This is a genomic window from Paraburkholderia sp. (assembly GCF_028283785.1).
GTDB lineage: Bacteria > Pseudomonadota > Gammaproteobacteria > Burkholderiales > Burkholderiaceae > Paraburkholderia.
The window spans coordinates 1-115,343 of record NZ_JAPWKB010000014.1; the positions used below are offsets into that span (position 1 = coordinate 1).

Genomic DNA, 115,343 nt, shown 5'->3' on the forward strand with positions numbered 1-115,343 from the left:
TGACTGTTTCTGGGAGGGTCAGTCGCTGGGGAATTCAACGCACGTCAGAGAGGTTTGCGGACCGACGGTGCAACCAGCGGCGATGGCGGGGCCAATCTTCCAGGCCCACATTTGGATACTGTACCTCATCGTCAGTGGATGCTACCGATCCGTTTGGTAGCGGGAAGGCTCACGGGTAGTTCCAAGGAATGCTGCAAGGCAAGGTCAGCAGTTGCAGGAAGAATGAACGTCAAGCAAGGACCCACATCTGACCACTAGACGACGAGCAGTTGAGTCAGATATATTTGTCTTAATCTGAAAGAGGCAGAGGGCTCACCAGACTCCGATGGGCTCCTGGATCGTGTAGACCATCTTCTCCTGGTTGTTGACTTCGATGGTCGAGCCGTGAATTTTATCGGCCCATCCAGCATAGTAGCGCAAGCAACCGACCGAGTCTCCGATGTCAAAGTCCCTGCAGGTCTGTATTGGCGCTCACTCCGGAACTGATAGGGCCGACGACGACGACGCACCTGGCCACGCGGACGCCCTTGCCGCTGTTGACCGACTCGAGCTCGCCAAGGTGCTGAGCATCCCTCTCGATAAGATCTGCGAGCTTGTAGAGGAGCTTGGCCCTTGTTCCGCCGTCGACGTGCTTGCCCCACGTCGTCTCGAACGCCTCGCGCGCGGCAGCGACGGCGAGGTCGACATCCTCCTTGCCAGCCTCGGAAACCAGGGCGATCTCCTCACCCGTAGCCGGGTTCAGGACCGAGAACGTCTTGCCCGACGCGGAAGGCTGCCACTTGTTGTCTGGTCCGGGGCGTCAACGGCGGCAACACGACGATAGTACCACAAGTGGGGCTTTCGGAGCACGTACTGATGAAGATTCCCGTGGGAGTGGTAACTTCCCTGCCTCCCAAGAGTTTGATCTGAGTAGAAACCATCTTGTGAGCTTATCGAGTGTTGGGGAGGGAAGCAAGAGGAGGGGAGACCCTGCGGGGGCGTGGCGCTTCGCGGCGGCGGCGGCTCGTCCTCGCGGGCCGCGCGTTGGAGTCGTTCTTTTACGTGAAAAATATCTCAAGTCTATTGCTCGGCACAAGCCAGCTCGGTATAAATTGCAGCCAGCCCCAGTAACAGCGCAGTCCCTCGCGGGATCTTTGCCACGAACGTCCAACGGAAGAGGAGGGGGTTTCAAAACTTTAAACGGCCTCTGTGGGCTCGACAGTGGATCGAGGAATCTCCTTGGACGACACCTTCTCGTCAAGGTGGAGGTGAGTGTTGGGTGCCCCAGGCTCCTGCTCGAGCTCGGCGAGGGCGGCCTGCCTGGGACCCTTGAACCAGGTGCGCGCCCAGATCCAACTCGCCTGTTGTCGACAAGTCAGCATATTTTCTACATAGCTAAGTACACGAGAACAACGTACGAAGATGTAGATGAGGACGATGCCCACGGCGACGGGGGTATCTGTGGCACGAGGAATGAGCACCGGGCTTCACCAAGAGCGTCAGGTGAACCACTTACAGTTGAGCGTCTGACTGTTCTGTGAAACCAAAAAGATTAAATCAGTCGGTGCTTCTCTTATAAGTGAAGCGAAGCCTACAATGGGGTTGAGCTGGACCGTCGCCGTCAGCTGGTCTGTTGACACGCGCGGGAAGCAAGGGGAGAGCGCACCTCGGGCATGCAGAAGGCAATCGAAATAAATACAATCCAGCAGACTGCGACGGTGCCAATTGGTCTGGAGATCCTCGGGCGTCAGCTGCCTGAGCTATGGAAGGAGAGCGACGAGACTGACCGCGAGAGCTTGCCGAGGTGGAACGGGCCTCTGACAAAGTTGTCGCCCTGGAACAGCAGCTCGGCAATGGGAATGCCGTAGGAAACATAGAGCCCGATGGTCGCGATGGAAGTAGCCGCCGAAAAGGCTACGGCCGAGCCGAGGGAGGGGAGCGAGAGGATGAATGCGAGAATCACGGCGAGCCAGATGGTGCGAAGCGGCGATCCGTGCTTGTCGACCTTGTCGAAGAATGCAGGGAGAGCACGGTCACGCGAGAACGCGTACATCATGCGACTGTTGGAGGTCTGTGATTTGAGTCAGCTTGGGAGCCCTGGCTTCCTCCAGCACTCAACGACGCACGATTGAGAAGAGACCGCAGTGCCCCACGCAGATGATAATGAAGGCAAAGGCCCCGGGTGGCGCCTTTGACACCGAAAACATCCACAAAGACTGCACGAGACCTCTTGTTAAGCGAGCACTCAGACCAGGTGACATAGAAAGACGGACTTTGAAGGACAGGCTGCCCGGCCGCCGACGCCACGGTGCCGTCGTAGTCTTGAATCGAGAAGAGGAACGACAGCAAGACAAAGAATCCGCTGCAAAAGAGGTCAATTTTTTGGAGGGTGAGGAATGCAGGGAAGCTGCGTACAACAGGGCCGACGCGCCGACCGACATGATCACTCCCATCGGGGCAGACCAAGCCGCGTTGGTGGTCTCCTCAGACATGTGGGCAGAGGCATCGAAGCCCATGATGGTGTATTGGGTCACCAGGATGGAAATGACGGCGACGTAGGCGTTGCTGGCACGATCTCCCCATCCAATTCCATCGAGGCCGGTACCTGCACAGTCGAGCGTCAGGGGCTCGGTTTTTGTTTCGGGAATTTTGCAATGACTCACCGTCGTAGAAGAAGCCAAAGACCTCCTTGGCGGAGCGGTGCGTGGGCGCCTTGGCCAACACAGCAATGCAGAGGGCGCCGACGCCGAGCGAGTGGAGCGTGATACTGGTGTAGTTGAGGATACCCAGAAGCTTGACACCGAACGACACGACGAGTCCATGGGAGACGAGCAGGCCCGCGTAGATGCCGACAGTCCGAGCGGCGGTGACTTCAAAGCCATGCAGCGCACCCAGCGACGAGATCAGGCCCGCGCAACCGAAGGAGATACCCGTGGTAACGGCAACCTGGCCGAGAAGGTTGGTGTAGCCGGTGGCCCACGCGCAAAACGGACTCCATTTGGCTGGAGCGATGAGAGCGGCCCCTGTCAGGAAGGAAGGCATGAGCGGACAGTCGCGCTCCGGTGAAGCGCAGAAAGCGACACTAGAGACAATATAATGAGGAAGGACTTGCAGTGGTAAGGGCCTCCAGCCGTGGGACAAGCCGAAACAATCTGGGCGCGCGCGCTCGCGTTCAGCGCACAGCACAGGGAGGTAGCCGACCAAGAGAGAAAAGAGAGCTTACCTCGGCCATCGCAAGAGCCACAAACATAGTGAAGAAGGAGACCACGAGGGGCCATCCTGCGGCCATGCATCCAGGTCCGCCGGTGGAGAGGCCATACCTACGCACAGGTCAGCTCTTTGCAGCGTCGACGACGGGACGGAAGACGCACTCGAAGGAGGGTGGTGACACCAGTGATGACTCTGCAGCCTGCGGCGGCGCGCACGTCCGTTCGTTCGTTCGTTCGCGATTGAGTCGGTCAAGCGCAACAGTCACGCGGATCAGTAACCGACCCGATACACGCGGCCGGTCTGCGCGCCTTCGACGCTGCGCACGAACGCCATCGCGCTTTTCGCCGCGCTGACCGGTTCGAAGCCGCGAAAATACGGCCCGTACGATTCCATCGATTCTTCGAGCACGGTCGGGCTCACCAGATTGATGCGGATTCCGCGCGGCAGTTCGATCGCCGCGCCGCGCACGAAACCTTCCAGCGCGAGATTGACGGTGGTCGCGTTCGCGCCGTCGCGAATCGGCTCGTCACCGACTATGCCGCTCGTCAGCGTGAACGAGCCGCCGTCGTTCACAAAGCGCTGTGCCGCGAGCACGACATTGATCTGTCCCATCAGCTTGTCGCGCAGTCCGACCCAGAACTGGTCGGCAGTCATTTCGGTCAGCGGACCGAAATGCAGCTTGCCGGTCGTCGTCACGACGCCGTCCACGTTGCCGATTTCGCCGAACAGTTTCTCGACGCTCGCGACGTCCGTGATGTCCGCGCGGTACTGACCGCGCGTCGCTCCGACTTCGATCACCTGATGACGCGCTTTCAATGCCGTAACGACCGCCTGACCCAATGTCCCTGTCGCACCGATAACGACGATTTTTTTCATGATTTTTTTCCTGTAGAGAGTGATTGCCTAGGAGTCATTGTCGGCGTGTCGTTAGCGGTAAAAAAGACGCGTCGCCTTTCAGGTGACTAAACCCGTGGTTTCGAATCGACGCGCGACAGCAAGCAAACGACAAAAAGCGCGCAACGTTTTCAAACGATGCGCGCTTTGCGAATGCTTTAGCGGACGTCGCTAAAGCGTGGGATGACGATGGTTTTCGCGCGCGACTGCGAGCGCGCGGCACGCGGCCTCTATGGCTTTACGCGCTGCAATTCGATCAGCCGCGTGGGACGCAGATGATTAAGCGCGTAGTGAATGCGGCCGCGATTCTGGCGGTCTTCGACCGGACGCGGATCATCGTGCTGGTAGTCGATGTCGTACGGCTTTTGCGGCGCTACCATGCCGCGATCCACGACCGTATAACCGGGCTCCAGCGCAAGCAGCACCTGGCTGCCACCCACCCGGCTATCGAAGCCTGCAAAGCCGTCGCGCGCTTCGGGCACGCTGTCGTCGAGCGATGCATTGCTGCCGGTCATTTCGTCCGGGCCGATTACGCTGCCGTGCCCCGCGATGCGCGCGGCTTCGCGGTTTTTGCCATCGGTGTCGACGGTGCTGTCATGGGTTCGGTCGTTGTGAATTTCCGCACTGCGAGCGATCTCGCTAGCCGATTGAAATACCTCGCTGTCTTTCATCATGCTCTCCGGTGAAGACGACATGCATCTTCAGCAAGACCCGTTCCGGCATCGCAAACGGACGTGCTGCACGCCCCGGTACGCACCTGATCTGTGCGGTAAATCGCGCGTTAAATTGGTTTCATTTTTTTTCGTGGACGCGTATTTTCTACAGAGTATGATCTTAGTCCGGCGAGTTGGCTTGGATAAATCGACGGTCTTTGTCGGGCCGTTTCCAACGTGACCGACGAGACGCGGCCACGGCCTCTCGGACCATCAAACGAGGCAGTCAGAGCGGGTGAGACACATGCACTTCGACGCTGCATTCACACATCGCGGGTATCTGCTGAATTGCGCACCCGCACGCACGGGCGACGGTGCCTGGCAACCCTACGTGGTTATCTCCCGTTCCAGCGACGGTGAACTGGTTGCCAACCGCTTCTTCCCCGTCGACCTCCGCTTCGCCGACGAAGCCGCTGCTATCGCGCACGCGCGCGACTGGGCGGTCCGATGGATCGATGCGAGCAGCGTCACCATCTAGTTCCGCTTGCTGCCTCCGGCGGCCTTGCGCGAAACGCGGTAATCTCTTGAGATCGTTCACTTCCGCCACGCCTCTCGCGTGGCTGTTTTCGTCTCATGCCAAACGTGCCCGCCCCAGGTTGGGGCCTCGAAAAAATCGTCGCGGATCTGCGTGCTTCGCGTGAAGAACTGCATCGCACGCGGCATCCGCGCGGCATTCGCGAACTGCCATCGCGCGAGGCGGTGACCAGCATCGTCACCGGCCTGCGCGCCGCGTTGTTTCCGACGCATTACGGCGCACCGGATCTCACCGACGAAACCGTCGATTACTACGTCGGCCACACGCTTGAAAGCACCTTGCGTCTGCTCGCCGAGCAGATTCGCCGGGCGCTGCGTTTTCTGCCGGAATTCGCCGATACACCGGATAGCGAACTCGCCACGCGCGCATTCGAGACCGCGCGCGAATTCGGCACGCAACTGCCCACGATCCGCGCGCTGCTCGTCAGCGATATTCAGGCGGCGTTCGCGGGCGACCCGGCCGCGCAGCACATCACCGAAATCCTGTTGTGCTATCCCGGCATCTGGGCAATGACGCATCATCGGCTGGCGCATGCGTTGCACCGTCTCGGCGTGCCGCTGCTCGCGCGCTTTATCAACGAGATCGCGCATTCGGCGACCGGCATCGACATTCATCCGGGCGCGCAGATCGGCCCGAGCTTCTTCATCGACCACGGCACGGGCGTCGTGATCGGCGAGACCGCGATCATCGGCGAACGCGTGCGCGTCTATCAGGCGGTCACGTTGGGCGCGAAGAGTTTTGCCGCGGATGTGGACGGCGTGCTGGTCAAAGGCAACGCGCGCCATCCGATCGTCGAAGACGACGTGGTGATCTACGCAGGTGCGACGATTCTCGGCCGCGTGACGATCGGCAAAGGGTCGGTGATCGGCGGGAATGTGTGGCTCACGCATAGCGTGTCGCCGGGCAGCAGCGTATCGCAAGGCAAGGTTCGCGAAGGCGACCGCATCGAAGAGAGCCGGCGCGGCTAACTGAAACCGTGCGCCTGAAACGACGATGCGCGCCAGGTGGCGCGCATCGTTGGATATCGTGGACCGTACGCGGTTTGCGCGAGCCGGGCTCGCGCAGGAAGCTCAGGTATTGCCGACGCTGAACATGCCCGAGTGTCCGACGATAGACAGAAACTCGCGGCGGGTGGACGGGTCGGAGCGGAACGTGCCGAGCATCCGCGACGTCACCATCGACACGCCCGCCTTGTGCACGCCACGCGTGGACATGCATTGATGCGCGGCTTCGAGAATCACGCCGACGCCTTTAGGCTGCAATACTTCGCTCAGCGTATCGGCAATCTGCACCGTCATTTTTTCCTGAATCTGCAGACGCTTTGCGAATGCGTCGACGAGGCGCGCGAGCTTCGAAATACCCACGACGCGCCGCTCCGGCAGATAGGCGACGTGTGCGCGCCCGATGATCGGCACCATATGGTGTTCGCAATAGCTTTCGAAGCGGATATCTTTCAGCACGATCATTTCATCGTAGCCGTCGACTTCCGAGAAAGTGCGCGCCAGGATGTCGCGCGGGTCGACTGCATAGCCCGCGAAAAACTCCTCATAGGAACGCACGACGCGCGCAGGCGTATCGAGCAACCCTTCGCGCTTCGGGTCGTCGCCGGCCCAGCGCAACAGCACGCGCACGGCGGCTTCCGCCTCTTCGCGGGTAGGGCGGCCGGGTGTGTCGTTCGAACTGGTTGGGTCGGCGTTACTGGTCATCCTTTGCTCCTGTGGGTCTTGAAACCGAATCGGGACATTGTTCCATGTTTTGGGTCGTCACGTCGCACGATGCGATGCTTGGCCCTGCTCGCATGCGGGTTTTACATTGCCATGCGTTACGCGCATGCATCGATCGGCGCGACTATTTTGGCCATTCGTCGAGCGCGTCGTTGAACAGTTCCGCAACCATGCTGCGCAACCAGCCCGCGCGCGGATCATTATGAAACTTGCGGTGCCAGTGCTGCCGCAGGTCGAAGTTCGGCAACGGTAGCGGCGGCTCGACCAGCGTGATGGACGCATGCTCGGCGACATACGCGAAGCCGATCGCGTGCGGCACCGTCGCGAGCAGATCGGTCTTCGCGAGAATGAACGGCAGGCTCATGAAATGCGGTGTTTCCAGCACCGCGCGCCGATAGATGCGCTTTTTTTCGAGGTACTGTTCGAGTACTTCCTGGCTGCGACCGGACGCGCGCACGACGGCATGTCCCGACGCCACGTACTGTTCGAGCGTCAACGGTCCGCGCGCGAGCGGATGACCGCTGCGCATCAGACAGATAAAGCGGTGCGTGAACAGCCGCTGCTGGAAGAAGTTGTTGCCGGAGAGATCCGGAAAGAAACCGACGGCGAGATCCACTTCGCCCGATTCGAGGCCGCGCTCGATCTGCGCGGGCGGCAAGGTCACCGAGCGCAAGTTCGCATGCGGTGCGCGCATGGCAAACAGTTGCAGCAGACGCGGCAGAAAAACGATCTCGCCGACGTCCGACAATGCGATGGAAAATGTGTGCGTGCTGGTCAGCGGGTCGAAGTCCTGCGCGTCGAGCATGCCTTTTTCGATTCGCAATAACGCTTCGCGTGCGGCGGGCAAGATGGCGAGCGCGCGCGGCGTCGGCTCCATGCCACGCGACGTGCGCACGAACAGCGGGTCGTCGAAGAATTCACGCAGACGGCCAAGTGCCGTGCTGACGCGCGGTTGGCTCACGCCGAGCCGTTCGGCCGCGCGGCTCACGTTGCGGGTGTCCTCCATCGCGACGAGGTAAGGAATCAGGTTGAGGTCGAGGTCGGACATCGCGGCGTGCAGCAGCGCACTATCATTTTAGTGGATACAGCTTATCCCCAAAATTGCGCTGGCGGATATTAGGGGAAGCGCGGCAATGGTTCGATAACTCGACAATGTGGTCAGGCGACGAACATGCGCACTCAGGTTGCGATCGTCGCGCGTCACGTCTTTATCTGCAATGCGATGCCTACGAAGATCTGGCGCAATGGCCCGATGGCCCGATGGCACGATGGCACGACGCGCGCGCGTGGGTGGAGTTGCATGCGCGCTTGTCCGTGACGCGCTCGGAAGCGGCGGCGCGCTCGCTTGCGGAGAATTATGTGGGGTTGCCGTTTGCAGGAACCGCGACGAGCTTGACGCCCAATCCGTGAAGCAGTTTGATCACGGTGTCATAGCGGGGCTGCGCCCCAGGCTTCAGGCTTTTGTAGAGACTTTCGCGGCCCAGACCTGCATCGTCGGCCATCTTCGACATGCCGCGTGCCTTCGCGACGTCGGCGATTGCAGCGATCAGCACGTTCGGGTCGTCTTCTTCGAGCGCGGCGCTGATGTATTCGGCGATCACGACTTCGTTGTCGAGAAATTCCGAGGCGTCGAACCGGGTAATGGTGGACTCGCTCATTGCAGCCGCTCCGTTTTGATCTGTTTCCACAGGGCTTTCGCCAATTTGATGTCAGCGAACTGGCTCCGCTTGGAACCGCCCGCGAGAATCAGGTAGACCGTCGGGCCGTCGCGTACATAGTAGGCGCGATAACCGGCGCCGACATCGATCCGCATTTCCTGTCAAGCGTCGACGAATCTAGCCGACCTCCAGCGCACCCCATTCCAAAAAGGCGGATCATGGAAACCCCCGCCTTGACAGGTGCGCGAGGCGGCTTTCATAATCTGTGGCTGAGTTCGCTAAACGAAACAGTGTTCGTATTTCGAACAAATTGAGCGAACACACACAGATTGAGCGGAGACAGGCTCGACGCGCGCGGGCGCTTGCCGTCGTCAGGCGGTGATACCGCGCACGAGCCGTAACCCACCGTCCCGCGCGTCGCCGCATTGCGGCGGGAGCGCTTCAAACGGCGCGCTACGCTGCGTCAAAAAGGGAATTCGACATGATCAACAAGATTTTCGAGTCACTCCAATCGGCGGTCGCCGACGTGCAGGACGGCGCGACCGTCATGATCGGCGGCTTCGGCACGGCCGGCATGCCGTCGGAGCTGATCGACGCACTGATCGAGCAAGGCGCGCGCGACCTGACGATCGTCAACAACAACGCCGGTAACGGCGACATCGGCCTCGCGGCGCTGCTCAACGCGAAACGCGTGCGCAAAATCATTTGCTCGTTCCCGCGTCAAACGGATTCGTATGTGTTCGACGCGCTCTATCGCGCCGGTGAAATCGAACTGGAGCTCGTGCCCCCAAGGCAATCTGGCCGAACGGATTCGCGCTGCGGGCGCGGGTATCGGCGGTTTCTTCACGCCTACGGCCTATGGCACGAAGCTGGCCGAAGGCAAGGAAACGCGTCTGATCGACGGCAAGCATTACGTGCTCGAAGCGCCGCTGCATGCGGATTTCGCGCTGATCAAGGCGTACAAGGGCGATCGCTGGGGCAACCTGGTCTATCGCAAGACCGCGCGTAACTTCGGCCCGATCATGGCAAGCGCCGCGAAAACGGCGATCGTGCAAGTGTCGCAAGTCGTGCCGCTCGGCGCGCTGGACCCGGAAAACATCGTGACGCCGGGCATTTTCGTGCAACGCGTGATCGAAGTGCCGCAAGCCGCGCATATGCCGATGCCCAATCCCCACGACGCTGCCGCCTGATCTGGAGACACACGATGAAACGACTGACCCGCGATGAAATGGCCAAGCGCGTCGCCCAGGATATCCCTGAAGGCGCGTATGTGAACCTCGGTATCGGCGTGCCGACGCTGGTGGCGAACCACCTCGCCGCCGACAAGGAAATCTTCCTGCACAGCGAAAACGGCCTGCTCGGCATGGGCCCGGCGCCCGCGAAAGGCGAGGAAGACGACGAACTGATCAACGCCGGCAAACAGCACGTCACGCTGCTGACGGGCGGCGCGTACTTCCATCACTCGGACTCGTTCGCGATGATGCGCGGCGGCCATCTCGACTTCTGCGTGCTCGGCGCATTCCAGGTTTCCGCGAAGGGCGACCTCGCGAACTGGCACACGGGCGCACCGGACGCGATTCCGGCCGTGGGCGGCGCGATGGATCTGGCGATCGGCGCGAAGCAGGTCTACGTGATGATGGAGCACCTGACCAAGCAGGGCGAAAGCAAGATCGCCGCCGAATGCACGTACCCGGTCACGGGCATTGCATGCGTGGACCGTATCTATACGGACCTCGCGGTGATCGACGTGACGTCCGACGGTCTCGTCGTCCGTGAGATCTTCTCGGATATCGACTTCGCCGAACTGCATCGCCTGACCGGCGTGCCGTTGATCGACGGCACGAACGCCGCCTGATCGTCATACGGTTATGGTGACCCGCGCGCTCCGGTTCTTCCCTGGCTCGCGCGCGGGAAACATGACAGCCTGCGCCGCGCGCGCTACGCTATCGGTCTCACCGGACAGCGCACGCACGCGCGCCGCTGCCGTTTCCTGCCCTCCGTTTCTATCCAGCCGCTTATCCCGTCATGCTTGATTCCAGCGCCCGTCTGACCGCCCTGATTTGCGGCACGCAACCGATGAACGATATCTGGTCGCCGCGCGCCACGGTGCAGCGGATGCTCGATGTCGAAGCGGCGCTGGCGCGTGCGTCGGCCGCGCATCAGGTGATTCCGCACACGGCGGTGGCGGCGATCGAGGCAGCCTGTCACGCCGATCAGCTCGACGCCGACGCACTGACGCGCGACGCCGCGCTCGGCGGCAATCTCGCGATTCCGCTGGTCAAGCAACTGACCGCGCGCGTCAAGGCGGCGGACGCGGAAGCGTCGAAATACGTGCATTGGGGCGCGACGAGTCAGGACATCATCGACACGGCGACCGTGCTGCAACTGCGCGATACGATCGATCTGCTCGACGTCCATCTGCAACGCACCTGCGTCGCGCTCGCCGAACTCGCATCGGCCCATCGCGCAACGCCGATGATCGGCCGTACATGGCTGCAACAGGCGCTGCCGATCACGCTCGGCCTCAAGTTCGCGCAATGGCTCGACGCGTTGGGCCGTCATCGCGAGCGGCTCGCTGAATTGCGCGCCCGCGCGCTGGTGCTGCAATTCGGCGGCGCGGCGGGCACGCTCGCCAGCCTGCGCGATGCGGGCGCGGTCGTCACGCAATTGCTCGCGCAGGAACTCGGTTTGTCGGCGCCCGCGTTGCCGTGGCACACGCAACGCGATCGCATCGCGGAGGCCGCGTCGCTGTTCGGCATGCTGATCGGCACGCTCGGCAAGATCGCGCGCGACATCTCGCTGCAAATGCAGACTGAAATCGGTGAACTCGGCGAACCCGTTGTCGCCGGCAAAGGCGGTTCGTCGACGATGCCGCACAAGCGCAATCCGGTTGGCTGCGCGGCCGTGCTGACCGCCGCCACGCGCGCGCCGGGACTGGTCGCGACGGTGCTCGCGGGCATGGTCCAGGAACACGAACGCGCGCTCGGCGGCTGGCAGGCCGAGTGGGACGCGTTGCCCGATCTCGCGCGCCTCGCGGGCGGCGCACTCGTCAATATCGAACAGATCGTGTCCGGACTCGACGTCAACACCGCGCGTCTCGCCGCCAATCTCGACGTCACGCATGGCCTGATTCTCGGCGAATCCGTGATGCTCGCGCTGGGCGACAAGATTGGCCGCATGGACGCGCATCATCTGGTCGAACGCGCATCGAAACAGGCGGTGCAACACGGCAGCACGTTGTTCGACGTGCTCGCCGCAGACGCTACCGTCACGCAACATCTTTCGGTCGAGCGCCTGAAAGCGCTGCTCGATCCCGCTCAATACGTCGGTCAGGCGCACGCATTCGTCGACGCCGCGCTGGCGCTTCATCACGCGCGCGAGCCGCGCTAACCTGAGAGGTCATTGTCCATGCCTTACGCCGCAGTCAACGGCATTGAGCTTCATTACCGGATCGACGGCGATCGCCACGGCAACGCGCCGTGGCTGATCCTGTCCAATTCGCTCGGTTGCGATCTGTCCATGTGGACGCCGCAAGTCGCCGCACTCGCGCAGAAGTTCCGCGTGCTGCGCTACGACACGCGCGGTCATGGTCATTCCGAAGCACCGAAAGGCCCGTACACGATCGAGCAACTGACGGGCGACGTGATCGGCCTGATGGATCATCTGAAGATCGCGAAGGCGAACTTCTGCGGTATTTCGATGGGCGGTCTGACCGGCGTGGGCCTCGCTGCACGTCACGGCGACCGGATCGAACGCGTCGTGCTGTGCAACACGGCCGCGCGTATCGGCTCGCCGGAAGTGTGGGTGCCGCGTGCGGCGCGCGCACGCAGCGAAGGCATGCTCACGCTGTCCGAAGCGGTGCTGCCGCGCTGGTTCACGGGCGAGTTCATCGCGCGCGAACCGCTGGTGTACGCATTTATCCGCGACACCTTCGTGCATACGGATAAAGAAGGTTACGCAAGCAATTGCGAGGCGATCGATGCAGCCGACCTGCGCCCCGAAACCGGCGGCATCAAGGTGCCGGCGCTGGTGATCGGCGGCACGCACGATCTGGCCGCGACGCCCGCGCAAGGCAAGGAACTGGCCGCGTCGATTCCGGGCGCGCGTTACGTCGAACTGGACGCATCGCACATTTCCAACATCGAGCAGGCCGACACGTTTACCAAGACGGTGCTCGACTTCCTGACGGAGCAACGATGAACGACGAAGACCGCTACGAAGCCGGGATGACAGTGCGTCGCGCGGTGCTCGGCGACGCGCACGTCGACCGTTCGCTGACGAATCGCACCGAGCATACGGAAGAGTTCCAGAATCTCATCACGCGCTACGCGTGGGGCGAAATCTGGACGCGCGAAGGATTGCCGCGCCACACGCGCAGCATGCTGACCATCGCGATGATGGTGGCGCTGAACCGCAACGAGGAACTCGCACTGCATCTGCGCGCGGCCAAGAATAACGGCGTCACGCGCGAGCAGATCAAGGAAGTGCTGCTGCAAACCGCGATTTACTGCGGCGTGCCCGCTGCGAATTCCGCGTTCCATCTGGCCGACAAGATTTTCCGCGAAGACGACGCCGCCGGCGCATGATCTGACATGCTCGCATGCGTGCCGCGCATGCGAGCCGATCCTCCGGTCGGCAATGCATGAACCGTCTTTACCGTCGTCCCGCCTGCGCGGGACGATCCCGCCTTGTCCGGTGCGTCCGTCACCGGTGTCACGACCCACTTCCGCACCTACCCCGCACGCATCGCCGTCTGTCCGGTCGCCGGGCAAAACCCGCGTCCCGCACCGCATGAATTAACATTCGGGGAATCACGCGGCCGCACGTGTTTGCGCTGATTAAATTCGCTGGTAGTGTCTCGCCTCAACGCGCGCGGGCACGCCCATTTGCTGCGCATTCGCCGAACGGCACGCTGCTGAGGTCTCGATGCTTTCGAATCTGCTGGTACAACTCGTCAACGGACTCGCCGATGCGTCCACGCTGTTTCTGGTCGCGGCGGGCCTGTCGCTGATTTTCGGCGTGACGCGCATCGTCAACTTCGCGCACGGCTCGTTCTACATGGTCGGCATCTACGTGGCGTACAGCATCGCGAGCCGCTTCGGCCATAGCACGGCGGGCTTCTGGCTGTCGGTGATCGCGGCGGCGCTGGTGGTCGCGGTGCTGGGCGCACTGGTCGAGATCATCGTGTTACGGCGCATCTATCACGCGCCCGAACTGTTCCATCTGCTCGCGACCTTCGCGCTCGTGCTGATCTTCCGGGACGCGGCATTGTGGCTGTGGGGACCGGAAGACCTGTTCGGTCCACGCGCGCCGCATCTCGCGGGCGCGGTGAGCTTGCTGGGGCATCCGCTGCCCACTTACGACATCGTTCTGATCGGGCTGGGGCCGGCGGTGCTGCTGGTGCTCTGGTATGCGCTGACACGCACGCGATGGGGCACGCTGGTGCGCGCGGCCACGCAGGATCGCGAGATGCTCGGCGCGCTCGGCATCAATCAGGCATGGCTGTTTACAGGGGTTTTCTTCGTCGGTGCGTTTCTCGCGGGCCTCGGCGGCGCGTTGCAGGGACCGCGGATGTCCGCGAATCTGTCGCTGGATCTGGAGACGATCGGCAATGCGTTCGTGGTCGTCGTGGTGGGCGGCATGGGCTCGATTCCGGGCGCATTCGTCGCGGCGTTGATCATCGCGGAGATCAAGGCGCTGTGTATCGGCATCGGCCATGTATCGATCGCGGGCATCGATCTGTCGTTGAGCCGCTTTACGCTGGTCGCGGAATTCGTCGTGATGGCGGTCGTGCTGGTGGTGCGGCCGTGGGGGCTGCTCGGTCGCGCGAGTGCGGCGGTGCGCGGCATGGCCGCGCCGGAAACGCCGCTTCGTCCCGCAGGAAAGCGTGTCAAGTGGCTGGCGGCATGCGTGCTCGCGATCCTGATTCTCGCGCCGCTCGCGGCCGGCGCATTTCCGTATCTGCCCGTGCTGATGGTCGAAATCCTGATTGCCGTGCTGTTCGCGGCGAGCCTGCATTTCATCATGGGACCGGGCGGTATGCACTCGTTCGGACACGCTGCGTATTTTGGGCTGGGCGCATACGGCGCGGCGCTGTTCGTGAAGCTGTTCAGCTTGCCGATGGAAGCGGCGCTCGTTCTCGGACCGTTGCTCGCGGTGCTCGGCGCGCTGGTGTTCGGCTGGTTTTGCGTGCGATTGTCCGGCGTCTATCTCGCGATGCTGACGCTCGCGTTCGCGCAGATCGTGTGGTCGGTCGTGTTCCAGTGGGACGACGTGACGGGCGGCAGCAACGGCATCCTCGGCTTGTGGCCGTCGAACTGGCTGTCGTCGCCGGTGGCTTTTTATTATCTGGCGCTGGTGTTCGCGGCGACCGGCGTGTGGCTCTTGCGACGCATGCTGTTTTCGCCGCTCGGTTATGCGATGCGTGCGTCGCGCGATTCATCGTTGCGCGCCGAAGCGATCGGGATCGATACGCGGCGGATTCAATGGGCCGCGTTCGTGATCGCGTCGCTGTTTTGCGGGCTGGCCGGCTCGCTGTACGCGTTCTCCAAGGGCACGATTTCGCCGGACGTGATCAGCGTCAGCCGCTCGGTCGACGGCCTCGTGATGGTGCTGCTCGGCGGTTTGCAGACGTTGAGCGGACCGGTCGTCGGCGCGGCGGTGTTCACGTGGCTGCAAGACACGGTCGCGCGTCAGACCGACTACTGGCAAGCGTTGTTGGGCGGCACGATTCTGCTGCTGGTGATCGCGTTTCCGCAGGGCATCGTCGGCTTTATCCGCGAGCGCTTCGACGACAACGACTCGGACGTGCCCAACGGCGCGCCCGCTGCGCGAAGCGCGGTCGAGGAGGGCCTATGAGTCTGTTGCGCGTATCCGGCCTGTCGAAGTCGTTCGGCGGCGTGACGGCGGTCGACGACGTATCGTTCGATCTCGAAGCGGGTCAACTACTGGCGCTGCTCGGGCCGAACGGCGCGGGAAAATCGACCTGCTTCAATATGGTCAACGGCCAGTTACGGCCGTCGTCCGGTTCGATCCTGCTCGATGGCCGTGAACTCGTCGGCAAGCGTCCGCGCGACATCTGGCGGCTCGGCGTGGGCCGCACGTTCCAGATCGCGGCGACCTTCAACTCGATGACCGTGCTCGAAAACATCCAGATGGCGCTGCTGTCGCGCGAAAAAAAGCTGTTCGGACTGTGGACGCCCGCCGCGTCGCAGTTCAGGGCCGAGGCGCTCGATCTGCTCGACCAGGTCGGCATGGCCCACGATGCGCAGCGCGCATGCGGCGTGCTCGCGTATGGCGACGTGAAGCGCGTCGAACTCGCAATCGCCCTCGCCAACCGGCCGCGATTGCTGTTGATGGACGAGCCGACCGCGGGCATGGCGCCGAAAGAGCGCCACGACCTGATGGCACTCACCCGACGCCTCGTCACCGAACGCAAGATCGGCGTGCTGTTTACCGAGCACAGCATGGACGTGGTGTTCGCGTACGCGGACACCCTGCTCGTGCTCGCGCGCGGCAAGCTGATCGCGCAGGGCGACGCCGACGCGATTCGCAACGACGCGCAGGTGCAGGCCGTGTATTTCGGCACCGGCAAGACCTTTCAGCCGCGTGCGCCGCTGCATGCAGGAGACGCATAACCATGTCCGGTCCGGTGCTGAAAGTATCGAATCTGAACGCGTTCTATGGACGCGCGCATATCCTGTTCGACGTCGGTTTCGAAGTGGGACGCGGCGAAGTCGTGGCGTTGATGGGCCGCAACGGCGCGGGCAAGTCCACGACGATGAAAGCGGTGATGGGTCTGTTGCCGCAACGCACGGGCGAAATCACCTTTCGCGGCACCGATATCGCGTCGCTCGCGCCTTACCGGATCGCGCGGCTGGGCATGGGCTTCGTGCCCGAAGACCGCCGCGTGTTCGCCGATCTGACCGTGATGGAAAATCTCGACGCAGGCCGTCAGCCGCCGCGCGATGGCGCGCCGCAATGGACGCCCGACAAGCTGTTCAAGCTGTTTCCGAATCTCGGCGACATGCCGAACCGTCCCGGCGCGCAGATGAGCGGCGGCGAGCAGCAGATGCTGACCGTCTCGCGCACGTTGATGGGCAACCCGTATCTGGTGTTGCTGGATGAACCGTCGGAGGGCGTCGCGCCGCTGATCGTCGAACAGATGGCGAACCTGATCCTCGAACTGAAGCGCGAAGGGCTGTCTATCCTGCTGTCCGAACAGAATCTGCATTTCGCGGAACTGGTCAGCGATCGCGCTTACGTGCTCGAGAAAGGGCAAATCCGTTTCAGCGGCACGATCGCGGAACTGGCGCAGAACGACACCGTGCGGCGCGCGTATCTGAGCGTCTGACGCGATCGGCTCGCATGCGCAGCCCGAACTCGGTACGATGCCGGTTCGCTGGCGGCCCGCGCGGCGCGCGGATTGAAAACAGATTGAAGGATTCGGGGCGCCGCTGGAGCGCCGCGCCGGATCAGCCGCACTGCACGATCACGAGCATCGCTTTTACGCTATCAATTGAGAAACGGAGAACCGCATGACCACGCGCGCACGATGGATATCCACCCTCACGGTTTCGCTGACGCTATCGGTGTCGGCACTTGCCGCGAGCGCCGAGACCATCAAGATTGGCGAAATCAACAGCTACAAGGCGCAGCCCGCATTCCTCGGACCGTATAAAAACGGCTGGAATCTGGCGCTCGACCAGATCAATGCGGCGGGCGGCGTCAACGGCAAGCAACTGGAAGTCGTGTCGCGCGACGACAATGCGAACCCCGGCGATACGATTCGCGTGGCGCAAGAATTGATTGCACGTGAGCAGGTGCAATTGCTGTTCGGCGGCTATCTGTCGAATACGGGTCTGGCACTGACCGATTTCGCGAAGCAGAAGAAGATTTTCTTCCTCGCCGCCGAGCCGCTGACCGACAAGATCGTCTGGGCCGACGGCAACAAGTACACGTACCGTCTGCGTCCTTCGACCTATATGCAAGTCGCGATGCTGGTGCCGGAAGCCGCGAAGCTGAAGAAAAAGCGCTGGGCGCTGGTCTATCCGAACTACGAGTACGGGCAGTCGGCGGCGGCGACGTTCAAGAAACTGCTGCAAGCCGCGCAACCCGACGTGCAGTTCGTCGCGGAACAGGCCACGCCGTTGGGTAATGTCGATGCGGGCGCCGTGACGCAGGCGCTGGCCGATGCGAAACCCGACGCGATTTTCAACGTGCTGTTCGCTGCCGATCTCGGCAAGTTCGTTCGTGAAGGCAATACGCGCGGTCTGTTCAAGGATCGAAGCGTCGTGTCGTTGCTGACCGGCGAACCCGATTACCTCGATCCGTTGGGCGCGGAAGCGCCGACCGGCTGGATCGTGACCGGCTATCCGTGGTATTCGATCGACACGGCCGCCAACAAGACCTTCGTCGATGCGTATCGTGCGAAGTATCACGACTATCCGCGTCTGGGCTCGGTGGTCGGTTACTCGGCGATGATGTCGATTGCGGACGGCCTGAAGAAAGCCGGTTCGACGGATCCCGACAAGCTCGCGGCGGCGTTCAAGGGCTTGAAGGTGGATACGCCGTTCGGTCCGATCAGCTATCGGGCGCAGGACAATCAATCGACGATGGGCGCGTTCGTGGGCGTGACCGCGCTGAAGGACGGCAAGGGCATCATGACGTCGTACCGTTATATCGACGGCGCGAGCGTGCAGCCGTCCGACGCGGAAGTGAAGAAATTGCGTCCGGCGGACTGAGCGGCATACTCACGCTGATGAGTCGGTAAGCGCATGAAAAACGAAAGGGCTGTCCTCATGGACAGCCCTTTTTTGCATCCGCGCGACGCTATTCCTCGGCCTCGTGTTCGGCGACGAAGCGCCGCAAATACGCCAGCACGGCCGCTTCGGCCGCGCGATGATCGGCGAGGCTTTTCGATCCCGATTCCGCTTCGTCGCCGAACAGCGACGCGGGCGCCTTGTGCGCGTCCACTTCAAACCCTTCGCGGAACACGCGGATCTGATGCTCGTCCTGCGCATACTCGGCGATCCAGTGAATGCCTTCGATATGCGCGCCTGCACGTAGTGTCGGTGTTTTCATGCGGCTTCTCCGGTGGCGGGGAACGGCGCAAAGCGCCGGGGGATGCTTGCACGATACGCCGTCCGTACCGTCTTCGCATCCCGCGTGCGCGCGTTATTCGACGGTGGCTAGCACGCGGCGCACGGTGTCGAAGATCTTCGCGATCTGCGCTTCCTCGACGATCAGCGGCGGCGAGAACGCGAGGATATCGCTGGTGTACCGGACTAGCACGCCCGCTTCGAAACATTTGACGAATGCTTCGTACGCGCGCGCGGACGGCGCGCCGTCGCGCGGTTCGAGTTCGATACCCGCGACCATCCCGAGATTGCGGATGTCTTTCACGTGCTTCGCATCGCGTAACGAATGCGCGGCCGCTTCGAATGTCGGCGCCATCGCGGCGGCGCGCTCGAACAGGCCTTCGCGTTTGTAGAGATCGAGCGTCGCGATCGACGCAGCCGCTGCGGCAGGGTGCGCGGAATACGTGTAGCCGTGAAACAGCTCGATCGCATTGGCCGCGCCCGCGTTGACGATGGTGTCGTGAATGGTGCGGCTCGCGGCGACCGCGCCCATCGGAATCGCCGCGTTATTGATGGCTTTGGCCATCGTCAGCAGATCGGGCGTGACACCGAAATATTCGCTGGCTGTCGCCTTGCCGAGCCGTCCGAAACCGGTGATCACTTCGTCGAACACCAGCAGGATGCCGTGCTTCGTGCAGATTTCGCGCAGCTTTTGCAGATAGCCTTGCGGCGGAATCAGCACGCCCGTCGAACCCGCGACCGGTTCGACGATCACGGCGGCGATGGTCGACGGATCGTGCAGTGCAACGAGCCGTTCCAGTTCGTCGGCGAGATGCGCGCCCCAAGCCGGTTGGCCTTTGGAAAACGCGTTCTTGTCGATGTTGTGCGTGTGCGGCAAATGATCGACGGACGGCAGTAGCGCGCCCGAATAGGCCTTGCGGTTCGGTCCGATCCCACCGACCGAAATGCCGCCGAATCCGACGCCGTGATAGCCGCGCTCGCGGCCGATCAGACGCGTGCGTTGGCCTTCGCCGCGTGCCCGGTGATACGCGAGGGCGATCTTCAGCGCGGTATCGACGGATTCCGATCCGGAGTTCGTGAAGAAGATGCGATCCAGACCGGCCGGCATCAATTCAGCGACTTTCGACGCGGCTTCGAACGCGAGCGGGTGACCCATCTGGAAGGTCGGCGCGAAGTCCATCGTGGCGACCTGTTTCTGTACAGCGGCGACGATTTCGTCGCGGCAGTGGCCCGCGTTGACGCACCACAAGCCCGCACAACCATCGAGGATTTCGCGGCCGTCGGTGGTCTGGTAGTACATCCCTTTCGCCGATTGCAGCAGGCGCGGCGCGCTTTTGAACTGGCGATTGGCGGTGAACGGCATCCAGAAAGAAGACAGATCCTCGATGACGGGTCGCGAAGTCATGGTTTTCTCCTCGAAGTGGTAGCGAAACTGTAGCGCTCGCGGTTAAATGGCGAACATGAACAGTTGGCGCACTGTGTTGCCAACTGTGTTGGCTCGACTGCATGGCCCGTATTGGCGTCGTGCATCGTCGAAACCCGGCCGAAGCCACCTGAATCTGCCTGAATCGTTCTCAAGCCCGCCACGATGATCGAAATAGAACTGCAACGCGACCGCCGCTCGGCGTCCACCCTCGTCGATCAACTGGTGCAGGGCTACGCAAGCGCGATCGAGGCGCAATCGCTGCGGGCGGGCGCGTTGTTGCCGTCGGTGCGGCAGCTGGCGCAACGCCATGCGTTGAGCACGTTCACCGTCACTGAAGCATACAACCGTCTTGTTTCGATGGGACTCGTGGTGGCGCGGCGGGGTTCCGGCTATCGCGTGGCCACGCGTCCGCAGGCGGGTCGTCAGCGCGCCACCGACTGGCAACCGCCCAGTCTCACTGCGACGTGGCTGCTGTCGGACGTGTTCGCGGATCATTCGGTGCCGATCAAGGCGGGCGGTGGCTGGCTGCCGAACGAGTGGGTCAACGAGAGCGGTTTGCAGCACGCGTTGCGCGCGATGAGCCGGGTGCCGGCCGCGCGGCTTGGCGATTACGGTCATCCGTACGGTTTCGCGCCGTTGCGTGAGCGGGTCGCGGAGCAACTCGACCGGCGCGGCTTGCCGGTCGAACTGCCGAACGTTTTGCTGACGCAGGGCGCGACGCACGCGCTCGATCTGATCGTGCGAACCTTGCTGCGTGCCGGCGATACCGTGCTGGTCGAAGATCCCGGTTACTGCAATCTGCTGCAAATCCTGAAGCTCGCCGGACTGGTCGTGCACGGCGTGCCGCGCACGCCCGACGGTATCGATACGGACGTGCTCGAATCGCTGGTGGCGGCGCATAAGCCGAAGGCGATTTTCGTCAATACGACGCTGCAGAATCCGACCGGCGCGACCTACAGCATGGCCGCGGCGTTTCGTGTGTTGCAGGTGGCCGAGCGCGAGCGGATGTGGGTGATCGAGGACGATGTGAGCCGCGAGCTCGCGCCCGGCGGCGCGCCGTTATTCGCGGCGATGGAAGGCTTGCAGCGCGTGTTGTACGTCAGCGGTTTTTCGAAGACGGTGACGCCCGGACTGCGTTGCGGCTATGTGGTGGCGGAGCGCGAAGTGCTGCGCGAACTCGCGCGGACCAAGATGGCGGTGGGATTGACGTCGTCGGAAGCGATCGAGCGGATCGTCGACAAGGTACTGCTGGAAGGGCGTTATGCGCGGCATGTCGAGATGGTCAGCGACCGTCTGAAAGCGGCCCATGCGCTGGTCGAAAGCCGTCTGGATACGCTGGGCTTGCCGCTATTCCACCGGCCGCGCGGCGGGTTGTTTCTGTGGGCGCAGTTGCCGGTCGAACCCGCGCGCGCCGCGGATGTTGCGACCGCCGCGCTGTCGCACGGCATCTGGCTCGCGCCGGGATCGTATTTCCGTCCCGACGATGCGCCGAGCGCCTGGTTCCGCTTCAACGCGCCATACTCGACGGACGACGCGTTGTGGCGTTTTATCGAACGCGTGGGAAAGACCTGAGACCTGATTACACGGTCAGTGGATCAGTTTCAGAAACACCGGATACATCGATGCCACCAGCAACAGCGCCATCACGACGTTGAACAGACGCAGGCGCTTCGGGTCCGACAGCGCGCGGCGCATCGCAGTGCCGAACGCGGCCCACAGACAGATGCACGGAAAGCCGACCACGTAGAACACCGCGCCCATCAACAGCGCGTTGAGCATGAAGCCGTCGGTCAGATGGATAGTCGTGGCGGCGGTCAGCACCATCATCCACGCCTTCGGATTGATCCACTGGAACGCGAGCGCTTCATGAAAGCGCATGGGACGGCGCTCGCCGTTGCGCACAGCCATTTCGCCCGACGTGCCGATCTTGTACGCGAGGTACAGCAGATACAGCACGCTGGCCGTTTCGAGGACGGTGTGCAGCACCGGAATCCGCTGAAACGCCTGACCCAGGCCGAGCCCGACCGCCGAAATCAGGACCACGACGCCCGCGCTGATGCCGAACAGATGCGGCAACGTGCGTCGGAAGCCAAAATTGACACCCGATGCGAGCAGCATCGTGTTGTTCGGGCCAGGCGTGATGGACGTGACGAGTGCGAACAGGATGCCTGCGGGCACGGCGCTCAGCAATTCAGCGGGAAACATAAACGACTCCGGAAGTACAAGGTTTCCAGAAAGTCTACCGACAGTTACCGGTACAGTACCGGTACGCAATGTCGGTTGTTTTCCGGTACGGTCGTGAGCGGCTGGGGCAATCGACGCGACATAATGGCGACCGAAATCGCGTGCTAGGATGGTCTGGACCTGTCTCAGGAGATCTCGATGGCGACGCTTTACGACACGCTGGGCGTACCTGACAACGCATCTGGCGACGAGGTAAAACGTGCGTACCGGAAGGCTGCGATGAAGTGGCATCCGGATCGCAACGTCGGCCACGAAGATGCCGCGCGGGCCGCGTTTCAGGAAGTGAAGGAAGCGTATTCGATCTTGTCGGACGCTGGGCAGCGGGCGGTGTACGACGCGGTTTATGCTGAGCAGATGAAAACCTGGCAGACGCATCATCAGCAGGCGGAGGACGCGCGGATCGAACGGGAGCGCGTCGCGCAGGCTGAGCGGGATGCGTATTACGCGGAGAAGGTGTCGGTGGCGATGCGATTTTCCGATGATGGTTTTAATCGCGATGTGGTGTTTGGGGTGTTGCTGGGGCAGGGGTGCGAGAGGGGGTTGGCTGCGAGGATTGCAGATAGTGTGGGGGCTTTGCAGGAGTCCCGGAGAGGGGTGGAAGATGGGGATAGGGGTTTGGCTGCTGCTGCCGCTGTGCCTCCGGCCGATGCTGCCGCGAAACACCCGGCCGGGGTGTTTGAGTCGTTCTTTGGGATGTTTGGGATTCGGACTTGATGTTGATTTGGCGGTTGTCTGGGGGTGGGTTTGGTTTGGTTCGGTTGTCCCGGTTTCACGTCGGTTTGCCTGGATCGTCCCTGTGCGGGACCGCACCTACTTTTCTTTGCTCGTGCAAAGAAAAGTAGGCAAAAGAAAGCACGTTTACACCGCCACTCCGTAGCGAGTGGCGTCCTTCCAGAACGGGTAGTGGACCGCGCACGATTTGAGTTGTCGCACCGCATGTCTTGGTGACAAATGGTATGGACGCCTCCCCCTCGCGAGGGCTGCTGATCGAATGGTCGGGGCGCGACCAGGAAGGTGGGTTCTCGCAACCGACGGCCTCAGATGTGCCAGAGTGGAAGTTGGGCAACGTACCACTTGAGGAAGGAGAACCCAAATGAAGCTTACTCCGGTTGGTGTCGATATTGCGAAGCAGGTGTTCCAGGTCCACTGGGTTGATCCGCAAACAGGCGAGGTCGTCAGCCGGCAGATCCGACGCGCCACGTTTCTGTCGCACTTTGCAAATCGCGCGCCGTGCCTGATCGGCATGGAAGCGTGTGGCGGTTCCCAGCACTGGGCGCGTCATCTGGAGCAGATGGGTCATCAGGTGAAGTTGATGCCGGGCCAGGCGGTCAAGGCGTTTGTGAGCGGTAACAAGAGCGACGTGGCTGATGCACGGGCAATCTGGACCGCGGTACAGCAGTCGGGCGTGAGGTCCGTGACGGTCAAGACTGAATCGCAGCAGGCCGTGCTGGCATTGCACCGGATGCGCCAGCAACTGATCAGGTTCCGCACGATGCAGATCAATGGATTGCGTGGGCTGCTGACGGAATACGGTGAAGTGATGGCGGTAGGCCGCGCCGCGCTGAACCGGGCGATGGCTGATGTGCTGGCGCGCCTGGAGGCGCGTTTGCCCACGATGCTGGTGGACACGCTGCGTGAGCAGTGGCAGCGGCTTGACGTTCTCGATGAGCAGATTGCGCGAATCGAACGCAAACTTCTCGGACTGGATGAAGGAAGAGCGTGCCTGCCGGCAGATCGCCGACATTCCAGGCGTCGGGCTGCTGACAGCGACCGCTGCTGTGGCGACGATGGGCGACCCCAAAGCGTTTCATTCAGGACGTGAGTTTGCGGCCTGGCTGGGTCTGGTGCCCAGACAGACCGGCACCGGTGGCAGGATCAGACTGCATGGGATCAGCAAACGCGGTGATGTGTATCTGCGCACACTGCTGATCCACGGTGCACGATCGGTGCTCGCGCGCGTGAAAGAGCCAGGCCCGTGGCTCGAGCAGTTGGGCCGGCGGCGCCCGCATAACGTGGTAATCGTTGCGTTGGCCAACAAGATGGCCCGAACGATTTGGGCGCTGCTGGCGCACGGGCGTACGTACGAGAAAGGCTATGTGAGTACGCGAGCGGCGTAAGCGCTGCAATGACTGAATAAACCGGTTTTGCAGGAGATGGGATGTCAAAGGTTGCGCAAGGTAATTGAGTGTGATGGCACACAGGTCAGACCGGGACTCACCAAACCTGAACTGCCTTGCGGGCTAACAGCCCGTGTGTCAAGTGAGGCGTGAGCCAGCGGATTCCATCGAGGCCAGCGGGTTCGACCTGCAACAAGGCCGGATATAAAGCCGCAGCCTTCCTGTCTACCAACACACACGAAATCCCTTGGCAAACGGGAGGCGTCCATATAAAGGCAGTCATTCGTTCCGGCTGTTCGCTTCGCGACAGCCGTTGGGCACAGCCCCGTCTTTTTCTCCCAACGCCATTCGCGCGCTGCACTCCGTCGGTCACAACACCCATTTTCCTGGCATGCGCCGGTCCGTTCTCGCGCGCAAAATTCCTGGCAACCCGGAACGTCGAAACCATCGTGAAGGCGGGTGAATGCCGTGGCGCAAACCGGGCCTTGAGCCGGACGCTGGAACGGTCGTGAAGGCTGGCAAATCGGGTGGTGAAAACCAGGCTTTGACCCGACGCCGGAATGGTCCTAAGGAGGGCGGATGCCGTGCGCAAACTGCGCTTTGGTCGGGACGCCGGAACCATCGAAACGGCGGGCGAATGGTGTGACGCCAACCGGGCTGCGAGCCGGCGCCGGAACCGTCGAAGCGGCGTGCAAGTGACATAGCGAAAACGGGTTTTTGAAGCAGGCTACCGCCGCGAAGCGGGCGGGATGTGCGGGCGCGGACCACCGGGAAAAACGGACCGACGAGTCAAAACGTGCGCGGTCCACTACCCGAAAAATACTAGACGCCACTCGCTACGAAGCGCGAGGTAAACGCGCTTTCTTTTGCCTACTTTTCTTTGCGCGAGCAAAGAAAAGTAGGTGCGGTCCCGCACAGGGACGATCCAGGCAGACCACCGCGAAAACGGGACAACCAAACCAAACCAAAGCAAAACCAAAGCAAACCCAAAAACCAAACCTTTACCCCACCTTCAACACCCCCACCACCTCCCCCAACAACCCAATCACATCCCCGACAGACGGCGCCACATACTCATCAATCCGCCGCAAATAAGGACACGTCAACGCGGCAATAGCCTGCCCCGAAGGCCCAAGCAACGGAAACGTCACATCCGTCACCCCAAACGTCTGCTGACTGTCCTTCAACAAAAACCCATCCTCCCGAATCCGCTCGAAAGCGAGATCCAACGCCTCACGATCGACGGTCACTTCTCCCTTCACCTTCGTATGCTCGGCCAGCATGTGCGCCCGCTGCTCCTCGCTCTGAAACGCCAGCATCACCCGCCCCGACGCGGTATCGATCAATCCGACCCGCGACCCCAGCCGTACCGAAATGCCCCACGTGCCCGGACCGTCCACCTGCGCAATCACCAACAGATTTCCACGGTCGTATACGGCCAGATGAATCGACTGCTCGGCGGCATCGGCGAATCGCTGCATCAGCGGCAACGCCTCCGAAATCAGCCGGTTCATCGGCGGATGACGATGCGCCAGCGCATACAGCTTCAGACTCAACGCATACCGGTCGCCACCCGGCGAACGCGCCACGTATTGCCGCGCAACCAGTCGCTCAAGCATCCGGTAAATCTCGCTCGCATTGCGCCCGAGCAACTTCGTGATCTCGACGCGCGTCAGCCCGTCCTTCTGCTCGGCCAGCAACTCCAGGATGTCCAGACCCTTGTCCAGCGCAGGCGCGCGGTAACGGTCGGCATCGTCCTTTTCTTCAGCGTCCATCGCGATTCCGTTCCCCATTCCAGTTCTCATCATCGTCGCGCGAGTTCGTGTCCGCAGGCGGCCAGGGAAAACACGCACGCTTGCTGCACTGCACTTTCCTTGACTTCGAAAAGTCCGTATATGAATAATACGTTCATTGGTGAATGAACGCACACCAGCCTAGATAACAAAGCGCAGGACGTAGTGCCCGCCGCCGTGCTGTTGGACGGACGGGTTCACGCAGTTCCCACAACGCAGATCAGGAGACAACCATGTCGTTCGCAACAGGGCCGCGCGCGGTCCGCCGTTTCATGCGCAGTGCGTTATCGCTGTCCGTTCACCTGACGATGGCAAGCGCCGTCGCCGGTACGGCCGGCCTCGCTTTCAGCACCGCCGCGCACGCCGACGCGGGCAAAGTCGGTCTCGGCTTGCCGCTTCTGACGTCGCCGTTCTGGCAGTCGTACAACAACTACCTGCCGAAATACGCGAAAGACATGGGGATCGACATCCTCGCGCCGGTCAATTCCAACGGCGATCCTGTGCAGCAGATCACCGACATGAACAACCTGCTGAACCTCGGCGCAAAAGGCATCGTGGTCGGCCCGCTCGACTCGGCGGCGATCAGCCGCGCGCTCGACGCGGCATCGGCGAAGAACGTGCCGGTGGTCGCCGTCGATGTCGCGCCGACTCAGGGCAAGGTGGCGATGGTCGTACGCGCCGACAACCACGCCTACGGCGAAAAAGCCTGCAAATACATCGGCGAACACGTGAAGTCGGGCAAGGTCGTGCAGATCATGGGCGATCTCGCGTCGGTCAACGGGCGCGACCGCTCGGAAGCGTTTCGCGCTTGCCTGAAGAACTATCCGTCGCTGTCGCTGCTGGAAATTCCGGCGAGCTGGAAGGGCGATGTCGCGGCGACCGCGCTCGACAGTCTGCTGACCGCAAATCCCGACGTGAAGGCGATTTACATGCAGGCGGGCGGTGTCTATCTGTCGCCGACGCTGCAAACCCTGCGCCGCAAACAGATGCTGTTTCCCGCAGGCGATCCGAAGCACGTCGTGATCGTCAGCAATGACGGCATCCCGCAGGAATTCGACGCGATCCGCCGCGGCGATATCGACGCGACGATTTCGCAACCGGCGGATTCGTACGCGAAATACGGCCTGTTCTATATCAAGGCCGCATTGGCCGGACAGACGTTCAAACCCGGCCCGACCGATCACGGCAGCACGATCATCCAGCTTGCACCGGGCATTCTCGAAGACCAGTTGCCTGCGCCGCTCGTGACGAAGTCGAATGTCGACGACAAGGCCTTGTGGGGCAATACGGTCAAATGAACGCGCCCGCGAATGCCTCGATGGATGCGCAGGCGCCGGTGGTCGAGGCACTGAACGTCACGAAACGCTACGGCTCGACGGCGGCCTTGCACGACGTCAGCCTGCGCGTGATGCCGGGTGAATCGCATGCGCTGGTGGGCCGCAACGGCGCCGGAAAATCGACGCTCGTGTCGATCCTGACCGGACTGCGCAAGCCCGATACCGGCGACGTCCGCTTCAACGGCGTCGCCGCGCCCGCGCTGGCGGATCGCGATGCGTGGCGCGAGCGCGTCGCATGCGTCTATCAGCATTCGACCATCATCCGCGACCTGAGCGTCGCGGAAAATCTCTTTATCAACCGGCAACCCGGGCGGCACGGCGTGATCGACTGGCACGCGATGCGCCGCGACGCGCGCGCGCTGCTCGATCACTGGAAGATCGATGTGCGTGAAGATGCGCGCGCGGGCGATCTGTCGGTCGAAGCGCGCCAGCTGGTGGAAATCGCGCGCGCGTTGTCGTACGGCGCGCGTTTCATCATCCTCGACGAACCGACCGCGCAACTCGACGGCGACGAAATCAAGCGCCTGTTTCGACGCATCACCGAGTTGCAGCGCGAGGGCGTGACCTTTCTGTTTATCTCGCATCACTTGCAGGAGGTGTACGAGATTTGCCAGGCCGTGACGGTGTTGCGCGACGCGCGCCATATCGTCAGCGCGCCGGTGTCCGCATTGCCGCGCGAGCAGTTGATCGAAGCGATGACCGGCGAACGCGGCGGTCTCGCGGTCGCCGACGCGGCCGCCCGCGCGCCGCTACCCGCCGGTACGCAAATCGCGTTGCACGTCGAAGCGCTGGCCGGTTGCGATTACGACGACGTGTCGTTCGCGGTGAAACGCGGCGAAGTGGTCGGATTGACGGGCGCGACCAGCAGCGGCCGCACCAGCGTCGCGGAAGCGATCGCCGGTTTGCGCGCACAGACACGCGGCGCGATTCGGGTCGGTGGCGAGGGCGGCGTGTCGTTGCCGCCCGGCGACGTGCCGGCAGCGCTCGCCAATGGAATCGGTTGCGTGCCGAAGGACCGACATCACGAAGGCTTGGTGCTGACGCAATCGATCGCCGAGAACGCCTCGATGACGATCGCGCGTCTGCTCGGCAAGTTCGGGATTGCGCCGCCCGCGAAGAAAAACGCATTCGGCCGGAAGATGATCGAAGCGCTCGGCATCGTCGCGCAAGGGCCGGAGCATGTGGTGTCGGGCCTGTCGGGCGGCAACCAGCAGAAGGTGGTGATGGCGCGCGCGCTCGCCACCGATCCCGACGTGCTGGTGCTGATCGATCCGACCGCGGGCGTCGATGTGAAGTCGAAGGAAGCGTTGCTGTCCGTCGTAGACCGCGTTCGCGAGGACGGCAAGGCCGTGCTGGTGGTGTCCGGCGAACTCGACGATCTGCGCACCTGCGACCGCGTGATCGTCATGTTCCGCGGCCGTATCGCGGCCGAATTTCCTGCGGGTTGGCAAGACCACGACCTGATCGCATCCGTTGAAGGAGTCAGCCTCCATGAAGAATAGTGTGCCCAGTCCCGCGTTCGGCGCGGCTCAGAGCAGCGCGGCCAATGTCGCGACAGCCGGTGCTGGCCGTTCGCGCGCTCGCGTCGAATTCGCGCGGCTGCGTGAACTTGCGCTGGTGCCTGCGCTCATTTTGCTGATCGTGATCGGCGCGTTCGTCAGTCCGAGCTTTCTGACGCGCGCGAACCTGATCAGCGTGCTCGGCGCGTCGGCGGCGCTGGCGCTCGTCGTGCTCGCGGAATCGCTGATCGTGCTGACCGGCAAGTTCGATCTGTCGCTGGAATCGACGGTCGGGATTGCGCCCGCGGTCGGCGCGATGCTGGTGATGCCGGTTGCGTCCGCTGGGTTCGGCACGCAGTGGCCGGCCGCAGCCGGTCTGCTGGCGATCGTCGCGGTCGGCGCGGCGATCGGCTTCGTCAACGGCTTTCTGGTCGTGCGGCTGCGGTTGAACGCGTTCATCGTCACGCTGGCGATGCTGATCGTGTTGCGCGGAATGCTGGTCGGCGCGACCAAAGGCGGCACGCTGTTCGATATGCCGCCGTCGTTCTTCACGCTCGCCACGTCGATCTTTCTGGGCTTGCCGTTGTCCGTGTGGCTCGCGGCGGCGGCCTTCGCGATCGCCGCTTTCGTGTTGCGCTATCACCGGCTGGGACGCGCGCTGTACGCGATCGGCGGTAATCCCGAGGCGGCGCGCGCGGCGGGGATTCGCGTCGAGCGGATTACGTGGGGCGTGTTCGTACTCGGCAGCATGCTGGCGTCGATCGGCGGGCTGATCGTCACCGGCTACGTCGGCGCGATCAACGCGAATCAGGGCAACGGGATGATCTTCACGGTGTTCGCGGCGGCAGTAATCGGCGGCATTTCGCTCGACGGCGGTAAAGGCACGATGCTCGGCGCGTTGTCCGGCGTGTTGCTGCTCGGCGTCGTGCAAAACCTGCTGACGCTCGCGCAAGTACCGTCGTTCTGGATTCAGGCCATCTACGGCGCGATCATTCTCGGCTCGCTGATGGTCGCACGCCTCGCGGGCGGCGAAGGGCAGAACTAATGCGCCTGCCGCTCGCCACGCTGTCGAACCTGCCGCGTCATGTCATGGAGACCGAATCTTGACTCGCCCACTCATCACCGATGCGCGCCTGATCCTGCTGAACCCGGACGACAACTGCCTGATCGCGGCGGCGACGCTCGACGCCGGCGAACAGGTCGAGATCGAAGGCGAGCGCGTGACGCTCGCCGGGACCATCGAACTCGGTCACAAGGTGGCGCGCCGCGCGCTCGTCAAGGACGAGAAAGTGGTGCGTTACGGTGCGCAGATCGGCCACGTGACCGGCGCAGTCGCGCGCGGTGCGCATCTGCACACGCATAACCTCGAAAGCGATTATTTGCCCACTTATACGCACGACGCCGGCCACGCGTTCGTGCAACATTGAAGCGGTCTTGCGCCGCGCGGGAACCCCATGACCGACTCTATCGTCGCCTCTCACATCACGTCGTTGCAGGGATATTTGCGTAGCGACGGCCGCAAGGGCATTCGCAACGTGGTGGCTGTCGCGTATATGGTCGAGTGCGCGCATCACGTCGCGCGCGAGATCGTCACGCAGTTTCGCGAGCCGCTCGACGCGTTCGACGACCCGGACGCGCAACGCGAACCGCCGGTGCATCTGATCGGTTTTCCGGGCTGCTATCCGAACGGCTACGCGGAAAAAATGATGGAGCGGCTGACCACGCATCCGAACGTCGGCGCGGTGCTGTTCGTGTCGCTCGGATGCGAGAGCATGAACAAGCATTACCTCGCCGACGTGGTGCGCGCGACCGGTCGTCCGGTCGAAATCCTGACGATCCAGGAGAAGGGCGGCACGCGCAGCACGATCCAGTACGGCGTGGATTGGGTGCGCGGCGCGCGTGCGCAACTGGCCACTCAGGAACGTGTGCCGATGGCGTTGAACGAACTCGTGATCGGCACGATTTGCGGCGGCTCAGACGGCACCAGCGGCATCACCGCGAACCCCGCCGTCGGCCGCGCGTTCGATCATCTGATCGATGCGGGCGCAACCTGTATCTTCGAAGAAACGGGCGAACTCGTCGGTTGCGAATTTCATATGAAGACGCGTGCGGCACGGCCCGAACTGGGCGACGCGATCGTCGAATGCGTGGCGAAGGCCGCGCGCTATTACTCGATTCTCGGCCACGGCAGTTTCGCGGTCGGCAATGCCGACGGCGGACTCACGACGCAGGAAGAGAAGTCGCTCGGCGCGTATGCGAAAAGCGGTGCATCGCCGATCGTCGGCATCGTCAAACCGGGCGACGTGCCGCCGACGGGCGGCCTGTATCTGCTCGACGTGGTGCCCGACGGCGAACCGCGTTTCGGTTTCCCGAACATCAGCGACAACGCGGAGATCGGCGAACTGATCGCTTGCGGAGCGCATGTGATCCTGTTCACGACCGGACGCGGCTCCGTGGTCGGCTCGGCGATTTCGCCCGTCATCAAGGTGTGCGCGAATCCGGCGACGTATCGCAATCTGTCCGGCGATATGGACGTGGACGCGGGACGCATTCTCGAACGGCGCGGCACACTCGACGAAGTCGGCCGCGAAGTGTTCGATCTGACGCTGGCCGTGTCGCAAGGCATGGCGTCGAAATCGGAGACGCTCGGGCATCAGGAATTCATCATGACGTACAAGCGTTTCGATCCGGTCGGGCCGGCATGTCTGCCGTCGGGCGCGACGCCGGTTCAACGGGTGGTCGAGATTGCGCCGCATTGACCCGCGCCGACGCATGACCTCACACGGAAGAGGCAACACATGACGGAAGCGCTCGCCGCGACATCGGCTTCAAAGCTTCACGAACGCCGCGCGGTCGGCACGCGCGGCGCGACCGTGACGGGCCTGAGTCTGGGAACCGCGCCGCTCGGCGGTCTGTATCACGACCTGACCGACGACGAAGCGATCGCCACCATCGACGCGGCGTGGCACGCGGGCATCCGCTACTTCGACACCGCGCCGCATTACGGCAACACGAAGGCCGAGCATCGGGTCGGCGCTGCGTTGCGGCGTTATCCGCGCAGCGAGTTCACGTTGTCGACGAAAGTCGGACGGCGCTTCGTGCGCCGGACCTCGCCGTACGACAATCGCGAAGGCTGGCAAAACCCGCTGCCGTTCGAAGCCGTTTACGACTACACGCACGACGGCATTTTGCGTTCGTTCGAAGATAGCCAGCACCGCATGGGCATCGCGGAGATCGACATTCTGCTGATTCACGATATCGGCCGGATGACGCACGGCGAGCAGAACGCGCACTACTGGCGACAACTGACCGACGGCGGCGGCTTTCGCGCGCTCGATACATTGCGCGCGTCGGGTGCGGTGAAAGCGGTGGGCCTCGGCGTCAACGAAGTCGATGCGATTCTCGACGCGCTCGCCGATTTCGATATCGATTGTGCATTGCTGGCGGGCCGCTACACGTTGCTCGAACAACGCGCGCTCGACGATCTGCTGCCCGCTTGCGACGCGCGCGGCGTGTCGATCCTGCTGGGCGGCGCGTTCAATTCGGGCATCCTGGCGCGGGGTGTCGGCGGCGCGCAGCGCGATCTCAAGTTCAATTACGGTGACGCGCCGCAAGACGTGATCGCCCGCGTCGCGCGGCTCGAAGCCGTGTGCCGCGCGTACGACGTGCCGCTGGCGAGCGCGGCGTTGCAGTTTCCGTATGCGCATCCGGCCGTGTCCACGGTGCTGACGGGCGCACGCACCGCCGATGAATTGCGCGAGAATGTGACGTCGTTCGAGCGGCACATTCCATCGGCATTGTGGACGGCATTGCGCGACGAAGGTCTGCTTGACGCACGTGCGCCGGTGCCGCGAGACTAAGCGTTCGCGACGACGTTGACGCTAGACGCTATAAAAACCTGAGACACGAAATCCGATGCAGATCGACGCACACCAGCATTACTGGGACCCCGCGCGCGGCGATTACGGTTGGCTGACGCCCGAGCTTCGGCCGTTGTATCGCACCTTCGGCCCCGCCGATCTCGAACCGCTGCGCACACGCGCGGGCGTCGAACGGACCGTGCTGGTGCAGGCCGCGCCGACCGTCGACGAAACGCGCTATCTGCTGACGCTCGCGCAGCGCGACGCGTCGATTGCGGGCGTGGTCGGCTGGGTGCCGTTGCTGTCCGACGACGCGCCCGCGCTGATCGCGTCGCTCGCGCGCGATCCGAAGTTCAAGGGCGTTCGCCCGATGCTGCAAGACCTTCCCGACGACGACTGGATCGCGAATCCCGCGCTGCAACCGGCGATTCTCGCGCTGATCGAACACGACCTCGCTTTCGACGCACTGGTGACGACGCGTCATCTCGCTGCGCTGGACGCGTTCGCGGCGCGCTATCCGTCGCTGCCGATCGTGATCGATCACGGCGCGAAGCCGGCGATCCGCGACGGGGCGGCCGCGATGCAGACATGGGAAAGCGGAATCGCGCGGCTCGCGCGTCGGCCGAACGTGTATTGCAAATTGTCCGGCCTCGCCACCGAAGCACCGGAAGGCTGGACCGAAACGACGCTTCGGCCGTACGTCGAGCATCTGCTGAACGCATTCGGGCCGTCGCGGATGATGTGGGGCAGCGACTGGCCGGTGCTCGATCTGAACGGCGATTATCTGTTGTGGCATTCGGTGGCGAGCACTTTGCTCGCCGCGCTGACCGATGCCGAACGCGACGCGATTTTCGGGCTGAACGCGATGGCGTTTTATCGACTATGAGCGGGCGCGCGGACGTCTGCCGAACCGAAGCATTTCCCTTTATCAGGAGCTACAGATGACGCAACGACTGGCCGGCAAGACGGCACTGATCACCGCAGCCGGGCAAGGCATCGGCCTTGCGACCGCCGAACTTTTCGCACGCGAAGGCGCGCGCGTGATCGCCACGGATATCCGCATCGACAATCTCGCGGGCAAACCGGTCGAGGCGCGCAAGCTGGACGTGCTCGACAACGGCGCGGTGAAGGCGCTGGCCGCCGAACTCGGCGCGATCGACGTGCTGTTCAACTGCGCGGGTTTCGTGCACGCAGGCTCGATTCTCGACGCGTCGGAAGAAGATTGGGATCTGGCGTTCGATCTGAACGCGAAAGCGATGTACCGGACCATCCGCGCGTTCTTGCCGGCGATGCTGGAGAACGGCGGCGGGTCGATCATCAATATGTCGTCGGCGGCGTCGAGCGTGAAGGGCGTGCCGAACCGTTTCGTGTACGGCGCGTCGAAGGCAGCGGTGATCGGGCTGACGAAGGCGGTCGCTGCCGATTTCATCGCGCGTGGTGTACGCTGTAACGCGATCTGCCCGGGCACGGTGGCGTCGCCATCGCTGGAGGAGCGGATCGTCGCGCAGGCGAAGACGCAGGGCGCGACGCTCGACGCGGTGCAGGCCGCGTTCGTCGCGCGGCAGCCGATGGGTCGCATCGGCAAGCCCGAAGAGATCGCGGCGCTCGCGCTGTATCTCGCGTCGGACGAATCGTCGTTCACGACAGGCCATGCGCACGTGATCGACGGCGGCTGGTCGAACTGATTCGCGCGCGGCCGGCACGCTGCGAGACCGATCAACATTCACTGGACAACCAAGGAAGTGCACTGATGAAACTGCTTCGTTTTGGGCCGAAAGGTCAGGAAAAACCGGGTTTGCTCGACGCAGAAGGCAAGCTTCGCGATCTGTCGGGCGTGGTGGCGGACATCGACGGCGCGGCGTTGACGGACGCGGGTCTCGCAACGCTGCGCGCGGTCGATCCTGCTTCGTTGCCGGTGGTCGAGGGCAATCCGCGTCTCGGACCGTGCGTCGGCAAGATCGGCAAGTTCATCTGTATCGGTTTGAATTACGCGGATCACGCGGCGGAATCGAATCTGCCGGTGCCGGCCGAGCCGATCATCTTCAACAAGTGGAACAGTGCCATCTCCGGTCCGAACGACGACGTCGAAATTCCGCGCAACTCGACGAAAACCGACTGGGAAGTCGAACTGGGCGTGGTGATCGGCAAGGCCGCGAAGTACGTGGACGAAGCGAGCGCGCTCGATTACGTCGCCGGTTATTGCGTGATCAACGACGTGTCCGAGCGCGAATGGCAGATCGAACGCGGCGGCACCTGGGACAAGGGCAAGGGCTTCGACACGTTCGGCCCGATCGGCCCGTGGATGGTGACGCGCGATGAAGTGGCCGATCCGCAGAATCTGACGATGTGGCTCGAAGTGGACGGTCACCGTTATCAGAACGGCAGCACGAAGACGATGATCTTCGGCGTCGCGAAGCTGGTGTCGTATCTGTCGCAATGCATGAGCTTGCAACCGGGCGACGTGATTTCGACGGGCACGCCGCCGGGCGTCGGCATGGGCGTGAAGCCGAGCCCGGTGTTCCTGAAGGCCGGCCAGACGATGCGACTGGGTATCGAAGGTCTGGGGGAACAGCAGCAGAAGACGTATGCGGCGGAGTGAGGGGCGCTGTTGAGCGTTGACGCTGTAGTCGTGTGAAAAAGCCGCCTTTGGGCGGCTTTTTTTGTGTCGGGTCGCGTGACGTTGCGGATTACGGCTACCCGCAAACCTTCACAAAAAGGTGCGATTTATGGGCGTCGGCCAACGATAAAATGAATGGCTTCCGGGGGCGGCTCTAGGGCATAACAACACGGGCACTATGAGTCGATTTCATCGCGTCGAGTTGTCGGCGGGTTTGGCCGCAACGTTGCTCGACCGTCATACACAGCAACAGCTATCACCGCACGATTATCGTCTCCAGGTTCGAGTTGGACGGTTTTCGAAAACGGCAATCCGTTCCCTCGGAATTCGAGATCTCGACGTCGTCACATCAGTGGCGGTGCTGGTCAAGATCATGCAGAAACACGGTCTTGATTCTTCATTGATCGGAGGCCTGGCCGAGATGGTGTTAACGCCAGTTGCGGTCTACAAGTCGGCAACCGAGCGCGAAAGCATCGTGCTGGTAACGGCGAACTTGCCTGATGACATCAACCCGCTACTCATTGCGATCAAAATCGATGTGATGGGCGCTGCGGGGAAATCCCATTTTCATTGGATGGCCAGCGCATACGCGAAAAACAACCCAGGCATCATCGCGCGATGGGAGAGGGATGGACTCTTGCTTTGGAGGGCTGAGCAACGCGTGGCGCGAGAAACGACGGAGCGTTATACCGATATCGCCGCGATGGAACAATGATGCGTCGCGCAGACCTGCAGAGACGCTGAAAAAACAAAAGGCCGCGTAGCGGCCTATAAACAGAAATGTCCGAGTCCACGGATAGCCGACCGTCTGTTGCTAGTCAGGTATTTATCGTGGTCCTCAGACAAGACAAAGTTTGCGCTACACCCGTTGCTTTGTCAAACCGGCGGCTTGAGCGGAAGATCAATATTTACATTTGCTCGGACATTGATTTCATGTTCGTTCGCAATACAACGGTTGTCGTAATCCTTCATTGCGTTCCGGTCGATAAGTCTCGCCCGAAGCAGGCCAGCGGCAGCACTGTGAATAGCTTCCGATGCGTCGCTTTTGAATCGGTGCCTCGCCATCGTTACCCTCTTGCGTGTTTGGTTTGTCCGGCCATTCAACATCGTTGAGTTTGCGTGCTGCGAAGTTGCCGTACCTTAACCCCAACCCCGCACAATCCCTCCACAACCCCGCTACACCGGCGCGCGCTCGCGCTCGTCTCCGGGTTCGCCGCCGTCGCCGATCCGGTTGATGGTGCCTTGCGCGACCGCGATCAGCCGCTCGTGCTTGCCGTCCATCACGAACACGTCGCATTGACAGGTGGCCTGATGACGACTGGAATCGACGACCCGTGCGCGCGCCATCAACGTGCCGTTCACGGCCGGCCTCAGATAGTTGATCTTGTACTCGCCGGTGACGACCCTCGGACCGAGCGCAAGCGCGCCCGCGAAGGTCAACGCGTTGTCGGCGAGGAAGCTGATCACGCCGCCGTGCACGAAGCCGTGTTGCTGGCGCAACTCGTCGCGGATCGGCAGGCACAGCGTCAACTGATTGTCCCCGGCATGCATCAGTTCGGCACCGAGCAGCATGCTGAACGGCTGCGCGTGCAACGCGCCGCGCGCCCGGTCCAGTAGATCGGTCATCGTCGGATCCTTCGGGCGTGGCCCGTCATGGCGTACTTCACTCTAGGAAGCGCCGCTGCATCGCGTCAAGGTGATTCGAAAAAATCCTCAAACCATTGTTGCGGGAAACGGCGGAAATCTCGACGTTGCGCGCTATAAGCAGGGACATAACAGTTCTTTTAATTGATTTCGCTCAAGTTATGCGCGACGCCGCCGTAAATGCGGTGGCGAAACTCCCCAAAACTCATAGATAGATTCAGGTGGTTCACGATGTTCAGCAAGATCAAGGTCGCATCCGGCCTGTTGTTTGTTCTAGCAGCATTTTTTGTATTGCAACTGGTGACGGAAGGTTTGGGATATTGGTCGTTGACGCGCTCGCACGACGACGTGGGCGATCTGGCGAACGTGGCGTTGCGTCAGGTCGATGAAGTCAACGAAACGACGCAGCATCTGATGGACGCGCGGATCAACCTGTCGCGCGCGGGTACGCGGATGGTGCGCGGCGGCGCCGAGCCGACCGATATCGTTCAGCACGCTCGCGAACAGCTCGACGAGGCGGACAAGTCGTTCGGCCTGTTCATGAACGCGTCGAAGATCGGCGAAGAAAACACGGCGCGCGCTTCGGCGTTGTCGGACCGGTATCAGAAACTGCACGGCGCGCTCGCCGAACTGGTCCAGTTTCTCGACGCGAACAACATTCAGGCGTTTCTCGATCAACCGACGCAAGGCTTTCAGGACGCGTATCTGAAGGAATCGCGCAATTTCGTCCAGTTCGGCAATGCGGCGACGCGGGCGTCGCTGGATTCGATCGACAGCCGTCTGTCGATGTTCAAGGCAGTCGGCATCGCGATCCTGCTGATCCTGATGGGCGGCACCTTCGCCGTCTACATGGGCCTCAAGCACGGTGTCGTCGGTCCGCTCGAAGAAGCCGGCCGTCATTTCGACCGTATCGCGCAAGGCCGTCTCGATCAACGGATCGCCGCGCGCGGCGCCAATGAAATCGGCCATCTGTTCTCCGGCCTCGCGAAGATGCAATCGAGCGTTGCGCGCACGGTGAAAACCGTCCGCGAAGCCGCCGATTCGATCCACCTCGGCGCGAACGAAATCGCGACCGGCAACGCCGATCTGTCGGCGCGTACGGAAAATCAGGCGGCTTCGCTCGAAGAAACCGCGTCGAGCATGGAAGAACTGACCGCGACCGTGCGTCAGAACGCCGAGCACGCGCGCGAAGCGAATGCGCTGGCCGAAACCGCGCTGAATGCGACGTCCCGGGGTAACGAGGTGGTCAGCCAGGTGGTCGACAAGATGCGCGGCATTGCGCAAAGCTCGGACAAGATCGCCGAGATCATTTCGGTGATCGACGGGATCGCGTTCCAGACCAATATCCTCGCGCTGAACGCGGCGGTCGAAGCGGCGCGCGCGGGCGAACAGGGCCGCGGCTTCGCGGTGGTCGCGGGCGAAGTCCGCAATCTCGCGCAACGCAGCGCGCAATCGGCGAAGGAAATCAAGACGCTGATCAGCGAATCGGTGGCGGAGATTCAGGGCGGCTCGACGCTGGTCGAACACGCGGGCGACGCGATGCGCAACGTGTCCGAATCGATCTCGCGCGTGACGCAGATGATGGCGGAAATCAGCGCGTCGTCGCTGGAACAGAGCACGGGCATCGAGCAGGTGAACATGGCCGTCGTGCAGATGGACGAGATGACGCAGCAAAACGCGGCGCTCGTCGAGGAAGCGGCGGCGGCGGCGTCGTCGCTGCATCAGCAGACACAGCAACTGAAGGAAGCGGTGGAAGTGTTCGAGATTTCCGACGCGGTATTGCGCGACGAACCGCATCGCGGTGGCATCGCGGCGCGCGGCAATTTCGCGGACGCGTTCGCGGGTTGATCGTCGGCGCGATTCACGTCTGATCCGACGGCTGACGCACGATTCGTCGTGCCGATAAAAAACCGGCGCACCTTATAAAAGGTGCGCCGGTTTTTTTATCCGCGAAGCGTTGGCCGGGTCAGGCGGGCAGCGCCGCGTAAGCCGTCGCGAGATGGTATGGCGTCGTGGACGGCATGTCGGCGCGGGCGATATCGCCTGCCGGCGTCTTGGCTTCGTACCAGCCGCTCGCGTGCAGAAACCGTTGCTGGAACCGTTCGATCTGTTGCGGCAGCCGTTCGCGCGCGGCGTCGTCGTCACGTGTGGCGAGCGCTCGCAGATATTCGCTTTGCGCCCAGATTCGCTGGGTCGCGTCCTTGATCTTGCCGGTTTCATCCAGCGACGCCGCAACGCCGCCGGTCTGCGCATCGACGCCAAGCCGTTGCGCGAAGTCGAACGCGCGCGTCAGCGATGCGTCCAGCCCCGCTGCCGCGAACAGCTCCGGCGCCTGCTTCACGAGCCAGAACCATTCGAACTGGTGGCCGGGTTCGAGCCGGTTGTTCGCTTCGCCGATCGTCAATTCGGCGATACAGCCCGATGCGTCGTGCACGAACCGGCGTGCAACTGCGCCCGCGAGCGTGCGCAACGCGTCGTCGTACGCGCTGTCTTGCGTGGCGGCGCGCGCGGCGAGCCACGCTTCGGTCAGATGCATGATCGGGTTTTGCAGCAACCCGCCGTTCGACGATCCGAAGCTGCGATCGAGCGCCGCGCTGAACAGATCGTCCGGCGCGGCGAAGCGGTCTTGTACCAGCGCCGTGGTCTGGTTCGCGACGTCGAGCGCGTCGCGATTGCCGGAGCGTGCGCCATATTCCGCGCACGCGAAAATCAGAAACGCATGCGTGTAGAGGTCTTTGGTGGTGTCGAGCGGTGCGCCTTGCGCATCCACGCTATAGAACCATCCGCCGGAATTCGTGTCCTGAAAGTAGTGCCGTAGCGAGTCGAACAGCTGGTCGGCGTGCGCGGCATCGCCGGCCTCCGAAAACACGAACAGCTGGCGCGCGCATGCCATCGCCCGATAACGCTCGACCGGCATGGCATTGCCGCCACTGCCGTCGACGGCTTCGAACGGCAGTTTCAGCGCGATATTGAAACCCGGCCCGCGCCAGATCGGCAGGATGACGCGGCTGAAGTGCTCGCGCAGCGCGGCGGCGAGATCGGACGTGGAGGCGGCTGATTTCATCTGAGGCATGGAAAAGGTGGAGCGTCGAACCGGCGGCGACACCTGACGAACGGTATGCGCCGACGCGCGCGCCCGTCACGGCATGGCGCCAATCCGCAATCTTACACACCCGGTACAACGACAACGAGGAAGCACAATGCTTGGAAACTTTGAACTCATTTCACGACTGGTGATCGCGGCGGCGCTCGGCAGCGTGATCGGCTTCGAGCGCGAGCGGTTGTCGTGGGCGGCGGGGTTGCGCACGCATATGCTGGTGTGTGTCGGATCGGCGCTGATCATGCTGGTGTCGGCGTTCGGTTTCGCGGACGTGCTGGCCGGCGATCACATCGTGCTCGACCCGTCGCGGATGGCCGCGCAGGTCGTGTCCGGGATCGGCTTTCTGGGCGCGGGATCGATCCTGATGCGCGGCGAAATCGTGCGCGGCCTGACGACGGCGGCGAGCCTGTGGTCGGTGGCGGCGGTCGGGCTCGCGGTCGGCGGCGGGCTGTATACGCCTGCGATTGCGGCGACCGTAATCATCCTGATTATCCTGGCCGGGATCAAACCGCTCGAACGGCGCTTCATCACGGTCCGGCAGCGTCGTCAGTTCACGATGCTGGTCGAGCGCGGTTCGCTGACGTTTCATTCGTTGCACGATGCGCTCGGGATGGCCAGTCCGCGCGTCAAGCAGTTCGTGATGCAGCAGAGCGACGACACGCCGGACTGCGATGTCGTGACGATCGTGCTGCACCGCGTGTCGGCGACGGAATACGCGGCGATCACGGCGAGTTTGCGCAAGTTGCCCGGCGTCAGACAGTTCCACGAGGAAGACTCGTCGCCGTGACGGCGGGGGATCGGCGGGCGGTTGAATTGAAAGGCGAAATCGACGCGCCGAAACACCGATTGCCGCTCTGCGCGGGCACCTGGCCGTGAGACAATGCCGGTCTCCAAAAATACAGACAGCCCTTTGCAACGGTATTGGGCGCCCGCAAGCTGGCGACGACCGTTCCTATTTCTATGGCAGATTCCGCAGCATCCACGCAGTCCCGCAACACCCGTGCAGGCTCTACAAAGAAACGCGCCGCTGTCTCCACCGAAACGGAAAACAAGCTGGCCCGCGCCGCGCGCTCCGCGCAGCGGCTTGCTCAACTGAGCGATGCGTCGCGCGACGACAGCACGCTCGATCTGTTCCCCGACGATCCCACTCGCGCCACCGTCGAAGCGATGAATATCGACTTGCGGCAAGGCACGCTGCGCGGTTTCGAGTTGCCGGAAGTGGTGCTGGCCGCGGTCGGTGCGGCGGAACCGGGCGGCGCGCAGCCGGCCGTGAGCGCCGACGCGAAGGTGCGTCGCGCGTCGAAAGCGGTCAAGGCCGATGACGCGGGCGTCGTGTCGGAAGCGTTGCCGTTGAATGGCTTCGACGTGGATCAGCCGGACGATTCGGCGACACGTGAAGCCATTGCTGCGGACGGTACGTTGACGGTGGTTGTGGTGGCGGCGCCGGCTGAGGGGTTTGCCAGTGGTGCTGGTGCCGGTGGTGAGGCGAGTGCCGATGTGAGCGCGGAGGCCGATGCCGACGCGTCCGCTGGACACGCAGCCAGCGATGCGCCGATCGATGCGGTTGCGCATGCACCGTCGCCGTCGCCGTCGCCGACCGCGACGCCTGCGATTGCGGCAGCCAGCGTCGCGCGGAGCGTGACGGTGTTGCGTCGGCCGAAAGCGGCTGTCGATCGTGCTGACTCCGCGTCGTTGCCAGGTTTCGATACGGCCGACACCGAACACGCCGATGCAGAACACGCCGAACACCCCGAACGCGACAGCAGTGCCCACAGCGAAGCGGCCCACGCGCATGCCGCGCCCGACGCGCCGCGCGCGACCGTGCCGGAACTGGACCGCGCGCGCGCCACGGCCTTCGCCGATACCGTCGATGCGCTGTACGGCGTGATCGCCGATCAGCGTCACGCGGCCGGCGACCACACGCGGCGGATGAAATGGATGCTGTCGATCGTGGTGGGCGCGTTGCTGGTGACCGTCGCGATCGGCGTCACGCAAACGCTTCTGCTGATGCGACTCACGCGCGAAACCACGGCGCAGCAACATCGTATCGAACAGATGATGCAGAACCAGCAGGCCGCAATGGCGAGCCTGATCGACGCGCATCTGTCGCGCGCCGATGCGGCTTCGGCGGCAGATGCAGCATCGTCGCCGACGACGGCCGCCGCAGGCTCGACGCCTGCCCGCCACGTGTCGCGGCATCACCGTAACCGGAACGCCGGGTCGCACTGATCCGCGTGCGCCGCGCGCATTCGCGTGCTTTCCGCGAGTTTCAACAGATCGAATCGCCGCTCGCCTTCAGGCGACGGCGGGTTCGAATCGTCCGCATCGGCTTCAAACTCCAACCTCAACGCCGATTTCGCCCGATAGGGAATGTAAGGCGACCGGATGCTGCCCGCGCGGATCTGCGTTCTACACTCTCAATGCCATGCACACGCCGCGCCGTCGTGACGGCGGCACGCTTTTCAATAAGGAACACCATGCCAACGAGCCAGCACAAGTTTTCGATCCGGGAACTCCTGGAGGCGCTGCTGCGCGATCAGGGCATCCATGAAGGCCATTGGGCGCTCAATATGGATTTTCTGGCGAACGGCACGTCGGTTCGTCCGCAAGCCGGTGACGATCAGCTGCAACCGGGGTTGATCGTCTCGGTGACGGGCGCGGGGCTGGTTCAGATGCCCGAAGGCACGGAAGGCGCGGTGGATGCCGCGCTCGTCAATCCGCGCAAACCGTCTGAGGAAAGCAAGGTCGTGCGCACCCGCAAGCCGCACACGACGACGCTGCAATAACGGATTCCATCGCAAACGCGCGATAACGGCGCAATCATGCGATTCGGGCGCGCGGCGCATCGCCGCAGCCGTCCAACACCTATTCCGACTCAAAAACGCAACAATTACGCCGCAGCGCAACATGACGCGTATAATCAGGGTTTTCCCCTAGTGATCGTCGTCGCCATGAAAACCATCGCTCTGCACCTGATTCCTTCCACGTGGGTTGCTTCCTTCGGCAAGCTGGCGACCGTCATCCGCGCTGAGAGCGCCCGCGCGCTGCAATTGCACCTGAATAATTGCGCACTGTACGCGGAAGCCATGCGTCGTCGCAGCTGATCAAACCCTTTGTATCGCCCTCGGGCGGTTGTCGCGGCGCTCTACGCCGTGCCAACCGCCCTTGTTGTTTTGATGCAACGCAACAAACGCCGTGGAAACCCCGCTGCTTAAGGAATGTGCAAATTAATGCTGCATTGCACTAGCTTTCGGATAGGGAAAACCCTATACTTATTTCTAAGGGAAAACCCTAGAGATTAGCCAACCGGGAGTCGCCATGAGCTTTATTCTTGCACTGTTTGAAAAGGTCAACGGCCTCTTTGCGTCGCCGCATCTGCCGCTGGATTCCGATTACTCGTACGCTGCACGTCACCGTGAAGCAGAGCGTCTGCGCAAGTCGCAAAGCACGCTGTTCGGCATCAAGCTGAGCGACTGATCTGTGCAGTTCCGGGCGCGGGCCAACCGTGCCGCAGATGTGCGCCGTCGAGCGCCGCAGTGCACGTTGCACTGAGAAGTACCGTCGTTGAAGTACTGTTGAAGCCACGGATCATTGCCGTGGCTTTTGTTTTTGGTGCGACGGTATTGCGTGGTCCGGTGCAGTGAATCGGCAAAAGAAAACGGCAAACGCCCGCAGGCGTTTGCCGTTTTTCATGTCCGCGTCAGACTTGCGCGGTCATGCTTACTGATAGAAGTTCATCGTCAGCATCGCGGAGCGGCCCGGCGCCCAGGTTGCGTAGATCGGGTACGCGGTGGAGAAATACTTCTTGTCGAAGATGTTCTGCACGTTCAGTTGAAGGTCGATCTTCTTCGACACGTGATACGTCGCGGCCGCGTCGAAACGGGCGTAACCCGGCGTCCATTTGCGCGAAGTCGCCGCCACCGACGCATACGTCAGGCTCGAAATCGTCGCGCCGCCACCGATCGACAGCTTCGGCAACACGTTGTAGTTGGTCCACAGCGTGAAGTTGTGCTTCGGCACCATCACCATCGGCAGGCCGGAAGCGGTCGGGCTGCCCGGACCGGCATCGGTGGTGATCGCGTCGAGATACGAATAGCCGCCGAACACGCTCCACTTGTTCGTCAGATTGCCCGCGAAGCCCAGTTCGACGCCGCGCACGCGCTGCGTGCCCGCATTGACGATGCCGCCGAGACCGTCGCTGACACGCGCATTGGTCTTTTCCGTCTGGAACACCGCCGACGTCAACGACAGACGCTGATCCAGCACGTCCCACTTCGCGCCCACTTCGATATTCCGGCTGCGTTCCGGCGACAGATCGTCGTTGGTCGCTGTGATCTGATCGTTACCGCCGCCCAGACCCGCGTTCGAGCCCGGCGGATTCGCCGACGTGCCGTACGACGCGTACAGACTGACCGTGCGGATCGGCTTGAACACCAGGCCGAACTGATAGCTGAACAGGTTCGACGTGTTCTTCAGATCGGACACGCCGGCTTGCTGCGCCGTCACGTCATACCGGTCGAAACGCATGCCGGCGTTGAAAATCCACTTCTCGGACAGTTTGACGCTGTCGAACAGATACGCTGACGCGATGTCGGTCTGCGTGTGCGTCGCCGGGCCGGGGAAACTCTTGTCGCCGTTCAGCGCAATGCTGCCGGTCCACGGATTGTCCGGATTCCAGCCCGTGTTGTACGGCGTGCAGTTGTACGCCACCGAGCACGGACCGCCCGTGCGCATGTTGTTGCCGGCGCTGTCGCTGACCAGATAGCCTTCGTACAGACTCTGCTCGTGGCTGAATTCGACGCCGCCGGTCCACGTGTGTTCCATGCCGAACAGCGTGTTCTTGCCGGTCAGTTCGGTCTGGTTGGCGACGCTGTTGGTCGCGTATTTGCCGCTCTTCACCTGCAACGCGAGGAGATTCGAGTTCGCGCTGGTGAACTGCGGATTGGTCGCGATGTAGTCGAGCGTCGAGCGGCCGAACATCGTCGTGTTCTTCAGCTTCAGTTCGTCGCTGAAGCGATGTTCGACGCGCACTTCGCCGGTATCCGTCTGACCGCGTCGATAGTCGCGGTCGTTCAGGCCGAAGAACGTACTGCGATCGACGTTGACGGGCGTGCCGCCGGTCGAGCGGAACGGCACGCTGAAGTCCGGCATGTCGTACGTGTTCAGATGGTAGTAGCTGACGGTGACGGTGGTCGGCGTGTTCAGCCCGAATGCCACCGACGGCGCCACGCCCCAGCGCTTGCTGTAGATGTTGTTGCGACCGGCCTGGTCGGCGTCGTGGCCCATCACGTTCAGGCGCACGGCGGTTTCGTCGTTGATCTTCTGATTCGCGTCGATGGTGGCGCGCTTGTAGCTGTCCGTGCCGAAGCCGACGCTGCCGTTGATGAAGTTTTCGTTCTGCGGCGTCTTCGTGACGATGTCGATGCTGCCGCCTACCGAGCCGCGTCCCGCATACACCGAATCCGGACCCTTGATCACGCTGATCTGTTCGATGTCGAACGTCTCGCGGTTCTGCACGCCAGAGTCGCGCATCCCGTCGACGAAGATCGAGTTACGCGACTCGAAACCGCGAATCACCGGCCGGTCCGCCGACGGATTCGCCGCCGCATCGCCACCGAGGAACGTAATGCCCGGCACCGTGCGCAGCGCGTCGGCGAAGGTCGTCACGTTCTTCTGCTTGATCAGTTCCTCGGGAATCACCGTCACCGAGCGCGGCGTGTCGATCAGCGGCGCGGTGAACTTGTACGACGGCAGCGCTTTGGTCTGCATATCGGACGGTGACTGCTTGATGACGACAGCCGGCAACGTGGCATCCGTCGACGCGGCAGCGCCCGTGGACGTTTGAGCCCACGCCAGCGCGGGAACCAGGAAACCGGAGCAATAGACGGCGGCCACGGACGCGAGTGTTCGCGGCCGCGTCTTGAACAGAGCGGACATAGGTTTGGACGGTCGAGGTGAAACGGTGGGTCGAGACGACAAAAGCGGGTTCCCCAGCCGCGACGTCTTCAGGGGATGAAGTGGCGCCGCAACTCCCGCTCAGCGGAGTCAGATTAAATGCGTATGATTCGCATTTACCGGCCGGATTGTAATGAATGGAAAAGATGCTGTAAACACAAAATGTTGCATCTGACAGAACTTTTTGTACGAAGAGGTTCATGCGTCAACATCAGATGAACCTCAAACGCCCGCTGGACGGGCGTTTGGCCGGATTCGCGAAAATCCGGAGCGAGCGTGTCGCCGCCTTTCAATCCGGGGCATTTGTTACCGATCCACCGGCGTGTGTAATCCCGCCGTATTCGCAGCGTATTTAAAAGATTGCCTGAGCATTGCTTAAGCTTGCCTTAAGGCCGTCTTAAGGGACCGTCCGCGATAGTGCGAAGCGTGCGCCTAGGCGCCATTTCAATGCTTATCCGGCAAGGCCATGTCCATACAGATCTACAGAAAACTGGAGCGCGCCGGCCTGCGTGCGACTGTCCTGCGCGTGATGGTTCTGGATTTTTTCCACAAGAACGAACACGGCCATTTCAGCGCCGAGCAGATTTCGTCGCGCCTCGCGGAAAAAGACGGGCACACGAATCTGTCGAGCGTGTATCGCGTGCTGGCGCAACTGGTGCAGAGCGGCTTGCTCGCCACGGCGACCTTCGACGAACGCGTCGTCTACGAGTTGAATCACGGCCGTCCGCACGACCACATCGTCTGCACGCGCTGCGGCTGCATCGAGGAATTTTTCGATCCGCTCATCGAGGAACGCCAGAAGGCGATGGCCGACAGCGTTTCGTTCTCGCTGACGGGACATCACCTCGTGTTGTATGGTGTGTGCGCAAAATGCGAGCAGGAAAAGGCCGAGCGTCAGCGCGGCCTCGCCGGATAACCGCCGTTCGACGGCGTTTCCCGCGCGATCGAAGAACAAAGGGAGAAAGCGGCGATGCGCCTGCTACTGGTTGAAGACGACAACATGATCGCCGAGACGGTGCTCGAAACCATGCGCCGCGCAGGCTACGCGATCGACTGGGCCGAAGACGGCCGCGCCGCCGAACTGTCGCTGGGCAACGGCGTGTACGACCTCGTGCTGCTCGACCTCGGTTTGCCGAAGAAAAGCGGGATCGACGTGTTGAGCGGCTATCGCAAATCCGGCGGCATCGCGCCGGTGCTGATCCTGACCGCGCGCGACGCGGTCGAAGACCGGATTCGCGGCCTCGACGAAGGCGCGGACGACTACCTGATCAAACCGTTCGATCTCGACGAACTCGCCGCCCGTGTGCGCGCGTTGCTGCGTCGTCGCACCGGACAGAAACAACCGGTCTACGCACACGCCAATCTCACGCTCAATCCGGCCGCCCATGAAGTGACGATGGACGGCGAGCCGATCGCGCTGGTGCCGCGCGAATTCGCGTTGCTGCAAGTGCTGATCGAAGAGCCGACGCGCGTCTACACGAAGGCGGAACTCGAAGAAAAGATGTACGGCTGGGGCGAGGAAGTCGGCAGCAATACGATCGAAGTCCATGTTCACAGCTTGCGCCGCAAGATCGGCGCGGAGCAGATCGTGACGGTGCGCGGCGTCGGGTATCGGTTGAAGAGGGTGGAATGACGTCGATTCGTCGGTGGTTGCTGGGCTGGCTGATCTTCGGACTCGCAGCGGCGGCGCTGGCCGCCGGCTTCGGCATCTTTCACACGGCGCAGGAAGAGGCCGCCGAACTCTTCGACTACGAGCTGAATGCGGTCGCGATGTCGTTGCCGCCCACCCTCGGCAATGCCGGACGCGGCGATCAGAAAGCGCCCGATTTCGGCGGTATCGCCGACGACCGGATCGTTATCCAGATCTGGGATCAGGCCGACCGGCTGAGCTACCAGTCGCTGAAAACGACGGACCTGACGCGTTTCCCGCCCGGCATCCGCAACATCGAACGCAGCGAGATTCACTGGCGCGTGCTCGGCGTGCAACAAGGCGACCGCTTCGTTCAGGTCGCGCAACCGATGTCGGTGCGCGAAGATCTCGCGCGACGGCTCGCGTTGCGCACGTTGTGGCCGCTCGCCGTGCTGATTCCGGTGACGCTCGCGCTGGTGCTGTTCGTGGTCGCGCGTGGCCTGGCGCCGATCGGCGGGCTGTCGCGCGCGTTGTCGACGCGTTCGATCGATTCGCTCGAACCGGTGCGGGTCGATGACAGTCTGCCCGTCGAAATCCGGCCGCTGGCCGAGGCCTTGAACGACCTCTTGCAGCGTCTATACGTGGCGTCGCAGGCGCAACGCGCGTTTATCGCCGACGCCGCCCACGAACTCCGTTCGCCGCTGGCGGCGCTGAAGCTGCAATTGCAGGCCGCGCAGCGCGATGGCTCGCTGGTCGCGAATGCGGAAACGATGGAACGGGTCGAAGGCCGCCTCAACCGGATCATCCATCTCGTGCAGCAACTGCTGACACTCGCGCGCGAGGACGCAAAACTCGCGACGCCGCAAGTGGCGGTGAATCTGCGTCGTCTGGGCGAACAGGCGGTCGGGGATTTTTCGTTGCTCGCGGAAGCGAAGGGCATCGATCTCGGGCTCGAATGCATGTCGCCCGTGTCATCGACCGACGCGTACGCCGTGCTCGCGGAACCGCACGCGCTCGGCGTGCTGCTGAATAACCTGATCGACAACGCGATCCGCTACACGCCGCGCGGCGGCAAGGTCGACGTGATCCTGAACCGCTGCGACGAAGGTGTGTCGTTCGAAGTTTCGGACAGCGGACCCGGCATTCCGGAAGAGGAACTCGAACGCGTGTTCGACCGCTTCTATCGCGGCGCGGGAACCCGTGAGCAAGGCAGCGGTCTCGGTCTGACGATCGCGATGCGAATTGCACAGCGTCACGGCGTCACGCTCGCGGTCCGCAATCTCGACGGCGCACGCGGTTTGTCGGCGCGCGTGACCGGCTTGCGCGGCGCGGTCGACGCGGGTCCGCTGTCGCGCGGTTAGCGCATCAACCGAGCAGCAGACGCGCGCCGAGCGCCAGAATCAGCGCGGGCGGCATCACCACAGCGCCCACTTTCAGGAAGCGCCAGAAACCGACGTCCTCGCCCTCGCGACGGATCGCCGTGAGCCAGAGGATCGTCGCGAGCGAACCGGTGATCGACAGGTTCGGTCCGAGATCGACGCCGATCAGCAGCGCGTCGATCACTCGCGTCGCGCTATGCGCCTGCGCCAGTGTCGAACTGGCGATCAATCCTGCGGGCAGGTTGTTGATCAGATTGCTGCCCACCGCGACGATGCCCCCCGCCGCCGCGCCGGTCGCGAGTTCGCTCTGTTGCGCCGCCGCTTTCAGCACATCGGACAGCGCGCGAATCACGCCCGTGTGATCGAGCATTTCGACCAGCACGAACAGTCCCGCGACCAGCGGCAGCACGCTCCACGAAATCGACTTCAGCAACGGAACCGGCGACGTGCGTTCCTGCCACGTGACGAGCGCGCCCGTCAGCGCGCCCATGATCGCGGTCGGCACGCCGAGTTGCATGTCGAGCGCGGACACGGTCAACAGCACGACCGCGGTCGCACAGATGCCCGCGAGCGCGATCTTGCCGTTCTTCGACAGCTCGACGTTCGGCAGATTGGATTCGCACTGGCCGCGCAGATGATCGCGTTGCGACCAGCGCAACATCAAATACGTCGCGACGATCGACAGAATGGACGGCACCGTGAAGCGCATCAGCCACGGGCCGAGCGCCGGTGTGTGATTGCCGTAGAGCACCAGATTCGCGGGGTTCGAGATCGGCAGCACGAAGCTCGCGGCATTGGCGATGAACGCGCACACGAACAGCAACGGCAGTGCGTCGGTGCGGGCTTTTTTCGCGGCCGCGAACACCGCGGGCGTCAACACGACTGCCGCCGCATCGTTCGACAGAAACACCGTAATCACGATACCGACCAGATACACCAGCAGGAACAACCGCAACGCCGAACCCTTCGCGTGATTGACGGTCAGCACGGCGACCCAGTCGAACAATCCCTCGCGTCGTCCGACTTCGGACAGCACCATCATTCCGAACAGAAAGAAGTAGACGTCGCTGCCTTTGCCGATTGCTTCCCACGCGAGGCTGGCGGGCACGAGACCGAGCGCCACCAGGATCAACGCGCCGCTGACGGCCCAGACCGCTTCCGGCAACCGGAACGGCCGCGTGATAACGCCGGCCGTCGCGACGGCGGCAATGCCCCAGGAGAGAAACGTCGGGTTCATGGTGATCCGGTTGTTGTTGTTGTTGTTCGATGCGCGCGGCGCAGTGCCGTGCCATGCAGCCCGGTGCGGCGTGCGCGTGATTATTTTGCGTTCGTCGTGGTGGCCGGATACGGCTGGACCAGCTCGTCGCAGCGGAACTGCGATGCACCGTCATCCGATGCGCGGGCCGGTTGACCGTCCTCGACGCAGGTGAACGCGCTGGCTTCTTTTTGCAGCACGTATTCGGTGACGGCTTTCGATTTCGATCCCGCCGCCGACGGCATTTTCGTCACGGCGACGATACGGTAGCCGCTTTGCACGAGCGTCGCCAGTGTCATCGACGGTACGGTTTTCCATTGCAGGTCCGGCGCGGTTTGCGCCCGCGCGGCCGTCACGCCGAGCGCGACGGAAATCAGGAAGGCGGCAAGCGACGAGGTGAGCGTGACAGCAGCAAAGCGATTCATCGAGTCTCCGGAAAATGGCAGGACGGTCATCTAAGGTAACAGCACTGTTCCGACGCGCGCCAGGCCGCCGTGGTTGCGTCACCAAATATTTCCCATCCGAAATGAATGTAACGGGCCCTGACAGCCAAGTGTCAGCATTGTCGGGAAAAAGCCGCTGTAACTCCCCGTCAGCATTGGTTTTATCCGTTTTTGAAAGGATCGCCATGTGTCCCTGAAAATGAAATCAACGCTTACAAGCGCTCACGTTTTCACGCGGTGCGTCCCGCTAAAGTGGTTTCCAGGCACACGGCGCCGGAGCCGGATCGAATCCGAACCGCACCGTGGCAACCTTTAAAACGGGAGGACCTATGAAAAGCTTCAACAAGACATCGCGTTCCGTGATCGCCGCCTTGCTCGCGGGTGGCGCATTGTTGACCGCAGGCAGCGCTTTCGCACAGAGCGACCGCATGGTCAACGACGGCCCCGGCGCACGCTACGAACAACCGCACATGATGCCGGTTGGCGTGTCGATCAACATCGGCTGGCATGGCGACCGTTACTACGACGGCCACCGCTACTGGCAGCACGACGACTGGATGCGCCATCACCCGCACGATCGGGACCCGCATCATCACGACGACCATCGTCCGCCGCCGCCGCGCGATTGATTCCGACGCGTATGGCGACGTGACGCGGCCCTGAACCGCGTCGCGTGACGGCCCGGAAAGCCGGTCTTCTGAAAAGAAGACCGGTTTTTTTTCGTCTGCCCGCATGTGGTTTGCACACCGCCGCCGCGCCCGCTGAACCGGTCGCATCTGCCCGCCGGCGCGCAGCCGCGTCCCGCACTGCGCTATCCTCGACGCTTTCGATAACGACATCCTGGAGCGCGGCGTGAGCAAGGCAGTGATCGGAGTAGTGGGAAGCGGTTTGATGGGCGTCGGAATTGCGACGCAGAGCGCATTGCATGGTCATCGGACGATCGTTCACGACGTCGATCCCGCGCGTCTCGCGAGCGTCGCGCCGAAGGCGGAAGCCGTGCTCGACGAACTGATCGACGCGGGGCGGATCGACGCCGCGTCGAAACAGGCGGCGCTGTCGCGCATCGAAACGACGACGACGCTCGCGACGATGTCGTCCGCGCAATTCGTGATCGAAGCGATTCCCGAAGTGCTCGAACTGAAGCATCGTCTGTACGCGGAATTGACCGCGCTGCTCGCCGACGACGCGATTCTCGCCAGCAACACGAGCGGATTTCCGCCCGATCAGCTGGTCGGCCCGCTGCGCGCGAAAGAGCGCTTCGTGATCGCGCACTTCTGGAATCCGCCGCACATGATTCCGCTCGTCGAAGTAGTGCCCGGCACCGCGACCGATCCGCAAGTGACGGCGCAAACCGCCGAACTGATGACGGCGATCGGCATGGAACCGGTGGTGCTCGCCAAGGCCATTCCCGGCTTTGTCGGCAATCGGCTGCAATTCGCGGTGCTGCGTGAGGCGCTGAACATCGTGCGCTCGGGCGCGGCAACGCCGGACGTGGTGGATCGCGTGATGAAGGCGTCGCTCGGGCGTCGCTGGGGGATCGTCGGACCGCTCGAAGGCGCGGATCTCGGCGGCCTCGATACCTTCCTCGACATCTCGACGCATCTGATGCCCGAGCTGGCAAAAGACGAAGACGTGCTCGCGCTGCTGCGTGAACAGGTAGAGGCCGGACGCGTCGGCGTGCGCAGCGGCGCGGGCTTTTACGATTGGGACGACGCACATCTCGCGCAGGTCAAGGAAGGCCGCAAGCGCGTGATCGGTCGCAAGTAATCAACCCACCACACACACCGCCATGTCCCACTACTTCTATTCGCCCGCCGACGGTCACGGCCTCGCGCACGATCCGTTCAAGGCCATCGTCGCGCCGCGCATGATCGGCTGGATTTCGTCGCGTGCCACCGACGGCCGCCTGAACCTCGCGCCGTACAGTTTTTTCGGCGCATTCGCGACGTCGCCGGCGATCATCGGTTTTTCGAGCGAAGGCTATAAAGACAGCATCGGCAATATCGAGGCGACCGGCGAGTTCGTCTGGAATCTCGCCAGCAAGCCGCTCGCCGAACAGATGAACCGCACGTCGGCGCCGGTCGGTCCCGAAGTCGACGAATTCGCGCTGTCGGGTTTGATGCCCGCGCCGGGACGCAACGTCGCCGTGCCGCACGTCGCGGAATCGCCCGCTGCGCTCGAATGCAAGCTGCTGCAAGTGGTCCGCCTGCACAATCTCGACGGCGAACCGATGGACAACTATCTCGCGCTCGGTCAGGTGGTCGGCGTGCATATCCAGAACGCGTTCCTGAAAGACGGTCTGTTCGACACGCACGCCGCGCAACCCATCATGCGCGCCGGCTATCGCGGCGACTACGCCGAGATCGGCGCGATTTTCGAGATGTTCCGTCCCACGAAGTAATTTCTCCGGCGTGATCCTGCGACACACGTGGAACGGTTGATGCTTGAATCGGCGCTCACCGCGTTGTTTCCTTCTCCGTTCCACTTTTCAGGAGCGCGATCATGTCTACAGAACTCCCCACGCAGTTCAGTCACGTCCGTCCGCCCGATACGGCTTACGAGGATCAGGGCTTGCGCGATTTCTTTCTCTACCGCGATCTCGGCATTGCGCAGGCCACCGGCGGCAAGGTGCTGGCGCAACTCGTGAAGGCGCATCATGCACCGGAGCAAGGCACCGGCTGGCACCGACATGAAGCCGATTTCCATATCGTCATCATGTTGAAGGGCTGGGCGCGCTTCATGTATGGCGACAAGGAGACGCTGGTGGCCGAAGGCGATTGCGTGCATCAGGCGCCGGGCATCGTTCACTATCTGTTCGATTATTCGCCGGACATGGAGTACATCGAGATCGTCTCGCCCGCCGATTTCACGACGGTCGGCGCGGAAGCGCCATGTGAAGTACCGGCGATCACCGGCTGGAAAAGCGTCGCAGCGTAACGCGATGCGGTTTGACACGGTCAGCGTGACTGCTGCCGTGTCGACCGTTGGCCCGCGTCACGCGGGCGGCAACGCGGTCTCGTCGCCGTACGTCGCTTTTACCGTGCTGTTCGCCGGATTCGGTTTGCTGCTTTCGACCGCACCTTCTACCGCCGACACAGTCGGCGCGACCGTGGCGGCTGCATCGGTCGCGGGTGTCGCAACGACAGCCGCGCGAATCGTCCGCGCCTGCGCATTGACCACGACGGCGCGCGGTTCGTTGTCGTAAATCATCGCGCGCACGCGCGGATAGATTTGCCGCTGCCAGCGCGAGCCATTGAACACGCCATAGTGTCCGACGCCGGTTTGCACATGATGCGTCTTCAGATACGGGCGCAAGTGATCGCACAGATCCTGCGCGGCGAGCGTCTGTCCGACCGCGCAGATATCGTCCTTTTCGCCTTCCACCGTCAGCAACGCGGTTCGCCGGATCTTCGACGGCTCGACCAGACGGCCTTTCACCTCGAGTTCGTGCAACGGCAGCGAATGGCGCTGAAACACGGTATCGACGGTTTCCAGATAGAAGTCGGCGGTCAGGTCCATCGTCGCGAAATACTCTTCGTAGAACACGCGAATCGTGTCGGCCTTGGCGGGATCGCCTTTCGCGCGCTCGCGATACATCGTCTGGAACGAGTCCATATGACGATCCAGATTCATCGCCATAAACGCGGTGAGCTGCACGAAGCCAGGATACACGCGACGCTGCGCGCCCTGAAAACCGAACGGCACCGCGCTGATCAGGTTGTCCTCGAACCAGTCGAGCGGCTTGCTTTTGGCGAGTTCGTTGACGCGCGTCGGACTGATCCGCGTGTCGATCGGACCGGCCATCAGCGTCATGCTGGCAGGTTGCGCGGGATTGTCCTCGGCGGCCATCAGCGACACGGCGGCGAGCGCGGCGACAGTCGGCTGGCACACGGCCAGCAGATGCGCGCCAGGACCGATCGCCTCGATGAAATCGATCACGTGCTGCACGTATTCGTCGAAGCCGAATCGTCCTTCGGCAAGCGGCACGTCGCGCGGGTTATGCCAGTCGGTGATGTAGACGTCGTGCTCGGGCAGCATCGTGCGCACGGTGCCGCGCAGCAGCGTCGCGAAGTGACCGGACATCGGCGCGAGCACCAGCACGCGCGGCTGCGCATGCGAGAGCGGCGCGTCCTTGCGAAAATGCAGCAGCGAGCAGAACGGCGTGCCCGCAGTCACTTCTTCGACGATCGGCACCGGCGCGCCTTCGACAGTCACGCTGTCGATACCGAACGCCGGACGTTTGTGCGTCAGGCCGCCCAACACCAGCAGTTCGCAACCCGCGCGAATCGCGCGGCCATGCGGCGTTTCGGCGAACGGCGGCCATGCTTCGAGCGTGCCGTTGAGAACCGACGCGCTGTGCCGGATGGGCAGCATCAGGTCGGCGAGCGCCTGATAAGTTGAATATGCGAACAGGTTCATAGCCTTCGCATGTGCCCAAAAGGAAGGAACCCGAATCAAGGCAAGTGTCGTGCCAGAGCGGGGTGCGCCTTGTTCCGCGAAGCGTGGCGGTTGGCACGTCATTTGCACCGGTCAATCCAGCGGACGTGTTTTGCCGCCAGTTGGTGCGCCGGTGCACGGCAGCGTGCATACGCGTTCGCCCCGGCGGGCGGACGGCGTCGCGATGCATCGATTCATCGTATTTGTCTGTGCAATGCGCGGCTCGCGCCGAATCTCGATGGCGCGCGATCATGACCCGGATCACGAAGAGGAGACATGCATGTCGAATACCACGCTCACGATCAGCAGCAAGAACTATTCGTCGTGGTCGTTGCGCGGCTGGCTGCTGACGAAGTTCAGCGGCTTGCCGTTCGAAGAGATAGTCATGGGCGTCGACGATCCCGGTGCGCGCGCCGAACTGCTGCTGCTGTCGCCGTCGATTCTCGTGCCGTGTCTGTACGACGACGGCATCAAGATCTGGGACACGCTGGCGATCGCCGAATACCTGAACGAGATCCGACCGGAAGCGGGATTGTTGCCGTCCGAACGAAAAGCCCGCGCGCATTGCCGGTCGATCTGCGGTGAAATGCATTCGGGTTTCGGTTCGCTGCGCTCCGCGTTACCGATGAACCTCAAAGCGCATTTTCCGGGCTTCAAGGTCTGGGCGCGCGCGCAATCGGATATCGACCGGATCGTGACGATCTGGCGCGACTGTCTCGGGCAATACGGCGGTCCGTTTCTGTTCGGCGAGCAGCGGTGCGCCGCCGACGCGATGTACGCGCCGGTCGTCACGCGATTCGCGACCTACGACGTCAAGCTGGATCCGGAGATCGTCGATTACGGGCAACGCGTGTTTGCGCTGCCCGAAATGCAACAGTGGATGGCCGACGCCCAGCAGGAAGTCGAAGAAATCGACGAGCTGGACGTGGAGTTTTGAGCTGCGCGGCCTGACGGCGCGCGTCAGTGGATCGACGAATCGAGCTTGAACACGCTGACCACCTGCGCGAGGCGTTCGGCGTGATCGCGCAATTCGGCGGCGGCCACTTCCGCGTCGCCGACGATGGTGGCGTTTTGCTGCGTCGCTTCGCCGATCTGCGTGACCGCCAGATTCACCTGCTCGATGCCGCCCGACTGTTCGCGCGACGCGACGCTGATTTCGCCCATGATCGACTGCACGCGGCTGACGTGCTGGACGATGCCTTGCATCTTCGCACTCGCTTCCTCGGCGATCCTGAAGCCGGTTTGCACGGTGGTGCTCGATTCCGCGATCAACGCTTCGATTTCCTTCACCGACGCCGCGCTGCGTTGCGCAAGCGCCCGCACTTCCGACGCGACCACCGCGAAACCCTTGCCATGTTCGCCCGCGCGCGCCGCTTCGACGGCGGCGTTCAGTGCGAGGATGTTGGTCTGGAACGCGATGCCTTCGATCACACTCGTGATGTCCGCGATCTTCTGCGATGAACGGCTGATTTCGCCCATCGTCGAGACCACGCGTTCGACAGCGTCGCCGCCTTCGCGCGCAGCGTCGGACGCACTCGTTACGAGCGTGTTGGCTTGCGCGGCGTGATCGGCGTTCTGCTGAACGGTGGACGTGATCTCTTCCATGCTCGCGGCGGTTTCTTCGAGACTGCTCGCTTGCGTGGCGATTCGCGATGCGATGTCGCCGCTGCTGGTGGCGATTTTCGCGGTGCCGTGCGTCATGTCCGTGGATGCGTGACGCACTTGCGTGACGATCCGCGCCAGGCCTTCGCCGATGCCGTCGATGGCCTGCATCAACCGGCCGATTTCATCGGTGCGAGCCGTGTCGCCGTTCGATACGCGCACGCTCAGATCGCCGGAAGCGAACCGTTCCGACGCCTTCGCGGCTTCGTCGAGCGGACGGCTGACGATGCGACGCACGGCGACCACGAACACCACTGCAAACGCCGCGACCAGCATGAAACCGATCACGAGGAAGTGATTGCGCGTCGCGGTGACTTCGGCGAGCACTTCGTCGCGCGGCGCGACGCCGCCGATCAGCCAGTGCCATTCCGGCACCGTGACGAACGACACGAACTTGTCGCGCGCGGCTTTCTCGCCGAGCGTCGAATCCGCGGACACGAATTCGAGTTGACCTTCCTTCATGTCGAGCATCTTCCCGTACGGCGCGTTCGCGTCGTCGGCGGGTTGGCCTTCGGCGCCCGGATGCACCATCAGCTTGCCGCGATCGGCGCCGCCCGTCGCATTGACGACGAAGTAGTAGCCGGAATCGCCGATCTTCAGGTTGCGAATGCCGTCTTCGACCGACTTCATCTCCGCACCGACGTCGACACCGACGAACAGCGCGGCGATCACGCGCCCGCTCGCATCCGTCACCGGACGGTATTGCGTGATGTAACGCTTGCCGAACAGCGTCGCGAGACCGGTGAAGGTCTTGCCCGCGAGCACCGGCTCATACGCCGGACCTTTCCGATCGAGCATCGTGCCGATCGCACGCGCGCCGTCCTGCTTTTTCAGCGAGGTCGTCACGCGCACGAAATCGTCGCCGCTCCGCGCGAACACCGTCGCGATCGCGCCGCTGCGTTCGAGAAATTGATCGGGAATCGAAAAGTCCATGTTCAGGACTTTGTCGCCGGCTTTCAGCGTCGGCGTGGCGACGCCGTCGATATCGATTTTCTGGGTTTCGTCGAGCGTGTAGTTGGGCGGCAGGAAGCTCGCGAACATCGACGTGGAGCGGCTGACTTCCGCGGACAGCGCCTTGTCGAACAGGCCGATCATCGCCGCCAGCGAGCGGTCCTTTTCTGAGATCCGGGCCAGCGTCTGGTCCTGTACCTCGATCCCGGCGGCGCGCGTCAACGCCCACGTGAACGCGGCAAAGATCAGCGCGACCAGCGCGCAGGACAGCACGGCGAGCCGTACGCCGACGCTGGCGCGCCGCAGTGAAAGAAATTGCATCGATGAATGTCTCGTCAGTTAGCGTAATCCGGAGGGCTTCATGGGTGCACGCACCACTTCAACGACCTGTTTACGGCTATCTGACAGAACTTCTTGAGCAATTTGAACGCTTAATCTAAGTATTTACCCTAAGCAATCGTCATACTAAAAGCGCGCGCTTCAATGGCGCGCACGCCACGTGCGCAGCAGCAGCGCGTTCGCCACCACGCTGACGCTCGAAAACGCCATCGCGGCACCGGCGAGCATCGGGTTGAGCAGACCGAGCGCCGCGAGCGGAATGCCGATCAGGTTGTAGACGAACGCCCAGAACAGGTTCTGCCGGATCTTGTTCCAGGTGCGGCGCGAGATGTCGATCGCGTCGGCGACGAGCGCCGGGTCGCCGCGCATCAGCGTGATGCCGGCGGCGTGCATCGCGACGTCGGTGCCGGTCGCCATCGCGATGCCGAGGTCGGCGGCGGCGAGCGCGGGCGCGTCGTTGATGCCGTCGCCGGCCATCGCGACGATCCCCGCCGTGCGGATTTTCAGATCGCGGATCACGCGCGCCTTGTCGTCGGGCAACACGCCCGCATGGAACTCGCGAATGCCGAGCGCACGCGCGACGCTGGCGGCGCTGCCGTGGTTGTCGCCGGTGACGAGAACGCTGGTGACGCCCATCTGCGTCAGCCGTTCGACGGCGGCGCGTGCGGTCGGCTTCAACGTGTCGCCGAACGCGATCAGCGCGAGAACGGTGGCGTTGTGCTGGCGCGCCGTTGTCGGAGCCGCGACCGTGGACGCTCGTTGCGTGTCGTTCGCGCTTGCGCCGAGGTCGATCAGCCACGACACGGTGTTGCCTTCGCTTTCCAGTTCGCGCGCGCGTACCGCCAGTTCGGGCGGCGTCACGGCGCCGAGTTCGTCGAGCCATCGTCCGCTGCCGATTGCCAGCGTTTTTCCGGCGACGCGTGCCCGCACGCCGCGTCCGGCGACGGTTTGCGCAGCGTCGGCGTCGAGCGCGGCGCGTGGCGTGCCGGCGACGGCGGCGTCGTAAGCGTTGACGACTGCGCGCGCGAGCGGGTGATCGCTGTGCCGCTGAACGGCGGCGGCGAGCGCGAGCGCGTCGTCGCGCGCAATGCCGACGGCGTCGAACGCGGTCACCGAAGGCTGACCGAGCGTCAACGTGCCGGTTTTGTCGAATGCGACGATCTCGATCCGATGCGCGGTTTCGAGCGCGATCGCGTCCTTGATCAACACGCCTTGACGCGCGGCCACGCCGGTTCCGGCCATCACGGCGGCCGGTGTGGCGAGTCCGAGCGCGCACGGACAGGCGATCACCAGCACCGCGACTGCATTGACCAGCGCGGTTTCGCCGCCCGCGCCCGCGATCAGCCAGCCGATCAGCGTCAGCAATGCGATGCCGAGGATCGCCGGGACGAAGATTTCGCTGACACGATCGACCAGACGCTGGATCGGCGCTTTTTCCGCCTGCGCCGATTCGACCAGACGCACGATCCGCGCGAGCGTCGTTTCCGCGCCGACGGCCGTGGCGGTCACGGCAATCGCGCCTTCGCCGTTGATCGAACCGGCAGTGACGCGCTCGCCCGGCTGTTTCGGCACGGGCAGGCTTTCGCCGGTAATCAGCGATTCGTCGATATGCGTGCGGCCTTCGAGCACGGTGCCATCGACCGGAAGCCGTTCGCCCGGCCATACCGCGACGATCATCCCGACCTGTACGCTCGCCAGCGGCACGTCCCGCTCGACGCCGCCGGTCCGCACCCGCGCGCGATCGGGGCGCAGCGCGTTCAGCGCGCGGATCGCGTCGGTGGTCTGACGGCGCGCGCGGGCTTCGAGCCATTTGCCGAAGCGCACCAGCGTAATCACGACCGCCGACGCTTCGAAGTACAGATGCGCGCTTTCGCCCGGATGCGCGATCAGTTCATAGACGCTGATGCCATACGCCGCCGACGTCCCGAGTGCGACCAGCAGATCCATATTGCCCGCGCCCGCGCGGACCGCGCGATACGCGGCGCGGTAGAAACGCGCGCCGAAGCCGAACTGCACGATGCTGGCGAGCACGAGTTGCAGCCACGGCGGCGGCATCGCGATCATGCCGTGATTGCCTGCCTGTGCGGACGCGCCGAACCATGCGCCGACCATCGGCGCGACCAGCGGCAGCGTCAACAACGCGCAGACCAGCACGGCGATCAGTTCGCTGCGGGTCTGGTTGCGCAGCTTGTCGGCGGCGGCGGATGCGGATGCGGCCGCTTGCGGCGCGTCGTCGCGGACCCGCGGCGTCGCTTCGTAACCGGCTTTCGCGACGGCGGCGACTAGTGCGGCGACCAGCGCGTCGGTCGTCGCGACGCCGGCACCGGCGATGCGGACCGTCGCCGTTTCCGTCGCGAGATTGACGGAGGCGCCGCTCACGCCGGGCACTTTCGCCAGCGCTTTCTCGACGCGGCCCGCGCAGGCCGCGCAGGTCATGCCGCCGATCGCGAGATCGGTGCTGGTTTCGGCGGCGGGCGTCGACGCGTGCGGTACGATGACCGGCGTCGCTTCGTATCCGGCCTTCGTGACGGCGGCGACCAGCGTGTCGGTATCGACGTGCTGATCGGCGTCGATATCGACGCTGGCTTTTTCAGTGGCGAGATTCACCGAGGCGCGGGTGACGCCGGGCACTTTCGCCAGCGCCTTTTCGACGCGCAGCGCGCACGACGCGCAGGTCATCCCGCTGATTTCGAGTTCGGCGGGTGCGGCAGCGGGGCGTTGTGGCGTGGACAGATCGGTCATTTTGCAAACGGGTCGGGCGGCGCAAGGCTGCGTCAATGAATCCAGTATCGACGTTCCCATTGTGGGAAGGTCAAGGAATCATCCTGGAAAACCCGTTTGCGTGCACGGGACGGCGCATCGAGGCCGTCCGCGTAGGTCGATGACGGCGTGTTTAGAGTGCGGGCGGCGCGTCGAGCATGGCCTGGCCGACGGCGGTCTGTTCGTCGGTGTCGCGTGCGAGCAGCGTGTTGGCGGCGCCGAGCCGGTCCGCCGATGCCTTGTTCTGGCCGAGCTTCCATTTGCCGACCATCCGCGTGACCTCGATCTCGATCCCGACGATCGCGCCGACCATCTGCTCGATGAAATCGGCTGGGGCGTCGCCCATTTTCCACGGTTGCGCTTCGCTCGCTTCCATCTTGCGTGTCAGACGCGCGACCAGACCGCGTACGAACTTTTCGTCGTCATGGACCACGATCCGGCCATGCGCATGCACGACCATATAGTTGTAAGTCGGTACCTGCCGATGCGTTTCCTGCTTGCCCGGATACCAGCTCGGTGAAATGTAAGCCGCCGGTCCCTGAAAGATCACCAGCGCGTCGGGCTGGTTCGCCGCTTCCTGCCAGACCGGATTCGCCCGCGCGACGTGCGCGCGCAGCGTGCCGTGTTCGCCTTGCGCGGCGTCGAATTCGAACGGCAGATGATTCGCGTCGAGACCGTTCGGACCCAGCGTCACGAGTGCGCCGAACGGCTCGTCCGCAATCAGGCGGTGCAGCACGTCGGGACGGTTTTCTGCGAAATGGGCGGGCATGTACATGTAACGCTCCGAAGACATAGGGACCGCCAGGCGGTGCAAGGGGGAAGGCGACGACGTCGCGCGGCACCGGATGAAAGGCCGTCGAAAGCGTGTTTCCGATCGATCGAGCCGTGTCGCAAGGTTCGGGAACGCGCTGTGCAACTGCAGCCGGCCGGCGCAGTATCGGGAGGCTGCGACGGTCGGTGCATCCTGCGATGGACGGCCGGATTTCGCCGGTTTGCGCAATCGTTCGCTTTGTCGCCGATTTTGTTTATAGAGGCAAGAGATTATTCCCGTATTGGCGCTTGCCTGCCCGCTTAGGATACGTTACAACGCGTTGTTGCCGGGAAGGGATCTCCGTGACGCTGACGGGCTTGGGAGGCCGTCAGCAAGGGGTTCTCCATCCGCCGACGCATTTCATGGACCGCACGTTCCGCTACCTGAAAGAATGATAAAAATTCGCCGAGAACTGTTTTCTATTCCTGCGGCCGCCAGGCCCGTCGCAGGCATTCTGAGTGCCGTCAGCCTTGCCGTGCTGGCAGGCTGTGCGGCCCCGCCGGTCGCCAAGCCGGTCCCGACCGGCTGGGTCGCCGATGAAGTCGCCGATTCCTACGTATTCGGTTATCCGCTGGTTCTGATGGACGTCGCGCGCACCAGCGCGGTCGGCGATGCGCCCGGCCAGGCGCCCGTCAATGCGTTGCGCGACGCGCAAGCGTTGCCGCCGGTCGGCACTGCACGTCCGCCGCGCGCCAGCGTCGATACGATCGATACGACCGGCTGGCTCGACGTCGGCGCGGAACCCGTCATCGTCACGTTGCCGGATTCGCATGGCCGCTATATCGACGCCCGCGTGCTCGATATGTGGACCAACGTGGTCTGGTCGTCCACCAGCACGCAGACCGGCTCGCGCGTGACGGGCATCAAGTCGCAAACGATTGCCTTCGTCGGACCGGGCTGGAAAGGCAAGCTGCCGTCGGGCGTCAAGCGGGTGGACGTCGCGACCCGCAACCTGTGGTTCGTCGCCCGCATTCAAACCGCCGGCGGCCGGGACATGGCGGCCGTGCGCAAGCTGCAAGGCAAGATCAACGTCGAACCGCTGAGCGATTTCATCGACAGCGGGACGTCGCCGGGAACGCCCGCCCGCAACGGCGTCGATACGCCGAGCGATGCCACGCCGGCCGCGCAGGTCGCCGCACTCGATGCGCGCGCGTTCTTCAACCGTCTCGCGAAGGCGCTCGAAGACAATCCGCCCACAACGGCCGACCAGCACGCAATGAAAATCCTCGCGGATATCGGCGTGACGCCCGGCGAAGCCGCGGCGCTGCCGGGCGGTGCCAGCGCGGCGATCGCGTCCGGACTCGCCGCGGGACACGAACGCGTCGCGATGCCGCCGTCCAATCTGCTGACGGGCAACGGCTGGAGCTGGTTCGGCGACGGCGTCGGCAGCTATGGGCCGGATTACGCGTTGCGCGCATACGCGTCGTATGCGGAACCCGGCATCGGCACGCGCGAGGACGAAGTGCGGGCGATCGTCACCCAGGACAGCGACGGTCATCCGCTGAACGGTTCGAACCGCTACACGATTCATTTCGAGCCGAACGGCCTGCCGCCGGTGCGTGGCTTCTGGTCGATCACCGCTTACACGAAAGAGGGCGCGCTCGGTGAAAGCGCACCGTCGCGGCTGTCGATCGGCGATCGTAGCGGCGCGCGTCGTAATCGCGATGGTTCGCTCGACATCACCATCGCGCCGACCCGTCCGCGTGCGGCGAACTGGCTGCCCGCGCCGCGTGGCGATATGCAGCTCGAATTGCGCATCTATGCGCCGAAGCCGCAAGCCACGGAAGGCACGTGGCAACCGCCGGCGGTGGTTCGCGAGTAAGGTCAGGCGAGGCTTGAACGCCCGGTCGGCGACGCGGCATCGCGTCGCCGACCGGGCCTGCCGGACACCGCCGTACTGCCGGCGTGCCGCGCCGTATCTTGCGGCGCATTTGCCGTGCCTTCGTGACGTACCCATGACGTCGCAATGACGTCGTGAAGCGCACGCCGCCTACGTTTCCATCGCGTTTAGAACGCCGTACGATTTATACTGGCCGCTCGCGCTGTTCGGGCGACTTCGTTATCGCGGCGTGCGGGCTGCGCCGCATCACTGACGTTACGGCATGGCAACGCTGAACCGATCGACTCTCGCATCTTCGCTCCAGGCCGCGCGCAATCTCGCGCAGGCACGCCGTACCCGGCGCATCCTGATCGGCGTGCTGATCTTCCTCGTTGTGTTCGGACTGCTCGGCTTCTTTGCCGCACCGCCGCTGATCCGTCATATTGCAGAACAGCAACTCAGCCAGCAGCTCGACCGGCCGTCCACGATTGGCCGGATCGCGTTGAATCCTTATTCGCTGAAGCTCGAAGCCGATCGCGTGCACATCGGCGAGCGGGGCGGCGCGGGGCCGTTCGTCGATATCGAACGGTTGATCGTGCGGCCGTCGTGGGCGTCGCTGTTTCGCGGTGCGCCGATCGTCGACGAAGTGCAGATCGATTCGCCGCGCTTTCACGTGATTCGCTATGACGCGCAGCGTTTCAACTTCAGCGATCTGATCGAGAAATTCTCGAAGCCATCGAAACCTGACAGCAAGCCGACGCTGTTTTCCGTGTCGAACATTCGCGTCGAAAACGGCACCATCACGTTCGACGACAGATTGCTCAATGCAACCCACGTGATCGACGAATGGAAGCTCGGCATTCCATTTATCGCAACCTTGCCGTCGAAAACCGACATCTTCGTCGAGCCTTTGTTGCGCGCGCGGATCGACGGCAGCCCGCTCGCGATCGACGGCAAAACCAAACCGTTTGCGGCGTCGCGTGAATCGGAAGTGTCGTTGCGTTTCGACGGGCTCGACATGCCCAAGGTGCTGTCGTACGTGCCGACGAAGTTGCCGGTCATCGTCGAGACCGGCAAGCTGTCCACCGATCTAAAACTGAACTTCGTGATGTCGGGCGATGCGCCTTCATTGCGCGTGGCGGGCACCGTGGACGTGAACGGTCTCGACGTGCGCGATACGCAGAAGGCGGCGTTCTTCGCGGCGCGCGGCGTGCATGTCGCGGCGGCGTCGCTGGAACCGCTGAAGAGCGTGTATCGCTTCGATTCGATCGCGATCGATGCACCCGCCGTCCAGGTGTCGCGCGACAAGTCGGGCGTGTTCAGCGTCGAGCGGATGTTCGCGCCCGCGGAAGGCGCGGCGTCCGGTGGTGCGGCGAAGGCTTCGGCGGCTTCGGCTGGCTCGGCCGCTTCGTCGGCCGCGGCCGACGCCAAAGCGGCACCGCCGCTCGATCTGTCGATCAAGCGTTTCGCCATCAACGACGGCACGGTCCGGTTCGCCGACGCCGCGAACGCAAAGCCGGTCACGCTTGGACTGAACGGGATCGGCGCGACGCTGGTCGATTTCTCGACGCTCGCGACTACGCCCGCGCTGTACACGCTGAATATGGCCTTCGCCGATTCGCCCGGCTCGCTCGACGCCGCCGGTTCGGTTGGCCTCGCCGCGAAAACCGCGAGCGCGAAGCTGAACATCAAGACCTTGTCGTTGCCGCTGCTGCAACCGTATCTCGACAGTGTCACGGCCGCGCGGATCGCCAGCGGCGCGTTGACGGCGACGGTCAACGTCGGTGCAAACTGGGCCAATGCGCCGGCCGCGATCAAGGTCGGCGAAAGCGAGTTGAATCTGGACACGCTGAAAGTGCTCGCGCCCGGTTCGAACGATGCGGCGATTTCGCTGGCGCAAGGTCGCGTCGTCGTCAAACAGGTCGATGTGGCGGCGCGGCAGGCCGAGATCGATTCGGTGGCGGCAACTGGACTGGGCATCAACGTCGAACGTCGCAAGGACGGTTCGATCGATCTCGCGGCGCTGGCCGGGCCGCATCAGTCGGAAACGCAGCGTACCGCGATTCACGCGGCCAAAAAGGCCGAGGCCGAGGGTCCGGCATGGCATTACAAGATCGGCGCATTGGAGTTGACCGATGCAACCGCGAACTTCACGGACAACTCGACGCCGCAACCGGTCAAGCTGGCCGTGACGCCGCTGAACCTGAAAGTGCAGCAAATCACCGACGACCTCAGCCGTCCTCTGCCAGTCGATCTCAAGGCCACGCTGAATCGTAAAGGCACGCTGGGCGTGACCGGCGACGTCACCGTGGCGCCGCTGAAACTGGCGCTCAAGGTGGATGCGAACCGGCTCGACGCGGCCGCGTTCGAGCCGTATTTCGGCAGCAAGCTGAACGCGACGATCGCGAGCGCGTTGCTCAACGCGAATGGCGAACTGGCGTTCAGCCAAGGCGGTGAAGGCGCGTCGGGCGGCACTGCGCGAGGCGGCCGGAACGCGCGCGCGGTGACGTCGGCGGAGGCGATGAAAGCGACGTATCGCGGCGATGCGGCGCTCGTCGACGTACGGATGATCGACAAGGCCACGTCCGATCCATTTGCCGGCTGGAGTTCGCTTGCGTTGTCCGGTCTTAAGGCCAGTTACGACGAGCGCGGCGGCACCGATGTCGATGCGAGCCGCGTGACGTTCACAAAGTTTTACGGTCGCGTGTTGCTGAACGCGCAAGGCAAGCTGAATCTGACCGACGTGGTCGCGCATCAATCCGGCGAGGCGAAATCGTTGACGCGCGACAAGGCCGGCGCGTCGGAACCGGTGCCGCTGTCGCCGGCCGTCGCATCCGCGCCGGTGGTGGCATCTGCACCGCCGGCGGCATCGGCTCCATCGCCGACCGTGACGGCCGCTCAGGCGCCGCAAAGCCCGGTTCGCGCGCATTTTGGTCAACTTGTGTTGCAGCAAGGTCGTGTCACGTACACCGACAACTTCATCAAGCCGAATTTCACGGCGAATCTGGTCGGCATTCAAGGGACGATCGGCGCGTTCGGCACGCAATCTACCGTATCCGCGCCGGTCGATGTCGCGGCGAAACTCGCCGCGAACGGCCCGATTTCGATCCGCGGTTCGGTCAATCCGCTAATTGCAAAACCGGCGCTCGATCTGACCGCGAGCGCGCACGATATCGAGTTGACCAATCTGACGCCGTACTCCGCGAAGTACGCGGGTTATCCGATCACGAAGGGCAAGCTGAACGTCGATCTGCACTACCAGCTTGCAAACGATCAACTGACCGCAAACAACCATCTGTTTATCGATCAACTGACTTTCGGCGATCACGTCGATAACGACACTGCAACGAAATTGCCCGTGCGTTTAGCCATTTCGTTGCTGAAGAATTCGCGCGGCGAGATCGACGTGAATATTCCGGTGTCGGGTTCGTTGTCGAATCCGGAGTTCAGCATTGGCGGCCTGATCTGGCATGCGGTGCTGAATCTGTTGCAGAAAGCGGTGACGGCGCCGTTCTCGTTGCTCGCGAATGCGTTCGGCGGAAATAGCGAGGAGCTTGGGTATGTCGAGTTCGAGCCGGGATCGTCGAAGCTGACGGACGCTTCGACCGGCAAACTCGACAAGATCGCGAAGGCGCTGACCGACAAGCCGTCGATCCGCATCGATCTGATCGGACGTGTCGATCCGAAGATCGACGAACCGGCGCTGCGCACGGCGTATGTCGATCGGCTCGTGCGTCAGCAGAAGGTCAAGGACGTGGTCGGCAACGGCGAGAGCGTGGATGTATCCGACGTTGCCGTGAGTTCGGCGGAGTACGACAAGTATTTGACGAAGGCGTACAAGGCGTCCGATTTCAAGAAGCCGCGCAACGTGGTCGGATTGACCAAATCCTTGCCCGACGACGACATGAAAGCCGCGCTTGCCGAACACGCACCCATCGACGACGGCAGCTTGCGCACGCTCGCGCAGCAACGCGCGCAAAGCGTGCAGGCATATTTCGACGACAAGATCGACAGCAGCCGCGTGTTCGTCGTCGCACCGAAACTCGACGCCGACGGCATCAAGGACAAAGGCGCGACCACGCGGGTCGATTTCGGCCTGAAGTAATCTCTGTACTTTCGGGACAATGTGCGACCGCTGTGCCACATCGTGGCGCTCGGTCGCATGACGACGTCCAGTCTCCCTTCCATACGCCGTACCACCATCGACGATAGCTGCGTGAGCCGCAAGCCGTTGCGTCTCCGAAGTCGAAACAATGTGATCCGTCGTCCACCGCGTCTCACGGACGACAGAACTCTGGGAATTTTCCCATTCCAGACGACCACGCGTGTCCCTATGCTCAGTGACTCGGAAAGAATGAAGAGTTTGTGCATAGACCATGATTGGACACACATTGACGGCGCTTGCGTGCGCATTGATCCTGGCCGGTTGTGCGGGACAGGACGCACGTGACCGGTTGGGCATCCAGGATTCCACGGTCCTGCAACGAGGCGTGGGCACGCCACAAACCGAAGCCGCCGGCGCGGTCTCCGCGCAGTGGGTCAGCACGTACGCGTCGATCGCCGGTCGGCAGGATGCGCTTCGGACCTTGCAACAACGCGTCGATGCGTTACCTGACGACAAGCAGCGCTACTTCCACGCGAAGGCGCAATGTTGGGTCGATGCGGGTTTGCAGGCGTGGAACGCGCGTGATCAATGGGGTTTCGTCGAAGAGGCGATAGGCCAGGCCGCGCTGATCGCGACGAGTCTCGAAGCGGGCACACCGCTGTCTGCCGCGAATCCGGAACTGCGCACCGTATCGACCGTGCGTCCGGACTTGTGGAATATCGTCAACGTCATCAAGGCGGATCCGGCTGTCGTCAACTGTCCGGACGCACAGCAGCCGCTGGCGTGTGCCGAGGTCGGTTTGATGTCTGCCGGTCACGAAGCCTGGACGCGCAATTTTTCGGCGGCGGTAAAAGCACTGCCGGGCATTCAGCGCAGTCTGCAGCAATCCGCGCAGGCCGCGTTGCAGTGCGCGGCGCAGCGACCTGCTCAGGTCACGCCAACTGAAGCGCAAAAAGTCACGTTGAGAGCCGATTCGGCTTTCAGATTCAACGGCAGCAATGAAGCCGCGATGTTGCCACTCGGTAAAGCGCAACTCGATGCGGTCGCGACGGGGCTGCAAAACAATCGGGCCATTCGCGCGCTGAACATCGTCGGCTACTCCGATCGTTTAGGTCGCGACGCATACAACCAGAAGCTCTCGCTTCAACGTGCGCAGACCGTTCGTGATTATTTGCGAAGTCGCGGCGTCAGCGTGCCGATGACAACGCGAGGCAACGGCAACACGAAACCAGTCGTCGACTGCAAACAGACTCAACGCGAAGCGCTCGTGCAATGTCTTGCGCCGAACCGGCGTGTCGAGATCGAGTTTTTACGCGACGGCGAGTAATTCGCTCGCGTCATGATGTACTCCGGGGCGTTCATGCATCGAATGAAATGCGATGCAATGAAACGCGCCGGTGAGTAACCCAGTAAGGAAATTCAAATGACTACAATCTTGATTGTCGACGATCATCCGGCGATGCGTCTGGTGATGAAAACGCAGCTTTCGCAAATGATCGGTGTGACGGATATCGTCGAAGCCGATAATGGCCAGGTGGCAGTGGAACTGGCACGCCAACGCATGCCGGATCTTGCTATCCTCGACCTCGATATTCCACGCATCAACGGCCTCGACGTTATTCCGCGTTTGAAGCTGGCGCATCCGGCCATACGTGTACTAGTATTGTCCGGGCACGATCCGGTGACGTTCGGGCAACGCGCGATGCGTGCGGGCGCTCAAGGGTTCGTGGGAAAATCGCAGGAGATCAAGGAGATCTTGCGCAGTGTTGAAGCGGTATTGGCCGGTTACTCGGTTTTTCCGATGACCGTGAGCGGCGGAAGTTCTGGATTGGGTGCGCCAGGCGCCAGCGAAGAGGACCGGCTTAAGCTTCTGTCGGATAAGGAACTGGTGATCTTGCAGATGCTGGCGAAGGGCTTGTCGAATAAGGCAATTGGGGAATCGCTATTTATCAGCAACAAAACCGTAAGTAGTCACAAGGCCAGAATCATGCTGAAGTTGGGCGTTAAATCGCTGGTCGAACTGATCGATTGCGCGCGCCGTTGCCGTATTTCATCGACCCAATAATGTCAGCATCGACCCATTTTTCCGTGGACGACGAAGCATCATTTTTGACAGCGGCACCTGAGCTTGAATCTGTCAAAACGGTCTCTGTAGTAACACTGCATTCCGAGCAACATACTCTTCTCGCAAAGATTCAAGAACTCGCTTATGGCGATCGAGCCATCGCGCAGCACTTTATCCAACTGCTTATCAAGACCGACTCGGCAACGCTCAGCGAACTGCACGACGCCTTTCGAACATCGTCATGGGATGTGGCTGCAGCGGCTGTGCATCGAATTACGGGCTCTCTGCGCATGCTCGATTGTGCAACGCTGATCGCACTGGCTTCGACGTTCGAAGCGGCAATTCGCGACGGTGATATTCGACGTGCGCGCGCGATGCTTCCGGCCATCACACATTCACTCGAGCGTCTTAACCGCTCGCTTCGAGCACTGCTCGATTCTGCCGACACGGCTGAGTGAAGTCGCCAGTCAATCCGCAACACGCGCATCTTGCTTGACTAAAAGAAAGCGTCCTTTCCCGCCGTTTGACGTGTCTCGAATGGTAGATGCTGCATTCGCCGTCGACGTTGCATGCCGGTAGTGCGCATACCGTGCAATCACGAGCGGTACGTAGTTCATCGTTTCTGCGTAGGGCGGCACCTGGCCGCCATATTTCTGCACCGCGCCTTCGCCAGCGTTATAGGCGGCAAGCGCAAGTTTCAGACTCCCGAATTGCTGAAATAATCGCCGCAAGTATCGTGCGCCGGCCGCGATGTTCTGTCGCGGATCGAAAAGGTCCGACGCGCCATTGCGTGCGCCTGTTTCCGGCATCAACTGCATCAACCCTTTAGCGCCCTTAGGTGACACTGCTTGCGCATTCCCGCCCGACTCGACGTCGATCATCGCCATGAGCAACGCGCCGTCGAGTTCGACAGCGCCAGCGGCTTCGCTGACGAGCGGCGCCAACGCCAATACCCGTGAGGTCACCGAGTCTGATGCGGGTCGATACGCGGTGGATTGCAGAGTGCCCGGCTGAATCACGACGGATAATCTTTCCGGGTCTTCAAGCGCCGCGTTTTTGGCGACAGTCTCCGTCACGTTCGAGTCTTCTTCAGCGACTCCACCGCCGATCATCATCGTCACATGCGGTTCGACGCGACCATGGGAAGTCTGCATAACGCCCGCATGCGCATCGGTCGTGCAATAGAAAATTGATGCGAACGCAACCGGAACTAACGCATATCGTTTCTGTTTTCGTAACGACGATCGTCGCATCGCCATCACCGCGCACCGGTTGCATTCGTTGAGACGCTAGCCGGTTGCCCCCGATACGGAGACTGCATCCGTACTATCGCTTCGGATTCCAACGGTAACGGCCAGCGGTCGGCATCGATCCCGTCTTTCAGCGGAACCTTGCACAAGTAATCTGGATTTTTGGGCTCGCCATACGGAAACTCGATTTCATTCCCCGGCTCACTCGTTAGAATCCCGCCGGTGCCAATATTTCCGATGATGTTGGTCGCATAGTAGATCACCTTGTTAATCAGCGGCACGTACATGTTGTAGCAATAGTGGACGCGAATTTTCAACAGATTCGCGTCCTGAATATTGACCTTCGACGTGGCGCCCAAGCCGATGCTTCGATATGTCAACGTATCGTTTGGAATCTCGACTTTGTACCCGGCGTCTTCCGGGTAATAACGGGGTTGAGCGAAGTCCGACATCATCGCCGCCGTCGGACTGATCACGCTGATCCTGCTCCCGCCGACAAGATCTGCCGCCGCTTTCGACTGTGCTGCGAGTACGCCTTCCGTCGTCGCCTGGCGTGCATACAGTGGCGCCAGGCCGCGCGCGAGACCCGCTTGCATCGCCATCATCGATCCATTGTTGACGGCGCCTTCCCGCGCCGCTTCCAGAGCGGCGACATCCAGTGTCGATTTTGCCTGGTAGAGCAACACGAGCTGGATCGTCCCAAAGCAGAAGAACAGCAATAGCGGCGCAATAATCAGAAACTCGGTCATGGACTGACCCGATTGACGGCGTTTGCGAGGCAGACTATTCGACGCATTACGTCGACGATGCGCGGGCTGCGATGTGATGGGTGGATAGATCACAATAGGGATTCAAGAACGAGTTGCTCGCCGACTACCATGCGAAGTTGACGCGCGCTTCCCGCTGTCATTTCCAGCGTTTGCGTCGCCCTTAGGCTAAGCAGCATTCGTCGTTTCGAGATGTCGTGGTGAATCGCAACAATACGGTTGTGCCGATCGAGAAAAATGACGTCGATGGCGAAGCGCATCCCGAATGTATGTATCGAACGGCAAGGTCGCAGCAACAGCGCTTCGCTCGATAACAGGCGGTCGCGCCCGAGCAGGCCACGCATTCTTTCTCGGGCCGTCTCGGTTATCGAGACCTTGATGCCGGTGTCGCAATCCTGGACGATCAGATTCGCGAACTTCACAGCAAACCTTCCTGCATGAATTTCATCACGATGGGAAATCCCAGCACGATAAAAGTGATCGGGAAAATGAAGACCAAGAGCGGGAAAACGAGTTTCACCGGTGCTTCCATCGCCTGTTTTTCGGCGCGCTGGAAACGCTCGGTGCGGCGTTGTTCGGATTGAAAACGCAGAGACTTCGCGAGTCCTGATCCCATTCGTTCGGCCTGAATAATCGCGCCGATCATATTCGTGATCTCCTTGATTTTTTGCCGCTCGTCGAAACGACGCAGCGATTCAGTCCGGTTCAGCCCGGATTTCAGGTCACGCAGTACGTGTTCGAATTCACGGCGCAGTGGACCTTCAGGGCCTTTTTCGACGGCCTTTTGAATCGCTCCGTTGATATTCAGTCCCGCTTCTACGCCAAGCGTCAGGAAGTCGAGATAGATCGGTAAATGCCGCTGAATCTGCGCGACATGACGAAGCCGAACGCTGCGCGTCCAGATGCGCGGATAGTAGTAACCAAGCACAGCCGCGCCGATCAGGATCCACAGCGAAAACATACCGAGGGCAAGCATGGAGCCGAGTGCCGTGAGGGCCGCGAGCAACGTCGAGATAATCGACAAGGCAACGAACTGGCGCGCAGTCATCAGAAATAGCAGAGACGTCACGCGTAATCGCGCTTCGGTGTTCGCTACGAGTTTCGCGCTAAAGCTGTCGCCAAAGTGGTGATCCACGAAATTGACGACCGGCCACAACAGACGAAGCGGTTTAGGCAACGGATCGAGATAGGTGCGGTCTTCGTCGGAAACGGCCGAAGTCAATCCGTTAAGCGACCTCAACGCAAGGAACAGGAACACGACAAAGCCGACACTGACAAGAAAGGCGATAAACAGAAGCATGAGTTACACGTCGATGTTAGTGATCTTGGAAATCGACTTGTAGCCGAGAAATTCCATGACGGCGATAACGCCTAGCGTCGCCCAGCCGACAGGTTCGCTAAAGAGAGGCGCCATTGCTTTGGGTTCGAGGAAGCGCAGTGCCACCATCACGAGTAACGGAAGTCCTGTCATGACGATGCCTTGCATGCGCCCTTGCGAAGTCAGCGCCTTGATTTTCCCTTCCATTTGCAGCTTTGCACGCAGCGTATCGGCGACTGATTCCAATGCTTCGGCCAGATTTCCGCCAACTTCGCGCGCAATCGTAATGGCCGCCGTCGCCATCATGAAATCGGGAACCGGAATGCGCTTTTCGGCATTGCGCATGGCAATGTCGAGATCGATGCCCAATCGAATTTCCCGCATCAGCAGTTCGAGTTCCTGAGAAATGGGCGCGGCAGACTCATGAACCGTGCTCTCGAGTGCAATCGGAAAACTCACACCGGCGCGCAATGCGCCTGCCATCATCAGCAATGCATCGGGTAACTGTTTTTCCAGCATCTCGATGCGCTTCGCGCGCATTCGCGCGAGAAACTTCTTCGGCAACATTAGCGCGAGCGGTATGGTTGCGATTGCGATCAGAAGGCTGTGGCTGATCAGAAACGCAATGACCGGTAGCGCGAGCATCGCGAACATGCTCCATGCGACCGTCTTTTGTCGATTGACGAACACAAACGCATCGGCCAACGACGACTCGATTTCACCCGCCATTTGCATTGAGCGGGTTTTGAGCGTGGATCGCGCGGTGCGGGCAATCATCCACGCGACGAAAATGCTGCCGAAAAAGACCAGCGAAAGAATAAGGGGAAGACTCATGGCCGATGTCTTAATCCGTTCGCGTGAAAATGTCGGTATTCACTGGAATGCGCCGACGAATCAGATCCTGATAAAAATCGGGCACGTATGAGGTCGGCACGAACTTGCCCTGGATCTTGCCGTCTTCACCGAATCCTTCTTCCCGAAACACGAAAACATCTTGCAGCGTGATGATTCCCGACTCCATGCCGCTGACTTCGGTGATGTGCGTAACGCGACGTGAACCGCAGGAAAAGCGTGTTTGCTGGACGATGATGTCGATTGCGGAACACACCTGTTCGCGAATTGCCTGAACAGGCAAATCGAGACCCGCCATTAACGTCATGACTTCGAGACGTGCAATGCAATCGCGCGGCGCGTTGGCGTGAGCGGTGGTCAATGAACCGTCGTGACCCGTATTCATGGCCTGCAACATATCCAGTGCTTCGCCGCCACGGCATTCGCCGACGACGATCCGGTCCGGTCGCATCCGCAAACAGTTTTTCACGAGATCGCGGATCGGAATGGCGCCTTTGCCTTCCATGTTCGGCGGCCGTGCTTCAAGTGCGACGAGGTTCGGCTGTGACAGTTGCAATTCGGCGGCATCTTCGACCGTGACGATGCGTTCGTCGTCGGGGATGTAGCCTGACAGCACATTGAGCAGGGTTGTTTTTCCCGAACCCGTGCCGCCGGAAATAATGATGTTGGCGCGTTGCTCGACGGCGGTTTGCAAAAACTCCAGCATCTCCGGCGACATCGACCCGAACTGGATTAAATCCTCGCCTACCAGCTTGCGCGTCGAGAACTTCCGGATCGTGATGCTCGGTCCTTTCAACGCCAGCGGCGGAATAACGGCATTCACGCGCGATCCGTCGGCGAGGCGTGCGTCGACCATCGGAGAGCTTTCATCGATCCGGCGTCCGATCGGCGTCACGATTCGCTCGATCGCGCCGAGCACCGCGCGGTCGTCCGTGAAAATCACCGGCGAACGGACCAGTCTGCCCGACTGTTCGATGAAGATCTCGTCATGGCAATTGACCATGATTTCCGACACGGTCGGGTCGGCGATGAGTTCTTCGAGCGGTCCGAGTCCGATCACCTCATCGAAGACGCTTTTCTTCAGCACGTCGAGCGGAATGTTGACGTTCCGGAAACTGCTGTCGTGATTGAAGATGTCGTCGAGCGCGGCGCTCACGGTTTTGCGCAGTTCGTTGTCTTCCATTCGCGCGACGTTGAGCCGACGCAAATCGAGTGCCGCGATCACCTTCATATGCGCTTGCTTGCGCAATTCGATGCCGGCAGGACTGTTGATCGGCGCGATGGCCAACGGCGGGGCGCTCGTCTTTCTGGCGCGTGCGGTATGCGCGCGCAGCGGTGGTTCAGACGCTGACGGTGCAGACGGGATGAATGCATTCGACGCATGAATCTCGTCCGATGCCGAACGCGCTGACGTAGTCTGTCCGGCTGGCGTGCGCGTCGAAAACGCCGGCAATGCCGATGCGTCCGGATTCACGGTATTGGAAATGACGATCGCGGCCGTCGTAACCGTTGGCGCGAAAGCAGGGCGTGGCGTTTCCGAAACCGGCGTGGCGTATGGCGTCTGTTGCGCAACGTACTCGTCATGCATCGGCGTGTGCGTTGGCGTAACTGCCCGTCCGATCTTGATAATCGTCGTGCCGATTTCAATCTGGTCCACTTCGCCAAGCGGCCCATATCGCGTCACCGGCGATCCATTGACGAGCGTTGCGGCGATACCGCCCTGGTCCTCGATATAGTAGGCGTTGCCGTCCCGCACGATGCGGGCATGCACTTTCCCAACCAGCATGCCCTTGACGACGACGTCGCAGCGCGCATCCTTGCCGATCGTGCAGCCCTGATCGATCTGGAACGGCCGGACGGGCTCGTTACGCGCGTGTACTTGAAGATTCAGCATCGGGGTTCTCCGTCAGATCAGTTGCCGGTGCCGAGCACGCCGACCTGTTGCGCCGGCACCTTGCCGTTGATCGCCGCAGGTGTCGCGTCGGCGCCGGTCGCAAATGCGGCAGGCGGATGCTGAGCGGTATTCAGCATGCGAAGCGCCTCGGCGACGCCAGCAGGCGGGTTCGATGTTTGTGGCGGCATGGGTTTCGGTTGTGGCGTTGACTGCTGCGGTGCTGGCATCGGCGCGGGAACGGGCGCTCTGACCGGTTGCGGTTGCGTGGGCGCGGGAACCCACTTCGAAACCGGCGACTGCGGCGTCACCGTTTGCACGGTCGCCGTGCTGCGAGTCGGCGTGGGAGCAATCGCGGGCGTCGGCCCGATCGGGCGACGGGTTTCCGGCGTCGATGCTTCCGGCGCATCGGCGAGCGGACTCGGATTGCCGTATCCGGTTCGGTACGCCTGATCGAACCGGTCGGCACGCGAAAGGAGATCGGTATTCGGCGACGCGGCCGGATCGGAAATCAGCGGCGTCACGAAAATGACGAGGTCGCTTTTCTTCGAACGGAAACTATCGGAACGGAACAACTGGCCGATGATCGGCAACCGGCCAAGGAACGGCATCCCGGAACTGTCGCTGAGCGCGTCTGCGCTGACGAGCCCGGAAATGGCCAGCGTTTCGCCCGCGCGCATCGAAATATCGGAACTCGCGTTGCGCGTCAGAAAGCCCGGCATGCCCGCATACGTGACGGACGGATCGATCTGGCTGATTTCGGTGACGAGATGCGCGGAGATGATGTTGTTCGCATCGACGCTCGGCTGGATATTCAGCTTGATGCCGTAGGTCTTGTACTCGACATCCGTGGTGCCGGTGCGCCTGCGCGCGGAATCGGCACTTCGCCACCCGCCAGAAACGATGCGGTCCCGCCGCTCTTCGTATTCAGTTCCGGCGCGGCAAGAATGAACGCATCGCCGTTTTCGACCGCGAAGTTGATCCGCGACGTGATGTTGGACGCGATGCCTGCGAGGAAGTAGTTGCCCACCATGCCGTCGAGGCCGGTGGCCTTGACGTGCGAGGCTTGCGTGCCCGCATACGCCTGGCCGCCGATCTGCGGTCCGGCGAACTGGCTATCCCACGCAATGCCGAGATTCTTCTGGCCGGTGCGCGTGACCTCCATGATCTGCACCTTGAAGTGGACGGTCTTTTTAAGCGCCTCGCCTTCATCGACCGTGGTGGTGTCGATCACGTTCTTCAGGTCTTCGGTGGCGGCTTTGACGACCGGCACCATGTTGCGATGCACGACACCCGAGAGCACGATATTCGAGCCCACCGCGTCGATGCGCAAACCCGGCACCGACTGCAACACCGCGCGCAATTGATCGAGCGAAGCATTGACCTCGCCCTTCGACACACGCACGGTGGTTTGCAGCGCAATGCCCTTTTCGTTCCACACCACGAGCGACGTCACACCCGGCGCTTCGCCGAGCAGCATCAGATTGCCGTCCACCACGTTTGCGGTGACCAGCTTGCCGTTGCCGAGTGCGATCCGCTTGATCGTGCCGGGCAGATGCAGAATGCGCACTTCGCCACGGAACATTTCGAGCACGCTGACTTTCGCTGCGTCTCTGTTCGTCGTGGAAAACGTGGTTTGGGCGAGTGCGACAGGCGCGACGTCGCACAGCAAAATACCGATCAGGACGCACGACACAGTCCTGCGACGAAACATCGTCGCGTTGTTCTTTACTTTCATGGTTGAAACCTGAGCTCTGTACTTTAATTCCGGTCGGACGCGCGGGGCGATACGGCTTTCTGCAGTTGTTGCGCGATGGCATTGGCCTGTTCATGGAGGCCCGGCTGTCTGGTTCCGCCAACCTGTTCTGTGGACGATGAGACGGCGGCCCCGTTCTGCGTGATCCCCGACGGCGCACCTGACGAACCGGATGGGGCCGGCGACGCGCCGTTGTCCGGAATCAGGATCGTGCTGGTCGCGCCGCCGCCCGCGATGATTTCGACAACCGCGCCGGTTTTTCCCGCCGAACTGCCGAACAAGGTGTTCTCGCTGACAACGTCGGGAATGTCGGTGCCGGTGTCGTCCGTGTTGCGGAGAATGAGGCGCAACGTTCCGACCTTTTGCGCCAGCGCGATGCGCGCGGCGTCGGAGGCCGGGACCTGAACGGTCACGGTGCTATAGCCGGCGCTCGCTTGCGGATTGAGCGGATCGTCGTTCGCGGATTCTCGGGATTCACGTGATTCGCCGGCGTCGCGCGGACGAACGTCCTGCCCTGTCGCCAGGATCAGCGCGTTGGCCAGGACCAGTTGCGCCGACTTCGTATCGTCGGGTGCGGATTCGCCTTTGCGCGTGACTTTCCCCATCCAGTAGATGTCCACGCGATTGCCCGGACGGACCATATCGGCGGTGGAATTGACCGTGTCGATTTCCAGCGTGAGCGCGCGCTGGCCGAACGGCAGGATGTCGGAGAAATCGCGCCCGCGCAGCGCGTCGATATCGCCGGCGCGAAGCGGCAGACCGCGCCGGACAGACTTGACCAGACGCGACGGCCGATACGTCTGGAATTCATCGACGCGAATCATGTCGTCGTAGACCAGATCCGCAGCGATTTCCCGCGACACGAAATCGCTGCTAGACAGCGGCGTGCCCGCGGGGACATCGCGCATCGGCACGACGACTTCGATGCCCGAGCGCGTTTTGTTTGCGGCCATCTCGGCCTTGAGCTTGGTCTCGCGATCGGTCAGGTATTGGTAGAGAACGAGGGTGAGGCCGCCGGCCACCAGCACGGCGAGCACCAGCAAAACCCATGAGTTACCCAGCAGCGAGCGAATCTTAATTTTCTTGAACATGACGAACCAGATTGACCTTGAAGGGTCAGGGAAGCGAAAGGGTGAAGCTGTAGGCGCTGAAAAACGACTTGAATGCCGTAACCAGTGCCGCGATAGGGGGAATCTGATCGCCGACGAGCAGCGCAACGACGAGCGCGGACGTGACCATCAGATACTCGGCGTAAGCCTGTCCGCGTTGCCGGCCGAACGGTACTGACGTGCGTGCCATTTCAGCGATTCCTTGTTGCGTTGATGACCGCATCGGTTTGCCCATTGCGGTCGGAAAAAACAGCGTCGATGTGATCGATGCCGCGCTGCATCGCAACCGTGTTGCTCGTGACTGGCGGCGCTTTGCTGCGTAAGTAGGACGGGGTTTGGGTCGCGCTCGTCCAACCCCGCGCCGTGAGCTTTCCGCGATACCGCTGCGCGTTGTCACCTGCACGACCGGCCAGTGACACGAGCCAGGTGCGGCCCGCCTGACCGGGATCGTGGCTTTCGATATCGGACACGGGCCGGCCGCCGTCCGGCAACGGAATGGCCGCGTCAGGAATCTCGCGGCGCAGCGTTTCGCCGGACAGGCGGACGACGCTCAGCAGCCCTTGGGTTCGCGCGCCGTCGGGTTGCGCGGGGATCGTGAGCACGTAGCTGCAGGTGTCGTCGAGCGCACTCAGAAAGCGTCCTGACTTGCCTTGCTGAAGCTTGGCCGGCACGCCTTCCTGTTTCCAGAAATCGCGAAACTGGTCCGATACATCGGCTGGCGAACCATCGAATTCCATACCGGACATCGAGGTCGGAACGCCGTTGACGATCATGTCCCGTCCGAAGGACTGGACATGAGCCGCCTTGACCGGTTGCTTGTCGCATGCCGTGCCGGCCTGTGCCGCGCTCGACAGAAGCGCGCAGGCAACCCAGCAGCCGGTCGCGATCGAGCGGGCGAATGTCATGGTGTGCGCGCGGAAGGTTGATAGACACGGTTATAGGGAACGACGTCCTGCTGGACGCGGCCGAATTCGAGCTTGGCCGTGCTGCCAATTTCCGGCGCGTACTTCTGCATGCTCAGGTAGAGCGCGGGATCGATCAGCGCGGTGTTCGCAGCGGGCACGGCCTGCGCAAACTGAGCCTTGGCGCTAGCCGAACCATCGGGTAACCACGTGTTGGTCAGCAATACGTTCGAATCCTGGAACGTCAGGCCGGTAAAGCCGCTCCACAGCCGCTGGAGCGTCTCGCTGTTTTTCGCGACCGTGATGCTGAGCGAACCCGACTGCAGGTTGTGCGTGGGCAAGTTCATCGAGGTTGAATACGTTCCGCCATTCGCTGTCCGGATGTTTCCGAATGAAGCGGTGTAGTTCGCGAGGTTTGCCGCAGGCGCGTCACCCGTTCCCGTGGACACGACGACGCTGCCGCCCGAATTCAGGAAAGGCGTGCCGCCGTAGTCTTTCCACATAGCCGGTTGTGCACCCGGCAATACGGGCGCCGCCCGGTCGCTGCCGAGAATGGCCGAGCCGTTGGCCGAGAGCATTCGCTGCATAAATTCGTTCTTCAATTCGAGATCGCTTTTGCTCACCGTCATCGCGGCGTCGCCGTATCGGCTCGACCAGTCGCGGTTGCTGCCCGGACCGGCGTTCGGACCGGAAGCCGAACTGTCCAGCCACACCGTTCGCTCCCACGCGACATATCGCGAGCCCATCAATGTCCGGTTGCGCACGTCGTTGAACTTGCCGAGCATGACGACCGCGAGAAGCAGCACGCTCAACACGAAAGTCGTGGCCACCAGCATTTCCGCGATGGCCTGACCCTGTTGCGCCGTTTTCTTTGCAGGCCTGGTTGTGTAGACACGTTTCATGGTTTCATCACCTGAGTGCCTTGGGATACCTGCGCGGCGATCGCGGCGTTGCGCTCGGACGCGCTGACGGGTGCGAGGCGCGCCTGCCAGTACGGACTGAAGAGACTGGGGTATTCCGCTTTGCCGTCGTCGCGCGCCCACTGGTTGGCGTGCAGCAGCGCGCCGCGGAGCGAGCCGAGGGCCGTTTCGTCAGGACGGACGAAATAGGCGTTGGCGCTGGACAGCGCGCGCATTGCTTGACCCGCACCGTTGAAATCGACCGCCATATCGCCGCCGCCTTTGAGCGCCTGGGTTTTCACGAGCGTGTCGTCGAGCCGTTCCACTTCGATCGTGATACGCGGGGCCGTGCCGGCCACCGGTGCGCCCGTGGTGTTCTGGTAAGGCAGAAGACCGCCGTTGACGGGGTCGAGCGAAGGGCCGGGGGTCCGTCTGAACTGATCCGCCATCGCGTCGGGCACTTGCCATCCCGGCGTCGTGCTACCCGTGTAGCCGAAATTGAAGTAGCCGCCATATCCTTCCCAATCCTGCCAGGCGGCGAACGGCGGATGGGTCATGAACGACGTAATGTTGCCGTTTGCACTGCCGCCGTAGCCTGCTTCGGACAGCAACGCGCCCATGCAGGAAATCGTGACGCGGGCCGTACTCGCGTCGATCGATTGCCAGCCGCTTTTATCGCTGCGCAACTGGGTGCCCCCGTCGTGCGTGACGTTGACGGTAATGCGGCTGTTCGCGCCGCATATCTTGACGGCGGAGTCGTCCAGTTGTTGATAGTTCGGCGCGACGCTACGCGTGGCGCCGCGATTCTTGATGAAGTTGTCGAGGGTGCGTGTGTCGGTGACGACATCGGCGAAGTCATCGGGGCCCGTGATACCTGCCGGCCTGACGGTTTCCGTGTACGACTTCCATGCGCCGAGCTGCACGGCATTGCGTTGGCTCGTGAAATATCCGGCGGTGACGTGCGTGTCCGCCTGGTTTTGCTGGGCGATCGCGTTGGCGGCGTCCGGCACGGCCGTGAGTGTCGCCGCGTGATAGTTGGCCTGAGCCGTGCTCAAAGCCCGAACGATCGACCCGATGCCGGTGGCGACCGAAGGCGTCAACGCATCCAGCGTGGCGCGCACGGGCGCGATGTCGATCTTGCCGAGCGCTTTGGGCGCGGTCCATCGGGACGGATGATCGGCAATGGCGTTCACGACGAGATCGTCGGCTTGCGACGAACCGTAGGTGCTGTCGAGATCGTCGATCCAGGATTTCAGCGCGACAGCCTGCGCAGCGGTGACCTGATTGGCGACCATCGCCCGGTTGGTATAGGCGGAGAAGTTGTAGTCGCGCGCCTGCATGACGGCCGCGCTATAGGCGGCGGCGTCGGCGGTGTTCTGCAGCTTGATTTTGGCGCTCGTCATCTGAAACGAGTTGAACGCCACATACAGACCGATGCATCCGATCAGCAGAAAGATGAGTGCAGGGACCAGCGCCTGCCCGCTAGCGCCGGCGACCCTAGCCCTGCCCTTGCGGGCAGAGGGTTTCATGTTGCGTATCCGAATGAACCGGGATTAGTTGCCGACGTTGTTGCTGTCGTTATACGTACCCATGTTCTTCGTCTTGTTCGCGTTGTCCGTAGCCGTATTCGCGTTCTGCTTCGACGTGGCGATGTTGCCCTTCGCATCCTGGCCCGACATTTCGACGGCGAGACCGGCGGTCTGATTGCGCAGCGTCTGACCGAACATCGAGTACACGCCGATCGCCGAGACGGCGATCAGCGCGACGATGATGATGTACTCGGTCATGCCTTGGCCACGCTGTTTATTTTTAATGCGGATTTTAGAGATGTTCATGATCTGTATTTAAAAAGTAGTTTTTGCAAAACAATGACTTGTGCCAAGGCACGGTGCGCCAGTGCCGGTGAATTTGATCAATACATAAATAAAGAGATTGTCTGATTTAAAAGCACGGGCAACAGTGTCGAGGCGCAGTATAAAAGTCAGGTTGTCCAACAAACCTGCGAAATTTCCGAATCTAAGTTATGCAATTCCGCAGTCGGGCTTTCGGTAAAGGCGGCGATTGGTCTTCTCGAATTTAAATGACATCCGGTGAGGATTCGTACGAGAGGAACGGCGTATACGAATGGGCGAAATGCCGTCATTGACGCGTTCACTGGGTGCGGAATTTCCACCACGCGCGGCGTCCACGGGCTTTCGTGCTTGCCATAGCTGGTGCTGCAAGTCGCCGAGATCGATTGTTTGAGTTTGCTGAATCAATTCGCCGTTCTCATGTTGGCTGAAATGTGTCGCAGAGTTGTTGCGAATTAAATTAATGGCGACGTTGAAAAACGTGTTGAATTTGTGCTGATTCAGGCTAGAAAGGTGCCTCTTGAGGGGTTCAGTTTTTTCGCAACTTCATTCGGAATATTCCTGCCTGGTTTTCTCGGATCCTGATTTTTAGAGATGAGGCTCGCAGTTAAATTTGCCGCGCGTGAAAAACTTTGGGTCGAACCGTAAACGTGCCGACCAGTTTTTTTGCGGGAAGCGTGTGTGCACGATTTCTCAAATCGAACTGCAAGCGGGGCTTGCCCTCTATTTAGGTATCTATGAACAAGTCTTATATCAGCGTATGGAACGACGCAACAGGCACGTGGGTCGCCGCGCCGGAGACCGCCAAGGCTCATGGCGGCGCTGGAACCGTATCGTCGTGTGTGACCTCGTCCGACAATCGTGAAACGGGCCGCTCGACGACCCCGCTGAAGGTGGCGTTTATGCCAATCGCGATGGCGATTGGGGTGGCGATGTTGCCGGGTACGGCATTCGCACAGGCGACGCCTGGGGTGGGCGGGCTGGAGTTGTGTCCCGGTAACGATGGAATGGGCGGTTCTTACGGTATGTCGGGTTCGAATCCAGGGTCGATGACCTGCGATGGAGAATCTCACACCGGCATGTCGTTCTCGCTGAACAATGCCGCAGACGCTAGCGGTGCATTTGGTTATGCGAGTGGTGCCATATCGGCTCGCGTTACCGGCTACGGAGATGGCCTCCTCGAGCTGATGGGCAACAACGGCATCTCGATGCTGAACACGGTCAACATGAACGATCACAAGATCACCGGGCTGGCCGCCGGCGATCTGTCCACGACGAGTACCGATGCCGTCAACGGCACTCAGTTGTATCAACGGACGCGATATTTCACGGCGAATTCCCCGTCGGACGACGCGTCGACCGACGCGCGTGCAACGGGCACCAGTTCGGTTGCCTCCGGGCCGTCCGCAATGGCGATCGGCAACAACGCCAGTGCGTTCGGTGCGAACACCAGTGCGCTGGCTTCCGGTTCGGTCGCGCTGGGCGCGGGCTCCGTGGCTACGCGTGCTGACGCCGTGTCGATCGGCTATCTGTCGGCAGACGGTACTTCGCAATACACGCGCCAGATTACCAACGTGACTGCCGGTGCTTCGGGCACGGATGCGGTCAACGTCAACCAGTTGAATGCGGCGATCGCGAGCGTGGATGGCGGTGGCGCTAACGCCGTATCGTACGACACGGAAACACACGACAAGGTGACGTTCGGCGGCACGAGTGCGGCCACACCGGTGACGCTGTCGAACGTGGCGGACGGCAAGGCGAACAAAGACGCGGTCAACGTCGAGCAGTTGAAGGCGATGGGCGCTGGCATCGACACGAACGGTAACGTGACGGGAGCGTTCGTCGCGTATGACAACGCGGCGAAAAGCTCGGTGACGCTTGGCGGTCCGGGTTCGGCGACGCCGGTTGCGCTGAACAACGTCAAGGCTGGCACGGTCACGTCCACCAGTACCGACGCGGTCAACGGCTCGCAACTCTATGGCGCGGCGAATAGCGTTGCCGGTGCATTGGGTGGCGGTTCGGCAGTAGACAGCACGGGCAAGGTCTCGAAGCCAGCCTATGCACTCGACGGCAACACGTACACGGACGTCGGCGCAGCGCTGTCGGCCGTGAACACGAAGGCCGGCACTGGGCGCGCTCGACTCGTCGATCGAGTCGATCAATACCAACGTTTCGAGCGCGACGAAATACGTCAAGATCGTGTCCACCTCGTCGAGCGCGATTGCAACGGGCGCAGAAGCGGTCGCGATCGGCGGTGCTGCGTATTCGAGCGCGCAAAACTCGGTGGCGATCGGGACGGGTGCGCGTGCAATCTTTGCCAATTCGGTAGCGATCGGTTCGAACTCGGTGACGAGCGCAGTCAACACGATTTCGATCGGGGCCAAGGGTTTGGAGCGCCGGATTACCAACGTAGCGGACGGTACCGCGCCGACGGATGCTGCAACCGTTGCTCAATTGACCGCTTTGCAGACGCAGCTCAAGTCGACAGGTTTGCGGTCGACCTTGCTCGGCGCTGCGCCGCCGGTTACCAGCTACATCGCTGTCAGTACGGACGTCACGGGCGGTACGACGACATCCACCGACAATGCACGGGATGCAATGGCGATCGGCCCGACGGCAACCGCAAACGGCGCCGGCTCGCTGGCGATCGGCGCTGGCTCGGGCACTGCGCTCGAAGGCTCTACGGCGGTCGGCTCGGGTGCAGGCGCGCTCGCTGTGAACACGACGGTTGTGGGCTCCGGCGCGACGACTAATAACTTCGCTGACAATTCGGTCGCAATCGGCTACAACTCGCGGGCTGAAAACGTCGATGCGGTCGCGCTTGGCACGGGTAGTCAGGCGAGCGGCACAGGCTCCGTTACGATCGGTAGCAATGCGTATGTGACGACGGCCGGGACAAATTCGCTGGCGCTCGGCGTCGGTGCGACGGCAAGCGCGGCCAATTCGGTGGCGCTTGGACTTTGCGCGCGGGCGTGGGCGAACATCTACCGCACCTTTGTCTACGGACGGCAACCCGTAAGGTGACGTGTTTGCCGGGCTCGATGAGTCCGGCAACTTCACCTGCGAGAGCTTTTCAGAACATTCGCGGTTTTATCGTAATTCCTTGGCTCAAACCGACACGTTGCTCGTGTCGGTTTGAGCCTTTTTCTTGGTCATTCGGCTTGCAAGGGGATTTTATTGCGACAAACGCATAATTGGTATGTCCGTCGATTGTCCATCAGCGAATGCCGGGAAATTATCGTTATGGTGGTAATGAAATATATTGGGAAATTTCCACGGGAAACGAGGAATAATCTGTATAGATATTAAGAGAATTTCGGTCGGACTGGGTGAAATGGATTTCGTGACTATTTGGTAACATTGAATCCGGTGCGGCGTGTGCTAATTCTTCAAGTTGCGCCCATTATTATTTATGAATAAATGGAGCGGCGAAATGAAGACAGTTTTAATTATCGATGACCATCCGATGATCCGCGGAACCGTCGCCAGCGTGCTCAACGCAGACGACGAGCTCAAAGTGATCGGCGAATGCGGAGATGGTGAAGACGGTCTGAAAATGGCTTTCTCGGAAAGCCCCGATCTGGTTATTCTCGATCTCGATTTGCCGAGACTCGACGGTTTGTCGCTGATCCGTCGTATCCGCTCGCAGAACGACGAAATACGCATTCTGGTTCTCTCCGCCAAGATGGAAAGCGTGATGGCGACGCATACACGGCTCGCGGGCGCGAATGGTTATGTCGGCAAAGGGCGAGAAATCGGAGAACTCGTCATTGCCGCCAAAACGGTTTTATTTGGATATGACTGTTTTCCTGCCGATACGATCAGCCCGTCAACCGAAAGCGATTTCAGTCGTCTGTCGCCTCGAGAAGTCGAAGTTTTGCAATATCTCGCGCGAGGCGTGAGCAATAAAGATATCGCGGCCCGATTATTTCTGAGTGACAAAACAGTCAGCACCTACAAAACGCGTATTCAGGAAAAGCTCGGACTCACCTCGCTCGCGGGGCTGATCGAGTTCGCGTCGCTGCATAAGTTGATTGATTGAACGCGTGTGAGAGCATAGACATGTTGAATCAATTGCGAATTTCGCGCGAGCGTCAGAAGCATGACGCGGCTGGATCGCCGTCGCGTGAGCATTCTGTTCGCAAAGCGGTCGTGTTGGGCGGGCTGGTCGCTTTCGCGGTGCTGTTTTTTCTGACGACGAGAGCGAATGCGGGGTCGGTCGACTATACGTTCGACGCATCGTCGCGCGGGCCGGATATCGGACGCGCAGCGCTGCTCGCGTTCGCCGCCTTTGCTGTGGGCGCGTTTGCCGGTTGGCGCGGGTTCGAGATTCAACGCAAGCGCGCCAGCCACCCGCAAAACGCGATGATCTCCACGGCACCACGCACCTTCACGGCGGACCGCGGCGAGCCGTCGCTTTCTGCGACGGCAAGCGCACCCATCCAGCGCGACGAACCGCCTGCGTCAGTGCGCAGCCTCGTCCGCACGCCTTTATTCACCGTCGTCGGCGGTTTGCGGATCGAGAGCAAGGTCACTAACGGTCAAGCGGCGGCGGAGTCGAGCGTTACACCAGTCGCGAACGAAGCCTTCGATGCCACTTATCTCGCTGCGTTGAAGAACGAGGGGATCGAGCTGCCGCTGTTCCTGCGCAACTGGAACCGAGCGATGGCAGACGACCTCGACACCGTAGACGCCGCTCGTAACGCGTATCGCGTTGCCATGCGCACCGCGCTCCACAGGATCAGCGGGGCGGCGGGGCTCGTTGGCGCACATCGTCTGATGGACGCATTGCGAGAAGCGGGCACGCCGGCCGTAGAACTGGACGATCGCACGATCGACGCGCTGATCGAACGTATCCAGTCGCTAATCACGCAGTTCGAGAAAGCGGGCGATCCGCTCTGGAGTCCCTCGCGATGAATCAACCCTTAGCTATCCAGGGTGATCTGTCGATCCCCGAGCTCTTCCCGTTCGGTGCGCTGCCGCCGCCGTTTGGACGCTCACGCGTGCACAGTGCGCGTCGTCCATCGTCGATTCCGGAGATTCCATTGCGAGCGCAGCCACCGCGCGCCGATCGCGGGCAGCCCGTGCGGCCACCCGTCGATGCCGGATGGCCGCGAGCCAATCCGGCTGCGTCGAGGGCCGCGATCTTCACATTCGAGATGGCGAAGCCGAAGGTCGATCACCGTTGGTTCGATGCGGCAATGGAAGAAGCGAAGCGCTACATGGCCGCCGACAAAGCGCGTCCGCGGTCGACGCGTTCGGATTACGTCTACGGCAGCGTGATCGTGGTGGTCTGCAGCATCGCTTTGGCGTGGCTGGTGGTGAGTTGCTCGATGCCCAAAGTGGTGCCGATCGACGCTGGGCCTGTTGCTTCGGCGATACCGCCGAAGGTAGTGGCGAGCGCGGTACCCATCGCTGCTCCGGTCGAAAAAATCGCTGACGCACAACCGGCACAACCGGCACAACCGGCACAACCGGCACAACCGGCACAACCGGCACAACCGGCACAACCGGCACAACCGGTCATAGCGTCCACGGTCGCACGGGTCGAACCCACAGCGCCCACGCACGTCGCTTCAGCCAAACCGGATGCCACTTCAGCCCTGCATCAGTCGCCACAAGTCGTCCAGACGCCGCCGAAGTCTTACGCACCACCGACGCTACCGCGACACCCAAACCCGACGGTCCCAGCCATATCGGTAAAGCCGCAAACCGCATCGAAAGTGCCGGTAGGCCGTTTGAGTGAAGCGTACGTGGCCGGACGGGTCGCAATGAGCCGCAGCGTCCACGTGCCGCTCAAGTCCAGTGGCACCAGACGACCAGAATGGGCCGGTAAAGCGTTGAGCGACGACACCAGCGAGCAGGCGGAATGGCGCGATTGGGCCGCCTACATGGGGCGGACGCCATCGTCGGTGCGCTGGTCGTCGCCGGCGGTCCAAACCGGCACCGCTTCCCGATAGGCACAAAAAAAAGCCCGACTAAAGTCGGGCTTTAAAATGACTGCATCCTCAAAGAGAACGCAGTCCCTGCAAAAAGTCTAAAGCTCAGGCTGCAAGCAGTTCGCGCAGAACGAACGGCAGAATACCGCCGTGCTTGTAGTAATCCACTTCGATCGGCGTATCGATACGCAGCAGAACTTGCACGCGCTTCTCGCTGCCGTCCTTCGCGCGAATCACCAGCGTCACTTCCTGTTGCGGCTTGAAGTCGTCGCCGAGGCCTTCGATATCGTACGTTTCTTCGCCGGTGATGCCGAGCGATTGCACGCTATCCGTACCCTTGAATTGCAGCGGCAGAACGCCCATGCCGACCAGGTTCGAACGGTGGATCCGCTCGAAGCTGCGTGCGATCACGGCCTTCACGCCCAGCAGTTGCGTGCCCTTCGCCGCCCAATCGCGCGACGAACCCGTGCCGTATTCTTCACCCGCGAACACGACCGTCGGCGTTGCCGCGTCGACGTACTTCATCGCTGCGTCGTAAATGGACAGCTGTTCGCCGCTCGGCTGGTGAATCGTCAGGCCGCCTTCGACGCGCGAGCCGTCGTCCTTCGCCGGGATCATCAGGTTCTTGATACGGACGTTCGCGAACGTGCCGCGCATCATCACGTCGTGGTTGCCGCGACGCGAGCCGTAGCTGTTGAAGTCGGCTTTCTGCACGCCGTTGGCCTTCAGCCACACGCCGGCCGGCGACGTTTCCTTGATCGAGCCTGCCGGGCTGATGTGGTCGGTCGTGACCGAGTCACCGAAGATGCCGAGTGCGCGCGCATGCTTCACCGCCGCGATGCTAGCTGCCGGCGTCATCGAGAAGTCCTTGCCGAAGAACGGCGGCTCGGCGATGTACGTCGACTTCGGCCAGTCGTAGACCTGACCTTCTTCGCCTTCGATCTTGCTCCACAGATCGCCCTTCTTCGTCAGTTCCGCGTAGTTCGCGCGGAACGTGTCGGCGTCGAGCGCGAACTTCAGCAGTGCGTTGACTTCGTCGCTGCTCGGCCAGATGTCGCCCAGGTACACGTCCCGGCCGTCCTTGCCCTTGCCGACCGGTTCCGTCATCAGATCGCGCGTCATGTTGCCGGCGATCGCGTAAGCGACGACCAGCGGCGGCGATGCGAGGAAGTTGGCACGGATGTTCGGGTGAATACGCGCTTCGAAGTTACGGTTGCCCGACAGCACGGCAGCCGCGACGATGTCGTTCTTCGTGATCGCATCGTTCAGTTCCGGCGTCAGATCGCCCGCGTTACCGATACACGTCGTGCAGCCGTACGCCGCCAGTTCGAAACCGAGTTGCGACAGGAACGGCAGCAGGCCGGTCTTCGTCAGGTAGTCGGTGACGATACGCGATCCCGGCGCCAGCGACGTCTTGATATGCGGCGCAACCGTCAGGCCGGCTTCGACAGCCTTCTTCGCCAGCAGGCCGGCGGCCAGCAGCACGCTCGGGTTCGACGTGTTCGTGCACGACGTGATCGCGGCGATCAGGATGTCGCCGTTCTTCACGTTGACGTTGTTCGTCGTCGTGTATTGCGTGGCGAGGTCTTCTGGCTTCTTCGCAAAACCGTTTTCCGCGACCGGCTTCGAGAACAGGTCCGTGAAGGTCGACTTCACGTTGGTGATTTCGATGCGGTCTTGCGGACGCTTCGGACCTGCCAGCGACGGTGCGACCGTGCCCAGATCCAGCGTGACGACCTTTGTGTAGTCGATTTCGCCGGTCTTCGGCACGCCGAACAGGTTTTGCGCCTTGAAGTAGTTCTCGAATGCCGAGATTTCTGCGTCGGTGCGGCCCGTGCCCTTGAAGTAGTCGATGGTTTTTTCGTCGACCGGGAAGAAGCCCATCGTTGCGCCGTATTCCGGTGCCATGTTGCCGATGGTTGCGCGGTCCGGCAGCGACAGCGACTTCGTGCCTTCGCCGAAGAATTCGACGAACTTGCCGACGACCTTCTCCTTACGCAGCAGTTCGGTAATGGTCAGCACGAGGTCGGTTGCCGTCACGCCTTCGCGGATCTTGCCCTTCAGCTCGACGCCGACGACGTCAGGCGTCAGGAAGTACACCGGCTGGCCGAGCATGCCCGCTTCCGCTTCGATGCCGCCCACGCCCCAACCCACCACGCCGATACCGTTGATCATGGTGGTGTGGCTGTCGGTGCCGACCAGCGAATCCGGGTAGTACACGGTATCCGTGCCATCGGCCTTCTTGTGCACGCCGCGTGCGAGGTACTCCAGGTTCACCTGGTGAACGATGCCCACGCCCGGCGGCACGACCTTGAACGTGTCGAATGCCTGCATGCCCCACTTCATGAACTGGTAGCGCTCGTTATTGCGCTGGAATTCCAGTTTCATGTTCAGATCGAGTGCGTCTTTCTGACGGAAATAATCGATCTGAACCGAGTGATCCACCACCAGATCGACCGGGACCAGCGGCTCGATCGACTTCGGATTCTTGCCCGCGCGTTGCGCGACGCCGCGCATTGCAGCGATGTCGGCGAGCAGCGGCACACCGGTAAAGTCTTGCAGCACGACGCGCGACACGACGAACGGGATTTCGTCGACGCGCGCGGCGGTCGGCTTCCAGTTGGCCAGTTGCGTAATGTGTTCTTCGGCGATCTTCTTGCCGTCGTAGTTACGCAGCACCGATTCCAGAACGATCCGGATCGACACCGGCAGGCGTTCGATCTTGACGTTCAGTGCCTTACCAAGCTGAGGCAGCGAATAGAACCGGGCTTTGCCGGAACCGCTATCGAATTCCTTGAGCGTTTTGTGGAGGTTGTGGGCCATAGTGTTTTCCTTGGTTTGATCGCGGAACTACAGTTCTGAACTAGATGACGTACAGATCGACGTATTCATTGACGGGCATTGCTTCGAGCGCTGCCTGATCAAGCGACACATCGAGAATCGCTTTTTGCTGCTTGACCGGAAACCGACGGGCGAGGTTGGTCTTGAACTTCTCGACCAGCAACGGAATGCCATCGGCCCGGCGACGCTTGTGTCCGATCGGATATTCGACGACTACTTCTTCGAACGTCGAGCCGTCGATGAGTTCGACGCTCAACGCGTTGGCGATCGAGCGCTTGTCCGGATCGTGATAATCCTTCGTGAACTGCGGGTCTTCCACGCACTGCATCTTGCCGCGCAACCCGTCGATGCGCGGGTCTTGCGCGACGGCATCTTCGTAGTCGGCTGCCGTGAGGCGGCCGTGGATCAACGGCACGGCGATCATGTACTGGATGCAGTGATCGCGATCCGCCGGATTGTCCAGCGGACCGGTTTTATCGATGATCCGGAGGGCCGCTTCGTGCGTGCGGATCGTGATTTTCGCGATCTCGTCGACGCGGCGGCCCTTCGCGGCGAGTTGCGCGTGCAGGCGCATCGCGGCTTCCACGGCGGTCTGCGCGTGAAATTCTGCCGGAAAAGAAATCTTGAACAGCACGTTTTCCATCACGTACGTGCCGTACGGCCGCTGAAACGTGAACGCGTGACCGTTGAACAGCACGTCGTAAAAGCCCCACGTCTTCGCCGTCAGCACCGACGGATAGCCCATCTCGCCGGTCTTTGCGATCAACGCCAGCCGCACCGCGCGCGAGGTGGCGTCGCCGGCGGCCCACGACTTGCGCGAACCGGTATTCGGCGCGTGGCGGTACGTGCGCAGCGCCTGGCCATCGACCAGCACCAGCGATACCGCATTGATCAGTTCGTCGCGCGTGAGCCCGATCAACTGGCCGACCACGGCCGTCGACGCCAGCTTCACCAGCACGACGTGATCCAGCCCGACCTTGTTGAACGCGTTTTCCAGCGCGATACAGCCTTGAATTTCGTGCGCCTTGATCATCGCGATCAGGACGTCTTTCATCGTCAACGGCGGTTTGCCATTGGCGACGGCGTTGCGCGACAGCCAGTCTGCGGTAGCGAGAATGCCGCCGAGGTTATCGGACGGATGACCCCATTCGGCCGCGAGCCAGGTGTCGTTGAAATCGAGCCAGCGGATCATCGTGCCGATGTCGAACGCGGCCTTCACCGGATCGAGCTGGAGCGGCGTGCCCGGCACCCTGGCGCCGTTGGGGACGATCGTGCCCGGCACGATCGGTCCCATCAGCTTGGTGCAGGCGGGGTAGGTCAGCGCTTCGAGTCCGCAACCGAGCGTGTCGATCAGGCAGTTTCGCGCCGTTTCGAGCGCGAGCGTGCTGTCGATCGCGTAGTTGAGAACGTAATCGACGATATCGACCAAAACTTGGTCCGGCGCGGGCCGGACGTTGGAAATCGGTGCAGACATCGGAGCTTTCCTGACTTTCCTGATGCGGATGCTTAGTTCGTCTTGATCAGCTGGTTCGACTGCGTCGGCGCCGGTGCGCCTTGTTGCATTTCAGCGGTCTTGCATTCGTCGGCGAGGCGCGAGCCGTCGCTATCCGAGAACAACATGGCCTTGGTCGGAATCACGACCAGATCCATGCCGGTTGCCAGATCGTGAAAACGGTCTGCGCCGGTGGTGGTGTCCTGACGCGGCAGGTTGTAATTCTTGTTCGCCCAGTGAACCGTGACGATCTGGTCACGCTTCATGTCGCCCTTCAGGTCGAACGACAGACCTTCGTTGCACGACCACTTCACTGCGCCGTCCGGAACCGGATCGACCTTCGCTTCCTTGGCCGGATTCGGTTTGCGCTTGATCAGGCGCTTCGGTGCCGGACGCTTCGGCTTCGCGGCGGCAGCTTTTTTGGTCGTCGTCGGTTGTTGGGCGTTAGCATCGGTCACGACGGTCAGCATCGACGTGGACAGGACGCCGACAACGGCGGCGATCAGCAATTTATTCATGTACAGAACCTTTCTATCGGATAACAGTTGAACGTGCGCGGAACGCGTCGTACGCGACCGCCAGGGTTGAACTGCACGCGCCCTGAAAGCGCGCAGCGACCGCTATTTTCACCTATTTAGCGGCACGAATCGTAAATTCTCCGGACCAATATCCGCATCGGGTCGCGCACCGTTCCCGGCTTGTCATCGCTCAGGCGCTGTCACCGAATAGCGGCGCGGCTTCCGCGGGTGTCGTCCGGCCCGTCGAGCGCGCGCGGCGCAGAACCGACCAGTAATACCGGTAGCTCGCGCGATCGTGCAGCGTGTCGAGATGGCGCGTCGGGCCCCATTGCGCCGATTGCGCGGCGAGCAGGATTTCGGTGGCGGTGACGATTTCCGCTTCGCGCGGCGCGAAAGCGGCGACGATCGCGGGAATCTGCGCGGGATGGATGCTCCACATCCGCGTGTAGCCGAACTCGTTCGCGGCGCGCGACGCGTCGCTGGCGACGACGTCCATATTGCGCACTTCGGTGCTGACGTTATGCGACGGCACCTTGCCGTGCGCATGGCACGCCGCCGAGATTTCGAGTTTCGCGCGACGCACCAGCGGATGATCGAACTGGCCGGGCGAGCGCATGGCGGTGTCGGGAATCGCGCCGTTATGCGCGGACACGAAGTCCATCAGTCCAAAACTCAGCGATTCCACGCCGGGCAACGCGGCGAGGTCGAACGCGCGCGCCAGCGCGGTATGGGTTTCGACCAGCAATTGCACCGGCACCGGCTTTTCGATGCCCATTTCGCGGCGTGTCGCGTCGATAAACGCGCACATTTCGGCGGCATCGTGGACGCTGTTGATTTTTGGGAGGGTGATATAGGCGGGCGCGCGCTTCGCGGCGCGCAGGATCAGGCGGACGTCGTCGCGCCAGTGCGCATGCTGGAAATCGTGAATCCGCACGCCGACCCGGCCGAAGTGGTCATGTTCGCTGCCCAGCAGCGACGCGACCAGCTCGGCATGCTCGGCTTCACGGCCGACCTGCGCGCCGTCCTCGCAGTCGAGCGTGACATCGAAGACCGGCCCCATCTGCTGCTGCAATCCGAGCGATTTCAGCATCAGCTTCTCGCTGCCGGCGTAGTGATCGCAAGCGGGCAGCAAGGTAGGGGGCGTTTCACCGTCAAACAGCACTTCGGCGGGGGGCAGTGCGCGCATCGTCGGCGTCAGGAACGTGGTTTTCGTGGGGAAAATGTCCGATTCGGGCGCGTTCTGCTGTACGACGGGCCAAAACGCGTTCGGATCGGGTACGAAAAAAAACCGGAACCCGTTGCTGGCAACTGGGTTCCGGTTTATCTACACGGGCTTAGCCGAGCAGATGTTGCACGCCGTCGCGCTCTTCGAGCAGCTCGTTCAGCGTACCGTCCATCTTTTCACGCGAGAAAGCGTCGATTTCGAGGCCTTCGACACGCTTGTATTCACCGTTTTCGCACGTGACCGGCACGCCGTAGATGATGTCTTCAGGAATGCCGTACGAGCCGTCCGACGGAATGCCCATCGTGACCCACTTGCCGTTCGTGCCGAGCACCCAGTCACGCACGTGATCGATCGCTGCGTTGGCTGCCGATGCCGCCGACGACAGGCCGCGCGCTTCGATGATCGCCGCACCGCGCTTGCCGACGGTCGGGATGAACGTGTTGCGGTTCCATTCTTCGTCGTTGATCAGCTTGGTCAGGTCTTGACCTTCGGCCGTAGCAACGCGGAAATCCGGGTACATGGTCGGCGAGTGGTTGCCCCACACCGCCAGCTTTTCGATCGACGCGACCGGCTTGCCCGACTTGGCGGCCAGTTGCGACAGCGCGCGGTTGTGGTCCAGACGCAGCATGGCGGTGAAGTTCTTCTTCGGCAGATCCGGCGCCGACTTCATTGCGATGTACGCGTTCGTGTTGGCCGGGTTGCCGACTACCAGCACCTTCACGTCGCGGCTGGCGACTTCGTTCAGCGCCTTGCCCTGAACCGTGAAGATTTCGGCGTTTGCCGACAGCAGATCCTTACGCTCCATGCCCTTCGAGCGCGGACGTGCACCGACCAGCAGGGCGACGTCGGCATCTTTGAATGCAACTTTCGGGTCGTCCGTGATCACGACGCCCGACAGCAGCGGGAATGCGCAATCATCCAGTTCCATCACGACGCCTTTGACGGCGCCTTGCGCTTGCGGCAGGTCGAGCAGTTGCAGGACGACCGGTTGGTCCTTGCCGAGCAGGTCGCCGTTGGCGATGCGGAACAGCAGGGAGTAAGCGATTTGACCTGCGGCGCCGGTGACGGCAACGCGCTTTGCGGGCTTAGCCATTGAGTAATCTCCTGGACGATGCGTTAGACGCTAGGGAAAACGCCATTCTATATGCGCGTTAGGCGAAGCGTAGTTGAAACACGGCGGTTTTACCGCGCGCCGATGGCTTCTACTAAAACGAAAGCCCCGAGGCGCGCCGCGGCAAAGCCGACATGCCTGAAATCTCGCGGCAAACCGGTAAGCGGGAACGCAAAATGCACGTCCTGGCGGCTGCACGATGACAGCTGCTGCATGGACGTGTTTCGGAGGCGTACGGGACTTAGACCGGCGAATCGAAACCAGAACCGCGTGACAGGACTGCATGTGCAAAGTGCCTTTTTGATATGCAGCGACTATGTAACGAAATAGCCGTCGAATACCCGCAAACCCTTGCTCGCGATGGAGTTTAGGAGTCAGGACGCACAAAGTCAACAGTATCATATGTCTTATATAAGACATATGTATTGCGGGAAAAACCCTAGACGACCCCCGGCCCTTTATGATGAAATGCGCGGATGAATTCGAACCAGGCGAGCAGCGCGAATCCGATCGGCCCGGCGGGTGCAAACGACACCCCGTCCGTCGTCGTGCCGGCCGCCACGCCGTCGTCGCCTACGTTCAGTCCGCTGTACCAGCAGATCAAGGGGCTCATTACGCAGAGTCTCGAATCCGGTGAATGGAAGCCGGGTGAAATCATCCCGAGCGAGGTGGAACTGGCTGGCCGCTATAAGGTAAGTCAGGGCACCGTCCGCAAGGCGATCGACGAACTCGCTGCCGACAACCTGCTGGTGCGCCGTCAAGGCAAAGGCACCTTCGTCGCCACGCACAACGAAGATCGTGCCCAATTTCGCTTCTTAAGGTTACTGGCTGATGACGCTGCGGAACATCCGCACGTCAGCAAGCTGCTCGAATGCCGGCGGCTGCGCGCGTCGGCGGATATCGCGCGGCAACTCGACCTGAAACCGGCGGATCCCGTCGTGCTGATCAAGCGTCTGCTGCAATTCGACGGCGAAGTGACCGTGCTCGACGAAATCTGGCTGCCCGGCGCGGTGTTTCGCGGACTGACGCTCGAGCGCCTGTCGGAGTACAAAGGGCCGCTTTACGCGATGTTCGAGACCGAATTCGGCACGCGGATGATCCGCGCGTCCGAGAAAATCCGCGCGGTCGCGGCCGATCCGGCAGTCGCCGATCTGCTGCATGTGCCGGCGGGTTTCCCGCTGCTGTCGGTAGAGCGGGTGTCGTATACCTATGGTGATCGCCCCGTCGAAGTGCGGCGAGGCTGGTATGTCACAACCGGGTATTACTATCAGAACGACTTAAGTTGACCAGGTTTGGCTAAGTAGATGCAGCGGGGCTTCGCACCTAGATGCGAGGCCTCAGGAGGGCTGCCTTTTTATCGCGTGGGCCGTAACGGTCTGTCGGTCGTTTTCGATGCAGTGCGATATAAAAAGGCGCTAAAATCGCGGATTAGTGTGACTACAAGTAGGGGTCTAGCATGGCTGAAGCCGTAAAAAAACCGAGGCCGGAATTCCGGAACATCGGTATCGGGCAAATATTGACTGCGTACCGTCTCCCACTCGCGGGACGCGTGTCGATTCTCCACCGCTTGAGCGGTGGGCTTCTTTTCATATTCCTTCCGTTCCTGCTGTACCTCTTCGATCAGAGCCTGACTTCTGAACTCAGCTTCGAAGTATTCAAAGGTTTCCTCTCCAATATCGTCGTCAAGCTGATCACGCTGGTTCTCGCGTGGGCATTCCTCTTTCACTTCTGCTCCGGCATCCGTCACCTCGTGATGGACATGCACTACGCCGTCAGCAAGGAAGGCGGCAAGAAGACCTCGGTCATCGTGCTGGTTGTGTCGTCGCTGCTTACGCTCGCGTTTGCGCTCAAATTGTTCGGAGCTTTCTAAAAAATGGCAGCTAACAACCGGGTCGGCTCCAAGCGTCTTGTCGTCGGCGCGCATTACGGTCTGCGCGACTGGCTCGCACAACGCATTACCGCAGTCATCATGGCGGTCTATACGATCATCCTGCTCGCGCTGTTCTTCGGTGCGCAGGCATTTTCGTACGACGGCTGGGCGTCGATCTTCGCCATGCAATGGATGAAGCTCGCCACGTTCGTCACGTTCCTGTCGGTGTTCTACCACGCCTGGGTCGGTATCCGGGACATCTGGATGGACTACATCAAGCCCACCGGTCTGCGGTTGGCCCTTCAAACGCTGACGATCGTCTGGCTGCTCGCGAGTGCGGGCTACGCCGCGCAGATTCTCTGGAGAGTGTAAAAGAATGGCTGCAATCAAGAATTCTCTGCCGCGTCGCAAGTTTGACGTGGTCATCGTCGGCGCGGGCGGCTCGGGGATGCGCGCTTCGCTGCAACTCGCGCGCGCCGGTCTGTCGGTTTGCGTGCTGTCCAAGGTGTTTCCGACGCGTTCGCACACGGTTGCCGCGCAGGGCGGGATCGGTGCATCGCTCGGCAATATGAGCGAAGACAACTGGCACTATCACTTCTACGACACGATCAAGGGTTCCGACTGGCTCGGCGACCAGGACGCGATCGAGTTCATGTGCCGTGAAGCACCGAACGCCGTGTACGAGCTGGAACACATGGGCATGCCGTTCGACCGTAACGCCGACGGCACGATTTACCAGCGTCCGTTCGGCGGCCACACGGCCAACTACGGCGAAAAGCCGGTACAACGCGCTTGCGCGGCTGCCGACCGTACCGGTCACGCGCTGCTGCATACGCTGTATCAGCAGAACGTCGAAGCGAAGACGCAGTTCTTCGTCGAATGGATGGCGCTGGATCTGATCCGCGACGCCGACGGAGACGTGCTCGGCGTGACCGCGCTGGAAATGGAAACGGGCGACGTCTACATTCTGGAAGGCAAGACCACGTTGTTCGCGACGGGCGGTGCAGGCCGGATTTTCGCGGCGTCCACCAACGCGTTCATCAACACTGGTGACGGCCTGGGCATGGCAGCGCGTTCGGGCATCGCGTTGCAAGACATGGAATTCTGGCAATTCCACCCCACCGGCGTGGCCGGCGCGGGCGTGCTGATTACCGAAGGCGTGCGCGGCGAAGGCGGTATCCTGCGCAATTCGAACGGTGAGCGCTTCATGGAGCGCTATGCGCCGACGCTGAAGGATCTGGCGCCGCGCGACTTCGTTTCGCGTTCGATGGACCAGGAAATCAAGGAAGGCCGTGGCGTGGGTCCGAACAAGGATCACGTGCTGCTCGACCTGTCGCACATCGGCGCCGAGACGATCATGAAGCGTCTGCCGTCGATCCGCGAAATCGCGATGAAGTTCGCGAACGTGGACTGTATCAAGGAGCCGATCCCGGTCGTGCCGACCATCCACTATCAGATGGGTGGCATTCCTACGAACATTCACGGTCAGGTCGTCGGTACGGCGAAGGGCCACGAAGAACCGGTCAACGGTTTCTACGCGGTCGGCGAATGCTCGTGCGTGTCGGTCCACGGCGCGAACCGCCTGGGCACGAACTCGCTGCTCGACCTGGTGGTGTTCGGCCGCGCGGCCGGCAACCACATCGTCAAGCACGTGAAGGAAATCAAGAATCACAAGCCGCTGCCGGCTGACGCTGCTGATTTCGCAATGTCGCGCCTGGCGAAGCTGGACAGCTCGACGTCGGGTGAGTACACGCAAGACATCGCGAACGACATCCGCGCGTCGATGCAGAAGCATGCAGGCGTGTTCCGCACGTCGGCGCTGCTGTCCGAAGGCGTCGAACGTATCCGCGAAGTCGCGGCACGTGTGGACAACATCCACCTGAAGGACAAGTCGAAGGTCTTCAACACGGCACGTGTCGAAGCGCTCGAAGTGGCGAACCTGATCGAGGTGGCACGCGCCACGATGGTCTCCGCCGAAGCGCGCAAGGAAAGCCGTGGCGCGCACGCGCAGAACGACTTCGAACATCGCGACGACGAAAACTGGCTGCGCCATACGTTGTGGTTCAGCGAAGGCGACCGCCTCGACTACAAGCCGGTTCATATGCAACCGCTGACCGTCGAATCGGTGCCGCCGAAAGCGCGGACCTTCTAAGGCACACGTCAAAGGAATTCAGAAATGGCAAAGCGTACATTTGAAATTTACCGCTACGATCCGGACAAGGATGCAGCGCCGCGCATGCAGTCGTACGAAATCGAAATCGACTCGCACGAGCGCATGTTGCTCGACGCGCTCGTCAAGCTGAAGGCAGTGGACGAAACGCTGTCGTTCCGCCGTTCGTGCCGCGAAGGCGTGTGCGGTTCGGACGCGATGAACATCAACGGCAAGAACGGTCTGGCGTGCCTGACCAACCTGAACGACCTGCCGCAGAAGATCGTGCTGCGTCCGCTGCCGGGCCTGCCCGTCGTGCGCGACCTGATCTGCGACTTCACGCAGTTCTTCAACCAGTATCACTCGATCAAGCCGTACCTGATCAACGATACGCCGCCGCCGGAAAAGGAACGTCTGCAGTCGCCGGTAGAACGCGACGAGCTCGACGGCCTGTACGAGTGCATTCTGTGCGCAAGCTGCTCGACGTCGTGCCCGAGCTTCTGGTGGAATCCGGACAAGTTCGTCGGCCCGGCCGGCCTGCTGCAAGCCTACCGTTTCATCGCGGACAGCCGCGACGAAGCAACAGGCGAGCGTCTGGACAACCTTGAAGACCCGTATCGCCTGTTCCGTTGCCACTCGATCATGAATTGCGTCGATGTGTGCCCGAAGGGACTGAACCCGACCAAGGCGATCGGCAAGATCAAGGAATTGATGGTTCGTCGTGCAGTCTGAGATGGACGACACTTCGCACCAGTCTGACCCCCTTCGCCGCGCGCGCCTTCGCTGGCGCGCGCGGCGCGGCTTGCTCGAAAACGATCTGATTTTCGAGCGGTTTTTCAGCCGATATGAGCATGACCTCAGCGACGCCGACGTAGGCGCTCTCACGCGCCTGCTCGAGCTGAGCGATAACGACCTGATGGACTTGCTGCTCGTGCGCAAGGAACCGGAAGGCGACCTTGCCGACACGGACGTTGTCCGGGTTCTGGAGATGCTGCGCACCGTGTGAGCGCGGCGAGCCCGCTGTTCCAGGCGTGCAGATTATCGAAACCCTGTATCCATACTTCGATTGAGGATGTGCTATGACCCCGTCAGATGTTAAAGCCACGCTATCGTTCAGCGACAATTCGCCGAGCGTTGAAATGCCGATCTACAAGGGCACACTCGGCCCGGACGTGATCGACATTCGCAAACTGTACGGTCAGACCGGCAAGTTCACGTACGACCCGGGCTTTATGTCGACGGCGGCGTGTAACTCGGCGATCACGTACATCGACGGCGATAAGGGCGAGCTGCTGTATCGCGGTTATCCGATCGACAATCTCGCTGAAAACGCCGACTTCCTGGAGTCGTGCTACCTGCTGCTGAAGGGCGAACTGCCGACGGCAGTGCAGAAGGAAGAGTTCGTCGAAACCGTCACGAAGCACACGATGGTGCACGAGCAGATGCACTTCTTCTTCCGCGGTTTCCGCCGTGACGCGCACCCGATGGCCATTCTGGTGGCCGCAGTCGGCGCGCTGTCGGCGTTCTATCACGACTCGCTGGACATCAACAATCCGCGTCACCGTGAAGTGTCGGCCATCCGCATGATCGCGAAGCTGCCGACGCTGGTGGCGATGGCGTACAAGTACAGCATCGGTCAACCGTTCGTGTATCCGAAGAACGAGCTGTCGTACAGCGCGAACTTCATGCACATGATGTTCTCGAACCCGTGCGAAGAGTACAAGGTCAACGACGTTCTGGTGCGCGCACTCGACCGTATCCTGATCCTGCACGCCGACCACGAACAGAACGCATCGACGTCGACGGTTCGTCTGGCCGGTTCGTCGGGCGCAAACCCGTTCGCATGTATCGCAGCCGGTATCGCCTGCCTGTGGGGCCCGGCGCACGGCGGTGCGAACGAAGCCGCACTGAACATGCTGGAAGAAATCGGCTCGGTCGACAACATTCCTGAGTTCATCAAGCAGGTGAAGGACAAGAACTCGGGCGTGAAGCTGATGGGCTTCGGTCACCGCGTCTACAAGAACTACGATCCGCGTGCGAAGCTGATGCGCGAAACCTGCCACGAAGTGCTGGAAGAACTGGGCCTGCACGACGACCCGCTGTTCAAGCTGGCCATGGCACTGGAAAAGATCGCGCTGGAAGACGAATACTTCGTGTCGCGCAAGCTGTACCCGAACGTCGACTTCTACTCGGGCATCGTTCAGCGCGCGCTGGGCATCCCGACGGCAATGTTCACGTGTATCTTCGCGATGGCACGTACGGTCGGCTGGATTGCACAGTGGAACGAAATGATCGCGGATCCGGAACAGAAGATTGGCCGTCCGCGTCAGCTGTTCATCGGCGACACGTCGCGTCAGGCAAAGCCGCTCGACCAACGTTGAACGGCGAAGCGCGCTCACGCGCGCTGACGTTGATTCCGTAAAAAAAAACGCCCCGACGGGTTGATCGTCGGGGCGTTTTTGTTTGTGCGCGGACGTGATCCGCGAGCGTTGCCGGTGACCGTTTACATGCAAAAAACGCTTTCCGGGTAACGCCGATACAGGTATCGGCACTACCACCCAACTCCCTGTTTTTTATCGGTTTTCCGGGCAAAACCTAAGGAAAATCCGTGATCTGCGTGGCATAATCGACGAACACGACTGGCCCGAAGTTAATACTATTCCCCGCAAATCATGGCACAGACTCTCTACGACAAATTGTGGAACACCCACGTGGTCCACACCGAAGACGACGGCACGACGATCCTCTATATCGACCGTCACCTGCTGCACGAAGTCACCAGCCCGCAGGCGTTCGAAGGCCTGAAGCTGGCGCAGCGTCCGGTGTGGCGGATCAGCGCGAATCTGGCCGTGTCCGACCACAACGTGCCCACCACGGATCGCACGCACGGCATCGCCGACCCCATCTCGAAGCTGCAGGTGGACACGCTGGACGCCAATTGCGATTCGTACGGCATCACGCAGTTCAAGATGAACGATCTGCGTCAGGGCATCGTGCACATCATCGGGCCGGAGCAGGGCGCGACGCTGCCGGGCATGACGATCGTCTGCGGCGACTCGCACACGTCCACGCACGGCGCGTTCGGCGCGCTGGCGCACGGCATCGGCACGTCGGAAGTCGAGCACGTGCTGGCCACCCAAACGCTCTTGCAAAAGAAGAGCAAGAACATGCTGGTGAAGGTCGAAGGTCCGTTGCCGCGCGGCTGCACCGCGAAAGACATCGTGCTGGCCATCATCGGCAAGATCGGCACGGCGGGCGGCACGGGTTACGCCATCGAGTTCGGCGGTTCGACCATTCGCGCACTGTCCATGGAAGGCCGCATGACGGTCTGCAACATGGCGATCGAAGCGGGCGCGCGCGCCGGCATGGTCGCGGTGGACGACACCACGGTCGAGTATCTGAAGGGCCGCCCGTTCTCGCCGGAAGGCGTCGAGTGGGATCACGCGGTCGAGTACTGGAAGCAGTTCACGACAGACGAAGGCGCGCAATTCGATCGCGTCGTCGAGTTGAATGCCGCTGAGATCGTGCCGCAAGTGACGTGGGGCACGTCGCCGGAAATGGTCACGGCCGTCGACGGTCGCGTGCCGGATCCGGAACGCGAAAAAGATCCGGTCAAGCGCAACGCGATGGAACGCGCGCTGCAATACATGGCGCTGGAACCGAACCAGTCCATCGACTCGATCAAGCCGGACAAGATTTTCATCGGCTCGTGCACGAACGCGCGTATCGAAGATATCCGCGCCGCCGCGTATGTCGTGAAGAAGCTGGGCCGCCGCGTCGCGCCGAACATCCGTCTGGCGATGGTCGTGCCGGGCTCGGGCCTCGTGAAGGCGCAAGCCGAACGCGAAGGCCTCGACAAGGTCTTCACCGACGCCGGTTTCGAATGGCGCGAGCCGGGTTGCTCGATGTGCCTCGCGATGAACTCCGACCGGCTCGATCCGGGCGAGCGCTGCGCGTCCACGTCGAACCGTAACTTCGAAGGCCGTCAGGGCGCGGGCGGTCGCACGCATCTGGTCAGCCCGGCCATGGCGGCGGCTGCTGCCATCGAAGGGCATTTCGTCGATATCCGGAAACTGGGTTAATTGAGAACGCGTATGAGGAACAGCATGGGTCGGACTACGTTACTGCGTCGCTTCGCGCTTGGCGCGCTGGCCGGGCTACTGCTCGGTCTCGCCGGCTGCAACACGGTGCACGGATTCGGCGAGGATATGTCGCACCTCGGCAATTCGATCAGCAGCCACGCTGACAAATAAGCGGTTTTCGATTGTGCCGGTCGCGCAGCTCGTCAGGTAGCGCGCGGCCGGATTTAAGAGGCGCAAGCGTCATGGATAAATTCATCGTACATACCGGCGTCGTGGCGCCGCTCGATCGCGAGAACGTCGACACGGACGCGATCATCCCGAAGCAGTTTCTGAAGTCGATCAAGCGAACGGGTTTCGGTCCGAACGCATTCGACGAATGGCGTTATCTGGATCACGGCGAGCCGGGTCAGGACAACTCGCAGCGTCCGCTGAATCCGGATTTCGTGCTGAACCAGCCGCGTTATCAGGGCGCATCGGTGCTGCTGGCGCGCAAGAACTTCGGTTGCGGCAGCTCGCGCGAGCACGCACCGTGGGCGTTGCAGCAATACGGTTTTCGCGCGCTGATCGCGCCCAGTTTCGCCGATATTTTCTACAACAACTGCTTCAAGAACGGCGTGCTGCCCATCGTGCTGACCGAGCAGCAGGTCGACCATCTGTTCAACGAGACGTATGCGTTCGGCGGCTTCCAGTTGACGGTCGATCTCGAAGCGCAAGTGGTGCGCACCACCGACGGCGGCGCCGAATATCCGTTCGACGTAGCCGGTTTCCGCAAGTACTGCCTGCTGAACGGCTTCGACGATATCGGTTTGACGCTGCGTCACGCCGACAAGATCCGCCAGTTCGAAGCCGAGCGTCTCGCGAAGCAGCCGTGGCTGGGTCACCGCATCGTCGGGTAATCGGGGAGCCGGGTCAGTGGGCCCGCTCGGGGTCCACGCCGGGCCCGGAATCGCAGATAACAAACAAGGAATTCGCATGAAGATCGCAGTGTTGCCGGGCGACGGCATTGGTCCCGAAATCGTCAAGGAAGCCGTCAAGGTTCTGAACGTGCTTGGCGAGAAGTTCGAACTCGAAGAAGCGCCGGTTGGCGGTGCGGGCTACGAAGCGAGCGGTCATCCGCTGCCGGACGCCACGCTCGCGCTGGCCAAAGAGGCCGATGCAATCCTGTTCGGCGCGGTCGGCGACTGGAAATACGACTCGCTCGAACGCGCATTGCGCCCGGAACAGGCCATTCTGGGTCTGCGCAAGCATCTGCAACTGTTCGCGAACTTCCGTCCGGCAATCTGCTATCCGGAACTGACGGGCGCGTCGTCGCTGAAGCCGGAAATCGTGTCGGGTCTCGACATCCTGATCGTGCGCGAATTGAACGGCGATATTTATTTCGGCCAGCCGCGCGGTGTGCGCGAAGCGCCGGACGGCCTGTTCGCGGGCGCGAAGGAAGGCTTCGACACGATGCGTTATTCGGAGCCGGAAGTGCGCCGTATCGCGCACGTCGCGTTTCAGGCAGCGCAAAAGCGCGGCAAGAAACTGACGTCGGTGGATAAAGCCAATGTGCTGGAAACGTCGCAATTCTGGAAAGACATCATGATCGATGTGTCGAAGGAATACGCTGACGTCGAGCTGTCGCACATGTATGTCGACAACGCGGCCATGCAACTGGTGAAGGCGCCGAAGTCGTTCGACGTGATCGTCACCGGCAATATGTTCGGCGACATTCTGTCGGACGAAGCGGCGATGCTGACGGGCTCGATCGGCATGCTGCCGTCGGCTTCGCTCGACAAGAACAACAAGGGCTTGTACGAGCCGTCGCACGGCTCCGCGCCGGATATCGCCGGCAAGGGCGTCGCGAATCCGCTGGCCACGATCCTGTCGGCGGCGATGATGCTGCGTTATTCGTTGGGCAAGGCCGATCAGGCCGACCGTATCGAAAGCGCGGTGAAAAAAGTGCTGGAGCAAGGTTTCCGCACCGGCGACATCCTCACGCCGGGGTGCAAGCAGGTCGGCACGGTCGCAATGGGCGATGCGGTGGTCGCAGCACTTTAAGCGGCTCGCAGGAATAAAAGGCAAGCCGTTCCGTTCCTCGAAAAGGTCCGGCCGCCTTTCACAAAAGTGCACGAATCGGCGGAAAACCTGCCGATTCGCGTCAAAAGCGGTGCAGACGCCGCCAGAATCTGGTTTTCGTGTATATTGGTGTGATGGCGCAGATATCTCAAATCTCCTCGATTTCGACCATTAAAGGTCAAGCCCACGGCACAACGCGCCGTGTGGTTGAGCTCGCCATTACCATCAAAACGATTACCCCGAAAACGATCACGAAGCGCTGATCGTCCGTCGTGCCCGCCCATCTTCCCCGCGCGGTCACTGCGGGCAAAGATGCGGGGAAGTTTCCACTCGAAGGGTATGAAGTCATGAACGTAGGTCTCGTAGGTTGGCGCGGCATGGTCGGCAGCGTCCTGATGCAACGCATGCAGCAGGAAGGCGATTTCGATCTGATCGAACCGGTGTTTTTCAGCACCAGCAACGCGGGCGGCAACGCGCCGTCGTTCGCCAAAAACGAGACCAAGCTCAAAGATGCGACAAGCATCGACGACCTGAAGAAGTGCGACGCGATCATCTCGTGCCAGGGCGGCGACTACACGAACGACGTGTTCCCGAAGCTGCGCGCTGCGGGCTGGAACGGTTACTGGATCGACGCGGCGTCGTCGCTGCGCATGAAGGATGACGCGGTCATCATCCTCGACCCGGTCAACCTCGACGTCATCAAGGACGCGCTGGTCAAAGGTCAGAAGAATTTCATCGGTGGCAATTGCACCGTCAGCCTGATGTTGATGGCGCTGGGCGGCCTGTTCCGCGAAAACCTCGTCGACTGGATGACGGCCATGACGTATCAGGCCGCATCGGGCGCGGGCGCGCAAAACATGCGCGAACTGCTGCAACAGATGGGCACGTTGTACGGTTCGGCGAAGGAAGACCTGGCCGATCCGTCGTCCGCCATTCTCGATATCGACCGCCGCGTGCTGGCCGCGATGAACAGCGACCGCATGCCGACCGACAACTTCGGCGTGCCGCTCGCCGGCTCGCTGATTCCGTGGATCGACAAAGACCTCGGCAACGGTATGTCGAAGGAAGAGTGGAAGGGCGGCGCGGAAACCAACAAGATCCTCGGCAAGCCGGCAATGGGCCAGCCGGGTTCGATCCCGGTCGACGGCCTGTGCGTGCGTATCGGCGCAATGCGTTGCCACTCGCAGGCATTGACCATCAAGCTGAACAAAGACGTGCCGCTCGACGAAATCAACGGCATCCTCGCGTCGGCGAACGACTGGGTCAAGGTCGTACCGAACGAACGCGAAGCGTCGATCCGCGATCTGTCGCCGTCGGTTGTGACGGGCACGCTGACGGTGCCGGTCGGTCGTCTGCGCAAGCTGGCAATGGGCGGCGAATATCTGTCTGCATTCACGGTCGGCGATCAACTGTTGTGGGGCGCAGCTGAGCCGTTGCGTCGGATGCTGCGCATTCTGCTCGACAAGTAATGTAATAAAGTAAACTACGCGGTTGCGACGCGTAGGAAATTGAAAAGCGTCGCGCTCGCGCGGCGCTTTTTTATTGTCGGTCGACGAATTCTTCTCCATCCAACCTAAAACAAGGGCTGCGCGCTATTGCGCCAGGAGTCCCAATGACCAATCGACTCGTATCCCTTCAGGCTAGTTCGACACCGCGTCATCGCGTGACGCGAATCGCGTCTGCGATCGTGATCGCATGGAGCGCCATCGGGTCGATCCACGGCGCGCACGCGGCTGCACCCGCGAACGCCGCACATGGTCCGATCGCGCCGATCGCATCGCCGATCACCACGCCCGCGACGGCGCAAAATGCGGCGATCGGCAGCGCTCAGGTGACGACGCAAAACGCGGCGCAAAGCACGACGCCGGTCACGCATGTTCAGACGTATGCCGTTCATGCCGGTCAGTCGCTTAACGACGTGGCGATCGAGCTGACGCAATCGCACGACAAGGCCACGTTGGCCCGCGCGACCCACGCGCTGTTCGCGGCGAATCCGAACGCGTTCGCGAAGAACGATCCGAGTCGTCTGAAGGTTGGATCGGTGCTGAACGTGCCGCCGATGGATGCGGCCGGTAACGTGATCGTGCCACCGACGGACACAGCGGCCAGCGCGAACGCAGGCAGCGCCGCTGCCGCGACGACAGCAACGACGACGACGGCAACGGGCGCGAGTGCGCCGGCCGTGTCGAATGCACCCGCTGCAACCGCCGCCGCTACGACGGCCGCGACGGTCGCAGCCACCACGGCGGCGGCGACCACGCCCACGACGCCCGCGCCGCAAACCGCACAGAACACCACCTCCACCGCTCCGGCTGCAGCGCTGCCGACGTCGCACGCGGCGAGCGCTACGTCGGCCGCGCCGACCAGCGCCACGCACGAGTGGTCGGGCGCGATCCAGGCGTCGCCGAATGTCGCGGCGTCTGCGTCGGGCGGCGCATCGGATGCATCGGCGAGCGAAGCGTCGTCGACCGATGCGGCAACCGCGTCGGCCGCTATTCCGGCTGTTCCGTCGATGGCCGCCGCATCCACGCAGTCCGCGCCGAAGTCCGCGGCCAGCGCGCCCGCGCAGGTGTCGAGCCTTCAGCAACTTCTCGCACTGAAAAATCGCGTGCTGATGGAGTTGCAGAAACACGGCATCGGCGGATCGGCCACGACGCATGGCAGCGCAACATCGACGCCTGTCGCGCAAACGCCGAATTCGGCGGTTGGTCCCGCTTCGGGTGCCGTGTCCGGCGATGCCGCGTCGCATGCGGCGGCTACATCCGCGTCGCCGTCGGCCATGAGCACTAACGTCAAGCCGTCCACGGCGAGCGGCGGTGTCACGCAAACAGGTTTGGGCATCGCGGCCGTCGTGCTTGCGGCATTGGCTGCGTTGCTGACCGCGTTCACGTCGCGTCGTCGTAAGCGCGCAGCAGAGGCGGCGGAACACGAGCGCGTGCTGGCGTCGTCGCCGGTCGTGACGCCGGAAGGCGAGATCGTGGATATGTCGGTCAGTCCCGATGCAGTCAATACCGAAGTCCTCGACGACGTGCGCACGCGCGAAGCCGCGGCGGCGTTAGCGGTCGCGCAGGCGCGCGAGGCGGCCGCGCGTGATGTGGCTGCGAAGGAAGCGGCGGCGAGAGACGCGGCCGCGAAGGAAGCGGCGGCCCGTGAAGCACACATTCGCGAGGCGGCTGAAGCGCGTGAAGCCGCGGCGCGTGAGCAGGCTGCACGTGACGCCCGTGCGCGCGAGGAAGCCGCCGCAGCCGAAGCGGCGAGTCGCGAGAAAGCCGCACGGGAAACCGCCGGGCGTGAACAGGCCGCCCGTGACGCAGCGGCGCGCGAGCAGGCCGCACGTGAGGCGCTCGCTCGCGAGGAAGCGGCGCGCATCGAGGCGGCGCGTATCGAAGCCGAGCGTGTTGCCGAAGTCGCACGTGAGAAGGCCGAACGCGAAGCTGCCGAACGCGAACAGGCCGCGCGTGACGCGGCGGCGCGAGAAGAAGCTGCACGCGCCGAGGCGGCGCGTATCGAGGCCGAGCGTATCGAAGCTGCCCGGGTCGCGGAAGCGGCACGTGAGCAGGCCGAGCGTGAAACTGCCGCACGTGAACAGGCCGCGCGCGAAGCGCAGGCTCGCGAGGAGGCGGCACGCGCGGAGGTTGCGCGTCTGGAAGCCGAGCGCATCGAAGCCGAGCGTCTTGCCGAAGCGGCGCGTGAAGCCGCAGTCCGCGAGCAGGCGGCGCGTGAGCAAGCCGCGCGCGAAGCGCAGGCGCGAGAAGAGGCGGCGCGGGCCGAGGCGGAGCGCGTGGAGGCTGCACGTCTTGAGGCGGAACGCGCGGAAGCGGAGCGTCTGGAAGCAGAACGGGCAGAAGCCGCACGCGTTGAAGCCGAGCGTGCAGAAGCCGCGCGTATTGAAGCAGAACGCGCAGAAGCCGCACGCCAGGAAGCAGAGCGTGCAGAAGCGGCACGTCTCGAAGCAGAGCGCGAAGCGACCGCCCGGGAAGCCGCCGCGCGTGAAGAACACAACCGCGCCGAAGCCGCGCGCGAGCACGCAGCGCGTGAAGCACAGGCTCGCGCAACATCAGAACACGCTGCTCACACGAGCCCGGAACACGCGTCCGGGTTCGCTTTTGTCCCGCAGCGGTCCGCGTCCGACGCGGCCGCGCATGAATCACCTGCAATGCACTCCGCAACTGAATACGAAGCACCTCACGTCCACGTTCCCGAAGCCTTTGCCGCAGCAAGCGGCGCGGCGGGTCTTGCCGCCGCCGCCGAACTCGGCGCCGACGCGCTTCCGCCGACGCAATTCCAGCCCGAACCCCACGCCTATGCCGACGACGAACCGTCGCCGGCCGTGAATGAAGGCGCGGCCGCCGATGTCGTGTCGCATGACGACGCTGTGTCGCAAGCGCCTAACCCGTACGGCCAGCCGATGCCCGGCGGTTACGATCCGACGCAATCGCCGCTGCATACCTCGGCGTCGATCGAGCCCGGTATCGGCGAAACGCCGCAGTACGAGTCGCACGAACCCGTCGCGCCGGTCCTCGCGCCCGAACCGGCGCGCGCGGAATCCGCCGCGACCGAATTTCCGCGTGACGCGGTCGCAGCGTTCGGCGGTCTCGATATGGGCTTGCCGCCGCGCGCCGAACACGCAGCCGGGATGACGTCGCCCGCATCGCTGGCGACGCAGCCGGTGGCATCGCCGGAATCCACTGCGCAGCAAGCCGTCCCGCTTCACGACGATGATGCCGCACCCGGTCATGTCGGGCAGCAGATCGAAGCCGGCACCGCCGGTTCCGGCGCGGTCGCGGGTTTGGGCGCGGGCCGCTTCGGCGCGCTGAACCTTGATTTCGATCTCGAGTTGCCGGCTAGTCCCGTGCAACCGGTGCCCGCGTTCACGTCGCAAGACCTCGCGCAAATTGCACGCAACAAGCTCGATCTGGCCGCTGAATACATCGAACTCGGCGATCTCGCGGGCGCGCGCGCGTTGATCAACGAAGTGATGGAATCGAACGATCCCGCGGCTCGCGCCGAAGCGCGCACGCTGTTGTCGACGCTCGCGCCGCTGTCGTGATGCGAAGGATTGCACTCGGCATTCAGTACGACGGCACGGCATTTTGCGGTTGGCAGTCACAGCCGCACGGCAAGACGGTGCAGGACGAGCTCGAACGCGCGCTGCGCGAATTTGCGCTGACGCCGCTGCATACGGTGGTCGCGGGGCGCACGGATACCGGCGTTCACGGGCTCGGTCAGGTCGTCCATTTCGACACGGAACTGGATCGCACGGACTTTTCGTGGGTGCGCGGCACAAATGCGTTCCTGCCGAGAACCATCGCCGTGCAATGGGCCAAGCCGATGCCCGAGCCGTTTCACGCGCGGTTTTCGGCGTTCGAGCGGACCTATTACTACGCGCTGTACGTTCATCCGGTGCGCTCGCCGATGCTGGACGGGCGCGTCGGCTGGATCCACACGCCGCTCGACGTCGACGCAATGCGCGCGGCCGCGGCAATGCTGATCGGCGTGCACGATTTTTCGGCGTTCCGTTCGTCTGAATGTCAGGCGAAAACGCCGGTCAAACATATGTACCAGATCGACGTGCGGCAACAGGGCGACTTCGTCCATTTCCGGTTTCGCGCGAACGCATTCCTACATCACATGGTGCGCAATCTGATGGGATGCCTGGTCGCAATCGGACGCGGACGTCATCCGGTCGACTGGATGGCTGAAATCCTGGCCGGACGCAACCGCACCCACGCTGCGCCGACGTTTATGCCCGACGGGCTGTATCTGGCGCAGGTGGCTTATCCTGCTGAATTCGACGTGCCTGCGGCGCAGCTCAATAGCGTGCCGTGGAGCACGGTCTGGAACGACCTCGACACCGACGCGCAGTCAACATGAATCAGCCGAACTCCGACGCCGGCGACATCGCCGCGCTGCATCGCACCCGCATCAAGCTGTGCGGCCTGTCCAAACCCGACGACGTCGCGCAGGCGGTCGATCTCGGCGCCGACGCGATCGGCCTCGTGTTCTATCCGCCGAGCCCGCGCGCCGTCGATGTCGCCCGCGCGCGGGAATTGACGCGTGGCTTGCCGCCGTTCGTGTCGGTCGTAGGATTATTCGTCAATGCGACGCCGGAATTGATCCGCGAAGTCGTCGGAGAAGTGCCGTTGAGCCTGCTGCAATTCCACGGCGACGAAACCGCTGCGCAATGCGAATCGCTCGCGGCGGTTGCGGGTTTGCCTTGGTTGCGTGCATTGCGCGTAGGACCTGATACTCAGCAAGCCGATTTGTTAGAATCGGCACTTAACTATTCAGCTGCCAGCGGTCTTCTGTTCGACACCCATGTCGAAGGCTATGGCGGCGGCGGGAAGGTTTTCGATTGGTCACTTATTCCAGCAGAGCTCGCGCGTCGGGCCGTTTTGAGTGGTGGGTTGAACGCGCAAAACGTCAATGACGCGATCCGTCATGTGCGCCCTTATGCGGTCGATGTCTCAAGCGGCATCGAGGTACAGGGCGCCCGAGGCGTGAAGGATTACGCCCGGATGGCAGCGTTCGTTCGCGCAGTGCGCGCAGCGGACGCCGAGTGATTCAGCAGGCGCTGCTTCGACCGAGGCGGCGCGGCATACTGAGAAGAGTGATGTATGTACAACTTACCCGATGAACGTGGCCACTTTGGCCAATATGGCGGCGTGTTCGTCGCCGAAACGCTGGTTCAGGCTATTGACGAGCTGAAAGCCGCGTACGAGAAATACTCTGTCGACCCCGACTTCATCGCCGAATATCAGCGCGAATTGAAGTACTTCGTCGGTCGCCCGTCCCCGATTTATCACGCCCAACGCTGGAGCGAAATGCTCGGCGGCGCGCAGGTCTTTCTGAAGCGAGAAGACTTGAATCACACCGGCGCGCACAAGGTGAACAACGTGATCGGCCAGGCCTTGCTCGCGAAGCGCATGGGCAAGCCGCGCGTGATCGCCGAGACCGGCGCGGGTCAGCACGGCGTCGCGACCGCGACGATCGCCGCGCGTTTCGGGATGGAATGCGTGGTCTACATGGGCTCGGAAGACGTGCGCCGTCAGGCCGCGAACGTGTACCGGATGAAGCTGCTGGGCGCGACCGTGGTGCCGGTGGAATCCGGTTCGAAGACGCTGAAAGACGCGCTCAACGAAGCGATGCGCGACTGGGTGACGAACGTCGAAAACACGTTCTACATTATCGGCACGGTGGCGGGCCCGCATCCGTATCCGATGATGGTCCGCGATTTCCAGCGCGTGATCGGCGACGAGTGCATCGTGCAGATGCCAGAACTGGTGGGTCGCCAGCCTGACGCCGTGATTGCGTGCGTGGGCGGCGGTTCGAACGCGATGGGCATCTTTTACCCGTATATCGAAGACAAATCGGTGCAGTTGATCGGCGTCGAAGCGGCTGGCGATGGCATCGATACGGGTCGTCACGCGGCGTCGTTGACGGGCGGCAGTCCGGGCGTTCTGCACGGCAATCGTACGTATCTGCTGCAGGACGAAAACGGTCAGATCATCGAAACGCATTCGATATCCGCCGGCCTCGACTATCCGGGCGTCGGTCCGGAACACGCATGGCTGAAGGACAGCGGCCGCGCGCAATACGTCGGCATCACCGACGAAGAAGCGCTGAAGGCGTTCCACGACTGCTGCCGGATCGAGGGCATCATTCCCGCGCTGGAGTCGAGCCACGCGCTCGCGTACGCCGCCAAGCTCGCGCCGACCTTGCCGAAAGACAAGGTGCTACTGGTCAATCTGTCGGGCCGGGGCGACAAGGACATGCATACGGTCGCTGAGCGATCGGGCATTACGTTCTGAGCGCCGCGACGATGCGTGACGAGTTCGATGAGCCGCAATCCACCCTCGATTCCAATCCGGCTTCGGCCGGTGAGGCCGCCGTGCCGGCAGTGTCCACAGTCGGACAAGTGCCGGCCGGCATTCGGCTGTTGAACCGCGATTTTCTGACCGATGCAGTGAATTTGCCTGACGGATCGATCGACCTGATCGTCGCCGATCCGCCGTATGGCTTGGGCAAAGACTACGGCAACAACTCCGATATGCGTTCCGGCGACGATTTTCTCGCGTGGACGCGTAGCTGGCTGGAGTTGGCCATTCCGAAGCTGAAGCCCTCGGGTTCGCTGTACATCTTCTGCACGTGGCAGTACGCGCCGGAAATCTTCGTGTTTCTGAAGAGCCACCTGACGATGATCAACGAGATCATCTGGGACCGACGCGTGCCTAGCATGGGCGGCACGGTTCGCCGCTTTACGTCCGTGCATGACAACATCGGCTTTTTCGCGGTATCGAAAGACTATTACTTCGATCTCGATCCCGTCCGCATCCCGTACGATGCTGCCACGAAGAAGGCGCGTTCGCGGAAGTTGTTCGAAGGCAGCAAGTGGCTGGAAATGGGCTACAACCCAAAGGACGTCTGGTCCGTGTCCCGATTGCACCGCCAACACGCGGAACGCGTCGATCACCCCACCCAGAAGCCGTTGGAGATCGTCGAGCGGATGGTGCTCGCGAGTTGTCCGCCCGGCGGTCGTGTGCTCGACCCGTTTATGGGTAGCGGCACGACCGCAGTCGCTTGCGCGCGTCAGCAGCGCGAATTCGTCGGCTATGAAATCAATGAAAGTTACTGCGCGATAGCGCGAGAACGCGTCAGTTCGCTGCCGGTTGCAGTGGCTGCTGTTTCGTCAGCGAGTGCGGCACAGTCCGATCCGCTGACAGCGGTCGAGTCTTAAGCGACGCGTCATCGACGCGCGAATGCGGGTGCGCGATGCGCGCCGCGCCGCGCAGTAACGAAAATCGGGAATACAACCATGTCTCGTATCAAGAACACATTCGCGGCACTCGCCGCTCAAGGCAAGAAAGGGCTGATTCCGTTCATGACGGCCGGCGATCCGGACCCGGCGCGCACGGTCGAATTCATGCACGCGCTGGCGAAGGGCGGCGCGGACGTGATCGAACTCGGCGTGCCGTTTTCGGATCCGATGGCCGATGGCCCGGTGATTCAGGCGTCGTCGGAACGCGCGTTGGCGAAGGGTGTGTCGCTGCGTCGTGTGCTGGCCGATGTGAAGCAGTTTCGCGAAACCAACGACATGACCCCGGTCGTGCTGATGGGTTATGCCAATCCGATTGAACGGATGGGCGCCGAAGCGTTCGCCGCCGCAGCCAAGGACGCTGGCGTGGACGGCCTGCTGGTGGTCGATTACCCGCCGGAAGAGTCGGTCAACTTCGCGGAACAGATGCGATCGTCGGGCATCGATCCGATCTTCCTGCTCGCACCCACGTCGACCGACGAACGCATTGCCGAAGTCGGGAAAATTGCCAGCGGTTATGTGTACTACGTGTCGCTGAAAGGTGTTACCGGCGCCGCAAATCTGGACGTTTCCAACATCGCAGGTAAA

General features: G+C 62.1%; 103 protein-coding genes and 7 pseudogenes (1 of these 110 running past the window's edge). 67 read left to right on the forward strand and 43 right to left on the reverse strand.

The genetic code is table 11. From position 1 onward, the window contains the following. Window positions 1-312: 312 nt before the first annotated feature. The 7 genes and pseudogenes from PW947_RS31240 to PW947_RS16040 form a co-directional block, all read right to left on the reverse strand. The gene (locus tag PW947_RS31240) at window positions 313-420 is read right to left on the reverse strand and encodes a hypothetical protein (RefSeq protein ID WP_366146125.1); all 108 of its coding nucleotides are present in this window, start codon (window positions 418-420) and stop codon (window positions 313-315) included. 22 nt (window positions 421-442) lie between these two features. Then, window positions 443-742 carry an aldehyde dehydrogenase family protein gene (locus PW947_RS31245; protein ID WP_366146129.1) on the reverse strand — a complete coding sequence of 100 codons (300 nt, stop codon included), beginning with the start codon at window positions 740-742 and terminating at the stop codon, window positions 443-445. Between the two features lie 984 nt (window positions 743-1,726). Further along, a pseudogene (locus PW947_RS16025) lies at window positions 1,727-2,044 on the reverse strand (amino acid permease); the annotation flags it as partial. A 49-nt stretch (window positions 2,045-2,093) separates the two neighbouring features. Further along, window positions 2,094-2,660 carry a hypothetical protein gene (locus PW947_RS16030; RefSeq protein ID WP_299633698.1) on the reverse strand — a complete coding sequence of 189 codons (567 nt, stop codon included), beginning with the start codon at window positions 2,658-2,660 and terminating at the stop codon, window positions 2,094-2,096. Window positions 2,661-2,691: 31 nt separating this feature from the next. Continuing rightward, window positions 2,692-3,021, reverse strand: a pseudogene (locus PW947_RS31250) (hypothetical protein); the annotation flags it as partial. A 438-nt stretch (window positions 3,022-3,459) separates the two neighbouring features. After that, window positions 3,460-4,065 (reverse strand): short chain dehydrogenase, encoded by a 606-nt coding sequence (locus PW947_RS16035; RefSeq protein WP_299633336.1) that lies wholly within the window; start codon window positions 4,063-4,065, stop codon window positions 3,460-3,462. A gap of 248 nt (window positions 4,066-4,313) precedes the next feature. Then, on the reverse strand, window positions 4,314-4,754 hold the full coding sequence (locus PW947_RS16040) for a DUF3005 domain-containing protein (protein WP_299633678.1): 441 nt from the start codon (window positions 4,752-4,754) through the stop codon (window positions 4,314-4,316). Window positions 4,755-5,040: 286 nt separating this feature from the next. Here PW947_RS16040 and PW947_RS16045 point away from each other — a divergent pair, with 286 nt between their 5' ends. After that, on the forward strand, window positions 5,041-5,274 hold the full coding sequence (locus tag PW947_RS16045) for a hypothetical protein (RefSeq protein ID WP_299633337.1): 234 nt from the start codon (window positions 5,041-5,043) through the stop codon (window positions 5,272-5,274). A 95-nt stretch (window positions 5,275-5,369) separates the two neighbouring features. Further along, window positions 5,370-6,299: a serine O-acetyltransferase EpsC gene (gene epsC, locus PW947_RS16050; protein ID WP_299633338.1), complete on the forward strand. Its 930-nt coding sequence runs from the start codon at window positions 5,370-5,372 to the stop codon at window positions 6,297-6,299. Between the two features lie 102 nt (window positions 6,300-6,401). Here the strand turns inward: epsC and folE are convergent, their stop codons facing one another. The 4 genes from folE to PW947_RS16070 form a co-directional block, all read right to left on the reverse strand. After that, window positions 6,402-7,037 (reverse strand): GTP cyclohydrolase I FolE, encoded by a 636-nt coding sequence (folE, locus tag PW947_RS16055; RefSeq protein WP_299633339.1) that lies wholly within the window; start codon window positions 7,035-7,037, stop codon window positions 6,402-6,404. 142 nt (window positions 7,038-7,179) lie between these two features. Beyond that, complete coding sequence (locus tag PW947_RS16060; RefSeq protein ID WP_299633340.1) at window positions 7,180-8,103, reverse strand: LysR family transcriptional regulator; 924 nt, start codon at window positions 8,101-8,103, stop codon at window positions 7,180-7,182. Window positions 8,104-8,410: 307 nt separating this feature from the next. Next, window positions 8,411-8,713 carry an addiction module antidote protein gene (locus tag PW947_RS16065; RefSeq protein WP_299633341.1) on the reverse strand — a complete coding sequence of 101 codons (303 nt, stop codon included), beginning with the start codon at window positions 8,711-8,713 and terminating at the stop codon, window positions 8,411-8,413. Then, a complete protein-coding gene (locus PW947_RS16070; protein WP_299633342.1) occupies window positions 8,710-8,868 on the reverse strand; it encodes a hypothetical protein in 159 nt (52 codons plus the stop codon). Before PW947_RS16070 ends, PW947_RS16065 begins: the two co-directional genes overlap by 4 nt. 326 nt (window positions 8,869-9,194) lie before the next feature. Here PW947_RS16070 and PW947_RS16075 point away from each other — a divergent pair. The 9 genes and pseudogenes from PW947_RS16075 (at window position 9,195) to PW947_RS16115 (ending at window position 18,456) form a co-directional block, all read left to right on the forward strand. Continuing rightward, window positions 9,195-9,903 (forward strand): annotated as a pseudogene (locus tag PW947_RS16075) (3-oxoacid CoA-transferase subunit A). A 14-nt stretch (window positions 9,904-9,917) separates the two neighbouring features. Beyond that, window positions 9,918-10,568, forward strand: a complete 651-nt coding sequence (locus PW947_RS16080) for a 3-oxoacid CoA-transferase subunit B (RefSeq protein ID WP_299633343.1) — start codon at window positions 9,918-9,920, stop codon at window positions 10,566-10,568. A 170-nt stretch (window positions 10,569-10,738) separates the two neighbouring features. Further along, complete coding sequence (locus PW947_RS16085; RefSeq protein ID WP_299633344.1) at window positions 10,739-12,103, forward strand: 3-carboxy-cis,cis-muconate cycloisomerase; 1,365 nt, start codon at window positions 10,739-10,741, stop codon at window positions 12,101-12,103. Window positions 12,104-12,121: 18 nt separating this feature from the next. Beyond that, window positions 12,122-12,913, forward strand: coding sequence for a 3-oxoadipate enol-lactonase (pcaD, locus tag PW947_RS16090; protein ID WP_299633345.1), 792 nt, complete (start codon window positions 12,122-12,124; stop codon window positions 12,911-12,913). Continuing rightward, entirely contained in the window at window positions 12,910-13,299 is a 390-nt protein-coding gene (gene pcaC / locus PW947_RS16095; protein ID WP_299633346.1) for a 4-carboxymuconolactone decarboxylase, read from the forward strand. The genes pcaD and pcaC overlap by 4 nt, the downstream gene beginning before the upstream one ends. 340 nt (window positions 13,300-13,639) lie before the next feature. Next, on the forward strand, window positions 13,640-15,571 hold the full coding sequence (locus PW947_RS16100) for an ABC transporter permease (protein ID WP_299633347.1): 1,932 nt from the start codon (window positions 13,640-13,642) through the stop codon (window positions 15,569-15,571). Beyond that, window positions 15,568-16,350, forward strand: a complete 783-nt coding sequence (locus PW947_RS16105; protein ID WP_299633348.1) for an ABC transporter ATP-binding protein — start codon at window positions 15,568-15,570, stop codon at window positions 16,348-16,350. Before PW947_RS16100 ends, PW947_RS16105 begins: the two co-directional genes overlap by 4 nt. Before the next feature lie 2 nt (window positions 16,351-16,352). After that, complete coding sequence (locus tag PW947_RS16110) at window positions 16,353-17,066, forward strand: ABC transporter ATP-binding protein (protein ID WP_299633349.1); 714 nt, start codon at window positions 16,353-16,355, stop codon at window positions 17,064-17,066. A gap of 184 nt (window positions 17,067-17,250) precedes the next feature. Then, window positions 17,251-18,456, forward strand: a complete 1,206-nt coding sequence (locus PW947_RS16115) for an ABC transporter substrate-binding protein (RefSeq protein ID WP_299633350.1) — start codon at window positions 17,251-17,253, stop codon at window positions 18,454-18,456. 88 nt (window positions 18,457-18,544) lie between these two features. On the opposite strand, the gene PW947_RS16120 is transcribed toward PW947_RS16115, so the two are convergent. Together PW947_RS16120 and PW947_RS16125 are read right to left on the reverse strand one after the other, a co-directional pair. Continuing rightward, on the reverse strand, window positions 18,545-18,796 hold the full coding sequence (locus PW947_RS16120) for a hypothetical protein (protein ID WP_299633351.1): 252 nt from the start codon (window positions 18,794-18,796) through the stop codon (window positions 18,545-18,547). A gap of 93 nt (window positions 18,797-18,889) precedes the next feature. Then, window positions 18,890-20,218, reverse strand: coding sequence for an aspartate aminotransferase family protein (locus PW947_RS16125; RefSeq protein ID WP_299633352.1), 1,329 nt, complete (start codon window positions 20,216-20,218; stop codon window positions 18,890-18,892). A gap of 183 nt (window positions 20,219-20,401) precedes the next feature. Here PW947_RS16125 and PW947_RS16130 point away from each other — a divergent pair, with 183 nt between their 5' ends. Next, window positions 20,402-21,811 (forward strand): PLP-dependent aminotransferase family protein, encoded by a 1,410-nt coding sequence (locus PW947_RS16130; RefSeq protein WP_299633353.1) that lies wholly within the window; start codon window positions 20,402-20,404, stop codon window positions 21,809-21,811. A gap of 15 nt (window positions 21,812-21,826) precedes the next feature. Here PW947_RS16130 and PW947_RS16135 read toward each other — a convergent pair whose 3' ends face one another. Further along, a complete protein-coding gene (locus tag PW947_RS16135) occupies window positions 21,827-22,444 on the reverse strand; it encodes a LysE family translocator (RefSeq protein WP_299633354.1) in 618 nt (205 codons plus the stop codon). 177 nt (window positions 22,445-22,621) lie between these two features. Between PW947_RS16135 and PW947_RS16140 the strand changes: the two genes are divergently transcribed. Continuing rightward, a complete protein-coding gene (locus PW947_RS16140) occupies window positions 22,622-23,197 on the forward strand; it encodes a J domain-containing protein (protein ID WP_299633355.1) in 576 nt (191 codons plus the stop codon). A 379-nt stretch (window positions 23,198-23,576) separates the two neighbouring features. Then, a pseudogene (locus tag PW947_RS16145) lies at window positions 23,577-24,600 on the forward strand (IS110 family transposase). A 1,001-nt stretch (window positions 24,601-25,601) separates the two neighbouring features. On the opposite strand, the gene PW947_RS16150 reads toward PW947_RS16145, so the two are convergent. After that, the gene (locus PW947_RS16150; protein WP_299633356.1) at window positions 25,602-26,375 is read right to left on the reverse strand and encodes an IclR family transcriptional regulator; all 774 of its coding nucleotides are present in this window, start codon (window positions 26,373-26,375) and stop codon (window positions 25,602-25,604) included. 326 nt (window positions 26,376-26,701) lie between these two features. Here PW947_RS16150 and PW947_RS16155 point away from each other — a divergent pair, with 326 nt between their 5' ends. From PW947_RS16155 to PW947_RS16200, 10 genes are all read left to right on the forward strand, one after another. Beyond that, complete coding sequence (locus PW947_RS16155; protein ID WP_299633679.1) at window positions 26,702-27,691, forward strand: sugar ABC transporter substrate-binding protein; 990 nt, start codon at window positions 26,702-26,704, stop codon at window positions 27,689-27,691. Then, window positions 27,688-29,232 (forward strand): sugar ABC transporter ATP-binding protein, encoded by a 1,545-nt coding sequence (locus PW947_RS16160; protein ID WP_299633357.1) that lies wholly within the window; start codon window positions 27,688-27,690, stop codon window positions 29,230-29,232. Before PW947_RS16155 ends, PW947_RS16160 begins: the two co-directional genes overlap by 4 nt. Continuing rightward, entirely contained in the window at window positions 29,222-30,274 is a 1,053-nt protein-coding gene (locus PW947_RS16165) for an ABC transporter permease (RefSeq protein WP_299633358.1), read from the forward strand. The genes PW947_RS16160 and PW947_RS16165 overlap by 11 nt, the downstream gene beginning before the upstream one ends. Before the next feature lie 55 nt (window positions 30,275-30,329). Beyond that, complete coding sequence (locus tag PW947_RS16170; RefSeq protein ID WP_299633680.1) at window positions 30,330-30,656, forward strand: UxaA family hydrolase; 327 nt, start codon at window positions 30,330-30,332, stop codon at window positions 30,654-30,656. A gap of 27 nt (window positions 30,657-30,683) precedes the next feature. Beyond that, entirely contained in the window at window positions 30,684-31,988 is a 1,305-nt protein-coding gene (locus tag PW947_RS16175) for a UxaA family hydrolase (protein ID WP_299633359.1), read from the forward strand. 39 nt (window positions 31,989-32,027) lie between these two features. Next, entirely contained in the window at window positions 32,028-33,089 is a 1,062-nt protein-coding gene (locus tag PW947_RS16180; RefSeq protein ID WP_299633360.1) for an aldo/keto reductase, read from the forward strand. Window positions 33,090-33,144: 55 nt separating this feature from the next. Then, window positions 33,145-33,975 (forward strand): amidohydrolase family protein, encoded by an 831-nt coding sequence (locus tag PW947_RS16185; RefSeq protein WP_299633361.1) that lies wholly within the window; start codon window positions 33,145-33,147, stop codon window positions 33,973-33,975. Window positions 33,976-34,030: 55 nt separating this feature from the next. Next, window positions 34,031-34,774, forward strand: coding sequence for an SDR family oxidoreductase (locus PW947_RS16190; protein WP_299633362.1), 744 nt, complete (start codon window positions 34,031-34,033; stop codon window positions 34,772-34,774). 65 nt (window positions 34,775-34,839) lie between these two features. After that, a complete protein-coding gene (locus PW947_RS16195) occupies window positions 34,840-35,688 on the forward strand; it encodes an ureidoglycolate lyase (RefSeq protein ID WP_299633363.1) in 849 nt (282 codons plus the stop codon). A 196-nt stretch (window positions 35,689-35,884) separates the two neighbouring features. Further along, window positions 35,885-36,421: a hypothetical protein gene (locus PW947_RS16200; RefSeq protein ID WP_299633364.1), complete on the forward strand. Its 537-nt coding sequence runs from the start codon at window positions 35,885-35,887 to the stop codon at window positions 36,419-36,421. Between the two features lie 230 nt (window positions 36,422-36,651). On the opposite strand, the pseudogene PW947_RS31255 reads toward PW947_RS16200, so the two are convergent. After that, a pseudogene (locus PW947_RS31255) lies at window positions 36,652-36,771 on the reverse strand (transcriptional regulator); the annotation flags it as partial. 111 nt (window positions 36,772-36,882) lie between these two features. Then, a complete protein-coding gene (locus PW947_RS16205) occupies window positions 36,883-37,332 on the reverse strand; it encodes a PaaI family thioesterase (RefSeq protein ID WP_299633365.1) in 450 nt (149 codons plus the stop codon). A 249-nt stretch (window positions 37,333-37,581) separates the two neighbouring features. Between PW947_RS16205 and PW947_RS16210 the strand changes: the two genes are divergently transcribed. Beyond that, entirely contained in the window at window positions 37,582-39,198 is a 1,617-nt protein-coding gene (locus tag PW947_RS16210) for a methyl-accepting chemotaxis protein (protein ID WP_299633366.1), read from the forward strand. A gap of 118 nt (window positions 39,199-39,316) precedes the next feature. Here the strand turns inward: PW947_RS16210 and PW947_RS16215 are convergent, their stop codons facing one another. Then, a complete protein-coding gene (locus tag PW947_RS16215) occupies window positions 39,317-40,423 on the reverse strand; it encodes an AGE family epimerase/isomerase (protein WP_299633367.1) in 1,107 nt (368 codons plus the stop codon). A 127-nt stretch (window positions 40,424-40,550) separates the two neighbouring features. On the opposite strand from PW947_RS16215, the gene PW947_RS16220 reads away from it, so the two are divergent. The 5 genes from PW947_RS16220 (at window position 40,551) to PW947_RS16240 (ending at window position 43,927) form a co-directional block, all read left to right on the forward strand. Beyond that, entirely contained in the window at window positions 40,551-41,237 is a 687-nt protein-coding gene (locus PW947_RS16220) for an MgtC/SapB family protein (RefSeq protein ID WP_299633368.1), read from the forward strand. A gap of 173 nt (window positions 41,238-41,410) precedes the next feature. Next, window positions 41,411-42,679 carry a hypothetical protein gene (locus PW947_RS16225; RefSeq protein ID WP_299633369.1) on the forward strand — a complete coding sequence of 423 codons (1,269 nt, stop codon included), beginning with the start codon at window positions 41,411-41,413 and terminating at the stop codon, window positions 42,677-42,679. A 248-nt stretch (window positions 42,680-42,927) separates the two neighbouring features. Continuing rightward, the gene (locus PW947_RS16230) at window positions 42,928-43,236 is read left to right on the forward strand and encodes a hypothetical protein (protein ID WP_299633370.1); all 309 of its coding nucleotides are present in this window, start codon (window positions 42,928-42,930) and stop codon (window positions 43,234-43,236) included. A 36-nt stretch (window positions 43,237-43,272) separates the two neighbouring features. Next, window positions 43,273-43,554: a hypothetical protein gene (locus tag PW947_RS16235; RefSeq protein WP_299633371.1), complete on the forward strand. Its 282-nt coding sequence runs from the start codon at window positions 43,273-43,275 to the stop codon at window positions 43,552-43,554. A 214-nt stretch (window positions 43,555-43,768) separates the two neighbouring features. Beyond that, complete coding sequence (locus PW947_RS16240) at window positions 43,769-43,927, forward strand: hypothetical protein (RefSeq protein WP_299633372.1); 159 nt, start codon at window positions 43,769-43,771, stop codon at window positions 43,925-43,927. Between the two features lie 243 nt (window positions 43,928-44,170). On the opposite strand, the gene PW947_RS16245 is transcribed toward PW947_RS16240, so the two are convergent. Then, complete coding sequence (locus tag PW947_RS16245) at window positions 44,171-46,387, reverse strand: TonB-dependent siderophore receptor (RefSeq protein ID WP_299633373.1); 2,217 nt, start codon at window positions 46,385-46,387, stop codon at window positions 44,171-44,173. A gap of 484 nt (window positions 46,388-46,871) precedes the next feature. Here PW947_RS16245 and PW947_RS16250 point away from each other — a divergent pair, with 484 nt between their 5' ends. Genes PW947_RS16250 through PW947_RS16260 form a run of 3 tightly spaced genes read left to right on the forward strand, consistent with a single transcriptional unit; the run spans window position 46,872 to window position 49,396 of the window. Continuing rightward, window positions 46,872-47,321 carry a Fur family transcriptional regulator gene (locus PW947_RS16250; RefSeq protein WP_299633374.1) on the forward strand — a complete coding sequence of 150 codons (450 nt, stop codon included), beginning with the start codon at window positions 46,872-46,874 and terminating at the stop codon, window positions 47,319-47,321. A 54-nt stretch (window positions 47,322-47,375) separates the two neighbouring features. Beyond that, entirely contained in the window at window positions 47,376-48,038 is a 663-nt protein-coding gene (locus PW947_RS16255; protein ID WP_299633375.1) for a response regulator, read from the forward strand. Beyond that, window positions 48,035-49,396 (forward strand): ATP-binding protein, encoded by a 1,362-nt coding sequence (locus tag PW947_RS16260; RefSeq protein WP_299633376.1) that lies wholly within the window; start codon window positions 48,035-48,037, stop codon window positions 49,394-49,396. Before PW947_RS16255 ends, PW947_RS16260 begins: the two co-directional genes overlap by 4 nt. Window positions 49,397-49,400: 4 nt before the next feature. Here the strand turns inward: PW947_RS16260 and PW947_RS16265 are convergent, their stop codons facing one another. Then, the gene (locus PW947_RS16265; RefSeq protein ID WP_299633377.1) at window positions 49,401-50,651 is read right to left on the reverse strand and encodes an arsenic transporter; all 1,251 of its coding nucleotides are present in this window, start codon (window positions 50,649-50,651) and stop codon (window positions 49,401-49,403) included. Between the two features lie 80 nt (window positions 50,652-50,731). Then, complete coding sequence (locus tag PW947_RS16270) at window positions 50,732-51,094, reverse strand: hypothetical protein (RefSeq protein ID WP_299633378.1); 363 nt, start codon at window positions 51,092-51,094, stop codon at window positions 50,732-50,734. Between the two features lie 347 nt (window positions 51,095-51,441). On the opposite strand from PW947_RS16270, the gene PW947_RS16275 reads away from it, so the two are divergent. The 4 genes from PW947_RS16275 to PW947_RS16290 all read left to right on the forward strand — a co-directional run bounded on the left by PW947_RS16275 (window position 51,442) and on the right by PW947_RS16290 (window position 54,049). Continuing rightward, complete coding sequence (locus PW947_RS16275; RefSeq protein WP_299633379.1) at window positions 51,442-51,741, forward strand: hypothetical protein; 300 nt, start codon at window positions 51,442-51,444, stop codon at window positions 51,739-51,741. A gap of 223 nt (window positions 51,742-51,964) precedes the next feature. Then, entirely contained in the window at window positions 51,965-52,879 is a 915-nt protein-coding gene (locus PW947_RS16280) for a 3-hydroxyacyl-CoA dehydrogenase family protein (protein WP_299633380.1), read from the forward strand. Window positions 52,880-52,901: 22 nt separating this feature from the next. Continuing rightward, window positions 52,902-53,513 (forward strand): flavin reductase family protein, encoded by a 612-nt coding sequence (locus tag PW947_RS16285; RefSeq protein WP_299633381.1) that lies wholly within the window; start codon window positions 52,902-52,904, stop codon window positions 53,511-53,513. Between the two features lie 101 nt (window positions 53,514-53,614). Further along, window positions 53,615-54,049, forward strand: coding sequence for a cupin domain-containing protein (locus PW947_RS16290; protein ID WP_299633382.1), 435 nt, complete (start codon window positions 53,615-53,617; stop codon window positions 54,047-54,049). Window positions 54,050-54,106: 57 nt separating this feature from the next. Here the strand turns inward: PW947_RS16290 and phaZ are convergent, their stop codons facing one another. Next, window positions 54,107-55,531, reverse strand: a complete 1,425-nt coding sequence (gene phaZ, locus PW947_RS16295; protein WP_299633383.1) for a polyhydroxyalkanoate depolymerase — start codon at window positions 55,529-55,531, stop codon at window positions 54,107-54,109. A 298-nt stretch (window positions 55,532-55,829) separates the two neighbouring features. Between phaZ and PW947_RS16300 the strand changes: the two genes are divergently transcribed. After that, window positions 55,830-56,486, forward strand: a complete 657-nt coding sequence (locus PW947_RS16300; RefSeq protein WP_299633384.1) for a glutathione S-transferase family protein — start codon at window positions 55,830-55,832, stop codon at window positions 56,484-56,486. Between the two features lie 23 nt (window positions 56,487-56,509). On the opposite strand, the gene PW947_RS16305 is transcribed toward PW947_RS16300, so the two are convergent. The 3 genes from PW947_RS16305 to PW947_RS16315 all read right to left on the reverse strand — a co-directional run bounded on the left by PW947_RS16305 (window position 56,510) and on the right by PW947_RS16315 (window position 62,036). After that, window positions 56,510-58,483, reverse strand: coding sequence for a methyl-accepting chemotaxis protein (locus PW947_RS16305; RefSeq protein WP_299633385.1), 1,974 nt, complete (start codon window positions 58,481-58,483; stop codon window positions 56,510-56,512). Window positions 58,484-58,642: 159 nt separating this feature from the next. After that, window positions 58,643-61,243, reverse strand: a complete 2,601-nt coding sequence (locus PW947_RS16310) for a heavy metal translocating P-type ATPase (protein ID WP_299633386.1) — start codon at window positions 61,241-61,243, stop codon at window positions 58,643-58,645. Window positions 61,244-61,394: 151 nt separating this feature from the next. Continuing rightward, window positions 61,395-62,036, reverse strand: coding sequence for an FMN-binding negative transcriptional regulator (locus PW947_RS16315; protein WP_299633387.1), 642 nt, complete (start codon window positions 62,034-62,036; stop codon window positions 61,395-61,397). A 427-nt stretch (window positions 62,037-62,463) separates the two neighbouring features. Between PW947_RS16315 and PW947_RS16320 the strand changes: the two genes are divergently transcribed. The 5 genes from PW947_RS16320 to PW947_RS16340 all read left to right on the forward strand — a co-directional run bounded on the left by PW947_RS16320 (window position 62,464) and on the right by PW947_RS16340 (window position 70,519). Then, window positions 62,464-63,894, forward strand: coding sequence for a DUF1254 domain-containing protein (locus PW947_RS16320; RefSeq protein ID WP_299633388.1), 1,431 nt, complete (start codon window positions 62,464-62,466; stop codon window positions 63,892-63,894). 280 nt (window positions 63,895-64,174) lie between these two features. After that, the gene (locus PW947_RS16325; protein WP_299633389.1) at window positions 64,175-67,996 is read left to right on the forward strand and encodes a DUF748 domain-containing protein; all 3,822 of its coding nucleotides are present in this window, start codon (window positions 64,175-64,177) and stop codon (window positions 67,994-67,996) included. A gap of 271 nt (window positions 67,997-68,267) precedes the next feature. Beyond that, the gene (locus PW947_RS16330; RefSeq protein WP_366146126.1) at window positions 68,268-69,323 is read left to right on the forward strand and encodes an OmpA family protein; all 1,056 of its coding nucleotides are present in this window, start codon (window positions 68,268-68,270) and stop codon (window positions 69,321-69,323) included. A gap of 96 nt (window positions 69,324-69,419) precedes the next feature. After that, window positions 69,420-70,061: a response regulator transcription factor gene (locus PW947_RS16335; RefSeq protein WP_299633390.1), complete on the forward strand. Its 642-nt coding sequence runs from the start codon at window positions 69,420-69,422 to the stop codon at window positions 70,059-70,061. Then, window positions 70,061-70,519 carry an Hpt domain-containing protein gene (locus PW947_RS16340; RefSeq protein ID WP_299633391.1) on the forward strand — a complete coding sequence of 153 codons (459 nt, stop codon included), beginning with the start codon at window positions 70,061-70,063 and terminating at the stop codon, window positions 70,517-70,519. The genes PW947_RS16335 and PW947_RS16340 overlap by 1 nt, the downstream gene beginning before the upstream one ends. 9 nt (window positions 70,520-70,528) lie before the next feature. Here the strand turns inward: PW947_RS16340 and PW947_RS16345 are convergent, their stop codons facing one another. From PW947_RS16345 to PW947_RS16410, 13 genes are all read right to left on the reverse strand, one after another. Beyond that, on the reverse strand, window positions 70,529-71,320 hold the full coding sequence (locus PW947_RS16345) for a lytic transglycosylase domain-containing protein (protein WP_299633392.1): 792 nt from the start codon (window positions 71,318-71,320) through the stop codon (window positions 70,529-70,531). Further along, window positions 71,320-72,060, reverse strand: coding sequence for a TadE/TadG family type IV pilus assembly protein (locus tag PW947_RS16350; RefSeq protein ID WP_299633393.1), 741 nt, complete (start codon window positions 72,058-72,060; stop codon window positions 71,320-71,322). The genes PW947_RS16345 and PW947_RS16350 overlap by 1 nt, the downstream gene beginning before the upstream one ends. 89 nt (window positions 72,061-72,149) lie before the next feature. After that, complete coding sequence (locus PW947_RS16355; RefSeq protein WP_299633394.1) at window positions 72,150-72,500, reverse strand: DUF192 domain-containing protein; 351 nt, start codon at window positions 72,498-72,500, stop codon at window positions 72,150-72,152. Beyond that, window positions 72,497-73,378: a type II secretion system F family protein gene (locus PW947_RS16360; RefSeq protein ID WP_299633395.1), complete on the reverse strand. Its 882-nt coding sequence runs from the start codon at window positions 73,376-73,378 to the stop codon at window positions 72,497-72,499. The genes PW947_RS16355 and PW947_RS16360 overlap by 4 nt, the downstream gene beginning before the upstream one ends. A gap of 3 nt (window positions 73,379-73,381) precedes the next feature. Continuing rightward, a complete protein-coding gene (locus PW947_RS16365) occupies window positions 73,382-74,230 on the reverse strand; it encodes a type II secretion system F family protein (RefSeq protein WP_299633396.1) in 849 nt (282 codons plus the stop codon). 10 nt (window positions 74,231-74,240) lie between these two features. Next, window positions 74,241-76,142: an ATPase, T2SS/T4P/T4SS family gene (locus PW947_RS16370; protein WP_299633397.1), complete on the reverse strand. Its 1,902-nt coding sequence runs from the start codon at window positions 76,140-76,142 to the stop codon at window positions 74,241-74,243. Between the two features lie 17 nt (window positions 76,143-76,159). Then, entirely contained in the window at window positions 76,160-77,044 is an 885-nt protein-coding gene (locus PW947_RS16375) for a hypothetical protein (RefSeq protein WP_366146130.1), read from the reverse strand. After that, window positions 76,954-77,877, reverse strand: coding sequence for a pilus assembly protein N-terminal domain-containing protein (locus PW947_RS16380; RefSeq protein WP_299633399.1), 924 nt, complete (start codon window positions 77,875-77,877; stop codon window positions 76,954-76,956). Before PW947_RS16380 ends, PW947_RS16375 begins: the two co-directional genes overlap by 91 nt. Window positions 77,878-77,900: 23 nt before the next feature. Next, the gene (gene cpaB / locus PW947_RS16385; protein ID WP_366146127.1) at window positions 77,901-79,112 is read right to left on the reverse strand and encodes a Flp pilus assembly protein CpaB; all 1,212 of its coding nucleotides are present in this window, start codon (window positions 79,110-79,112) and stop codon (window positions 77,901-77,903) included. 83 nt (window positions 79,113-79,195) lie between these two features. Continuing rightward, window positions 79,196-79,909 (reverse strand): hypothetical protein, encoded by a 714-nt coding sequence (locus PW947_RS16395; RefSeq protein WP_299633401.1) that lies wholly within the window; start codon window positions 79,907-79,909, stop codon window positions 79,196-79,198. Further along, entirely contained in the window at window positions 79,906-80,808 is a 903-nt protein-coding gene (locus tag PW947_RS16400; RefSeq protein WP_299633402.1) for a hypothetical protein, read from the reverse strand. The genes PW947_RS16395 and PW947_RS16400 overlap by 4 nt, the downstream gene beginning before the upstream one ends. Continuing rightward, window positions 80,805-82,334: a pilus assembly protein TadG-related protein gene (locus PW947_RS16405; RefSeq protein WP_299633403.1), complete on the reverse strand. Its 1,530-nt coding sequence runs from the start codon at window positions 82,332-82,334 to the stop codon at window positions 80,805-80,807. The genes PW947_RS16400 and PW947_RS16405 overlap by 4 nt, the downstream gene beginning before the upstream one ends. A gap of 24 nt (window positions 82,335-82,358) precedes the next feature. Further along, the gene (locus tag PW947_RS16410; RefSeq protein ID WP_299633404.1) at window positions 82,359-82,640 is read right to left on the reverse strand and encodes a pilus assembly protein; all 282 of its coding nucleotides are present in this window, start codon (window positions 82,638-82,640) and stop codon (window positions 82,359-82,361) included. A gap of 752 nt (window positions 82,641-83,392) precedes the next feature. Between PW947_RS16410 and PW947_RS16415 the strand changes: the two are divergent. From PW947_RS16415 to PW947_RS16440, 6 genes and pseudogenes are all read left to right on the forward strand, one after another. Beyond that, window positions 83,393-84,640, forward strand: a pseudogene (locus tag PW947_RS16415) (ESPR-type extended signal peptide-containing protein); the annotation flags it as partial. 214 nt (window positions 84,641-84,854) lie between these two features. Further along, window positions 84,855-85,283, forward strand: a pseudogene (locus PW947_RS16420) (hypothetical protein); the annotation flags it as partial. Between the two features lie 87 nt (window positions 85,284-85,370). Next, a complete protein-coding gene (locus PW947_RS16425) occupies window positions 85,371-85,679 on the forward strand; it encodes a hypothetical protein (protein ID WP_299633684.1) in 309 nt (102 codons plus the stop codon). A gap of 409 nt (window positions 85,680-86,088) precedes the next feature. Next, window positions 86,089-86,697, forward strand: a complete 609-nt coding sequence (locus PW947_RS16430; protein ID WP_299633405.1) for a response regulator transcription factor — start codon at window positions 86,089-86,091, stop codon at window positions 86,695-86,697. Between the two features lie 254 nt (window positions 86,698-86,951). Further along, the gene (locus PW947_RS16435) at window positions 86,952-87,572 is read left to right on the forward strand and encodes a hypothetical protein (protein WP_299633406.1); all 621 of its coding nucleotides are present in this window, start codon (window positions 86,952-86,954) and stop codon (window positions 87,570-87,572) included. Continuing rightward, on the forward strand, window positions 87,569-88,615 hold the full coding sequence (locus PW947_RS16440; RefSeq protein ID WP_299633407.1) for a hypothetical protein: 1,047 nt from the start codon (window positions 87,569-87,571) through the stop codon (window positions 88,613-88,615). The genes PW947_RS16435 and PW947_RS16440 overlap by 4 nt, the downstream gene beginning before the upstream one ends. Before the next feature lie 84 nt (window positions 88,616-88,699). Here the strand turns inward: PW947_RS16440 and acnA are convergent, their stop codons facing one another. The 5 genes from acnA to PW947_RS16465 form a co-directional block, all read right to left on the reverse strand. Then, a complete protein-coding gene (gene acnA, locus PW947_RS16445) occupies window positions 88,700-91,417 on the reverse strand; it encodes an aconitate hydratase AcnA (protein ID WP_299633408.1) in 2,718 nt (905 codons plus the stop codon). Window positions 91,418-91,457: 40 nt separating this feature from the next. Then, window positions 91,458-92,909 carry a bifunctional 2-methylcitrate dehydratase/aconitate hydratase gene (locus PW947_RS16450; RefSeq protein WP_299633409.1) on the reverse strand — a complete coding sequence of 484 codons (1,452 nt, stop codon included), beginning with the start codon at window positions 92,907-92,909 and terminating at the stop codon, window positions 91,458-91,460. Window positions 92,910-92,941: 32 nt separating this feature from the next. Then, window positions 92,942-93,445 (reverse strand): hypothetical protein, encoded by a 504-nt coding sequence (locus PW947_RS16455; RefSeq protein ID WP_299633410.1) that lies wholly within the window; start codon window positions 93,443-93,445, stop codon window positions 92,942-92,944. Between the two features lie 190 nt (window positions 93,446-93,635). Next, the gene (locus PW947_RS16460; protein ID WP_299633411.1) at window positions 93,636-94,631 is read right to left on the reverse strand and encodes an aldolase/citrate lyase family protein; all 996 of its coding nucleotides are present in this window, start codon (window positions 94,629-94,631) and stop codon (window positions 93,636-93,638) included. A gap of 148 nt (window positions 94,632-94,779) precedes the next feature. Next, window positions 94,780-95,763, reverse strand: a complete 984-nt coding sequence (locus PW947_RS16465; protein WP_299633412.1) for a malate dehydrogenase — start codon at window positions 95,761-95,763, stop codon at window positions 94,780-94,782. 494 nt (window positions 95,764-96,257) lie between these two features. Between PW947_RS16465 and PW947_RS16470 the strand changes: the two genes are divergently transcribed. From PW947_RS16470 to trpA, 18 genes are all read left to right on the forward strand, one after another. Further along, window positions 96,258-97,067, forward strand: a complete 810-nt coding sequence (locus PW947_RS16470; protein WP_299633413.1) for a GntR family transcriptional regulator — start codon at window positions 96,258-96,260, stop codon at window positions 97,065-97,067. Between the two features lie 170 nt (window positions 97,068-97,237). Then, window positions 97,238-97,651 carry a succinate dehydrogenase, cytochrome b556 subunit gene (sdhC, locus tag PW947_RS16475; RefSeq protein ID WP_299633414.1) on the forward strand — a complete coding sequence of 138 codons (414 nt, stop codon included), beginning with the start codon at window positions 97,238-97,240 and terminating at the stop codon, window positions 97,649-97,651. A 3-nt stretch (window positions 97,652-97,654) separates the two neighbouring features. Beyond that, on the forward strand, window positions 97,655-98,023 hold the full coding sequence (sdhD, locus tag PW947_RS16480) for a succinate dehydrogenase, hydrophobic membrane anchor protein (RefSeq protein WP_299633415.1): 369 nt from the start codon (window positions 97,655-97,657) through the stop codon (window positions 98,021-98,023). Window positions 98,024-98,027: 4 nt separating this feature from the next. Beyond that, a complete protein-coding gene (gene sdhA, locus PW947_RS16485) occupies window positions 98,028-99,803 on the forward strand; it encodes a succinate dehydrogenase flavoprotein subunit (RefSeq protein WP_299633416.1) in 1,776 nt (591 codons plus the stop codon). A 24-nt stretch (window positions 99,804-99,827) separates the two neighbouring features. After that, entirely contained in the window at window positions 99,828-100,532 is a 705-nt protein-coding gene (locus tag PW947_RS16490) for a succinate dehydrogenase iron-sulfur subunit (RefSeq protein WP_299633417.1), read from the forward strand. 1 nt (window position 100,533) lies between these two features. After that, window positions 100,534-100,806, forward strand: coding sequence for a succinate dehydrogenase assembly factor 2 (locus PW947_RS16495; RefSeq protein WP_299633418.1), 273 nt, complete (start codon window positions 100,534-100,536; stop codon window positions 100,804-100,806). A gap of 73 nt (window positions 100,807-100,879) precedes the next feature. Next, window positions 100,880-102,181 carry a citrate synthase gene (gene gltA, locus PW947_RS16500; protein WP_299633419.1) on the forward strand — a complete coding sequence of 434 codons (1,302 nt, stop codon included), beginning with the start codon at window positions 100,880-100,882 and terminating at the stop codon, window positions 102,179-102,181. A gap of 291 nt (window positions 102,182-102,472) precedes the next feature. After that, entirely contained in the window at window positions 102,473-103,882 is a 1,410-nt protein-coding gene (gene leuC / locus PW947_RS16505; RefSeq protein WP_299633420.1) for a 3-isopropylmalate dehydratase large subunit, read from the forward strand. A gap of 24 nt (window positions 103,883-103,906) precedes the next feature. After that, window positions 103,907-104,053, forward strand: coding sequence for an entericidin (locus PW947_RS16510; protein WP_299633421.1), 147 nt, complete (start codon window positions 103,907-103,909; stop codon window positions 104,051-104,053). A gap of 71 nt (window positions 104,054-104,124) precedes the next feature. Beyond that, on the forward strand, window positions 104,125-104,778 hold the full coding sequence (leuD, locus tag PW947_RS16515) for a 3-isopropylmalate dehydratase small subunit (RefSeq protein ID WP_299633422.1): 654 nt from the start codon (window positions 104,125-104,127) through the stop codon (window positions 104,776-104,778). A 76-nt stretch (window positions 104,779-104,854) separates the two neighbouring features. Continuing rightward, the gene (gene leuB / locus PW947_RS16520; protein ID WP_299633423.1) at window positions 104,855-105,922 is read left to right on the forward strand and encodes a 3-isopropylmalate dehydrogenase; all 1,068 of its coding nucleotides are present in this window, start codon (window positions 104,855-104,857) and stop codon (window positions 105,920-105,922) included. Between the two features lie 365 nt (window positions 105,923-106,287). Further along, window positions 106,288-107,409, forward strand: a complete 1,122-nt coding sequence (gene asd / locus PW947_RS16525) for an aspartate-semialdehyde dehydrogenase (protein WP_299633424.1) — start codon at window positions 106,288-106,290, stop codon at window positions 107,407-107,409. Between the two features lie 143 nt (window positions 107,410-107,552). Further along, window positions 107,553-110,990, forward strand: a complete 3,438-nt coding sequence (locus tag PW947_RS16530; protein WP_299633425.1) for a hypothetical protein — start codon at window positions 107,553-107,555, stop codon at window positions 110,988-110,990. Continuing rightward, window positions 110,990-111,814: a tRNA pseudouridine(38-40) synthase TruA gene (gene truA / locus PW947_RS16535; protein ID WP_299633426.1), complete on the forward strand. Its 825-nt coding sequence runs from the start codon at window positions 110,990-110,992 to the stop codon at window positions 111,812-111,814. The genes PW947_RS16530 and truA overlap by 1 nt, the downstream gene beginning before the upstream one ends. Further along, window positions 111,811-112,503 carry a phosphoribosylanthranilate isomerase gene (locus tag PW947_RS16540; protein WP_299633427.1) on the forward strand — a complete coding sequence of 231 codons (693 nt, stop codon included), beginning with the start codon at window positions 111,811-111,813 and terminating at the stop codon, window positions 112,501-112,503. Before truA ends, PW947_RS16540 begins: the two co-directional genes overlap by 4 nt. Window positions 112,504-112,557: 54 nt before the next feature. After that, entirely contained in the window at window positions 112,558-113,751 is a 1,194-nt protein-coding gene (trpB, locus tag PW947_RS16545) for a tryptophan synthase subunit beta (RefSeq protein ID WP_299633428.1), read from the forward strand. A gap of 11 nt (window positions 113,752-113,762) precedes the next feature. Then, on the forward strand, window positions 113,763-114,677 hold the full coding sequence (locus PW947_RS16550) for a site-specific DNA-methyltransferase (protein ID WP_299633429.1): 915 nt from the start codon (window positions 113,763-113,765) through the stop codon (window positions 114,675-114,677). 78 nt (window positions 114,678-114,755) lie between these two features. Beyond that, window positions 114,756-115,343: the 5' portion of a tryptophan synthase subunit alpha gene (gene trpA, locus PW947_RS16555; RefSeq protein ID WP_299633430.1), read on the forward strand. It continues 228 nt past the right edge of the window; 588 of the gene's 816 nt are visible here — the first part of the coding sequence; the start codon lies at window positions 114,756-114,758; the stop codon falls past the right edge of the window.

Coding starts and splice junctions, on each gene's coding strand:
- PW947_RS16470 (WP_299633413.1), top strand. CDS start 96,258: ATGAATTCGAACCAGGCGAGCAGCGCGAATCCGATCGGCCCGGCGGGT.
- PW947_RS16510 (WP_299633421.1), top strand. CDS start 103,907: ATGGGTCGGACTACGTTACTGCGTCGCTTCGCGCTTGGCGCGCTGGCC.
- PW947_RS16120 (WP_299633351.1), bottom strand. CDS start 18,796: ATGAAAACACCGACACTACGTGCAGGCGCGCATATCGAAGGCATTCAC.
- PW947_RS16195 (WP_299633363.1), top strand. CDS start 34,840: ATGAAACTGCTTCGTTTTGGGCCGAAAGGTCAGGAAAAACCGGGTTTG.
- PW947_RS16225 (WP_299633369.1), top strand. CDS start 41,411: ATGGCAGATTCCGCAGCATCCACGCAGTCCCGCAACACCCGTGCAGGC.
- PW947_RS16215 (WP_299633367.1), bottom strand. CDS start 40,423: ATGCCTCAGATGAAATCAGCCGCCTCCACGTCCGATCTCGCCGCCGCG.
- PW947_RS16255 (WP_299633375.1), top strand. CDS start 47,376: ATGCGCCTGCTACTGGTTGAAGACGACAACATGATCGCCGAGACGGTG.
- PW947_RS16035 (WP_299633336.1), bottom strand. CDS start 4,065: ATGAAAAAAATCGTCGTTATCGGTGCGACAGGGACATTGGGTCAGGCG.
- PW947_RS16190 (WP_299633362.1), top strand. CDS start 34,031: ATGACGCAACGACTGGCCGGCAAGACGGCACTGATCACCGCAGCCGGG.
- PW947_RS16430 (WP_299633405.1), top strand. CDS start 86,089: ATGAAGACAGTTTTAATTATCGATGACCATCCGATGATCCGCGGAACC.
- leuB (WP_299633423.1), top strand. CDS start 104,855: ATGAAGATCGCAGTGTTGCCGGGCGACGGCATTGGTCCCGAAATCGTC.
- trpB (WP_299633428.1), top strand. CDS start 112,558: ATGTACAACTTACCCGATGAACGTGGCCACTTTGGCCAATATGGCGGC.
- epsC (WP_299633338.1), top strand. CDS start 5,370: ATGCCAAACGTGCCCGCCCCAGGTTGGGGCCTCGAAAAAATCGTCGCG.
- pcaC (WP_299633346.1), top strand. CDS start 12,910: ATGAACGACGAAGACCGCTACGAAGCCGGGATGACAGTGCGTCGCGCG.
- PW947_RS16360 (WP_299633395.1), bottom strand. CDS start 73,378: ATGCTTCTGTTTATCGCCTTTCTTGTCAGTGTCGGCTTTGTCGTGTTC.
- PW947_RS16540 (WP_299633427.1), top strand. CDS start 111,811: ATGAATCAGCCGAACTCCGACGCCGGCGACATCGCCGCGCTGCATCGC.
- PW947_RS16220 (WP_299633368.1), top strand. CDS start 40,551: ATGCTTGGAAACTTTGAACTCATTTCACGACTGGTGATCGCGGCGGCG.
- PW947_RS16040 (WP_299633678.1), bottom strand. CDS start 4,754: ATGAAAGACAGCGAGGTATTTCAATCGGCTAGCGAGATCGCTCGCAGT.
- PW947_RS16065 (WP_299633341.1), bottom strand. CDS start 8,713: ATGAGCGAGTCCACCATTACCCGGTTCGACGCCTCGGAATTTCTCGAC.
- asd (WP_299633424.1), top strand. CDS start 106,288: ATGAACGTAGGTCTCGTAGGTTGGCGCGGCATGGTCGGCAGCGTCCTG.
- PW947_RS16300 (WP_299633384.1), top strand. CDS start 55,830: ATGTCGAATACCACGCTCACGATCAGCAGCAAGAACTATTCGTCGTGG.
- PW947_RS16325 (WP_299633389.1), top strand. CDS start 64,175: ATGGCAACGCTGAACCGATCGACTCTCGCATCTTCGCTCCAGGCCGCG.
- PW947_RS16135 (WP_299633354.1), bottom strand. CDS start 22,444: ATGTTTCCCGCTGAATTGCTGAGCGCCGTGCCCGCAGGCATCCTGTTC.
- PW947_RS16370 (WP_299633397.1), bottom strand. CDS start 76,142: ATGCTGAATCTTCAAGTACACGCGCGTAACGAGCCCGTCCGGCCGTTC.
- PW947_RS16455 (WP_299633410.1), bottom strand. CDS start 93,445: ATGAATAAATTGCTGATCGCCGCCGTTGTCGGCGTCCTGTCCACGTCG.
- PW947_RS16245 (WP_299633373.1), bottom strand. CDS start 46,387: ATGTCCGCTCTGTTCAAGACGCGGCCGCGAACACTCGCGTCCGTGGCC.
- PW947_RS16530 (WP_299633425.1), top strand. CDS start 107,553: ATGACCAATCGACTCGTATCCCTTCAGGCTAGTTCGACACCGCGTCAT.
- PW947_RS16465 (WP_299633412.1), bottom strand. CDS start 95,763: ATGGCTAAGCCCGCAAAGCGCGTTGCCGTCACCGGCGCCGCAGGTCAA.
- PW947_RS16380 (WP_299633399.1), bottom strand. CDS start 77,877: ATGAAAGTAAAGAACAACGCGACGATGTTTCGTCGCAGGACTGTGTCG.
- PW947_RS16060 (WP_299633340.1), bottom strand. CDS start 8,103: ATGTCCGACCTCGACCTCAACCTGATTCCTTACCTCGTCGCGATGGAG.
- PW947_RS16140 (WP_299633355.1), top strand. CDS start 22,622: ATGGCGACGCTTTACGACACGCTGGGCGTACCTGACAACGCATCTGGC.
- PW947_RS16335 (WP_299633390.1), top strand. CDS start 69,420: ATGACTACAATCTTGATTGTCGACGATCATCCGGCGATGCGTCTGGTG.
- sdhC (WP_299633414.1), top strand. CDS start 97,238: ATGGCTGAAGCCGTAAAAAAACCGAGGCCGGAATTCCGGAACATCGGT.
- PW947_RS16310 (WP_299633386.1), bottom strand. CDS start 61,243: ATGACCGATCTGTCCACGCCACAACGCCCCGCTGCCGCACCCGCCGAA.
- PW947_RS16150 (WP_299633356.1), bottom strand. CDS start 26,375: ATGGACGCTGAAGAAAAGGACGATGCCGACCGTTACCGCGCGCCTGCG.
- PW947_RS16440 (WP_299633407.1), top strand. CDS start 87,569: ATGAATCAACCCTTAGCTATCCAGGGTGATCTGTCGATCCCCGAGCTC.
- leuD (WP_299633422.1), top strand. CDS start 104,125: ATGGATAAATTCATCGTACATACCGGCGTCGTGGCGCCGCTCGATCGC.
- PW947_RS16070 (WP_299633342.1), bottom strand. CDS start 8,868: ATGCGGATCGATGTCGGCGCCGGTTATCGCGCCTACTATGTACGCGAC.
- gltA (WP_299633419.1), top strand. CDS start 100,880: ATGACCCCGTCAGATGTTAAAGCCACGCTATCGTTCAGCGACAATTCG.
- PW947_RS16550 (WP_299633429.1), top strand. CDS start 113,763: ATGCGTGACGAGTTCGATGAGCCGCAATCCACCCTCGATTCCAATCCG.
- PW947_RS16230 (WP_299633370.1), top strand. CDS start 42,928: ATGCCAACGAGCCAGCACAAGTTTTCGATCCGGGAACTCCTGGAGGCG.
- PW947_RS16285 (WP_299633381.1), top strand. CDS start 52,902: ATGTCCCACTACTTCTATTCGCCCGCCGACGGTCACGGCCTCGCGCAC.
- PW947_RS16080 (WP_299633343.1), top strand. CDS start 9,918: ATGAAACGACTGACCCGCGATGAAATGGCCAAGCGCGTCGCCCAGGAT.
- leuC (WP_299633420.1), top strand. CDS start 102,473: ATGGCACAGACTCTCTACGACAAATTGTGGAACACCCACGTGGTCCAC.
- PW947_RS16115 (WP_299633350.1), top strand. CDS start 17,251: ATGACCACGCGCGCACGATGGATATCCACCCTCACGGTTTCGCTGACG.
- PW947_RS16045 (WP_299633337.1), top strand. CDS start 5,041: ATGCACTTCGACGCTGCATTCACACATCGCGGGTATCTGCTGAATTGC.
- PW947_RS16185 (WP_299633361.1), top strand. CDS start 33,145: ATGCAGATCGACGCACACCAGCATTACTGGGACCCCGCGCGCGGCGAT.
- PW947_RS16125 (WP_299633352.1), bottom strand. CDS start 20,218: ATGACTTCGCGACCCGTCATCGAGGATCTGTCTTCTTTCTGGATGCCG.
- PW947_RS16100 (WP_299633347.1), top strand. CDS start 13,640: ATGCTTTCGAATCTGCTGGTACAACTCGTCAACGGACTCGCCGATGCG.
- PW947_RS16365 (WP_299633396.1), bottom strand. CDS start 74,230: ATGAGTCTTCCCCTTATTCTTTCGCTGGTCTTTTTCGGCAGCATTTTC.
- PW947_RS16345 (WP_299633392.1), bottom strand. CDS start 71,320: ATGGCGATGCGACGATCGTCGTTACGAAAACAGAAACGATATGCGTTA.
- PW947_RS16315 (WP_299633387.1), bottom strand. CDS start 62,036: ATGTACATGCCCGCCCATTTCGCAGAAAACCGTCCCGACGTGCTGCAC.
- PW947_RS16260 (WP_299633376.1), top strand. CDS start 48,035: ATGACGTCGATTCGTCGGTGGTTGCTGGGCTGGCTGATCTTCGGACTC.
- PW947_RS16110 (WP_299633349.1), top strand. CDS start 16,353: ATGTCCGGTCCGGTGCTGAAAGTATCGAATCTGAACGCGTTCTATGGA.
- PW947_RS16235 (WP_299633371.1), top strand. CDS start 43,273: ATGCGATTCGGGCGCGCGGCGCATCGCCGCAGCCGTCCAACACCTATT.
- PW947_RS16265 (WP_299633377.1), bottom strand. CDS start 50,651: ATGAACCCGACGTTTCTCTCCTGGGGCATTGCCGCCGTCGCGACGGCC.
- PW947_RS16205 (WP_299633365.1), bottom strand. CDS start 37,332: ATGACCGATCTACTGGACCGGGCGCGCGGCGCGTTGCACGCGCAGCCG.
- PW947_RS16240 (WP_299633372.1), top strand. CDS start 43,769: ATGAGCTTTATTCTTGCACTGTTTGAAAAGGTCAACGGCCTCTTTGCG.
- PW947_RS16490 (WP_299633417.1), top strand. CDS start 99,828: ATGGCAAAGCGTACATTTGAAATTTACCGCTACGATCCGGACAAGGAT.
- PW947_RS16400 (WP_299633402.1), bottom strand. CDS start 80,808: ATGAAACGTGTCTACACAACCAGGCCTGCAAAGAAAACGGCGCAACAG.
- PW947_RS16340 (WP_299633391.1), top strand. CDS start 70,061: ATGTCAGCATCGACCCATTTTTCCGTGGACGACGAAGCATCATTTTTG.
- PW947_RS16200 (WP_299633364.1), top strand. CDS start 35,885: ATGAGTCGATTTCATCGCGTCGAGTTGTCGGCGGGTTTGGCCGCAACG.
- pcaD (WP_299633345.1), top strand. CDS start 12,122: ATGCCTTACGCCGCAGTCAACGGCATTGAGCTTCATTACCGGATCGAC.
- folE (WP_299633339.1), bottom strand. CDS start 7,037: ATGACCAGTAACGCCGACCCAACCAGTTCGAACGACACACCCGGCCGC.
- truA (WP_299633426.1), top strand. CDS start 110,990: ATGCGAAGGATTGCACTCGGCATTCAGTACGACGGCACGGCATTTTGC.
- PW947_RS16330 (WP_366146126.1), top strand. CDS start 68,268: ATGATTGGACACACATTGACGGCGCTTGCGTGCGCATTGATCCTGGCC.
- PW947_RS16350 (WP_299633393.1), bottom strand. CDS start 72,060: ATGACCGAGTTTCTGATTATTGCGCCGCTATTGCTGTTCTTCTGCTTT.
- PW947_RS16180 (WP_299633360.1), top strand. CDS start 32,028: ATGACGGAAGCGCTCGCCGCGACATCGGCTTCAAAGCTTCACGAACGC.
- PW947_RS16290 (WP_299633382.1), top strand. CDS start 53,615: ATGTCTACAGAACTCCCCACGCAGTTCAGTCACGTCCGTCCGCCCGAT.
- PW947_RS16250 (WP_299633374.1), top strand. CDS start 46,872: ATGTCCATACAGATCTACAGAAAACTGGAGCGCGCCGGCCTGCGTGCG.
- PW947_RS16320 (WP_299633388.1), top strand. CDS start 62,464: ATGATAAAAATTCGCCGAGAACTGTTTTCTATTCCTGCGGCCGCCAGG.
- PW947_RS16160 (WP_299633357.1), top strand. CDS start 27,688: ATGAACGCGCCCGCGAATGCCTCGATGGATGCGCAGGCGCCGGTGGTC.
- PW947_RS16085 (WP_299633344.1), top strand. CDS start 10,739: ATGCTTGATTCCAGCGCCCGTCTGACCGCCCTGATTTGCGGCACGCAA.
- acnA (WP_299633408.1), bottom strand. CDS start 91,417: ATGGCCCACAACCTCCACAAAACGCTCAAGGAATTCGATAGCGGTTCC.
- PW947_RS16275 (WP_299633379.1), top strand. CDS start 51,442: ATGAAAAGCTTCAACAAGACATCGCGTTCCGTGATCGCCGCCTTGCTC.
- PW947_RS16450 (WP_299633409.1), bottom strand. CDS start 92,909: ATGTCTGCACCGATTTCCAACGTCCGGCCCGCGCCGGACCAAGTTTTG.
- PW947_RS16105 (WP_299633348.1), top strand. CDS start 15,568: ATGAGTCTGTTGCGCGTATCCGGCCTGTCGAAGTCGTTCGGCGGCGTG.
- PW947_RS16460 (WP_299633411.1), bottom strand. CDS start 94,631: ATGCGCGCACTGCCCCCCGCCGAAGTGCTGTTTGACGGTGAAACGCCC.
- PW947_RS16130 (WP_299633353.1), top strand. CDS start 20,402: ATGATCGAAATAGAACTGCAACGCGACCGCCGCTCGGCGTCCACCCTC.
- PW947_RS16175 (WP_299633359.1), top strand. CDS start 30,684: ATGACCGACTCTATCGTCGCCTCTCACATCACGTCGTTGCAGGGATAT.
- PW947_RS16210 (WP_299633366.1), top strand. CDS start 37,582: ATGTTCAGCAAGATCAAGGTCGCATCCGGCCTGTTGTTTGTTCTAGCA.
- PW947_RS16165 (WP_299633358.1), top strand. CDS start 29,222: ATGAAGAATAGTGTGCCCAGTCCCGCGTTCGGCGCGGCTCAGAGCAGC.
- PW947_RS16495 (WP_299633418.1), top strand. CDS start 100,534: ATGGACGACACTTCGCACCAGTCTGACCCCCTTCGCCGCGCGCGCCTT.
- phaZ (WP_299633383.1), bottom strand. CDS start 55,531: ATGAACCTGTTCGCATATTCAACTTATCAGGCGCTCGCCGACCTGATG.
- sdhD (WP_299633415.1), top strand. CDS start 97,655: ATGGCAGCTAACAACCGGGTCGGCTCCAAGCGTCTTGTCGTCGGCGCG.
- sdhA (WP_299633416.1), top strand. CDS start 98,028: ATGGCTGCAATCAAGAATTCTCTGCCGCGTCGCAAGTTTGACGTGGTC.
- PW947_RS16155 (WP_299633679.1), top strand. CDS start 26,702: ATGGCAAGCGCCGTCGCCGGTACGGCCGGCCTCGCTTTCAGCACCGCC.
- PW947_RS16405 (WP_299633403.1), bottom strand. CDS start 82,334: ATGAAACCCTCTGCCCGCAAGGGCAGGGCTAGGGTCGCCGGCGCTAGC.
- PW947_RS16395 (WP_299633401.1), bottom strand. CDS start 79,909: ATGACATTCGCCCGCTCGATCGCGACCGGCTGCTGGGTTGCCTGCGCG.
- PW947_RS16305 (WP_299633385.1), bottom strand. CDS start 58,483: ATGCAATTTCTTTCACTGCGGCGCGCCAGCGTCGGCGTACGGCTCGCC.
- PW947_RS16410 (WP_299633404.1), bottom strand. CDS start 82,640: ATGAACATCTCTAAAATCCGCATTAAAAATAAACAGCGTGGCCAAGGC.
- PW947_RS16270 (WP_299633378.1), bottom strand. CDS start 51,094: ATGAATCGCTTTGCTGCTGTCACGCTCACCTCGTCGCTTGCCGCCTTC.